At 28.6% G+C, this 115,343-nt stretch carries 121 protein-coding genes, 4 tRNA genes, 1 other RNA gene, 2 pseudogenes and 1 riboswitch (2 of these 129 cut by a window edge); of the genes and pseudogenes, 18 read left to right on the top strand and 110 right to left on the bottom strand.

All coding sequences use genetic code 11. From position 1 onward, the window contains the following. From FVE74_RS00885 to FVE74_RS00855, 7 genes are all read right to left on the bottom strand, one after another. Positions 1–502, bottom strand: the 5' portion of a protein-coding gene (locus tag FVE74_RS00885) for a TolC family protein (RefSeq protein ID WP_147002788.1). The gene continues 770 nt to the left of window position 1, outside the view; only the first 502 of its 1,272 coding nucleotides appear in the window; it begins with the start codon at positions 500–502; the stop codon falls past the left edge of the window. An 18-nt stretch (positions 503–520) separates the two neighbouring features. Further along, positions 521–1,093 (bottom strand): TetR/AcrR family transcriptional regulator, encoded by a 573-nt coding sequence (locus FVE74_RS00880; RefSeq protein WP_232053975.1) that lies wholly within the window; start codon positions 1,091–1,093, stop codon positions 521–523. Positions 1,094–1,646: 553 nt separating this feature from the next. Beyond that, positions 1,647–1,722 (bottom strand) — tRNA-Phe (locus FVE74_RS00875). Between the two features lie 3 nt (positions 1,723–1,725). Then, positions 1,726–1,802: transfer RNA gene (locus FVE74_RS00870), tRNA-Asp, on the bottom strand. Positions 1,803–1,809: 7 nt separating this feature from the next. Continuing rightward, positions 1,810–1,885, bottom strand: a tRNA-Val gene (locus tag FVE74_RS00865). A 316-nt stretch (positions 1,886–2,201) separates the two neighbouring features. After that, positions 2,202–2,708, bottom strand: coding sequence for a PSP1 family protein (ricT, locus tag FVE74_RS00860; RefSeq protein WP_147002786.1), 507 nt, complete (start codon positions 2,706–2,708; stop codon positions 2,202–2,204). Then, entirely contained in the window at positions 2,705–3,439 is a 735-nt protein-coding gene (locus FVE74_RS00855; protein ID WP_147002785.1) for a JAB domain-containing protein, read from the bottom strand. The genes ricT and FVE74_RS00855 overlap by 4 nt, the downstream gene beginning before the upstream one ends. A 251-nt stretch (positions 3,440–3,690) precedes the next feature. Between FVE74_RS00855 and FVE74_RS00850 the strand changes: the two genes are divergently transcribed. Beyond that, positions 3,691–4,992, top strand: a complete 1,302-nt coding sequence (locus tag FVE74_RS00850; protein WP_147002784.1) for an alpha/beta hydrolase-fold protein — start codon at positions 3,691–3,693, stop codon at positions 4,990–4,992. 50 nt (positions 4,993–5,042) lie between these two features. Next, positions 5,043–5,711 carry a TIGR02206 family membrane protein gene (locus FVE74_RS00845; RefSeq protein ID WP_147002783.1) on the top strand — a complete coding sequence of 223 codons (669 nt, stop codon included), beginning with the start codon at positions 5,043–5,045 and terminating at the stop codon, positions 5,709–5,711. 122 nt (positions 5,712–5,833) lie between these two features. Here FVE74_RS00845 and spoVG read toward each other — a convergent pair whose 3' ends face one another. From spoVG to pckA, 10 genes are all read right to left on the bottom strand, one after another. Next, entirely contained in the window at positions 5,834–6,115 is a 282-nt protein-coding gene (spoVG, locus tag FVE74_RS00840) for a septation regulator SpoVG (RefSeq protein WP_010128751.1), read from the bottom strand. Positions 6,116–6,244: 129 nt separating this feature from the next. Further along, positions 6,245–6,490 carry an RNA-binding S4 domain-containing protein gene (locus FVE74_RS00835; RefSeq protein ID WP_010128753.1) on the bottom strand — a complete coding sequence of 82 codons (246 nt, stop codon included), beginning with the start codon at positions 6,488–6,490 and terminating at the stop codon, positions 6,245–6,247. Between the two features lie 97 nt (positions 6,491–6,587). Next, positions 6,588–7,580 (bottom strand): phosphate/phosphite/phosphonate ABC transporter substrate-binding protein, encoded by a 993-nt coding sequence (locus FVE74_RS00830; protein ID WP_147002782.1) that lies wholly within the window; start codon positions 7,578–7,580, stop codon positions 6,588–6,590. A gap of 282 nt (positions 7,581–7,862) precedes the next feature. Further along, positions 7,863–8,606, bottom strand: coding sequence for a biotin--[acetyl-CoA-carboxylase] ligase (locus FVE74_RS00825; protein WP_147002781.1), 744 nt, complete (start codon positions 8,604–8,606; stop codon positions 7,863–7,865). 81 nt (positions 8,607–8,687) lie between these two features. Further along, positions 8,688–9,806 carry a sodium ion-translocating decarboxylase subunit beta gene (locus FVE74_RS00820; RefSeq protein ID WP_147002780.1) on the bottom strand — a complete coding sequence of 373 codons (1,119 nt, stop codon included), beginning with the start codon at positions 9,804–9,806 and terminating at the stop codon, positions 8,688–8,690. 51 nt (positions 9,807–9,857) lie between these two features. After that, positions 9,858–10,232, bottom strand: coding sequence for an acetyl-CoA carboxylase biotin carboxyl carrier protein subunit (locus FVE74_RS00815; RefSeq protein ID WP_147002779.1), 375 nt, complete (start codon positions 10,230–10,232; stop codon positions 9,858–9,860). 30 nt (positions 10,233–10,262) lie between these two features. Beyond that, on the bottom strand, positions 10,263–10,625 hold the full coding sequence (locus FVE74_RS00810; protein WP_147002778.1) for an OadG family protein: 363 nt from the start codon (positions 10,623–10,625) through the stop codon (positions 10,263–10,265). Between the two features lie 194 nt (positions 10,626–10,819). Further along, positions 10,820–11,086: a hypothetical protein gene (locus FVE74_RS00805; protein WP_147002777.1), complete on the bottom strand. Its 267-nt coding sequence runs from the start codon at positions 11,084–11,086 to the stop codon at positions 10,820–10,822. A 142-nt stretch (positions 11,087–11,228) separates the two neighbouring features. Beyond that, complete coding sequence (locus FVE74_RS00800; protein ID WP_147002776.1) at positions 11,229–12,647, bottom strand: oxaloacetate decarboxylase subunit alpha; 1,419 nt, start codon at positions 12,645–12,647, stop codon at positions 11,229–11,231. 44 nt (positions 12,648–12,691) lie between these two features. Next, positions 12,692–14,287, bottom strand: a complete 1,596-nt coding sequence (gene pckA, locus FVE74_RS00795) for a phosphoenolpyruvate carboxykinase (ATP) (RefSeq protein WP_147002775.1) — start codon at positions 14,285–14,287, stop codon at positions 12,692–12,694. A gap of 746 nt (positions 14,288–15,033) precedes the next feature. On the opposite strand from pckA, the gene FVE74_RS00790 reads away from it, so the two are divergent. The 3 genes from FVE74_RS00790 to FVE74_RS00780 all read left to right on the top strand — a co-directional run bounded on the left by FVE74_RS00790 (position 15,034) and on the right by FVE74_RS00780 (position 19,469). After that, complete coding sequence (locus FVE74_RS00790; RefSeq protein ID WP_147002774.1) at positions 15,034–15,528, top strand: KdsC family phosphatase; 495 nt, start codon at positions 15,034–15,036, stop codon at positions 15,526–15,528. A 680-nt stretch (positions 15,529–16,208) separates the two neighbouring features. Then, positions 16,209–18,713, top strand: coding sequence for a DegV family protein (locus FVE74_RS00785; protein WP_147002773.1), 2,505 nt, complete (start codon positions 16,209–16,211; stop codon positions 18,711–18,713). Positions 18,714–18,764: 51 nt separating this feature from the next. Then, a complete protein-coding gene (locus FVE74_RS00780) occupies positions 18,765–19,469 on the top strand; it encodes a biotin--[acetyl-CoA-carboxylase] ligase (protein WP_147002772.1) in 705 nt (234 codons plus the stop codon). A gap of 90 nt (positions 19,470–19,559) precedes the next feature. Here FVE74_RS00780 and FVE74_RS00775 read toward each other — a convergent pair whose 3' ends face one another. The 27 genes from FVE74_RS00775 to FVE74_RS00645 form a co-directional block, all read right to left on the bottom strand. After that, positions 19,560–20,405, bottom strand: coding sequence for an NAD-dependent epimerase/dehydratase family protein (locus FVE74_RS00775; RefSeq protein ID WP_147002771.1), 846 nt, complete (start codon positions 20,403–20,405; stop codon positions 19,560–19,562). A gap of 28 nt (positions 20,406–20,433) precedes the next feature. Further along, positions 20,434–21,273, bottom strand: a complete 840-nt coding sequence (locus FVE74_RS00770) for a glycosyltransferase family 2 protein (RefSeq protein ID WP_147002770.1) — start codon at positions 21,271–21,273, stop codon at positions 20,434–20,436. Between the two features lie 80 nt (positions 21,274–21,353). Next, entirely contained in the window at positions 21,354–21,974 is a 621-nt protein-coding gene (locus tag FVE74_RS12080; protein WP_147002769.1) for a DapH/DapD/GlmU-related protein, read from the bottom strand. Between the two features lie 32 nt (positions 21,975–22,006). Continuing rightward, the gene (locus FVE74_RS00760) at positions 22,007–23,128 is read right to left on the bottom strand and encodes a glycosyltransferase family 4 protein (protein WP_147002768.1); all 1,122 of its coding nucleotides are present in this window, start codon (positions 23,126–23,128) and stop codon (positions 22,007–22,009) included. A 38-nt stretch (positions 23,129–23,166) separates the two neighbouring features. Beyond that, positions 23,167–24,222, bottom strand: a complete 1,056-nt coding sequence (locus FVE74_RS00755; RefSeq protein ID WP_147002767.1) for a glycosyltransferase family 4 protein — start codon at positions 24,220–24,222, stop codon at positions 23,167–23,169. Between the two features lie 60 nt (positions 24,223–24,282). Beyond that, on the bottom strand, positions 24,283–25,407 hold the full coding sequence (locus FVE74_RS00750; protein WP_147002766.1) for a glycosyltransferase: 1,125 nt from the start codon (positions 25,405–25,407) through the stop codon (positions 24,283–24,285). 80 nt (positions 25,408–25,487) lie between these two features. Next, positions 25,488–27,125 carry an AAA family ATPase gene (locus FVE74_RS00745; protein WP_147002765.1) on the bottom strand — a complete coding sequence of 546 codons (1,638 nt, stop codon included), beginning with the start codon at positions 27,123–27,125 and terminating at the stop codon, positions 25,488–25,490. A gap of 347 nt (positions 27,126–27,472) precedes the next feature. Continuing rightward, the gene (locus FVE74_RS12265; protein WP_232054094.1) at positions 27,473–27,556 is read right to left on the bottom strand and encodes a hypothetical protein; all 84 of its coding nucleotides are present in this window, start codon (positions 27,554–27,556) and stop codon (positions 27,473–27,475) included. A gap of 133 nt (positions 27,557–27,689) precedes the next feature. After that, positions 27,690–28,676: a ribose-phosphate diphosphokinase gene (locus FVE74_RS00735; RefSeq protein WP_147002764.1), complete on the bottom strand. Its 987-nt coding sequence runs from the start codon at positions 28,674–28,676 to the stop codon at positions 27,690–27,692. Continuing rightward, complete coding sequence (locus FVE74_RS00730; RefSeq protein ID WP_147002763.1) at positions 28,673–29,248, bottom strand: HAD-IB family phosphatase; 576 nt, start codon at positions 29,246–29,248, stop codon at positions 28,673–28,675. Before FVE74_RS00730 ends, FVE74_RS00735 begins: the two co-directional genes overlap by 4 nt. 13 nt (positions 29,249–29,261) lie before the next feature. After that, positions 29,262–30,152: a decaprenyl-phosphate phosphoribosyltransferase gene (locus FVE74_RS00725; protein ID WP_232053974.1), complete on the bottom strand. Its 891-nt coding sequence runs from the start codon at positions 30,150–30,152 to the stop codon at positions 29,262–29,264. Positions 30,153–30,292: 140 nt separating this feature from the next. Beyond that, on the bottom strand, positions 30,293–30,973 hold the full coding sequence (locus FVE74_RS00720; protein WP_147002762.1) for a nucleotidyltransferase family protein: 681 nt from the start codon (positions 30,971–30,973) through the stop codon (positions 30,293–30,295). Between the two features lie 4 nt (positions 30,974–30,977). Beyond that, on the bottom strand, positions 30,978–31,562 hold the full coding sequence (locus tag FVE74_RS00715) for a D-sedoheptulose-7-phosphate isomerase (protein WP_147002761.1): 585 nt from the start codon (positions 31,560–31,562) through the stop codon (positions 30,978–30,980). A 17-nt stretch (positions 31,563–31,579) separates the two neighbouring features. Then, positions 31,580–32,617, bottom strand: a complete 1,038-nt coding sequence (locus FVE74_RS00710; protein WP_147002760.1) for a dehydrogenase — start codon at positions 32,615–32,617, stop codon at positions 31,580–31,582. A 48-nt stretch (positions 32,618–32,665) separates the two neighbouring features. Then, positions 32,666–33,061: a GtrA family protein gene (locus tag FVE74_RS12260; RefSeq protein ID WP_172617422.1), complete on the bottom strand. Its 396-nt coding sequence runs from the start codon at positions 33,059–33,061 to the stop codon at positions 32,666–32,668. Then, the gene (locus tag FVE74_RS00700; protein ID WP_147002758.1) at positions 33,045–34,190 is read right to left on the bottom strand and encodes a glycosyltransferase; all 1,146 of its coding nucleotides are present in this window, start codon (positions 34,188–34,190) and stop codon (positions 33,045–33,047) included. Before FVE74_RS00700 ends, FVE74_RS12260 begins: the two co-directional genes overlap by 17 nt. 52 nt (positions 34,191–34,242) lie before the next feature. Further along, positions 34,243–36,540: a hypothetical protein gene (locus FVE74_RS00695; protein ID WP_147002757.1), complete on the bottom strand. Its 2,298-nt coding sequence runs from the start codon at positions 36,538–36,540 to the stop codon at positions 34,243–34,245. Positions 36,541–36,567: 27 nt separating this feature from the next. Next, a complete protein-coding gene (locus FVE74_RS00690) occupies positions 36,568–37,632 on the bottom strand; it encodes a glycosyltransferase (RefSeq protein ID WP_147002756.1) in 1,065 nt (354 codons plus the stop codon). Then, positions 37,607–38,089, bottom strand: coding sequence for a hypothetical protein (locus FVE74_RS00685; protein ID WP_147002755.1), 483 nt, complete (start codon positions 38,087–38,089; stop codon positions 37,607–37,609). Before FVE74_RS00685 ends, FVE74_RS00690 begins: the two co-directional genes overlap by 26 nt. Further along, a complete protein-coding gene (locus tag FVE74_RS00680; RefSeq protein WP_147002754.1) occupies positions 38,086–39,303 on the bottom strand; it encodes an ABC transporter ATP-binding protein in 1,218 nt (405 codons plus the stop codon). Before FVE74_RS00680 ends, FVE74_RS00685 begins: the two co-directional genes overlap by 4 nt. Then, a complete protein-coding gene (locus tag FVE74_RS00675; RefSeq protein WP_147002753.1) occupies positions 39,303–40,076 on the bottom strand; it encodes an ABC transporter permease in 774 nt (257 codons plus the stop codon). Before FVE74_RS00675 ends, FVE74_RS00680 begins: the two co-directional genes overlap by 1 nt. A 28-nt stretch (positions 40,077–40,104) precedes the next feature. Beyond that, positions 40,105–41,034 (bottom strand): GDP-mannose 4,6-dehydratase, encoded by a 930-nt coding sequence (locus FVE74_RS00670; RefSeq protein WP_147002752.1) that lies wholly within the window; start codon positions 41,032–41,034, stop codon positions 40,105–40,107. A 9-nt stretch (positions 41,035–41,043) separates the two neighbouring features. After that, entirely contained in the window at positions 41,044–42,075 is a 1,032-nt protein-coding gene (gmd, locus tag FVE74_RS00665; RefSeq protein ID WP_147002751.1) for a GDP-mannose 4,6-dehydratase, read from the bottom strand. Positions 42,076–42,098: 23 nt separating this feature from the next. Further along, a complete protein-coding gene (locus FVE74_RS00660) occupies positions 42,099–43,175 on the bottom strand; it encodes a mannose-1-phosphate guanylyltransferase (RefSeq protein ID WP_197735160.1) in 1,077 nt (358 codons plus the stop codon). Positions 43,176–43,231: 56 nt separating this feature from the next. After that, positions 43,232–44,134 (bottom strand): glucose-1-phosphate thymidylyltransferase RfbA, encoded by a 903-nt coding sequence (gene rfbA, locus FVE74_RS00655; protein ID WP_147002750.1) that lies wholly within the window; start codon positions 44,132–44,134, stop codon positions 43,232–43,234. Between the two features lie 21 nt (positions 44,135–44,155). After that, positions 44,156–45,451 carry a sugar transferase gene (locus FVE74_RS00650; protein WP_147002749.1) on the bottom strand — a complete coding sequence of 432 codons (1,296 nt, stop codon included), beginning with the start codon at positions 45,449–45,451 and terminating at the stop codon, positions 44,156–44,158. A gap of 363 nt (positions 45,452–45,814) precedes the next feature. Then, on the bottom strand, positions 45,815–46,768 hold the full coding sequence (locus tag FVE74_RS00645; RefSeq protein WP_147002748.1) for a tyrosine-type recombinase/integrase: 954 nt from the start codon (positions 46,766–46,768) through the stop codon (positions 45,815–45,817). A gap of 222 nt (positions 46,769–46,990) precedes the next feature. Between FVE74_RS00645 and FVE74_RS00640 the strand changes: the two genes are divergently transcribed. The 4 genes from FVE74_RS00640 to FVE74_RS00625 all read left to right on the top strand — a co-directional run bounded on the left by FVE74_RS00640 (position 46,991) and on the right by FVE74_RS00625 (position 51,298). Continuing rightward, positions 46,991–48,685, top strand: a complete 1,695-nt coding sequence (locus FVE74_RS00640) for a M3 family oligoendopeptidase (RefSeq protein WP_147002747.1) — start codon at positions 46,991–46,993, stop codon at positions 48,683–48,685. 190 nt (positions 48,686–48,875) lie between these two features. Further along, a complete protein-coding gene (gene cysK / locus FVE74_RS00635) occupies positions 48,876–49,793 on the top strand; it encodes a cysteine synthase A (protein WP_147002746.1) in 918 nt (305 codons plus the stop codon). A gap of 245 nt (positions 49,794–50,038) precedes the next feature. Then, positions 50,039–50,587, top strand: a complete 549-nt coding sequence (gene epsC, locus FVE74_RS00630) for a serine O-acetyltransferase EpsC (RefSeq protein WP_147002745.1) — start codon at positions 50,039–50,041, stop codon at positions 50,585–50,587. A 216-nt stretch (positions 50,588–50,803) separates the two neighbouring features. After that, positions 50,804–51,298 carry a flavodoxin gene (locus tag FVE74_RS00625; protein ID WP_010125145.1) on the top strand — a complete coding sequence of 165 codons (495 nt, stop codon included), beginning with the start codon at positions 50,804–50,806 and terminating at the stop codon, positions 51,296–51,298. 630 nt (positions 51,299–51,928) lie between these two features. On the opposite strand, the gene FVE74_RS00620 is transcribed toward FVE74_RS00625, so the two are convergent. The 22 genes from FVE74_RS00620 to FVE74_RS00525 all read right to left on the bottom strand — a co-directional run bounded on the left by FVE74_RS00620 (position 51,929) and on the right by FVE74_RS00525 (position 69,311). Continuing rightward, positions 51,929–52,246, bottom strand: coding sequence for a PepSY domain-containing protein (locus FVE74_RS00620; protein ID WP_147002744.1), 318 nt, complete (start codon positions 52,244–52,246; stop codon positions 51,929–51,931). Positions 52,247–52,473: 227 nt separating this feature from the next. Beyond that, the gene (gene lysS, locus FVE74_RS00615; protein WP_147002743.1) at positions 52,474–53,958 is read right to left on the bottom strand and encodes a lysine--tRNA ligase; all 1,485 of its coding nucleotides are present in this window, start codon (positions 53,956–53,958) and stop codon (positions 52,474–52,476) included. A 63-nt stretch (positions 53,959–54,021) separates the two neighbouring features. Further along, entirely contained in the window at positions 54,022–54,390 is a 369-nt protein-coding gene (locus FVE74_RS00610) for a DUF1934 family protein (protein ID WP_147002742.1), read from the bottom strand. Positions 54,391–54,450: 60 nt separating this feature from the next. Further along, on the bottom strand, positions 54,451–54,876 hold the full coding sequence (locus FVE74_RS00605) for a hypothetical protein (protein WP_147002741.1): 426 nt from the start codon (positions 54,874–54,876) through the stop codon (positions 54,451–54,453). A 12-nt stretch (positions 54,877–54,888) separates the two neighbouring features. After that, positions 54,889–55,359, bottom strand: coding sequence for a 23S rRNA (pseudouridine(1915)-N(3))-methyltransferase RlmH (locus FVE74_RS00600; RefSeq protein ID WP_147002740.1), 471 nt, complete (start codon positions 55,357–55,359; stop codon positions 54,889–54,891). Between the two features lie 51 nt (positions 55,360–55,410). Continuing rightward, positions 55,411–57,495 (bottom strand): DNA mismatch repair endonuclease MutL, encoded by a 2,085-nt coding sequence (gene mutL, locus FVE74_RS00595; RefSeq protein ID WP_147002739.1) that lies wholly within the window; start codon positions 57,493–57,495, stop codon positions 55,411–55,413. A 33-nt stretch (positions 57,496–57,528) separates the two neighbouring features. After that, positions 57,529–57,669 (bottom strand): hypothetical protein, encoded by a 141-nt coding sequence (locus tag FVE74_RS11450; RefSeq protein ID WP_172617421.1) that lies wholly within the window; start codon positions 57,667–57,669, stop codon positions 57,529–57,531. A gap of 14 nt (positions 57,670–57,683) precedes the next feature. After that, on the bottom strand, positions 57,684–58,667 hold the full coding sequence (gene mvaD / locus FVE74_RS00590) for a diphosphomevalonate decarboxylase (protein ID WP_147002738.1): 984 nt from the start codon (positions 58,665–58,667) through the stop codon (positions 57,684–57,686). A 36-nt stretch (positions 58,668–58,703) separates the two neighbouring features. Beyond that, the gene (mvk, locus tag FVE74_RS00585) at positions 58,704–59,603 is read right to left on the bottom strand and encodes a mevalonate kinase (protein WP_147002737.1); all 900 of its coding nucleotides are present in this window, start codon (positions 59,601–59,603) and stop codon (positions 58,704–58,706) included. A 95-nt stretch (positions 59,604–59,698) separates the two neighbouring features. Next, positions 59,699–60,036: a transfer-messenger RNA gene (gene ssrA / locus FVE74_RS00580) on the bottom strand. Between the two features lie 70 nt (positions 60,037–60,106). Further along, positions 60,107–60,622, bottom strand: a complete 516-nt coding sequence (locus FVE74_RS00575; RefSeq protein ID WP_147004536.1) for a COG2426 family protein — start codon at positions 60,620–60,622, stop codon at positions 60,107–60,109. Between the two features lie 261 nt (positions 60,623–60,883). Then, positions 60,884–61,609, bottom strand: coding sequence for a class I SAM-dependent methyltransferase (locus FVE74_RS00570; protein ID WP_147002736.1), 726 nt, complete (start codon positions 61,607–61,609; stop codon positions 60,884–60,886). Between the two features lie 175 nt (positions 61,610–61,784). Further along, positions 61,785–62,798: a type I glyceraldehyde-3-phosphate dehydrogenase gene (gene gap, locus FVE74_RS00565; RefSeq protein ID WP_147002735.1), complete on the bottom strand. Its 1,014-nt coding sequence runs from the start codon at positions 62,796–62,798 to the stop codon at positions 61,785–61,787. Between the two features lie 242 nt (positions 62,799–63,040). Further along, positions 63,041–63,115: transfer RNA gene (locus FVE74_RS00560), tRNA-Gln, on the bottom strand. A 235-nt stretch (positions 63,116–63,350) separates the two neighbouring features. Beyond that, a complete protein-coding gene (locus tag FVE74_RS00555; RefSeq protein WP_147002734.1) occupies positions 63,351–64,016 on the bottom strand; it encodes a hypothetical protein in 666 nt (221 codons plus the stop codon). A gap of 83 nt (positions 64,017–64,099) precedes the next feature. Beyond that, positions 64,100–64,786, bottom strand: a complete 687-nt coding sequence (locus FVE74_RS00550) for a hypothetical protein (RefSeq protein WP_147002733.1) — start codon at positions 64,784–64,786, stop codon at positions 64,100–64,102. Between the two features lie 85 nt (positions 64,787–64,871). Next, positions 64,872–64,997, bottom strand: coding sequence for a hypothetical protein (locus FVE74_RS12075; protein WP_255460263.1), 126 nt, complete (start codon positions 64,995–64,997; stop codon positions 64,872–64,874). Positions 64,998–65,084: 87 nt separating this feature from the next. Further along, the gene (gene cbiG, locus FVE74_RS00545) at positions 65,085–66,098 is read right to left on the bottom strand and encodes a cobalt-precorrin 5A hydrolase (protein WP_147002732.1); all 1,014 of its coding nucleotides are present in this window, start codon (positions 66,096–66,098) and stop codon (positions 65,085–65,087) included. 44 nt (positions 66,099–66,142) lie between these two features. After that, positions 66,143–67,123 (bottom strand): hypothetical protein, encoded by a 981-nt coding sequence (locus tag FVE74_RS00540; protein WP_147002731.1) that lies wholly within the window; start codon positions 67,121–67,123, stop codon positions 66,143–66,145. Positions 67,124–67,154: 31 nt separating this feature from the next. Continuing rightward, positions 67,155–68,231, bottom strand: coding sequence for a hypothetical protein (locus FVE74_RS00535; protein WP_147002730.1), 1,077 nt, complete (start codon positions 68,229–68,231; stop codon positions 67,155–67,157). 4 nt (positions 68,232–68,235) lie between these two features. Then, complete coding sequence (locus FVE74_RS00530; protein ID WP_147002729.1) at positions 68,236–68,520, bottom strand: hypothetical protein; 285 nt, start codon at positions 68,518–68,520, stop codon at positions 68,236–68,238. Positions 68,521–68,543: 23 nt separating this feature from the next. Then, complete coding sequence (locus tag FVE74_RS00525) at positions 68,544–69,311, bottom strand: NUDIX domain-containing protein (protein ID WP_147002728.1); 768 nt, start codon at positions 69,309–69,311, stop codon at positions 68,544–68,546. 230 nt (positions 69,312–69,541) lie between these two features. Between FVE74_RS00525 and FVE74_RS00520 the strand changes: the two genes are divergently transcribed. After that, positions 69,542–70,639, top strand: coding sequence for an RNA-guided endonuclease InsQ/TnpB family protein (locus tag FVE74_RS00520; protein WP_147002727.1), 1,098 nt, complete (start codon positions 69,542–69,544; stop codon positions 70,637–70,639). Positions 70,640–70,775: 136 nt separating this feature from the next. Continuing rightward, positions 70,776–70,952: a hypothetical protein gene (locus FVE74_RS00515; RefSeq protein ID WP_197735178.1), complete on the top strand. Its 177-nt coding sequence runs from the start codon at positions 70,776–70,778 to the stop codon at positions 70,950–70,952. 89 nt (positions 70,953–71,041) lie between these two features. Here FVE74_RS00515 and FVE74_RS00510 read toward each other — a convergent pair whose 3' ends face one another. The 12 genes and pseudogenes from FVE74_RS00510 to FVE74_RS00455 all read right to left on the bottom strand — a co-directional run bounded on the left by FVE74_RS00510 (position 71,042) and on the right by FVE74_RS00455 (position 79,242). Next, entirely contained in the window at positions 71,042–71,665 is a 624-nt protein-coding gene (locus tag FVE74_RS00510; RefSeq protein ID WP_147002726.1) for a hypothetical protein, read from the bottom strand. Positions 71,666–71,708: 43 nt separating this feature from the next. Next, the gene (gene cobM, locus FVE74_RS00505) at positions 71,709–72,470 is read right to left on the bottom strand and encodes a precorrin-4 C(11)-methyltransferase (RefSeq protein WP_147002725.1); all 762 of its coding nucleotides are present in this window, start codon (positions 72,468–72,470) and stop codon (positions 71,709–71,711) included. 34 nt (positions 72,471–72,504) lie between these two features. Next, positions 72,505–73,173: a hypothetical protein gene (locus tag FVE74_RS00500; protein WP_147002724.1), complete on the bottom strand. Its 669-nt coding sequence runs from the start codon at positions 73,171–73,173 to the stop codon at positions 72,505–72,507. A gap of 33 nt (positions 73,174–73,206) precedes the next feature. After that, positions 73,207–73,424 (bottom strand): annotated as a pseudogene (locus tag FVE74_RS00495) (DUF1016 N-terminal domain-containing protein); the annotation flags it as partial. An 82-nt stretch (positions 73,425–73,506) separates the two neighbouring features. Then, the gene (locus FVE74_RS00490) at positions 73,507–74,190 is read right to left on the bottom strand and encodes a hypothetical protein (protein ID WP_147002723.1); all 684 of its coding nucleotides are present in this window, start codon (positions 74,188–74,190) and stop codon (positions 73,507–73,509) included. 46 nt (positions 74,191–74,236) lie between these two features. Further along, a complete protein-coding gene (locus FVE74_RS00485; RefSeq protein ID WP_147002722.1) occupies positions 74,237–75,142 on the bottom strand; it encodes a hypothetical protein in 906 nt (301 codons plus the stop codon). Beyond that, positions 75,115–75,840: a precorrin-2 C(20)-methyltransferase gene (cobI, locus tag FVE74_RS00480; protein ID WP_147002721.1), complete on the bottom strand. Its 726-nt coding sequence runs from the start codon at positions 75,838–75,840 to the stop codon at positions 75,115–75,117. The genes FVE74_RS00485 and cobI overlap by 28 nt, the downstream gene beginning before the upstream one ends. 124 nt (positions 75,841–75,964) lie before the next feature. Continuing rightward, a complete protein-coding gene (locus tag FVE74_RS00475; RefSeq protein WP_147002720.1) occupies positions 75,965–76,336 on the bottom strand; it encodes a DUF488 domain-containing protein in 372 nt (123 codons plus the stop codon). 131 nt (positions 76,337–76,467) lie between these two features. Beyond that, positions 76,468–77,046: a hypothetical protein gene (locus FVE74_RS00470; RefSeq protein ID WP_147002719.1), complete on the bottom strand. Its 579-nt coding sequence runs from the start codon at positions 77,044–77,046 to the stop codon at positions 76,468–76,470. Between the two features lie 142 nt (positions 77,047–77,188). Continuing rightward, positions 77,189–77,635 carry an endo alpha-1,4 polygalactosaminidase gene (locus FVE74_RS00465; RefSeq protein WP_332094861.1) on the bottom strand — a complete coding sequence of 149 codons (447 nt, stop codon included), beginning with the start codon at positions 77,633–77,635 and terminating at the stop codon, positions 77,189–77,191. Positions 77,636–77,788: 153 nt separating this feature from the next. Then, on the bottom strand, positions 77,789–78,886 hold the full coding sequence (locus FVE74_RS00460; RefSeq protein ID WP_147002718.1) for an RNA-guided endonuclease TnpB family protein: 1,098 nt from the start codon (positions 78,884–78,886) through the stop codon (positions 77,789–77,791). Between the two features lie 152 nt (positions 78,887–79,038). Beyond that, positions 79,039–79,242, bottom strand: a complete 204-nt coding sequence (locus tag FVE74_RS00455) for a hypothetical protein (protein WP_147002717.1) — start codon at positions 79,240–79,242, stop codon at positions 79,039–79,041. 219 nt (positions 79,243–79,461) lie between these two features. On the opposite strand from FVE74_RS00455, the gene FVE74_RS00450 reads away from it, so the two are divergent. The 3 genes from FVE74_RS00450 (at position 79,462) to FVE74_RS12255 (ending at position 80,723) form a co-directional block, all read left to right on the top strand. Continuing rightward, positions 79,462–79,965 carry a TlpA family protein disulfide reductase gene (locus FVE74_RS00450; protein WP_147002716.1) on the top strand — a complete coding sequence of 168 codons (504 nt, stop codon included), beginning with the start codon at positions 79,462–79,464 and terminating at the stop codon, positions 79,963–79,965. Positions 79,966–80,059: 94 nt separating this feature from the next. Continuing rightward, a complete protein-coding gene (locus tag FVE74_RS00445) occupies positions 80,060–80,272 on the top strand; it encodes a glycerol transporter (RefSeq protein ID WP_232053972.1) in 213 nt (70 codons plus the stop codon). A 127-nt stretch (positions 80,273–80,399) separates the two neighbouring features. Beyond that, a complete protein-coding gene (locus FVE74_RS12255) occupies positions 80,400–80,723 on the top strand; it encodes a cysteine peptidase family C39 domain-containing protein (RefSeq protein ID WP_147004534.1) in 324 nt (107 codons plus the stop codon). Positions 80,724–80,842: 119 nt separating this feature from the next. Here FVE74_RS12255 and FVE74_RS00435 read toward each other — a convergent pair whose 3' ends face one another. From FVE74_RS00435 to FVE74_RS00370, 15 genes and pseudogenes are all read right to left on the bottom strand, one after another. Then, positions 80,843–81,625, bottom strand: a complete 783-nt coding sequence (locus FVE74_RS00435; RefSeq protein WP_147002715.1) for an META domain-containing protein — start codon at positions 81,623–81,625, stop codon at positions 80,843–80,845. 487 nt (positions 81,626–82,112) lie between these two features. Then, positions 82,113–82,679: a precorrin-6Y C5,15-methyltransferase (decarboxylating) subunit CbiT gene (cbiT, locus tag FVE74_RS00430; RefSeq protein WP_147002714.1), complete on the bottom strand. Its 567-nt coding sequence runs from the start codon at positions 82,677–82,679 to the stop codon at positions 82,113–82,115. 77 nt (positions 82,680–82,756) lie between these two features. Beyond that, positions 82,757–83,383: a precorrin-6y C5,15-methyltransferase (decarboxylating) subunit CbiE gene (gene cbiE / locus FVE74_RS00425; protein ID WP_147002713.1), complete on the bottom strand. Its 627-nt coding sequence runs from the start codon at positions 83,381–83,383 to the stop codon at positions 82,757–82,759. Between the two features lie 59 nt (positions 83,384–83,442). Continuing rightward, a complete protein-coding gene (cbiD, locus tag FVE74_RS00420) occupies positions 83,443–84,549 on the bottom strand; it encodes a cobalt-precorrin-5B (C(1))-methyltransferase CbiD (RefSeq protein WP_147002712.1) in 1,107 nt (368 codons plus the stop codon). A 154-nt stretch (positions 84,550–84,703) separates the two neighbouring features. Next, the gene (locus tag FVE74_RS00415) at positions 84,704–85,360 is read right to left on the bottom strand and encodes a precorrin-8X methylmutase (protein WP_018498361.1); all 657 of its coding nucleotides are present in this window, start codon (positions 85,358–85,360) and stop codon (positions 84,704–84,706) included. A 108-nt stretch (positions 85,361–85,468) separates the two neighbouring features. Next, positions 85,469–86,824 carry a cobyrinate a,c-diamide synthase gene (locus FVE74_RS00410; RefSeq protein ID WP_147002711.1) on the bottom strand — a complete coding sequence of 452 codons (1,356 nt, stop codon included), beginning with the start codon at positions 86,822–86,824 and terminating at the stop codon, positions 85,469–85,471. Continuing rightward, positions 86,821–87,627: an energy-coupling factor ABC transporter ATP-binding protein gene (locus FVE74_RS00405; protein WP_147002710.1), complete on the bottom strand. Its 807-nt coding sequence runs from the start codon at positions 87,625–87,627 to the stop codon at positions 86,821–86,823. Before FVE74_RS00405 ends, FVE74_RS00410 begins: the two co-directional genes overlap by 4 nt. Position 87,628: 1 nt before the next feature. Then, positions 87,629–88,312 (bottom strand): CbiQ family ECF transporter T component, encoded by a 684-nt coding sequence (locus tag FVE74_RS00400; RefSeq protein WP_147002709.1) that lies wholly within the window; start codon positions 88,310–88,312, stop codon positions 87,629–87,631. Continuing rightward, on the bottom strand, positions 88,299–88,553 hold the full coding sequence (locus tag FVE74_RS00395; RefSeq protein WP_232053971.1) for an energy-coupling factor ABC transporter substrate-binding protein: 255 nt from the start codon (positions 88,551–88,553) through the stop codon (positions 88,299–88,301). Before FVE74_RS00395 ends, FVE74_RS00400 begins: the two co-directional genes overlap by 14 nt. A gap of 78 nt (positions 88,554–88,631) precedes the next feature. Then, a complete protein-coding gene (locus FVE74_RS00390) occupies positions 88,632–89,879 on the bottom strand; it encodes an RNA-guided endonuclease InsQ/TnpB family protein (RefSeq protein ID WP_147002707.1) in 1,248 nt (415 codons plus the stop codon). 245 nt (positions 89,880–90,124) lie between these two features. Then, positions 90,125–90,253 (bottom strand): hypothetical protein, encoded by a 129-nt coding sequence (locus tag FVE74_RS12070; protein ID WP_269473152.1) that lies wholly within the window; start codon positions 90,251–90,253, stop codon positions 90,125–90,127. A gap of 291 nt (positions 90,254–90,544) precedes the next feature. Beyond that, entirely contained in the window at positions 90,545–91,252 is a 708-nt protein-coding gene (locus FVE74_RS00380; protein WP_147002706.1) for an energy-coupling factor ABC transporter permease, read from the bottom strand. Between the two features lie 195 nt (positions 91,253–91,447). Next, positions 91,448–91,628, bottom strand: a riboswitch (cobalamin riboswitch). A 129-nt stretch (positions 91,629–91,757) separates the two neighbouring features. After that, positions 91,758–92,366: a DDE-type integrase/transposase/recombinase gene (locus FVE74_RS00375; RefSeq protein ID WP_197735159.1), complete on the bottom strand. Its 609-nt coding sequence runs from the start codon at positions 92,364–92,366 to the stop codon at positions 91,758–91,760. Next, positions 92,354–92,677, bottom strand: a complete 324-nt coding sequence (locus FVE74_RS11735; RefSeq protein ID WP_197735158.1) for a helix-turn-helix domain-containing protein — start codon at positions 92,675–92,677, stop codon at positions 92,354–92,356. Before FVE74_RS11735 ends, FVE74_RS00375 begins: the two co-directional genes overlap by 13 nt. Before the next feature lie 103 nt (positions 92,678–92,780). Further along, positions 92,781–93,202: pseudogene (locus FVE74_RS00370) on the bottom strand (IS5 family transposase); the annotation flags it as partial. 539 nt (positions 93,203–93,741) lie between these two features. On the opposite strand from FVE74_RS00370, the gene FVE74_RS00365 reads away from it, so the two are divergent. From FVE74_RS00365 to FVE74_RS00350, 3 genes are all read left to right on the top strand, one after another. Beyond that, entirely contained in the window at positions 93,742–94,320 is a 579-nt protein-coding gene (locus FVE74_RS00365) for a hypothetical protein (protein WP_147002705.1), read from the top strand. Positions 94,321–94,686: 366 nt separating this feature from the next. Then, positions 94,687–95,310 (top strand): CAP domain-containing protein, encoded by a 624-nt coding sequence (locus tag FVE74_RS00360; RefSeq protein WP_147002704.1) that lies wholly within the window; start codon positions 94,687–94,689, stop codon positions 95,308–95,310. 868 nt (positions 95,311–96,178) lie between these two features. Continuing rightward, positions 96,179–97,108 carry a DUF4431 domain-containing protein gene (locus FVE74_RS00350; RefSeq protein WP_147002702.1) on the top strand — a complete coding sequence of 310 codons (930 nt, stop codon included), beginning with the start codon at positions 96,179–96,181 and terminating at the stop codon, positions 97,106–97,108. A 433-nt stretch (positions 97,109–97,541) separates the two neighbouring features. Here the strand turns inward: FVE74_RS00350 and FVE74_RS11730 are convergent, their stop codons facing one another. From FVE74_RS11730 to ffh, 5 genes are all read right to left on the bottom strand, one after another. Beyond that, positions 97,542–97,757 carry an integrase core domain-containing protein gene (locus FVE74_RS11730; protein WP_197735157.1) on the bottom strand — a complete coding sequence of 72 codons (216 nt, stop codon included), beginning with the start codon at positions 97,755–97,757 and terminating at the stop codon, positions 97,542–97,544. Between the two features lie 5 nt (positions 97,758–97,762). Beyond that, entirely contained in the window at positions 97,763–98,461 is a 699-nt protein-coding gene (locus tag FVE74_RS00345) for a DDE-type integrase/transposase/recombinase (protein WP_197735156.1), read from the bottom strand. Between the two features lie 74 nt (positions 98,462–98,535). Further along, complete coding sequence (locus FVE74_RS00340) at positions 98,536–99,300, bottom strand: sirohydrochlorin cobaltochelatase (RefSeq protein ID WP_147002701.1); 765 nt, start codon at positions 99,298–99,300, stop codon at positions 98,536–98,538. 280 nt (positions 99,301–99,580) lie between these two features. Next, positions 99,581–100,072 carry a hypothetical protein gene (locus FVE74_RS00335; protein ID WP_147002700.1) on the bottom strand — a complete coding sequence of 164 codons (492 nt, stop codon included), beginning with the start codon at positions 100,070–100,072 and terminating at the stop codon, positions 99,581–99,583. Positions 100,073–100,110: 38 nt separating this feature from the next. Continuing rightward, positions 100,111–101,448: a signal recognition particle protein gene (gene ffh, locus FVE74_RS00330; RefSeq protein ID WP_018498369.1), complete on the bottom strand. Its 1,338-nt coding sequence runs from the start codon at positions 101,446–101,448 to the stop codon at positions 100,111–100,113. 421 nt (positions 101,449–101,869) lie between these two features. On the opposite strand from ffh, the gene FVE74_RS00325 reads away from it, so the two are divergent. Beyond that, the gene (locus FVE74_RS00325; RefSeq protein ID WP_147002699.1) at positions 101,870–103,099 is read left to right on the top strand and encodes a S1C family serine protease; all 1,230 of its coding nucleotides are present in this window, start codon (positions 101,870–101,872) and stop codon (positions 103,097–103,099) included. Between the two features lie 446 nt (positions 103,100–103,545). Here the strand turns inward: FVE74_RS00325 and cobA are convergent, their stop codons facing one another. From cobA to FVE74_RS00270, 12 genes are all read right to left on the bottom strand, one after another. After that, positions 103,546–105,036, bottom strand: coding sequence for a uroporphyrinogen-III C-methyltransferase (cobA, locus tag FVE74_RS00320; RefSeq protein WP_147002698.1), 1,491 nt, complete (start codon positions 105,034–105,036; stop codon positions 103,546–103,548). Continuing rightward, entirely contained in the window at positions 105,023–105,988 is a 966-nt protein-coding gene (hemC, locus tag FVE74_RS00315; protein WP_147002697.1) for a hydroxymethylbilane synthase, read from the bottom strand. Before hemC ends, cobA begins: the two co-directional genes overlap by 14 nt. Beyond that, positions 105,985–107,025 carry a glutamyl-tRNA reductase gene (gene hemA, locus FVE74_RS00310; protein WP_147002696.1) on the bottom strand — a complete coding sequence of 347 codons (1,041 nt, stop codon included), beginning with the start codon at positions 107,023–107,025 and terminating at the stop codon, positions 105,985–105,987. The genes hemC and hemA overlap by 4 nt, the downstream gene beginning before the upstream one ends. Before the next feature lie 383 nt (positions 107,026–107,408). Next, positions 107,409–108,128, bottom strand: a complete 720-nt coding sequence (locus tag FVE74_RS00305; RefSeq protein ID WP_147002695.1) for a hypothetical protein — start codon at positions 108,126–108,128, stop codon at positions 107,409–107,411. Between the two features lie 164 nt (positions 108,129–108,292). Then, a complete protein-coding gene (locus tag FVE74_RS00300; protein WP_147002694.1) occupies positions 108,293–109,399 on the bottom strand; it encodes a pyridoxal phosphate-dependent aminotransferase in 1,107 nt (368 codons plus the stop codon). 207 nt (positions 109,400–109,606) lie between these two features. Next, positions 109,607–110,260 (bottom strand): hypothetical protein, encoded by a 654-nt coding sequence (locus FVE74_RS00295; RefSeq protein WP_147002693.1) that lies wholly within the window; start codon positions 110,258–110,260, stop codon positions 109,607–109,609. A 177-nt stretch (positions 110,261–110,437) separates the two neighbouring features. Next, the gene (locus tag FVE74_RS00290) at positions 110,438–111,943 is read right to left on the bottom strand and encodes a cobyric acid synthase (RefSeq protein ID WP_147002692.1); all 1,506 of its coding nucleotides are present in this window, start codon (positions 111,941–111,943) and stop codon (positions 110,438–110,440) included. Positions 111,944–112,067: 124 nt separating this feature from the next. Further along, entirely contained in the window at positions 112,068–112,562 is a 495-nt protein-coding gene (locus tag FVE74_RS00285) for a sodium:proton symporter (protein ID WP_147002691.1), read from the bottom strand. A 16-nt stretch (positions 112,563–112,578) separates the two neighbouring features. Continuing rightward, positions 112,579–113,097, bottom strand: a complete 519-nt coding sequence (locus FVE74_RS00280; RefSeq protein ID WP_147002690.1) for a MerT protein — start codon at positions 113,095–113,097, stop codon at positions 112,579–112,581. 383 nt (positions 113,098–113,480) lie between these two features. After that, a complete protein-coding gene (locus tag FVE74_RS11805; RefSeq protein WP_232053970.1) occupies positions 113,481–113,795 on the bottom strand; it encodes a hypothetical protein in 315 nt (104 codons plus the stop codon). Continuing rightward, on the bottom strand, positions 113,792–114,193 hold the full coding sequence (locus tag FVE74_RS11800; protein ID WP_232053968.1) for a hypothetical protein: 402 nt from the start codon (positions 114,191–114,193) through the stop codon (positions 113,792–113,794). Before FVE74_RS11800 ends, FVE74_RS11805 begins: the two co-directional genes overlap by 4 nt. Positions 114,194–114,362: 169 nt before the next feature. Next, a protein-coding gene (locus tag FVE74_RS00270; RefSeq protein WP_147002689.1) for an RNA-guided endonuclease TnpB family protein crosses the window boundary here: on the bottom strand, positions 114,363–115,343 show its 3' portion. Its footprint extends 117 nt past the window's final position; the window shows 981 of its 1,098 coding nt (coding positions 118–1,098); its start codon lies off the right edge, out of view — the gene reads right to left on this strand; its stop codon occupies positions 114,363–114,365.

Genomic DNA, 115,343 nt, shown 5'->3' with positions numbered 1-115,343 from the left:
ATAGTTCTTTTTGTGTTTTTAAATTTTCATCTAACGTTTCCTTTGATTTCTGCAATACTCCCAATGTGCTCATTGCATTGTAAACATCAATATATGCTTGAACTGTACTTAAAACTGTATCTTTTCTCACTTTATCCAGACTAAGCTGCGACAATGTCAATTTTTCTTTACTAATTTCGTGATTCAGTTTCAATTTTCCGCCTGTATAGATCGGTTGCGACAATGTCAAGTAATGCTGATAAGCCTCTCCAGTTCTACTAAAACTCTTATCCAAATGCTCTTGAGCGCTTCCAGAATAACCTACTGTAAAAAATCTGTTAGCCCAGGCTCTATCCACATCAATTTTCCCTTGCTCTGTTTTCAACATCTCAATCTTAATGTCCTTATTATTTTTAATTGCCATTTCTGCTGCTTCCTGTATCGTTATTTTTTCTGCAAAACCCGGAATTGCAATTAACAATAATAATGGCACCACTATCATTCGCAATTTATTTTTTTTCATCTTGTCCTCCTGTTTAATCTATTTTAATGCATTATCGATGAATTTTACAATTTCATTAATTAATTTCTGATTATCCTCTACTATCCCATCAAACTCTCCCTTTGAGGAAAAAGTATATTCTTTTTTACATACAATTTTTTTAATCAAATAATTATTAATTGCCGAAATTATAAAATCTGAAATAATTTCCATATCGTATTCTCTGTTACTTTCATATCTTAAAAGTATATTTTCCTTGATAAAACTCTTAAAAAATTTTGTCATTTCTTCATGAAATTTCCCTACATTTGTATTCTGGGTAAAAGAATTCATTATTCCAATATCCACATTGTTCAAAAGTTCTAGAATACTTTTAAATCTTTCTTTAATAAAATTTTCTAAAGTTTTTTTCGGATTTTCATCAATTTTTACTTTCGAATATTTTTCCATTTCAGATTTTTTTTTACTTTCTAATAATTCACATAAAAGTTCCTCTTTCGTCTTGAAATACGTATAAAAACTTCCTTTTGAAATTCCCAATGCCTTTGTTATATCCTCAACTTTTGTATCCATATACCCATTTTTCCTAAATAATTCAAAGGCCTTTTCCAATATTTTCCTCTTTTTTTGTTTTTTTATATTTTTCTCTTTTACAAACATCTCCCTACCTAACAATAAAAATTGACTTACAAGTCATTATATTATAATATAATTTTTTTTATAATTTGTCAATCTTTTTCCTTGTAAAATACCTTTTTATTAGATAAAGCAGTTAAGTTAATTTTTCAAAAAAAATTCTAATATCATTTTCCATTAAACTAATGGATTCATCTCTGAATCTCCCACGACTAAAGTAGCGAGTGTTCTTGCACTATTTAATAAATTTTGTTTAATAAAGAGTCTTGATCCTTTATCAGAAATAGATAAAATATATAGTAAAACTGCTTTAAAACTAAACTCAAAAATTATGACTATTTTACTCAAGCCCTGAATTTATATAATCTTTATAGTTTAATTTTAAATAGGTTTAAATATATTTTCTATTTTTTAAATAAAATATTGATCTTTTACTAAAAAAATTTGCTATTTGAAAAAATAATAAAAAAAAATGCAAAACAGTATAATTACTGATTTGCACTATATATTCTAATTTTAGTTGTTATGATGGTGCCCAGACGCGGAATCGAACCACGGACACAGGGATTTTCAGTCCCTTGCTCTACCGACTGAGCTATCTGGGCAAATGGCGGAAGTGACGAGACTCGAACTCGCGACATCTTGCGTGACAGGCAAGCACTCTAACCAACTGAGCTACACCTCCATAAAAATGGTGGTCACAATTGGGCTCGAACCAATGACCCCCTGCTTGTAAGGCAGGTGCTCTCCCAACTGAGCTATGCGACCACATCAACTTTATTACTCAATAAGTATAACATATATTTTCAAATATTTCAACTCTTTTTTTAAAAAATTTTATAAATATCCATATTTTTTTAATTCAAGTTATCAAATCCCTGAAAAATTATACTTATTTACAATTCTAAAAGGAGTGTCCAGAATTTTGTGTAAACTAATAGATAAATCCAGTAAATTCAGTACTTTGCATAACAATATATCAAAATTTGCATGTCTTACAAAATCCTCCACTACTGGATATTTTTCTCATATTTCAAGTATTCTATTTACAAAAAAATTTCTGCACACTCTTCATTTTTATTTTTTACCAGTAAATTTCCCGTCCATACTTCCCAAAAGCTGACAAAATTCTTCCTTCATCATTTGTCTTAATTTGATAAAATTCCACTCTTTTTTTAAATGTCTTATTTACTTCCTTTACCAATTCCCTAAAATCAAGCCTGTTATTCGCTGTAAAATAAAAAATTAGCTTTCCTTCATCAAATGTATATTCTCCAATAACAAGATTCATTTCAGGAAGCAGTCTTTTTACAATCTTTTTACATTTAAAATATGCTTCATCAGCCTTTTTATCCAAATCTGCTAATTTTTTTACTTCTTCCTCTGTCAATTTTCTTTTTACTTCCCTAATTTTCAAATCATCTTGATCAGCATTCTGTCTATTTAATGCAACTCCAAGAACTATGCCTATCTGTTCCCCACGAATTGTATCTACAAGAACGTAATCTCCCTTTTTATAATCTTCCGAATCGCTTATCATAAATGGATAAACTTTTTTTGTTTTCCTAAATTTTATATTTATTATCTTCATAAAATCCCACCTTCCAAAAAGCTGAAATGCCCTCTTTCACTTATTATTAAATGATCCAGCAACCGTATTTCTATATTTTCCAAAACTTCCTTTACCTTTCTCGTCAGCAAAATATCAGATTCTGACGGCTTTAACGAGCCTGATGGATGATTATGCACCAGAATTACTCCCTTTGCATTATATTCTAAAATTTTTTTTACCAATTCCCGAATATAGACCGTGCTTCTGTCGATCGTTCCAAAAAAAAGTTCCTCTTCCTTTAACAGTTCATTCTGTGTATTTAAAAACAATACCTTAAATACTTCAATATCCCTGCTTAAAAGGGAAAATTTCAGATAATTCAGCAATTTCAGGTTGCTTGAAAGTACGATTCGCTCATTATATACTTTTTTATACAATTCATTTTCAATTATTTCAAATAAAAGTTTAAAAAATACGGCTGCCCTTTCAGTCATATATTTATTTTTTTGAAGTTCTTCCCCAGGCTGTTTCAAAATCGTATACAAATCCCGATATTTCCTTAAAAGTTCCCCTGCAATTCCTCTGCAGTTTTTCCTAGTAACTGTATAAGTAAGCAATAATTCCAAAATTTCACAATCTGTAAATCCTTTTGCCCCTGTTGACAGAAATCGCTGCCTTAGTCTTTCTCGATGCCCCTTTTCCTTTTCTTCATCCAGCATTCGTTCAAAATCTATTTTTTTATTATTTTTATTCCCATTATCCCTCTTCATTTTTCCCCCCAGAAAAATATCATAATACAAGCCAAATTTCTCTAAAAATGCCTTGCTTTTACTCAAATAGTTTACCATAAAACTAAAAAAATGACAAACTAAATTGAGAATATTGAAAAAAATTAAAGGCAAATAATATTTGAAATATAAAAAAATTATGGTAAAATTTATCAAGGGCTTTTCTTTAAAAATAATGAAATTAAAAAAGCTATTGAATGTATCTGGATAAAAATAGCAAAGGAGGAATATCTATGAAAAAAATATTATTATTTTTAACAATTTTCGGTATGTTAATATCAGCGGGCATTGTTTCAGCAGAAACAACTACTGCATTAAAGACTGAAAAAATAAAATATCCCAGAGGGATAAGAAGTGTGACATCTGTAACGGAAGTTTTTGGAACAGGACAGCAAATTACGCATATTATTGTGGAATTTAATGAAAGGGTAGTAAATTCGCAATTGTCAAAGAATACTTTTACAGTATCAGACAGAACTGTTGAAAAAATCTATTCAAATACCCGTCCAGAAAGAACTGATATTGTAAAAGACGGAAGATTTGTCATTATTGAATTAAATCCAAAGGACAGTGGTGCTTCTCTTCGCCTTGAGGGAAATGATGAAGTTGGATTTCAAATGAAAAAGGCAACTTCTAAAATAACGCAAAAGGAAGATATTTTATTTACAAATGGTAAAAAATTGGAAAAAAGCATTGCAATACTTGAAAATAATAAAACTAGAAACCTAATTGTGGAAAACTTTAAGCAGTTTGTGTATAAAGATCCAAAAACTGGGACAAGTGTAAAGTATAATCTTTATATTCCAAAAAATTATGACAAGAATAAAAAATATCCGCTTGTACTGTTTATGCACGATAAGGGAGTTCTGAGCGAAGACACGAAAACTGCTTTATTTCAAGGAAATGGCGCAACTTCATTTGCAACTCCTGAAGAACAGGCAAGACATGAGGCATTTGTGCTAGCTCCTCAATATTCAAGACAAGTAGTGGATGACAATGGAGATATTACAAGTGATCTGGATGCGACCGTAAATTTGATAAGAGATTATTTAATTTCAAAATATAGCATTGATGAAAAAAAATTATATGCAACAGGACAGTCAATGGGCGGAATGATGGCTATTGTCATGAACTACAAATATCCAGAATTGTTTGCAGCTTCATATTTGGTAGCTTGCCAATGGAATCCAAAAGAAGTATCTACTATGGCAAAAAATAATCTATGGATAACAGTTTCAACTGGTGATGCGAAAGCCTATCCAGGAATGAATGTAATTACAAGCGAACTTATAAAAAAAGGAGCCACAGTAGCAAAAGATAATTGGAGAGCCGATTACACAGATGCACAATTTCTAGAAGGCGCAAGAAAGGTTATTGCCCAAAAGTCAAACATAAAATACACAACACTTGAAAAGGGCACAAATCCATACTTGCCAAAAGATGCCAATCCAGGTTTAGAACACTCTGGAACTTGGAAAGTAGCCTATAACATACCTGGAATAAAAGACTGGATGTTTTTACAGTCAAAACAATGAAAAGCATTGAGAAATTTTAAATAAAAATAGGAAACAAGAAGGGAGAAACTTTGACTTTTAGTTATTTTAGTCCAATTCACATAGAAACCTTTGTAGTATCAACTTTAATTTGCATATTTTTATTTTATATTCCAAGAATTTTTAAGAATGTAAACATAGAAAAATATTCAACAATTTTAGGTTATTTTTTATTAATATTTAAAATAATCGACTCAATTTACAGGTTAATGTACCAAAATGAGCCTATAACTAACGTTATGCCAATACATCTTTGTAACTTTGCAGCAATTTTCGCAGGATTATATCTAATTTTCAGGACAAAATTTTTATATAATGCTGTTTACTATTTAACTTTTGGACCAGTTTTAGCATTAATCTTACCTGGAATAATCTATTATCACGATAATTATTACGTGTATATTTTTATGATAATGCATGCGCTTATTGTATTTACAGCTTTTTTTGGATCCGCTTATTTAGATGGAAAACCTACAAAAAAAGGACTTATTCAATCAATAATTACATTGCTTCTCATATTTTTATATGCATTTACCTATAACTCTATTTTTAAAGGAATAAATGCAATGTTTTTAAGAACTCATATTATTTCACAAGTGAGTTTTATAAAACCAATCTGGCTATATGATATTGTTTTAATATTGACAATGATTTTTTTACAATTTTTGCTATATCTTCCAATTAAGAAAGAAAATAAATAAAATTTTGAATTGTAAGATTAAGAAGTGAAAAAATTAAGAAGAAATAAAAGTACACCACTGATATTAGTATTATTATGTATATATGATTTTAGTATTTTGGTGTACTTTTTTTAATGGAAATATTATTCAGCTTCAATAGCTGCTTTTTCTTGTTCAAATTTTTCTAAAATAACTTTTGTTATTTCAGCACGAAGTTCAGGTTTGATAGGATGAACTATGTCCTTAAATTCTCCATTTGGCATTCTTCTTGATGGCATTGCCACAAAAAGTCCGTTTTGTCCATCAATTATTTTTAATCCATGAACGACAAAACTTTCGTCAAATGTAATGTCGGCATAAGCCTTCAATCTTTCGATGTTTTCTGTCTGTCTTCCAATTCTAATACGAATATCAGTTACTTTCATAAGTCTTCTCCTTGTTTTATAGTTTTATTTTCCAATACAATTATACCTTATTTATCGTAAAAAACAAGAGAGAAAATGATAAAGAATATAATATTTCCTTAATTTATTTAAAGTAACTTTAAGCACAGATTATCCGATTATCTCAATATAGTCTTCAATAAATTCTTTTTTCAGACTTTCAGGCGGTAAATCCAGCACTTTCACCTTTATATTTTTATTAAAATACTTTATTTCAAAAATATCGCCTTTTTTCACATCATAGGAAGATTTTTTAGGATCTCCGTTTACAACGATGTTTCCATTATCTGCAAGTTCCTTTGCCACTGTTCTTCTTTTTATAATTCTTGTTACCTTTAAAAATTTATCTAAACGCATTTTTTATTTTACTCCTAAATTTTCATTATTTAGACATGTTCAATACCCTATTTTTTTATTTTATTAAATTCTAAATTTTCATGGTTATCAAACAGGTTTATTTTATATTTTTCATTCCTTCATACCATGCTGTATTTGTTTCTACAAATCCTACATTATCATTTTCCTTCAGGAACAATCCTCTCACTTTACTCTTTTTATTGCTGAAAATATGCGGATTATCAGTTGTTGACTTAGCCATTAGGGCCTTTTTGATTTTTTCCTGATCTTCCTTTGATAAAGTTCTTGTATTAAACACAATTGGTCCATTATAAACAGGAATTGATTTTATAACTGTAAAAGTTTTTCCTGCAAATTCCCCAAACGGTGCAACTGCTCCTTTTTTAACTTTATATGTAGCCCCTGAATTAAAGTCTTTTCCAGCAACTAATTCATATATCGTAAATGATTTTGGAATAGCAAATGTTGCAACATCAACATCCCCTTTAAATAATAAAACTTGAGTCCCAGGATGCGAGTTTCCAAACATAACTTTTGAAAATACCTTATTTCCCAATAATTCATCTGTATTTTTTAGCCCAAATTCCTTTACAATTACCTCTCCAGGCACTTTAAATCCAGATGTAGAACTATTTGTAACAAATCCTATTGATTTACCTTTAATCTTTTTCAGGTCAAATCCATTTCCAGAACGGTATTTATCGGCATCTTCTCCTCTTACTGCAATAAAGCTGTAATAAAGGGCATCTTTTAACGTTCCACTTTCTCCTGAATTTGTCAGCACAGCCTCAATATCCTTTGTACGCTTTCTAGCATTCAAATATGCCTCTGCTCCAATATATGCAATTTGTGATTGTCCAGAAACAATATTTTCCACCGTAATATTATAATCAGTTGTCGTAACAATCTCAACCTTTTTCCCAGTCGCCTCCTGCACAATCCGAGCAAATTCTTCCCTTGATTTCTTCAATGAATCATTAGTTTCATTTGGCAAAAACACAATTTTAATCGTATCATTCTTTTTCCCACAACTAATCGCAAATAAAAAAACTATTACCAGCAACAAACTTCTCAAAATATTTTTTTTCATAATACCTCCGCCATAAAATAATATAAAATTTTTTATATTATAACATTTGTTATTTTCATAGTCAATTCTAAAAATTTTTAAAATAAAAAAATCATTTTGACAGATATACAATGCTAAATTCCATTTAAAAATAGAAATTATATCGTGGACTTCGACCCTCATAACTATAGTAAAATTGCCTTAAAACCGAACTCAAAAACTATGACTATTTTACTCAAATCCTAGATTTATATAATTTTTAGCAGTATAATTCACCATTTAAATGGGAAATAACATAAAAATTTAAAAAACAATTTTTTCAAAAACCTCTCCAATTGAAAAACTCTTAATCTCACCTTTTCCTGCTTCATCCTTTTTTACCAAAACTTCAATTTCTCCATTTTCATTAATATCTTGTGCAATTCCCAGAACTTTTTCATTTCCAAATTTCAATTCTATCTTTTTATTCTTCAAATAATTTATTTCATTTATTTCCTTTAAAATCTCTTCCCACGATCCATTTCTCAAATTTTCACACAATATTTGAAATTCAGAAACAATATTTTTTACAATTTCATCAATTTTATATTTTTTATTTGTCGCCTGTGTCAATGAAATTGCCTTATTTTTCAATTTTTCCGGCAATATATTATTTACATTTATCCCAATTCCAACAATATAGACATTATCTGTTTTTTCCATCAAAATCCCGCATAACTTCTTATTTTCCAAGTAAACATCATTTGTCCATTTAAATTTATACTCTAAATTTTCTATTCCCCCTAATCCTCTTATTGTCGCAAGCCCAGCAATTAAAGGCAATTTCAAGTAATCCTCAATTTCCCAGTTTTCCCTTTCCTCCAAAAAAAAGCTGAAGATAGCCATTCCCTCCATAGAAACCCAGTTATTCTGCCTACGTGCCCTTCCATGAGTCTGATTTTTAGCACAAATAACATCAAATTCCTCATAATTCCTATGATTTCTTTCCAAATAATCATTCGTTGAACCCAATTCATTAAATTTATACAAATTTATATTTTTTTTCATTTTTTCTCCTTCCATCTATTTATTAATTTAAAAAAATACTCCCATTAAATATAATACTTCAAAATTAATGAGAGTAATGATTTATCTAAATATTATTAAAAGAACTCCTGCTGCTACAGCCGATCCAATTACACCAGCTATATTTGGTCCCATTGCATGCATTAGCAAAAAATTTTTAGGATTTTCAGATTGCCCAATTTTTTGAACAACTCTTGCCGCCATTGGCACTGCTGAAACCCCTGCTGCTCCAATCATCGGATTTACTTTTCCTTTTGTGAATTTATACATTATTTTCCCAAATAGCACTCCTCCCACTGTTCCGAAAGAAAATGCAATTAATCCAAGAATAATGATTTTTATTGTTACAAAATTTAAAAAATGCTCTCCGTCAGCAGTTGCTCCAACTGTCATTCCAAGTACAATTGTAATACAGTATAGCATAGCTCCTCTTGCATGTTCAACTAAATTTGAAACAACACCTGCTTCCTTTATTAGATTCCCAAGCATTAGCATTCCAATTAGCGGAGCTGATGATGGAACTAAAAGAATAACAATGATTGTTACTGCAATTGGAAAAATTATTTTTTCTCTTTGGCTCACAAATCTAAGTTGCTTCATTTCAACCATTCTTTCCTTTTTACTTGTCAATAATTTTATAATTGGCGGCTGAATTACAGGCACAAGAGCCATATAGGAATAAGCTGCAATGGCAATTGATCCCAGTAAATGCGGTGCCAGTTTTGTTGTCAAGTAAATAGCAGTCGGTCCGTCAGCTCCTCCAATAATTCCAATCGAAGCCGCTTCCTTTCCTGTCAATCCCAGCAAAATTGCCCCAAGAAATGCCACAAAAATTCCAAGCTGCGCAGCCGCTCCCAGCAAAAGGCTTTTCGGATTTGCAATAAGCGGTCCAAAATCAGTACTTGCTCCTATCGCCAAAAATATTAATGGCGGATAAATTCCCAATTTTACTCCTTGATACAAATAGTAAAGAAGTCCACCCTTTTCCATAAGTCCTTCATTTGCCACAGCAGGTAAGTTTGCAAGCAGCATTCCAAATGAAATTGGGAGCAGCAAATAAGGTTCGTATTGTTTTTTTATTGCTAAATATAGCAAAATTAGGGAAATTATTATCATGATTAGCTGCCTTCCAGTTATCATAGATATTCCTGTTGTCCCGTAAAGAATTTTTAGTAGTTCCATTTGAAAACCATCCTTTCCTTAGGTTTTTAGTAATATTGAATTTAAAGTAATTTAGGATAATACTGCCAAAACATCATCAGTATTCACTTTATCCCCTTTAGTCACTTTAATTTCATTTATAACTCCATCACAAGGTGCTACAATTGGATTTTCCATTTTCATTGCTTCTAAAATGATGATTTCATCTCCAGCTTTTACCTTTTCTCCGGTTTTTACTTTTACATCCACAATAAGTCCCTGCATTGGAGCTTTTATTACTTCATTTTTTCCAGTTTCCCCTTGTAAAGGTGGATTTTCATTTTTGTCTATTTTTTGTTTACCTTTTGAATCAGCTGAAGTTTCAATGTTTCCATCTTTTTCTGTAACTTCTTCCACTTCCACTTCATAAACTTTTTCTCCAATTCTGATTTTATACAGTTTAATCATATTTGTCATGCCCCTTTGTATTTCCAGATTTTATTTTATTTCCCTAATACTTCTTATTTTTATACGGCTATTCTTATTATCCCCGGCCGCTTCAATCAGAGCCGCCATCATTGCTGCCATCATAGTTTCATCTTTTATTTTTTCCATACTAAATTTTTCTTTTTTATCCAATTCCTTTTCACTGCTTAATTTTTCAGACTTTTCCAAAATTCTATTATCATTTGTTTTTTTATTATCTTCATTTTTCCCCTCAAAATTTGAAAAATATTTAAAAAATGATAACATAAATGAAATTAAAAATAATATGAAAAAAACAATTAACATACTTACAACTGAAATATAAATCGCATCTGCAAATGTTACAGCCGAATTTCCAAACAAAATACTTTTCATATTTTAATTATTCCTTTCATTTTCTATAAAATATCACACAAAAACAACTCTAATTACAAAAACCTAACATTTATCCAAAATTATTTAGAGCAAAATTATATAAAACCGAACTGAAAAATTACAACTGTTTATTCAAAATTTAGTTTAATTAATTTTCACAAGTTCGATTTTAATGGATTCAAATATATTTTTTATTACTTTACTTTGTAATAACTGTCAAACTTTTCCTTATGCGAAAGTTTCATTTTATTTCTAAGATGAACCATATCACTTACAATTTTTTCTTCTGTATGAGTTAATTTTTCCCAATCTATCAGGTTTTCCTTATCACGAGTCTTATTTATTTCCGTATCAAGTTCTAATATTTTTTCAAGTAATGTTTTTTTATTCCAAGCAGTATTTTCATACCAATCTGTTATTTCCTTTAACTTTCTTTTGAAATAATCTATATCTAAATTCATTTTCCACCTCTCTTTGAGTTACCAAATCCCCTCCAGAACCGGGATAATAGAACTCATCAAAAATAGCCTATTTTAAGTCCCGATCTTAAAGAAGTCTTACACCACAGCTAAAAAAGTCATCAATTTACCACATCCTAATTTTTTAAAAAATCACTTCAATATTTTGAACACTTATTTCACCTTTTGATTTTTTTTGTTTTTCTGTTTCCTTTAAATATTTCGCTTCATATTTTTCCTTCAAATAATTTTTTGCAATTTGAGGAAAACACGCATAAGTCAATACATCTTCATCAGACTTTGCCAAGCTTCCAATTTCATTTTTCATCGTATCATATTCATTTTGCAGCAAATCGGCAGGTCTTCCAGTAAATACCTTATCATTTCCAATTATAACCGACTTAATTTCACTAGAAATTTCCACAGGTGATTTCCCGTACATTCCCTTCACATAATCTTTAATTTCCTTCGGAATCATCTTATATCTTTGTCCTGTCAAAACATTAAATACTGACTGCGTTCCAACCATTTGGCTCATTGGAGTTACTAATGGCGGATAACCTAGATCTTTTCTTACCTTCGGAATTTCACGAAGCACATCTTCATATTTATCTTCCGCTCCCTGCGCCTTCAATTGCGACACAAGATTTGAAAGCATTCCTCCAGGCAGCTGATATTCCACAATGCTTGGCTCTACCGCAAGAGCCTTTGGATTTAATGTTCCATTGTCAATGTATTTTTTTCTTATTGGCTTAAAATACTCTGCAATTTCCTTTAAAAGTTCAAGATCCAATCCTGTATCGTATTTTGAGCCTTGCAAAGTTCTGACAAGCGATTCTGTAGGCGGCTGTGAAGTTCCACCTCCAAAAGGCGAAATTGCCGTATCTACAATATCCACTCCAGCCTCAATTGCCTTTAACGTGCTCATTCCAGCTAATCCCGCAGTTGCATGCGTATGTAATTCAAGCGGAACTTTCAAAATGCTTTTTAACTCGCCTACAAGTTCATAAGCCATATTTGGAAGCAGAATTCCAGACATATCCTTTATAGCGATGGAATCTGCTCCCATGCTTTGCATTTCCAAAGCCAGTTTTTTATAATATTCAATCGTGTGAACTGGGCTAATTGTATAGCAAATAGCAAGCTGGCTATGCCCTCCATATTTCTTAGTGCTTTCAGATGCCTGTCTTATATTTCTCGTATCATTCAAAGCATCAAATGTTCTAATAATATCAATTCCATTTTTTATTGAAAGTTCAACAAACTTATCCACAATATCATCTGCATAATGCCGATAACCAAGTAAATTTTGTCCTCTCAAAAGCATTTGCAGCTTTGTATTTTTAGCTCTTTTCCTAATTTCCCGCAGTCTTTCCCACGGATCTTCATGTAAAAATCTAATTGCCGCATCATAAGTTGCTCCACCCCAGACTTCCATTGCATAATATCCAACTTTATCCATTGTTTCTATTATTGGAAGCATTTCAGCAGTTGTCATCCTTGTTGCCATAAGTGACTGATGCCCATCCCTTAGCGATGTTTCTGTTATTTTTACTCTTCCCATAAAAACCTCCATGTTTTAAAGCTGTCATAAAATAAACAGTTAATCTACTCAAAATACGATGGTCCAGCATTTACAATATGTTCTGGCATATTTGGATATTTTGTTTCAAAATTTTCTCTAAACATTTTAGCAAGTTTTTTAGCAGCCGCTTCATAGGCTTCCTTATTTGCCCACGTATCTACCGGATTTAACAGTTCACTTGGAACATTTGGGCAATATTGCGGAATTTCCAGGTTGAAAATATCATCGTGTCTGTATTCCACTTCATCTAAATCACCGTTTAACGCTGCTGTTACCATCGCCCTTGTATATGTTAAGTTCATACGATTTCCAACACCGTAAGGTCCGCCAGACCAACCTGTATTTATTAAAAATACTTTTGTATTGTGAAGATCTATCTTTTTACCTAGCATTTCTGCATAAACTGATGGATCAAGCGGCATAAATGGTTCTCCAAAGCAAGTTGAGAATGTAGGCTGCGGTTCTGTAATTCCACGTTCAGTTCCAGCCAGCTTAGAAGTAAATCCTGTTACAAAATGATAAATTGCCGCATCTCTCGAAAGTCTTGAAACAGGCGGTAAAACACCAAATGCATCTGCCGTCAAAAATATTACAACATTTGGAATTCCTCCAATTCCAGGAATTTGTGCATTTTTTATATGATTAATCGGATACCCAACTCTTGTATTTTCAGTTAAGCTCTTGTCATAAAAGTCAAATTCACGTGTACTTGGATTCATTACAACATTTTCCACAAGACTTCCAAATTTTATCGCATTATAAATATCAGGCTCGTGTTCTGGAGCAAGATTTATACATTTTGCATAACATCCTCCTTCAAAGTTGAAAATGCTATGATCTGACCATCCATGTTCATCATCTCCGATTAACTTACGGTTAGGATCTGTTGAAAGCGTAGTTTTTCCAGTTCCTGAAAGCCCGAAAAATATAGCAGTCTGTCCAGTGTTTGGATCCATATTGGCAGAACAGTGCATAGGCAATACATCCATTTCAGGCATTACAAAGTTCATTATTGAAAATACGCTTTTCTTTATTTCTCCCGAATATTCTGTTCCGCAAATAATCCCAACTTTTGCTTCATAATCAATAATTATCGCAGCCGATGAATTTATTCCATCAATTTTTGCATTGCATTTAAATCCTGGCGCCGCAATTACTGTAAAATCAGCATGTCCATAATCCTTTAATTCTTCCTCTGTCGGACGGATTAAAAGCTGATGTATAAATAAATTTTGGCTAGCTCGTTCATTTATTATTCTAAATTTCTTTCTGCAGGCTGGATCTGCTCCCGCCATTCCATCAAATATAAATATTTCCCGATTTTGCAAATATGCAATCAATTTATTATAAATAGAATCAAATTTTTCCTTTTCAATAGGCTTATTCACATTCCCCCAAGCAATTTTTTCATGAACCCCTGGAGTGTCAACAATATATTTATCCTTAGGCGAACGTCCTGTATACTTCCCTGTCGTCACAACCAAAGCTCCACTGCTTGACAATGTACCTTCTCCTCTTTTTAATGCATGTTCAACAAGTTCCGCAGGTGTCAAATTTCTATAAATTTGGATTACATTTACTATTCCTAATTTTTCCAAATCTTTTGTTACTTTTTTCATAATACTCCCTCCGTATTTAAAAAATTTGTAGTCATTTGTAAAAATAAATGTATTTAATAAACCAATATCTTTTATTTCAACAAAGGTCAATATTCTTTAAATTTCCTAGTCTTTACTTTTACAATCAATCTATCATAAAATTAGCAATTAACACCAATAAAACAAAAAATCCCTACTTTTATGTAGGGAAACACAAAATATTTTTAATTTTGAATTTGTTTGGGTTATGTTAAATTTATAATAATATTTTTATAAAAAATAAATACAAAATTCTTTTGATATTAAATCTTAAAAGCAATTTAAATTTACAATTTAGATACATATCAAAAAATTACAATTTTATAGCCAGCAGTTTTTTTAATATGTATCAAAAATCTGCTAACACTGATCTTTAATACAAACATTACACTATTCTAGCCATATAATTGCCTAAAAGCATATTTAACATTATTTTTTCCCTACACTAGTATTATCCCACATTTTTCCTAAAAGTCAATATTTTTTTTAAAATTTTAATTAAAAGAATATTCTATGAAAGATTAAATTTATTATAAAGATATACTGTGATATAAATTAAAAATAATATGATCTGAAGTATCCCTAGACCCTTAACCATCGAACTTATTCAAGATTATCCATAAATACTCTTTAAATATTCTCGTTTAGTTTTTTTGCAAAATAAATTTGAATAACAACCATATATTGTGGTATAATAATAACAAGTTGTAAACATAAATGGAGAGAAAATGATAAAATTAATTTTACTAGATGTAGATGGAACACTGACCGATGGTGGAATCTATCTTGGAAATAGTGGCGAAGAACTAAAAAAATTCAATGTAAAAGACGGCTATGCCATCGTAAATGTACCAAAGCTCGGCATTGAATTTGGAATTATTACAGGTGGAAAATCTGAATTATTAAAAAGACGTGCTGAAAAACTAAAAATAAAATACCTTTTCCAGGGAATTTCTGAAAAGACTTTAATACTGGATGAAATTATAAATCAAACAGGACTAAAGGAAGAAGAAATAGCCTACATGGGCGATGATCTAAATGACATGGCAATTATAAAAAAAATCGGTTTTTCTGGAACTCCGCTAGATGGAGCAAACGAAGTAAAATCAATCGCTGATTTTATTTCTACTAAAAACGGCGGTGAAGGAGCAGTACGTGAATTTATAGAAGTTATTTTAAAAAAAGAAAATTTATTTCAAAAATTTTTATCAATCATAAAATAAATTAAATTTTTTTTTCATTAAACAAGACCTTAAATATTCATATTAAAGAATTTTATTTGAAATTGACAAAAGTTATTTTTATTAATATTTGTTTTTTTGTTTTTTTCAAACGTAAAGGGGATCAGTCGCCATCCCCTTTACAATCCCCGCTTGTCTAAGCATTTTTTTGAAATGAAATTGAAACTCGCTTTTTAATAAAAATTCTTATAAAATTTTTAAACTAATTACAATTTAAAAATTTTGAAAAAGCTCAAACAGTCAATTTCATTCCAAAAAAATCACGACGTTCTAATTCAATTATGATGGATTATTTGACTAAAACAAATATCAAGCAAAATTTCGTTAAAGAAAAAATAACTGTTTGAGATTTTGGAACATATTTTAAATTGTATTCAGTTATCTGTGTCAAGATAACTTTGATTCAAAATCGAGTTTTATTTTTTCTTTATAATAAAGTTTTGCGTAAGCCGGGTTGTAAGGGCGTGGTGTTTGACGCCCTTACGTTAAAAAAAATTAATTAAGAAATAAAGGAAAAACAATTATTCATAAAAATAATCTATAAAATGTAAATTATAAAAAAATCTCAAATATGAATCTTTAGGAAATAGATTTAGAATGGATTTATTAATTAAATAAAAAATAATCAGAAAATATAAAAAAATTATTTTTAGGAGGAAATAATGGCAATAAAATATTTGGATGCCAAAAGGCTAAAATTAGTGTTTATTGGCGGTGGAAAATGGGTTACAAAACATGAGGAGCTTTTAAATGAACTGAATGTTTATCCAGTTCCTGATGGAGATACTGGGAGTAATATGTCAATGACATTAAATTCGATGATAAATGATCTGGAAGAAAAGACAGATGAAAAAATAAAAATGCCTCAGCTTATAGATGTAGTTGAAGAGGCTGTGTTGATGGGAGCTCGTGGAAATTCAGGGACAATTTTGTCACAAGTAATCACAGGGTTTTTAAGAGGGATTGGTGAAAAAGTTAAGCTGTTACCAAAAGATGTGGCAGAAGCTCTTGTGAGCGCAAAGGAAACTGCTTATAATGCTGTAAGTGAACCTGTTGAAGGGACAATGCTTACGGTTATTAGAAAAATTTCTGAAAAGGCTACAGAATGTGCTGAAAAATTTGAAGATTTGGTGGCATTTTTGAAGGAGATTGTAGAGGCTGGGAAAAAGGCTGTGGATGAAACGCCTGAACTGCTTCCAAAATTGAAAGAGGCTGGAGTAGTTGATGCTGGTGGAAAAGGGCTGTTTTTCTTTTTTGAGGGATTTTATAAGGTTACAACTGAATTGAACCTGCTAGCTGAATTGCAAAAGGCTCAAGTTAAGGAAAATGAATTTGACAAGACAATAGCAAATATTAATCATGATCCTGAAAGCATACATTTTCAATACTGTACTGAATTTATCATTTTAAATGGTAACTTTGATACAGATGAATATAAAAAACGTGTGCTGGAATTGGGAGATTCTGCTGTATTTGCACAAACTTCTAAAAAGTTTAAGACTCACATTCATACAAACCATCCTGGAAAAGCGATTGAAATTGCATTGGAATATGGACCGCTGGAAAAAATGAAGGTGGAAAATATGAAGTTACAGCACGATAATTTGCAAATTTTCAGTGAAAAGGATGAAGCAAAGATTTTTGCAAATAAAAAAATTGATAAAACAAAATCAGCCTTTGTGATTTTGGCGGATTCTGAAAATTTGAAGGATGAATTTTTAAAACTTGGTGCAGATGTGGTAATCTTGGGAGGACAAAGTAAAAATCCAAGTGTTCAGGAAATATTGAATGCCATTGGAAAAACTGAAAAGGAAAATGTTTACATTCTTCCAAACAATAAAAATGTAATTACAACAGCAAAAATGGCAGCTGAAAAATCTAAAAAAACAGTTGTTGTTCTAGATACAAAAACAATGCTTGACGGATATTATTTTCTAAGAAATAAAGATACTGACATTGATGAGTTAAAAGAAGCAGCTTCCAGAAACTATTCCGTGGAAATTACAAAGGCTGTAAGAGATACAAAAATTGAAGACTTGTCAATAGAAAAAGATGACTTTATCGGGCTTGTAAACGGGAAAATAAAATATGCAAAAAAATCATTAAAAGAAGTGGCAGATGCAATATTAGATGACTTGGTAACTAAAAATACAATAACTGCAGTTGTTGTAAGCGGAAATGAAAAGGATGAAGCTTCACAAAAAAGTATTGAAGAAAAACTGGCAGGATTGAAAACTGCAAATATTAATGGAAATCAGGAAAATTACTATTATTACTTGTATATTGAAAATAAAGATCCAAATATGCCTGAAATTGCTATTTTAACAGATTCTGTATCAGATTTGACAGATGAAGACATCGAAGGGCTTCCAATAAAGGTAGTTCCTTTAAGAATTGATATAAATGGGGAACTTTATAAGGATGGTGTAGAAATTTCAAAATCAGAATTCTGGCATCAAATGTTGGATAATAATGCGAGAATTAAGACATCTCAGCCATCACCGCAAGACTTTTTAAATGCCTATAATAAGTTATTTGAAAAAGGATATAAAAAGATTATTTCAATACATCCATCATCAAAATTAAGCGGAACAATACAAGCGGCAAAAGTTGGAAGAAGTCTTACAAATAGAGAAAATGACATAGAATTAATCGACAGTTTAGGAGCTTCGTTACTGCAAGGATTCCTTGTGCTGGGAGCGGCAGGAAAATCAGTAAGGGGAGAAAGTTTTACAGAAATTATCAACTGGGTAAATAACTTTAGAACTAAAGGTAAGCTTCTTATGATTATTCCAGACTTGAAATATCTTGAAAAAGGTGGAAGAATTGGAAAGGCAAGTTCAACAATAGCTGGAGCATTGAACATGAAACCTATCTTGACTGTAAATCAAGGGGAAGTTACAGTTGAGAAAAAAGTTCTTGGTGAACGCAATGCACAAAAATACATTGAAAAATATATTGAACGTGAAAGTAAAAAACAAAGCATCGTACTTATGAGCGGATGGGGTGGAACTCCAACTGAACTTGAAAATGTTGTGAGAATTTATTCAGAAGTGGAAAATAATCCAAAAATTAACTCATTGATATTAAATAGGGAAATCGGGGCGGTAATAGGAGCTCATGCAGGCCCAGTTTATGGAGTATTCATATTCCCAAGATTAAGTTAATTAATTACAAAATTAAATTTTAAACATAAATAAGCAGAAAGAGGTACAGCTTTGAAATTTAAGTTTTTTGATGAAATAAATTCAACAAATACATATTTACGACGACAGCTAAGAATCGAAGAATTTGAAGTAATCGTAGCCAAAAAACAGACAGATGGAAAAGGAAAAAGGGACAGCACATGGATTTCAAGCGAAGGTGCCGCCCTCTTTTCCTTCGGTATCAATGACAATTATGAACTGGATGAAAAAATTACAATTTTTACAGGATATATTGTCTATAAAGTACTAAAAAATTATATAGAAAATAAAGAAAAGCTGACTTTCAAATGGCCAAACGACATTTATTATGAAAACAAAAAAATATGCGGAATTCTTTGTGAAAAAGTAAGAGATCACATAATAATCGGTATTGGAATAAACATCAACAACACCGATTTTGGAATATTCCGCGAAAAAGCAATCGCACTTGTGGAAATTACAGGAAAAAAACACTCAGTACAAAACATAATAGAAGAAATCGTTTCAACTTTTGAAAATGAATTCCATAGTTTAAACAGAGAATGGGAAAGCATATTGCACATAGTAAATGAAAACAGTTATTTGAAAGGCAAAAAAATAGTAATTCAGAAAAATGGAAAATTTTCAGAAAAGGAATATAGATTTTTACGTGTAGATAGAAGAGGCAGAATTTCAATTATTGCTAGAGGAGATAGTGATGAACTGAAATTTTCTTCGTTGGAATTTAAAGTTCTATAAAATTTAATTAAAAATTTTAACTTTAAATTTTTAATAATTTTAAATTTTAAAAGACTGCTGAAAAATTCTTAGCAGTCCTTTTTTTTTTTTTTATAAAAATTCTTTTTTTATTATTTCTGATATTATATTATTATTTCCCCATATGGCAGGAGAATCATAAGCTCGATCTAGAAATACACCATACTCTAATTTTATTTTCAAGTTATTTTCTTTTAAAAATGATTCAACTTTTTCTTTTAAACTTACAGGTTTACCGGAACAGCAATTTATAATTCCAGTTATATCAGTTTGTAAAGCCGCTTTTGAAATCATCTCTGCTAATATCTCTATATTAATAAAGTCATATTTATTTTTTCCTGTAGTAAATGGAAAAGTTTTAGCACCTTCTTCTTCTTTTTGTAATATTTTAGAAAAAATAGAATTATTATTCCTATCATCACCTTGTATATAAAATACTCTAAGCCATTTTATTAATAATTCCTTATCGCTCTCTTCTAATATTTTCAAAGATTGTCTCAAACTATTTTTTGCTATACCATAAAAAGAAATAGGATTAGTACTAGTATTGTTATCAACTTCTCCTTCCCAGTATCCAATTTCATGCATAGTTCCTATAACATTTATATTTTTTATACCAAATTCATAAATTTTTCTTAAAAATTTATAATGTAGTGAAATATCCTCAAGATGAGTAATAGAATTATGTACAAAACCATTTCTCCATGCTAAATGAATACAGGTATTCACATTCTCTAAATTAGAAAAAAGATAATCTGTATTTTCAAATATATTAGCTTCTATTTTTTTTACTTTATCATTTATTTTATCTAAAGAAATATCAGCAGCTACTACTTCAATGTTATTATTTAACAAATAATTTATAACATTTTTTCCTATATATCCATTAGCTCCTGTTACTAAAACCTTTCGTTTCATTTATTCTCCTAATCATTTACCAAATAAATTATTTTTTATATCTTTTTATACATTCCTTATTTCTTGTTTTTCTTTCCTTATCAAAAAACCATCCCCATTTATTAAAATATTTTATAGCTGAGTTTATATGTGCCATCATCATTTTTCGTGTTTTATAGGATGCTTTTCCATGTTTATGAATTATCTTTACTTCAGGATAAAATATTACTTTGTATTTTTGTCCAATTCTTCTACACAAATCATAATCTTCCATATACATGAAATATCTAGTATCAAACATTCCAACATTTTTCAAAATATCTGTTCTTATAAACATAAGACATCCAGATAGAATTGGAACTTCCATTATTGAATTATAATCACACCATCTCATCTCATAATTATAATCCATTTTATCTACAATAGATTTTATCGGAAAAAATCTTCTAAATATTAAGTTTAATGGTGTAGGCAATAACCTGCAGGATTTATTTACCTCTCCACTGGATTCATATATTTTCGGTCCTATCTGCCCAATTTCAGGATTTTTTCTCATATAATCAATCATTTTTTCAATAGTATTTTCTTCAAAAATTATATCAGCATTCAATATTATATGAAATTCTGCTTTTTCTTTAAAATTATCATCCATTAATTTTTTTAACACAATATTATGACCTGATCCAAATCCATTATTTGAATTATTAAAGATATATTCTATTCTATCATCTGAAAGATTTTTTATAAAATTTCTCAAAGTATCCTTTTCAGAATTATCTGATATCCATAATTTAAATTTTAATTTTGTTTTTTGAAAACAACCTATGATTTGAGTTAATTCCTTTTGGTCAGTATTATAAGTCACTATACAAGCTGTAAAGTCATACATACAAAATCCTCCACTCTTTTTTTATTAATAAGATTATAACATCTTAAGTTTAATCAAACAATTTAAATATTTCAAAATTTTTATATTCTTTCCCATTTTTTAGTTTCAAAATTGTATTTCTTTATTACCTTTGCTGGATTTCCAACAGCAATGCAGTTTTCTGGAATATTTTTAGAAACAACAGAATTTGCTCCAATTATAGAATTTTTTCCAATTACTGTTCCTGGCAATACAGATACATTTTCTCCAAGCCATACATTTTCACAAATTTTTACTGGTTTTGTAAAAATTCTTCTTTCCTTTGCAATTTCTTCAGGATTAGAATGTTCAAAGTCTTTTGAAAATGAATAATTTCCATGATTTAAGTCAGAAATATAAACTTTGCTTGCTATCAGTACATTGTCTCCTATAATTAATGAATTTGCACATGACAAATGGACATAATCGTTAATTTGAACATTATTTCCAATTATTAATTGAGGTGTATTTTTATTTTTTATACTTTTAGCATTAAGTGAATCTTGAAAATTATATGCTTCAATTCTGCAGCCAGTTCCAGTTGTAAAATTTTCTCCAAATTTTATATATTTTTTTCCTCTTATATCAAAAGGAAATCGAATTAACCTAGCTTTTGGAAAAAATATTTTTGTTTTAATAAAATTAATTCCCAATTTCCACAATTCATAAAATGATTTTTCCATATTTTACCTTTCCATATTTTATTTTAAGTCTATTATATTTCCTCATAAATCTTTTCAAGCATTTCTACAGATTTTTTCCACTCAAATTTTTTTGCCTGTTCCAATCCTTTTTGCACCATTTCTTTTTTTAGTTCATCATCTGACAAAATTTTTTTATATGCTTCAAAAATTTCATTTTCATTAAAAGGATCTACCAACATTCCAGCATTTCCTGCTACTTCAGGCATTGAAGAAATATTTGATGTGATTACCGGTGTTTTTGATGCCATAGCCTCTAATATCGGCATTCCAAAACCTTCATATAAAGATGGAAAAACAAAAATCTGTGCAAGTTTATAAATAGGAACTTTATCTTCTTCATCAATATATCCAGTAATTATAATATCCGTTCCCATTGATTCAATCAGTTTCATAATATTATCATATTTCCAGCCTTTTCTTCCCACAATCACAAGTTTTAAATCATCATTAATTTCCTTTTTATATTTTTTAAACGCTTTCACAATTCTTTCAATATTTTTTCGGGGTTCAATTGTTCCCAAATATAAAATATAATTTTTGGGCAAATTATACTTTTTTCTAATATTTTCAAGTTCAGATTCAGAATATTTGTAAGAATATTTTTGTAAATCAATTCCAGGAGTTACAATTTTTATCTTTTTTTCATCTATATTAAAATGTTTAATAATATCAGCTTTAGCACTTTCAGAAATAGTTATAATTAAATCAGATCTTTCAGCAGCATATTTATATTCGCTAATAGTTTTCATACCACCCATAGTTTCAGGTGCAGAAAAAAATACAGTATCGTAAATTGTAACAATTACTTTTCCTTTTATATTTTTAGGAATTATAAAATTAAAAAAATGATATATATCAGATTTTGTATTCATCAAAAAATTATGGCTTATTTTTAATTTTTGAGTTAAAATGCTATAAATTCTATATGAAATAAATTTATTTTGCTTTATTTTTATATCATAGTTAATTTGTTCCTTAACATTATGCCTATTCATAAAATTTATAAATTCACCAGTATAATCATTCTTATTATTTTGAACCAATCCTTTTACAATATTAAAAATATACCAGCCAACTCCTGTTTTAGGTCCTACAGCCCACTGAATTTCAAGTGAAATTTTTTTTCTTTCCATATTTATATAACTCCTTTTTTATAAATTCCATATTTAAATTACTTTACTTTAAAAGTATGATTATACAATTTAAAATATTTATCCCTTATCACATCATTTCCAAAATTACTATAATAGTATTCTTTAAAATTATAACTTTTATTCTTTTTTAAATAATTTAAAATTTTATTTTCTAAATTTATAACATCATTCTCTACTAAAAATTCCTTATTAATAATAACTTCAGGAATTGCCGATACATTTGAAGCAAAGACAGGCTTATCATGCAAATATCCTTCGATAATAGGAAGCCCAAAACCTTCCCCATATTTTGCCAAAACTGTAACAATATCACAGTCTTTATAGTATTTTCTTATTTTTTCATCTTCTAAAAATCCCATTAATTCAATATTATCTAATTTTTTATTTTTTATTTCATCTCTATATTTTTCAATCAAAGGTCCTTTTCCAGAAACCTTTATTTCAAAATCTTTATTTCTTTGGGCAAGTTCAATAAGTAATTCTAAATTTACTCTTTCTTCAATACTTCTTACTGTAAATATTTTTACTTTTTTAGAATCCCAGTTCTCGTTTTCAAATTTTACTTTTACTTTTTCAAGTGGAGTAGTGTTATAAATAATAATAAAGTTATCTTTATTATAAAGTGATTCTTCTTTTGTAAATTTCGATATAAAATGCACTAATTTACTTTTTTTATAGACTGCTTTTTCAATAAATTTAAAAATATTTTTAAATCTATGATTGGTTTGGGATGATAAATAAAAAAGCCCATCATGAACAGTAAATATATCTGTTTTTTTCAAAAGAAAAAAACTCATCAAATAATTATGAGAATGAATAACACATTCAGCATTTCTACACAATTTATTTAAAAATGTATTTAATTTAAAAAATCTAAATAAATCATGCTTTATTGATATACATTTTATATCATTCCAAAAAAATTCCTCATCTTTTTCACCAAAAAATAAATAATATTTTTTTACATTTTCTGGCAATGCCATAGATTGAGATAATATAACATTTTCTACTCCACGTTTATATATAAGTGGATTATTAAATCCAAAATATATAACAATTTTATCTTTTCCCATACTCTTTTTTAAACTTCTTTCTATATTTTATAAAAAATTATTTGTGATAATTTAAATAAATTATCTATTATCCAAAAGTAAAATATCAAATAATTCCTTCCAATTTTTACAAAATGGTTTTTCAATATTTTTTTCAAAATTTCCATCAAATTCTATATTTTTCATATTTTCATCATCATTTATCAACATTTCTATCTTTTCAGCTAATTTTTCAGCATTATCAGGCCCAAAAAACATCACTTTTTCATAAGTTCCCAGTGTTTCATGCGCATATTCCAAATCTGCCAAAATTATATTTTTACCAAATGCCTTCGCTTCTGAAATAGGCAATCCCCAAGTTTCTAGTTTAGAAGGGAATATCACTGTTTCTATTTTACTATAATATTTCATCAAATTTTCTCTTGTTTGTAATCCAATAAATTCAATACATTTTAAACGGCCATATTTTTCAACAATTTCCTTTGAATAAATATTTTCACTTCCATCTATTGTCAAATATACCTTAAAATTTTCAATATTTTTATTTTCTAATATTTCAACAGCTTTACAAATGACTTCAAAATTTTTAAAAATTCTAGGAAATGAAGGATATAAAAAACTATTTTTTACTATTTTTGTATTTTTACAATTATTATTTGAATCATCTATAACAACATTAGGATGAGCAACAACCACATTTTTTATTTTAAAAATTTTCTTAAATCTTTTTCTAATCCAGTCCTGCTGAACCACAACAAACTTATTTTTTTTAATATTAATTTTGTAGATATATTTATAAAATCTAGAAAACATAAACATCTTAAATTCATTAATCATATCTTTTATCTTCATATCATAAAAAATAATAGGATTATGACAATAAACTGCTCTTTTGTCTGCTGCTACATTCGAAGTCATATCATGCAATGAAAACCATAAATAAGGCTTTAGTTTCTTTGACAATCTTTTGAAATAAAAATATTCATAATAAAATCTCTTTAAATAACTTTTTTTAGAATCCATAAATTCAATAAACTTTATTTTTGAATCAAATTCAGAAAAAAGTTCCCTGTTATGTACAAGAGCCACTATTTCATAATTTTCTAAAAAATATTTCTCTACACATCTAAGGCATTCCTTATAAATGGTCAATGGACCGCCTTCAATCAGGTTTATTCCCGATAAAACTATTGTTTTTTTGTTCATAATATCTCCTGAATTTTTTTAAATAAAAAATCATAACCAACTTAAATAACCATAATTAAAAACATTTTATTCTTAAAACTTTATCCTAATTTTACTTTTACTTTTTTTCCATTAAATGCTATTCCTAAATGTAAAATATCCTTTACTTTTCTTTGTTTCATTTCTGTTTCATATTTTCTGTCTTTTATTTGATTTAATGCTTCATCTGCAGCTTTTTCCATGGATTTGTTATCATCTGTTTCAGATACCTTAAATTCAAATATAAATCCTGGCTGCAATTTATTTAAAGGAAACATTAGTACATCTGTTCTTCCATATCCTTCTTCTATATTTGATTTTATGCTATATTCACTGTCTAAATACAAAAGCATTCCTAAAATTAGATTATGATAAAATTTTTCTTCTTTTGCACCATCATGATAACTCATAGAATTTAATAATATCTTTTGTAAAAGTTCTGCATATTTATCAATATCTTTTAACAATAACGCATTTATCATTTTTTTGAATAAACTTTTGTTTTCAGTATAATTATACTCCAAAAATTTTTCTTTAAAAAATGATTTCACTTCATAATTCGGAAGTTTTAAAGAATACGTATATTCATCTATTTTTTTATCAATTGTCAAATAGCCACTAAATAGCATTAATTGCCATATTTCTTGAGAATTTTGCATATTGTTCATTTCAGAAGATACATTTATTGACTGTATTGAACTTTTTCCATTAAAAATATTTAATAATCCATCAAACATTGATTCATTTGCCTCTTTTAGCAATCTTAATATTGTAAGATCTGATGCTGTATTTATCCAGTATGATTCGGTTTTTCCGTTTTTTAAGTATTTTAATATGCTCCAAGGATTATAAATTTCAAAATTTCCAAATTTATACCCATTATACCATTTTTTAACTTCTCCAATTTCATCTTTCAATCCATATTCTCTAACAGCTTTTTCCACTTCCTTTTCAGTAAATCCAAAAGTGTCAGAATAGTGATCATCAAGCACCGTATAAGTCTCGATATTATTGAGTCCTGAAAATATTCCTTCTTTTACAACCTTTAAAATACCTGTAAGAACTCCCATTTGGAGATAATCATTCGTTTTTAACACAGAACTATAAAGTGCACTAAAAAAATTTATTGCCTCATCATAAAATCCTTTCTCATAAGCATTTATAAGAGGAGCATCATACTCATCTATCAAAAGAATAACTTTCTTATTATAATAACGATATAGATATTTAGAAATATCCAACAATCCCTTTTCATAATTTCCATCTTCTTCATAAAATATTTTATCAAATTTCTTTTTGTTTCTATCATCAAGACTTTCTCGTATAAAACTATATCCATCATACAAATCTGAAATCACTGATTTTATACCTTTAAGACATTCTTTCCATGTATCGTGCTTCAGATCTTTAAGTGTAATAAAAATCACAGGATATTTCCCTTGATATTTCATATATTCACTATTTGAAATATATAATTCAGAAAAAAATTTCTCATTCTCTTCTTTATTTTCAATATTAAAAAAATATCTCAACATAGACAAAGTCAATGTTTTCCCAAATCTTCTAGGACGTGTAAATAACTTTACCTTAGCACTGTCTTTCAATATCTCTTCTATAAATGCAGTCTTATCAACATAAAAACTTCCTTGTTCAATAATTTCTCCAAAATCTTCAGTACCTATTGGTAATCCTCTTTTCATAATAAACCTCCAGCCTTTTTTCATTTTTGCTTATAGTTTATTATACTATTTTTGATAAGAAAAATCTATTATATTGCAAATTTTAAAGAATGAGAGTAAAATATTTTTGATCACGGTTATTTAGTTGTCATTGTGCTGTTAGTGATTTATTGTTTTTTTTTGTTGAATACAAATAATTTAGAAAAGATATAATTCAATACAATTACAATAATATTTGATAAAATCTTGATTCCCACACTAAATATTCCCTGTTGTGAATAACTAATGTCTTTTACCACAAAACAATCTATCCCAACTACAACAAAAATCTGATCAATAATCGCAGTTAAACCTCTTGCTAATATAAATTATATAAATTCTTTGATAGCCTTTTTACCATTATTTTTACTTTCAAAAACCCATATTTTATTAGTAAAGTATTGAAATAAAATACAAATAATAGTGTCTAATACATTTCCGAGACCTGTTGATATTTTAATAAACTAATGTTTAATAGCATAACTGTTATTCCGAAAATAAGTTATAGAAGAGTTTCTTTATTTTAAATTATTTTATTACCAGAAATTATAAATTGTCTTCTTTAGGTATTTTAAATAAGTCACTAATTGCCTCATTTGTTGCTATTCTTTTTATTATCTCAGCAAACATTTTACTAGTTGTAAGTATTCTTAACTTATTAAAAATCTTGTCTTCAGGCAATTCTATACTATCTGTTATTACAACTTCTGTAAATGCTGAATTTTTTAATCTTTCAATTGCTGGACCTGAAAATACTGCGTGAGTTGCACATCCATAAACTTCTGTCGCACCTTTGTCTATCAATGCCTGAGCTGCATTACAAATTGTTCCAGCTGTGTCGATCATATCATCTATCAAAATTGCTTTCTTACCTTTTACATCTCCAATTATGTTCATAACTTCTGATACATTCGCTTTTGCTCTTCGTTTATCAATTATTGCAAGTGGTGTATGCAACCAGTTTGCCAATCCTCTAGCTCTTTTTACTCCTCCAACATCAGGCGATACTACAACTGTATCTTCTGGACTGAATCCGTATTTTATAAAGTGTTTTGCTAAAATTGGCAATGCTTCCATATGGTCTACTGGAATATCGAAGAATCCTTGAATTTGTCTTGCGTGTAAATCCATTGTAATTACTCTTGTCGCTCCTGCTACTGTCAATAAATTTGCAACTAATTTTGATGTAATTGGCTCTCTTGGACTTGCTTTTCTATCTTGTCTTGCATATCCGTAATATGGAATTACTGCTGTTATTTCTCTTGCTGAAGCTCTTCTCAACGCATCAATAAATATCAATAATTCCATTAAACTTTCATTTACTGGTTTTGAAGTTGATTGAATAATAAATACTTTACAACCTCTAACACTTTCATTCGATTTTACAAAAGTTTCTCCATCTGCAAATTTTACTATCTGATTTGAAGATAAATCTATTTCAAGGTACTCTGCTATTTTTTTTGCTAATTCTTTACTCGATGACCCCGCAAAAATTCTTATTTTTTCTTTATCTTCTTTACTCAAAGCTATCATTTTATTTGTTCCTTTCCATCAGTCCATTTTTCTATTTTTTCTCCTTTTACAATCCAAGCATTTTTAGAAATCAAAAACATTGGCGTATCAGAATGATGATCTGAATAAAAATTTTCTATTTCTCCATTTGGAAATTTTTCTTTAAATCTTTTTACTTTCTCATTTCCATAACAATTTAAACTATTAAATTTCCCTGTTCTCTTATCAACTTTAGTTGCAATTAAATTAATTTCTAATTTGTCAGTTATTGGTTTTAACAGCCATTCAGGCGAAGCTGAAACGACAACATCTTTTTCATTTTTTTGATTTAAATACCAATTTTTTATTTTTTTTTCATTTCTTTCCCAAAATTTTTTTATTTCATCATCTATGTTTTTAATTCCGTTTAAAAATAAAAAGAAAAATTCTTTATATCTTTCTTTATTTATAATTTTTAAATGATATAAAATTATCCCCGAAAACTGTTTAGGAAAATATCTTAATAATAGTAAATTTCTTTTTATTGAGAAAATATAAAAATCTAATGTGCTATCACCATCATATATTGTTTTATCAAAGTCATATACATTCATTAATACTTAACTCCTAAAAAATAAAATTTTTATAAAAAAATATTATTGTTACTAAAATATAAACTATAACTAAACTTATTAACACTTTATCCGATAAAAGTACTTCAACAGGATCTCCATCGCTTTCTCCCAATTCAATAACATAACTATATCGTAAAAAAATGATAATTACTAAAGGAACTGTCCATATAAATAAATCACTTCCAACAACGTCAGTTGTTTTTTTGTCAACAGTCCATAAAGAGTAGAATACCAATGTTAATGCCATAAAAATACTCATTTTTTTATCTAAAAATTCATAAGAATATTTTTTCAAAACTTCCCTAGTATTTTTATCCCCTTTTATTTCTAATTCGCCTCGTCTTTTACCAAATCCCATATAAAATGAAAACGTTATAACTATTAAATATAACCAATATGATATTGGTACATCTGTAATTTCTCCACCATATAAAACTCTAAGTAAAAAACCTGCAGATAAAAGTACTAAGTCTAAGATAGGTTTATTTTTTAATCCTAAACTGTAAGATAAATTTATAAAAAAATAACTTATTAAATATATCGTTGATATGGAAAATAATTTATTTCTATTTCCAAAATAGTGGAAAGTGAGTGATAATATAAATAAAAATATTGAAAAAATAATAGCATTTCTTTTAGATATTTGTCCTGAGGCTATTGGTCTCTTACATTTTTTAGGATGCTGTCTATCTTTTTCAGCATCCATAGTGTCATTTATAATATAAATTGTTGAAGAAATAAGTGAAAATGCTAAAAAAGCAAATAAAACATCAATTATTTTGTTTAAAATGTTAATTTCTTTTGAAAAAAATAAAGGTGCAAGTATTAATCCATTTTTTAAATAATGTTTTGGACGCATTAATTTTATATAATTTTTTATCATTAATATAAATCCTTTCTTGGCAAGATAGATAATTTTTAATAAATATATTAAAAATATTTTAATTTTTGTTATCTATTTTGTTTCATTTGTGTATTTTCTAAAATAAATAACAACTATTATTAATTATTGAAATAAATTCATTAAATAATATTTTGAATCTTTTCATAATCTTCAGGAATTCCTATATCAATAAATATTGTATCTGACAAATAACTTATAAAATTCATTTCATCAAAATATTTTTCCATAATATCATTTTCAAAAGAAAAAATTTCCTCTGTTTTTACATCTTTAAAAAAATTTTTCTTTATTATATATGTTCCTATATTTATATTTCCTTCATCACAATACTGTTTTTCCCTGAAACCTACTATTTTATCATTTTCACTTAAAACTTGGCCATATCTGTCAAATTTTCTCATAGTCTTTGTTGCTATTGTTAAGTCTGCTCTATTCTTTAAATGTTTTCTCATCATTTCCACTAAATTGACCTTTGAAAATGTATCGCCATTAACGATTACGATGTTGCTTTCTGTAGTTAATTCCAATGCTTTTTTTATTGCTCCGCCAGTTCCTAAAGAGTTTTCCTCTATTGAATATTCAATTTCAATGTTCTTATACCTATTTCCAAAATATTCTATAATTATTTCTGCTTTATAACCGACTGCTAATACTGCTTTACTTATTCCTTGATCAATTAACTCATTTAATAAATACTCCAGGAACGGTTTATCCTTCACAGGAGCCATTGGTTTAGGAACATCAGAAACAACTGATCTTAGTCTAGTCCCTTTTCCTCCTACTAATACTATAGCTTCCATATTACTAAAAACCTTTCCCAAATATAGCTTCTTCTACAATTGCACATATCATATGTTCAATCAGAAGATGAGATTCTTGAATTCTTGGTGTTTCAGTTGATGGTACTTTAATAACATAATCACAAAGTTCATCCATTTTCCCAATTTTTTCTCCTGTCAATCCAACTGTTAGTATACCTTTTTCTTTGCACACTTTTAATGCTTCAACTATATTTTTAGAATTTCCAGAAGTTGAAATAGCAAAAAATATATCTCCTTCATCTCCATTTGCTTCTAATTGTCTTGCAAAAACTCTATCATATCCATAATCATTCCCAATTGCTGTTAAAATCGAAGTATCTGTCGTTATTGCTAATGATTTCAATCCTGGTCTATCAAAATAGAATTTGCTTACAAATTCTCCTGCCATATGTTGAGCATCTGCTGCACTTCCTCCGTTTCCAGCAATTATTGTTTTTTTACCATTCTTATAAACTTCTATTGTTTTTTCTCCAACTTCTTTTATTAATTCTATTATTTCCTCATTTTCTAATATCATTTTTTTTGTTTTATAAGAATCTTCAATTTGCTTCTTTATAAAATTTTTCATAACTTTTACCTCCTTGTTTATTTATCATTCAATGTCCAGGCTTCAATTCCCTTATCAGAAAATGAAAATTCCATTACATTGCCTTCATATTTCTTTAATGCTTTTTTTATCTGAATACGTTTCAAAGGATCAATTACAAACATCATAAATCCTCCTCCTCCTGCTCCAGAAATTTTCCCGGCTTTCGCTCCGTTTTTTATAGCTTCCTCATAAATTTCTTCTATTAAAGGATTTGAAATTACAGAAGCTGTCTTTTTCTTCGCATTCCATCCATTTCCAAGACATTCAGTAAACAACTCAAAATCTCCTTTTAAAACAGCTTCTTTCATTATCAATGCATTTTTCTTTAGTTCATGCATTCCTTCTATACTCCTATTATCTTTTTTAGTTGCATTTTTTACCTGTTCATCTATTATTTTTGCAGAATCTCTAGAAGTTCCTGTATAAAATAATAGCATTCTATGTTCCAACTCATTTTTTATCCAATTTTTTATTCTTAATGGATTTACAATAACCCTGTCTTTCTCATAAAATTCCATAAAATTAAAACCACCAAATGTAGCGGCATATTGATCCTGTTTCCCACCACTTAATCCTATATCAATTCTTTCTATTTTATATGCTAAATTAGCAATATCATATTCCCCTAAAGGTAATTTTAGCCATTCTACATATGCATTAAGTATAGCAACTACCATTGTTGATGAGGACCCTAATCCTGAACCAGCTGGCGCTTCTGAAAACGTAGTCATTTTAAAAGCCGGTAACGGTTCTCCTCTATTAAAGTCTTTAACTATTCTATTATATACACCTTTATGTAAATCCAATAATCCATCTAATTCAATGTAACTCTTGATATTTGTTTCATATTTTTCATTACGGTCAATTGCTTCAAAAGTTATATTTCCATTATCAGTTTCTTCTATTGTACAATAAGAATGCATATTAATAGTTGCATTTAATACATAACCTCCAAATTCATCGCTGTATGGAGACACATCTGTTCCACCACCTGCTAACCCTAATCTTAAAGGGGCTTTACTTCTAATTACCATTTTTATTACTCCTTTCTTTTTAATAATATTTCGTGTAATAATTTTATTTTATTTGTTTACAAATATAAAAAATTTATTTAAAATAAAAGTTAATGCAATAATAATGATTGTTAAAACAATTCGGCTCAAATATATTGGATATTGCAATATACTTACACATATATAAAATAAAAAATTATCTAAAATTAAAGAAACTATTCGCATTCCAACAAATTTTAAAAATTGCTCATTTATAATTTTAGTTTTTTTTATTTCAAAACTTTTGAACACATAATATTTATTGAAAATATAGTTAATTACAACTGCTATAAAGTAGGATATTATATTTGATAAGATATAATATACTCCTAGATCAATAAATAATTTTAATAGTAGTATATTTATTCCAACTGTTATTGCACCAAAAAATAGATATCTTATTAACTCTTTAGCATCTTTTGTCATTTCTCTCCTTAATTGCTTCATCAAAATATGTCTCATATCCTAAAGCACACTTTTTTGTATTATAAATTTTTAATATTTCTTCTCTAGTTTTTGTATATTTAGATGGATCTTCTAGAATTTTTAAAATACATTCAGCAAGTTGATTTGCATTTCCTCGTTCATGTATAAGTCCCATACCTGTATTTTGAACAATTGTTCTTACTCCGTATAAATCAGAAGATACAACAGGAGTCCCACATAACATTGCTTCGACTTGAACTAAACCAAAAGCCTCCAACGGATTAACACTTGGTAATACAAAAACATCAAGTGAAGAATAAAAAAATTGCATTTCATCATCAGATATTTTTCCTAAGAATCTTATATTTTTTAAATTATTGTCATTTATAAACTTTTTTAATTTAGGATAAATACTTCCTCCTGCTATATTTTTATAATCTCCTCCTATTAATAGTTCTACATCACTCCTTTTTGTTTGAATTATTTGATAAGCTTTTATTAGCACATCTATTCCCTTTTCCATAACAATTCTTCCACAAAATCCAATGATTTTCTTATTTTTATTCTTCTTAATTTCTACTGGAAAAAATTCTTTTATAGTTGTTCCAACTTCTACTAATTTTTCAGTATATCTTGAAGCTAATTTTGAATGTTTTCCGTAATCAAGACTAGCATTTAAGATTTTATAAGAATTTTTTAAACATAATGAATTTGAAAAATTCATTATAATTTTTATAAAACTATTAAAAATGCCCTTTTCTAAATCAATATCACAATGATATGTTGTAATGATCCTTTTTTTCTTTAAAAATGTACTGATTAATCCTGCTTCTAACATTGGAATATGCATATTAATAACATCAAATTCATTAGAAATTTTAATAGCTTTAAAAATAAAATCTGTACTTACCATTCCTTTATTTATTTTAAATAATATTTTTGCTCTTACTATTCTTACTTTATTTATAATTTCTTCACTTAAAATTTCTTTTGAATTATGATTTTCACATAAGACTGTAACTTCATGACCTTTTTCCGCAAAGTATTCTGCTAATATTCTGACAGTTTCAGATAAACCACTTATATATGGATAATAATAATTAACTATAAATAGTATTTTTTTTTTCATTTTTTCTCCTTTACTTATTTTTTAATTTAGTTATCTATTAGATAGTTAATACTTATTTTACATTTATCTTTATTCCTCTAACTTGAACTCCGAAATTTCTTGTATCATTTTTTACAGATGTTAAAGGATCTTTCATTTTTAATAAAATCTTGTAATTTTTATTTGGTTTTAAAATAAAATATTTAGTTTTTACTTGGTTAGGAGATTTTCCACTGCCGATTAATTGATTATTCATAAAAATATCAATACTTTTATGAATATTTTTTATTCCTTTAATTTCAATTACTAGTTGAATAGTTATATTATTATTTGAATGATTTTTTAATGATATTTCTGCTTCTTTATTAGTTATCCATCTAAATGGGATACCAGTTTTGCCTTCTATTTCAACTATATCAAATCCTTTTCCAATTTTTAGACTTATGTTATCTATTTTGCTTGATTTTTGAACTAATCTATATTTTCGATTTTCCCAATAGATTTTTTTGTTTTCTTTTATTATATCTAAAGCATCTGAATCATTATCTTTTATTTCAAGATAATAATCACTGTCTTTCATTGGAATATTTTTCATTTGTTCTAATGTTCCTGTATAATAACTTCTCCCTGTTATAGCTAGTTTTTCTGGATTTAAAAAATCTGTATAATAAGAAAATCCCTTGATTCTCACTTTATTATTTTTTAACGCATACACTCCAGCATGTACATCATTTCCAGTACCAGGTATATCTACAATGCTACCTTTTGGAAGTTTTTCGCCTACTTTTCTTAGTTCCATTAGACTTTTATCATAAAAAAAATATTTTTGTCTTGATAAAAATAATGTATTGCTTAAATTTAAAATTACAAATAGAATTATCAATTCAACTGCAATTATTTCTAATACATTTTTTATTTTTTCATTTTTTAAAAAGTCAAAAAATTGTTGTATAAAATAAGTTATTATCATAAAAGCAACAGGTATGATACCTAATAAAAATTTATATTCTCCATATGCAAAATTTACTTTTCTAAAATAATAACCATATGAAATAAAGAAAAGTAATATAAGAATAAAAATTATGTTTAATTTATTAATCCTTTTAAATAGTATGAAAAATACTACACAAATACCAATTAAAAGATAACATATTGATAATCCTAATACTACTCTTTCCCATGTATTAAAATCTTTAGCAGATATTTTAATATTATAAATAGTTTTACTTCTAATTAAAAATCCTAATATATTAGGAATATATAAACTTGGTGAAATCATAGTTCCTTCAAAAGGGTCAATATTACTTACTTTTTGAAAAACTTGAGTTAAGACTACTAGATTGAATTTAACAGCTTTAAACATTCCTAGTGGAGAAATAGGAAATGATAGTAAGCATCCTAATATAAGTTCATATATTTTTTTTAAAGATTCCTTCTTATTTTTGTTTCCTAAAAAAATAACACTACAGGTAATAAAAAAATATGTGAATAATATTGTTCCAAATTCTGCATATATACTTAAAACTCCTGCAAGAGAAAAACCTAATAAAAATTTTTCTTTTTTTATTTGCTTATTTTTTACAAAATCTATCATAATTCCTAAAAATAAAATCATTCCAGAAATTCCAAAGAGTTGTGGTGTATATTGCATTCTTTGTAACTCAAATATTAATAAACTGCTAGAACAAATTAACATATAAAATAAGACTGTTTTTTTCTTTATTCCAAGTACATATTTTAAAAAAAATGCTGATGTCATAGGAAGAATACAACTAATTGCTATACCTAATGAATAATAAACTTGATGAGGTTCCAAAAATAAAAGTCCCATTATTTGAGAACCTAAAAATTCTGTTCCTGTTCTAGTTTCTCTTATCATATATGTAGCTAAGGAATAATAAGGTACATTAGGATTTATTGATAATAAACTTTTAAAATTTCTAAAACTATTATGTAGTAACCAATCCATACTACTTAGATAAAATGCAATATCATTGTTTATAATTCTTGGACTATTTAGTGAGAAAATTTTTAATGAAGGTATTGATACAATTATTCCTGCTAGTAGAGATAATAATAAATACCCTTTCATTTTTTTATAAAAAACTTCTAGTGCGATAAAAACTTTTTTCCTATTAATATATCCTATAATTGAAAGAATTATTAAAAATAACCAAGAAGTATATTTCATTGAGAAAATAAAAATTAAGAATTCTCCAAAACAAACCATCGTTAAAGCACCTAAAATGGGTGTTATTAATAAAAAATTAGCATTTGTTAAATATTTTTTTTCTATTCCTATAATTGATAAAAAAATAATTCCAACCAATATAAAAAACAAAAATAATATTATTCCTAATAATAAAGTCATATGTTCCTCCAATCTTAATTTAATTTTTTACTTATTTTCTATTATTTCTAAAAACTTTTTTTCTACATTAACTAATTTATAATTATTTAATTGTTTTTTTTGGTTTTGAATAATTTGCTCTTTTAATTCTTTGTTTTCAATTATTTGATTTATTAATTCTGCTATCATTAAGTAATTTTTCTTATTTACTAAAATACCCGATCCACCTAATGTTTCTTTTATGGCACTACTGTTATATGCTAAAATTGGAATATTAAAATACATACTTTCAACTAAAGGTACACAAAATCCTTCATGTTCGCTCATACATAAAAATAAATCCGATATTTTATAATAAGCTAAAAGTTCATCAAATTTTATATGTCCAGAAAATATTACATCTTCTTCTAAATATAAATCTTTAACTAAATTTTTTAATAATTTAGAGTATTTTTCAAAACCACTATCATTTCCTACTAAAATTAATCTCGAGTTTTTGTTAATATATTTGTTATAAAAATAAAAAGATTTTATTACATCTTCTTGTGATTTATTTGGAGCAATCCTTCCAACAAATAAAATGTTTATTTTATTATCATTATATTTTTGTAATATTTTGAGATTTGCATCTTTTTTATAATCTTCAAAAGATATAAAAACAGGAACTACTTCTACATTCTTATATCCCAATTCTAAAAGTTCATTTTTATTATATGTTGAATCTGCAATACTATAATCGATATATTTTTGTGCATATTTTAATCCTTTTCTTCCATATTTAACACTATTATAAGCAATTTTATTATAATTTTTAAAATATTTACTAGGAGTTATATTATGATAGCGCATAACTTTTTTACATTTTAATTTTTGTAAATCATAAGTTATTTTAGTTCCAATAGCTTTATGATATATTACTACATCTGATTCTTTTAAATTTTCTTTTTCTATATCTTTATATTCTTTAACTCTATTTTTTAATCTGTTGTCTATTCCAATTGAATAAATACTAGTAAGATATCCTTTTTTTTTAAGAATTCTATCTATATTTAGCGCATCGTTACTTACTGCATCTCCGTAACTTATATTAGATAGAACCTGTATTATTTTCATTTTGTTTTCCCTCCTTTTCTTTTGCGTATACTCTATTTTTTATTTCTTGTATTTCTTTTTCTTTTATAACCAAACTTTTTTCTAATTTTTCTAACTTTTCATTATAACAATCTAGAATTCTAACTATATTCCCATTAATAGTATTTTGTTCTTCATAAATTGGTTTTACATATGGTCGAACTAATTTTTTTATTATCTTTTTTCCAAAATATTTTAAATTACCTAATAAACCTTTACTTTTTTGTATTTTTTTTTCTAATTCAATTTCAGATAATAAATATAATTCTAATATATCCTTTTCAATACTATCTTCCTCTTCAATATAGATATCTGATTTTTCAAAATTAACATTTCCTATATAATCTCTACTATTTATATTCTCATTAATTTTTTTTACTAGTTTTTCTTTTTCTAATAAATCTATATTTATTTCAAAATCTTCATTATTTATATTCAATTTTTCTCCTTTAAATGTTTAAATTCATGTTTTATTCTATAAATTCCTATATCATTTAGTTTACTATATACTCTTATTTTTTTTATTTTTTTTATAAAATCATAGTGTAATCCAAACTCATCATGTAAAGAAATATCAATAAAGTATTCTCCTCGTAATAATTGTAATTCGTTAATTCTTATTTCTATTATTCCATTTTCAAATATACTAATTTTTTTAAAATTATCAATGTATGTATTAGTTCCATAACAATTTAATCCGTCATCTCTAAAAATACCGAATCCTACTACAGTATCTTTTAAATCTACTTTATTTTTTTTATAATTTATTTGAATTATTAGCCCTTCATTTGAATTATAAACATTGGTATTTTCATAATTAAAATTACATATTTTTACATCAACAATTTCAATCTCTTTATTCCCAAATCTATTATCAGTTTCAATTGATTCAAAATTTCCCTCAGTCTTTTCTTTAGACATAATTCTGTTTAAATATAAATTAACTATATCATGAGGATTCCCTTCTTTGGTTATTACGCCTTTTTCAATCCATATAGCCCTATTACATAATCTTTCAATTGATCCCAAATCATGTGATACTATCACGATTGTAATACCACTTTTTTTTAACTCCAACATTTTATTAAAACACTTAGCTTGAAACCTAGCATCACCAACTGCTAAAATTTCATCAATCAACAAAATATCCGCATCAACGTTTATCGCAACAGAAAAAGCCAGTCTCATATACATTCCTGAAGAATATGTTCTAACAGGACTATCTATAAACTCTTCTAATTCAGAAAATTCTATGATATCATCTAATCTAGCATCTATTTCTTTTTTCGTAAGTCCAAAAATAGAAGCATTTGTATAAATGTTTTCTCTTCCAGTCATATCAGGATGAAATCCTGCTCCTAATTCCAAAAGACTTGAAATCTTTCCATTTATTTCTATTTTCCCTTTATCAGGATAAATTATTTTTGTCATCAATTTTAATAATGTACTTTTTCCACAGCCATTATGTCCAACTAATCCAACAACTTCTCCTTTTTCAATTTCTAACGTTACTCCTTTTAAAACTTCATGTCTTGTATAACTATTTCTCTGTTTAAAAAAAAGCAATCTTTCTTTTAAAGTATGTCCTTTATCACTATATATTTTAAAGCTCTTTTCTACATTCTTTACATTTATTACAATATCTTTCGCCATTATAGTTCCTCCGCAAAGTTTTTTTGTAATTTTTCAAATACAAAATATCCAATGATAATCATAATTATTCCATAAATTAATATTCCACCAAATGCATTAAAACTTGGCATTCGTTTATAATATAGAATATTTCTATAAAAATTAATTATTCCTGTCATCGGATTCAAATAAAACCAAAAACGAAATCTTTCTGGTATCATTTTAATTTCATAAACTATTGGAGTTAAATAAAACCATATCATCACTATAATATTTAAAATATATTCTAAATCTCTAAAATATACATTTAAAGCAGAAAATATAAAAGTCATTCCTAATACTAGAATATATTGCATAATCATAGCAAGTGGTAAAAGTAATACATATTTGCTAAACCCAATACCACTGACCAATATTGTCAATAACACAACTATCATACTGTAAAACATATTCATGAAAGCAGAATTTACTGTTGAAATAGGTAGTATAATTCTTGGAAAGTATATTTTTTTTATCAAATCTTTATTCATCAAAATACTTGTAGACCCTGCTTGAATACAAGTAGCAAAAAACAACCAAGGAATTAATCCAATAAATAAATATATATAAAATTTATCTATATTAACTTTCATAATTGTTGAAAATACTATCGTATAAACAATTAACTGCAAAAGCGGATTTAAAAAAGTCCACAAAAATCCCAATACTGAACCTTTGTATCTAACTTTTAAATCCTTCTTTACCAAATTTGAAAGCATCTCCCGATAATCATACAACTCTTTTATAATTTTCATATAATTCCTTTCACTTCATTCATAATAATTAAACTAAATTTCTCCAATATTCCAATACTTCTCTCAATGTATCATCAATAAAAAATTCTGTTTTCCACCCTGTATCCTTTCTAATTTTACTGTTATCACACACTACAAGCGGCACATCCACAGGTCTAAACTTATTAGGATCAATCTCTATTTTTATTTTTTCCTTTGACATACTTACCAACTTATTTAAAAGTTCACTTACTTTTATTTCTTTACCTGAACCGATATTGTAAATCTCTCCAATTTTTCCCTTTTCTAAAAGCAGAGCATAACCTCTAACAATATCCCTGACATCTGTAAAATCTCTAAAAGTTTCTAAATTCCCCACTTTTAATACAGGCTCACTTCCTTTTTCAATCTGAGCAATTTTACTTGCAAAATCAGCTACAACAAAGTTTTTACTTTGCCCTGCTCCAATATGATTAAAAGCTCTTACCATTACTATATTCATGTTATAAGCATTCACATAAAGTTTACACATTTCTTCCTGTGCTTTTTTACTTACACCATAAGGACTTTGTGGATTTTGAATTTTATTTTCTTTGATTGGACACTCTTCTGGTTTTATTGGACCATATTGATCACTTGAACCAATGATTAATATTTTAGAATCTTTACTGTAATTTCTTACTGCTTCAAGTAAATTCAATGTTCCATTTACATTTATATCTACAGTCAAAACAGGCTTTTCCCATGAAAGTCCTACAGCGCTTTGTCCTGCCAAATGAAATATTTTATCTGGTTTTACATCATTTATAACTTCATTCACCTGTTCTGTATCCAATAAATTCATTTTTTTTACATTAATTTTATCATTTTTATAATTTTCTGCTATTATTGTTCCATATACTTTATAACCTTGTTCTAAAAGATATTCAGATAAATATTTCCCTACAAAACCATCAACACCTGTTATTAATGCTTTCATTCGTTCTCCTTAAAGTGATTTCAATTTAATTTCCTTTTTAACTAATTCCAAATCATTTTCAACCATTCTTTCAACTAATTTATCAAACGGTATTTCTCTCTTCCATCCCAATTTAGTTTCTGCCTTCGTAGGCTTTCCAATTAAAATATCAACTTCTGCCGGTCTGTAAAATTTAGGATTAACTCTTACTACGATATTACCAGTTTTAGAATCTTTCCCAATTTCCTTCTCATCTTCCCCTTCCCAGACAATATCAATATCTACATGTTTAAACGCAGTTTCTACAAATTCTCTAACTGTTCTAGTTTCATTTGTTGCAATTACATAGTCATCAGCTTTATCTTGCTGTAACATTAGCCACATTGCTCTAACATAATCTTTCGCATGTCCCCAGTCTCTTTTTGCATCTAAGTTTCCTAATTCTAATACATCTTGCACACCCAATTTTATTCTAGCAATTGCATCTGTAATTTTTCTTGTTACAAACTCTTTTCCTCTTCTTTCAGATTCGTGGTTAAACAAAATTCCTGAACATGCATACATGCCATAACTTTCTCTATAGTTTTTAGTTATCCAATGTCCATATAATTTTGCTACTCCGTAAGGACTTCTCGGATAAAATGGCGTCTCTTCAGTTTGAGGAATCGCTTGAACCAACCCAAACATTTCGCTTGTAGAGGCTTGATAAAATCTTGCTTCTGGTTTTACAGTTCTAATAGCCTCTAGCATATTTAATGCACCAATTCCATCAATATCAGCTGTTGCAACTGGTTGTTCCCATGAAGTTCCAACAAATGATTGAGCTGCTAAGTTATATACCTCATCAGCTTGAGAAATCTTCATTGCATTTATTAAAGAAACTAAATCTGTCATGTCAGCATATATAAATTTAATTTCATCTTTTCTATGTTCAATATTTCCAAAAGTAGTTACACTTTTTCTTCTCATAAGTCCATAGACTTCATATCCCTTCTCTAATAATAATTCTGCCAGATATGAACCATCCTGACCGTTTATTCCAGTAATTAAAGCTTTTTTCATCTGTAATCTCCTATCTTTTTGTTTTACAAATATTCATTTCTATTACAAATTCTCAAATTGCTAATAATTTCCTTAACCTCTTGAGTATTATTCTTATGACAAATTAGCATCGCATCATCAGTATCTATAATTACAACATCTTTCAGTCCAATAGTCGCAATTAATTTATCTCCACCCTGAATTATTGAGTTTTTAGTCTTTATACTTATTACATTTCCTTTTATAACATTTCCATCTTGATTTGTCTTGTTGATTCTTTCAAGTGAAAGCCAGCTTCCAACGTCATCCCATCCGAAGTTCCCTGGAATTACGTAAATGTTGTCTGCTTTTTCCATAATTCCATAATCTATAGACTCTGATGGAAGATTTGAGAATACTTCTTTTAATGTATTTTCATATTTTTCTGTATTTATTGATTCTCCAATTTTTTGTAAACCATCATGTATTTCTGGAAGGTATTCTTTAAAGTTTTTCAAAATAGTTGAAGTTTTCCACACAAACATTCCACTATTCCATAAATATTGTCCACTTGCTAAATATTCTTTAGCTTTTTCTAAATTTGGCTTTTCAACAAAACTTAAAACTTCATAGACATTTGCTTTATTTTTAAATTTTTCACCTTTTTTAAAATTAATATATCCGTATCCTGTTTCAGGATAATTTGGAGTAATTCCTATTGTTGCTAAATTATCATCTTTTTCTACTACATCTAAAGCCGTTTTTAATGTGTCAATAAAGATTTCGTTGAATTTAATCAGATGATCTGAAGGTAAAATTATCATTTTTGAATTTATATCTTTTTTGGCAATATGAACTGCAGCAAGTCCGATACAAGGTGCTGTATTTTTTGCAGCAGGCTCAATAATAATATTTGCTTCAGGTATATCTGGAATATGTTCTGAAACCAGATTTTTGTACATTTCATTTGTGACTACATAGATATTTTCAATATCTACAAGATTTTTTACTCTTTCAACAGTATGCTGAATCATAGATTTCCCATCATCTGTCAAAGATAAAAATTGTTTTGGTAAATTTATTCTACTTTTCGGCCAAAATCTTTCACCTTTTCCACCAGCCATTATTACTACAGAAGTCAATACTATTCCTCCTTTTTTATTTTAATTAATATAGTTTATAATTTTAAATTTGCTATTTAAATAGATAATAGCAATAAACTTTCTAAATATTTTTTATAATCGCATTTTCTCAATTTTTCTATTATTTCAGCAAGTTCTCCTTTTGATATCCATCCTTTTGTATAGGAAATTTCCTCAAGACAGGCGATGTAAAATCCTTGCCTATTTTGAATAGCTTCCACAAAGTTTGCCGCTTCCATCAGTCCTTTTGGCGTTCCTGTGTCAAACCAGCTCATTCCACGTCCAAGAGTTTTTACTTTTAGTTTATCGCAAGATAAATAAAATTCATTAATAGAGGTTATTTCAAGTTCATTTCGATCTGACGGCTTTAACATTTCAGCTTTTTTAATAACTGTATTATCATAAAAATATAATCCTGGCACTGCGAAACTTGATTTAGGATCTATTGGTTTTTCTTCTAATGAAATTACCTTATTATTTTTATTAAACTCAACGACACCATAATCTTCAGGATTTTTCACTGGGTATCCGAATATCATTGCACCAGCATTGTTTGATTTTTCCCCTTTAAAATTTTCAAAATAATCAACAGAATCTTCAAGAACTTTTGAAAATCCATTTCCATAAAATATATTATCCCCTAAAATTAAAGCTACATTATTATTACCAATAAATTCTTTTCCAATTAGAAAGGCTTCTGCCAATCCATTTGGATATTCTTGTATTTTATATTCCAACTTAATTCCCAATTGACTTCCATCTCCCAGCAATTCTTCAAACACTGGCAAATCTCTAGGAGTTGAAATAATTAAAATTTCTTTTATATTTGCTAACATTAATACTGATAAAGGATAATAAATCATGGGCTTATCGTAAACAGGCAGAATTTGCTTGGAAATAGACTTTGTAAGCGGATATAATCTAGTTCCGCTGCCTCCGGCTAAAATAATTCCCTTCATAAGAATTCTCCTTAAATTAGTTTATTTCCCTTTTCCGAATAAGACAGCTTTAACTGTCTTCATAATAATAAGTACATCGAGTATAAGATCTTGATGCTTCAAATAGTACAAATCATACTCGAGTTTCCTCTTCGCATCCTCCAGGCTTTCCCCATAGGGAAACATTACCTGTGCCCAGCCTGTTATTCCTGGCTTTATAAGGTGTCTCAGGTTGTAATGGCTTATCTTTTCAGCATAGTCCTTTGCTAAAATATCCCATTCTGGACGTGGACCTATGAAACTCATTGTCCCTTTCAGGATGTTCCAGAGTTGAGGAAGTTCGTCAATCCTTGTCTTTCTCATGAACTTTCCAAATTTTGTAACCCTTGTGTCGTTGTCCAGCGTGTACTTTGAATATTTTTTTGGATCGTGTATTCTCATGCTTCTGAACTTATAGACTCTGAAGGGCTTCATGTTTTCGCCTATTCTGGTCTGCTTGAATATGACTGGTCCTTTAGATTCTATCTTAATAATTATTGCAGTAATTAATGCAAGTGGTGACAGAAGCACCATTAGAGTTAGTGCAAGAATTAAATCCATTCCACGTTTCATATTTTTCTGCATCTCGTTACTTAAAATATCAAATCCATTTGACTGTAAAAGCCATTCTTCATTTATCTGATTTATATCTATTTTTTTTTGAATATCTTCGTTAAATTCTTCATAATTTATTATTTTCAGTCCGTTAATCTTCAAATCAAAAATTCGCTTCAAATATTTTTTAAAATCAGGACTTTTTATATCCTTTACAATTACCAATACATCAATTTCCTTTTTAGATATAATTTCTTCCATCTGATCATAATTTCCAATTAAATATTTTGTTGCCCCGCTTTTATTGTTTGAAATGTATCCAACATAATTGTAGTCAAGAGTATTGATAATATCTTCCTGAACATTATTTCTTATATGATTTGAACCAAATATCAGCACATTTTGCTTTTTCATATAAATGGAGCATACTATTTTTCTGAAAATTACTTGGAATAAAAAAATTAACAAATAGATATAAAAAATATTAAACTGCTTCCAGAAAGCATATAGCACAACTGAAAATATCACATCAATTCCCAATGTTATAAATACGTCCTTATATCTAAAACGTTCTGCATAAAAATCAAGCTGTCCGAATATAAATTTTATAAATATGAACAGGATAAATATAAAATTGGTCAGATACTTTGCTACATAATTATATTTATCTAGTAAAAAACTGTAAATAACATATAAAATAAGTATATAAAGTATACGTATCCGAATATCTTTATTTAATTTCATAGTTCATCCTCACTTAACAGCCGTTGATCTAAAATTACGGCAATAAACCACAAGTATCTCGGCATTATAGTAATTTTACCTTAAAACAGGAGCAATAATACCTTGCTTCCTTTATAAAATTTTTAATATTTTTTTTACCTTTTTATTCAAAATAAAACTGCTATAATTTACAAATAATTACAGTATGAGTATATCACATTTTATTCCCAAATTCAAGTAAACCAACCTTTAAAAAAATTTTTTGAATTAACAAATAAAAATAATTTTACCATTATTTAAAGCTGTACTGCTACAAGTCTTAGTTTTATTTTTTATTTTAATTAATTTTTTTATTTAACCATTTTCATAAATTGGATTTTAAAATTATTTTGCCAAATTATTAAAAATTTTGTTCAGACATTCTTTTTTGTGCTTTAAATCAGGATGAACATATAAATTTAAAGTTATTCCAATAGAGGCATGTCCTAAAATTTCAGATACAGTCTTGTAATCTATGCCATTTTCAATAGCCTGCGTTGCAAAAGTGTGTCTTAGCGAATGAAATTTCAGCTTTGAAATTTTTAAAATATTTAACATCTTCTTGAAAAATTTTCTATAGGTCCTTGGCTCAATATATTTTTTCTCGCCAGAAATAACGTAAAAATCACTATTAGATTTAAACTGCTGCAATAAAGGCACTAATTCAGAGGCAATAGGAATTTTACGTCTTGAGCTTTCTGTTTTTGGTGAAGAAATGATGACTTTGCTCTTTTTAGCTGTACTGATATATATTCTTTGAATCGTATGATTGATATTAATGACTTCTGTCTTTAAATCCACATCCTCCCACTTTAATGCACATATTTCTCCTATTCTAAGCCCAGTGCATATACAAATAAGTATTCCTAGTGTCTGATTACACAGATTATTTTTCACATACTTGCAAATTTTTCTTCTCTCTTCAAAATTAAACACTTCAACTTCTTTAGTTTTCTCTTTCTTAGGAATTTTAAATTCAAATTCCATCCTGTCTATAATTTTATGCTTCATCGCAAATGTCAGCACAGACTTTAACACAACTGTCATATCTTTTACAGTTTTTTTTGACAGCCCTCCTCTGCCATCCAGTCTTCCGCAACTTAACTTGTCTAAAACGAAAGACTGAAAATCCTTATTTGAAATTGTACTAACCTTTCTTTTTTTAAAATACGTTTTCAAATGATTTTCAATAATTGTCAAATAAAGAAAATAAGTTGATTCCTTTATATAATTATGCTCATTTTTTAGCCAAATATCCATACATTTAGATATACTCATATTTTTATTCATTGTTCTCATTTTGCCCTCCTGAACATAAAACTTAAACTATAGTAATACAACTTTAAAAATTAAGTTTAAAAAAAATTTAAACTATAACAATAAATTATCAAAAAATATATAAATTTGATGTTTGAGAATCATAGAGTAAATCTTTGAAACTGAAAATATAAAAATATACTTAATTTCCATTTTTTTATGATATAATTAAATCAGAAAAAAACTGAAGGGAGAATATAAAATATGAAATTTAATGAATACAAATACGAACATTTGGATTTGGAAAAAATAAAAAAAATTTTTTCGGAGCTTATAGAAAGTTTTGAAAAGGCTGAAAATGTGGAAGGACAGATTACTGCATTTGATGAAATTATAAAACTGAGAAATCATATTGAAACTATGCAGACACTTGTTTCGGTTCGCCATAGCATTGACACAAATGATGAGTTTTATGATAAGGAAAATGAGTATATGGATGAAATCAGCCCTATTCTTTTTGGGTTTACGAATGACTTTTATAAGGCTCTTGTAAATTCAAAATTTAAAGATGAACTTGTTAAAAAATATGGAAAATTTTTATTTGATTTGGCAGAAAATACATTGAAAACATTTTCACCTGAAATTATCCCAGATGCTCAAGAAGAAAACAGATTATCTAGTAAATATTCAAAATTAATTGCAAGTGCAAAAATAGATTTTGATGGAAAAGAGCTTAATTTGTCACAAATGGTTCCCTACACACAGTCAAAGGACAGAAATGTAAGAATTGAAGCGGCTAAAAAAGTTGCTCAGTTTTTTGCTGAAAATCAAGATGAATTTGATAACATTTATGATTCGCTTGTAAAAGTCAGAACTAGAATGGCTCAAAAGATGGGATATAAAAATTTTGTGGAATTTGGATATAAACAACTGTCAAGACTTGAATATGATGCAAAAATGGTAGAAGGCTACAGAAAGCAAGTGCTTGAAAATATTGTGCCGCTACATACCGAACTTCGTGAAAGACAAGGGAAAAGACTTGGATTGGACAAACTTAAATTTTATGATGAAGCTATAAAATTTAATTCTGGAAATGCTGATCCGCATGGGTCGCCTGAATGGATTTTAAATAATGGGAAGACAATGTATAAGGAATTATCGAAAGAAACTGATGAATTTTTTACATTTATGACTGAAAACAATTTGCTTGACTTGCTTTCTAAAAAGGGGAAAATGAGCGGCGGATACTGCACTTATATTCCAGAACACAAGGCACCATTTATTTTTGCCAATTTTAATGGAACTTCACACGATATTGATGTTTTGACGCATGAAGCCGGACATGCTTTCCAAGTTTACCAAAGCCGTGGATTTGAAGTGCCTGAATACTTATGGCCATCTTATGAGGCTTGTGAAATTCATTCGATGAGCATGGAATTTTTAACTTGGCCGTGGATGGACTTGTTTTTTGAAAATGATACTGATAAATATAAATTTATTCATTTATCAGAAGCTCTTTTATTTATTCCTTACGGAGTAACTGTCGATGAATTTCAGCACTGGGTGTATGAAAATCCAGAAGTTACGCCAAAAGAACGTCGTGAAAAATGGATTGAAATAGAAAAAAAATATTTACCAACAAGAGATTACGGAGAAGTCGAAGAATTAAAAAATGGAATTTTCTGGTTTAGACAAGGGCATATTTTCAGTTCGCCATTTTACTACATCGACTACACTCTAGCTCAAGTATGTGCCTTCCAATTCTGGATAAAATCAAGAGAAAACAGAGAAAAAGCATGGCAAGATTATTTGAATTTATGTAAACTTGGAGGAAGCAAGCCATTCTTTGAACTTATGAAATCAGCTAATTTGAAAAATCCGTTTGAAGAAGGGACATTGGCTTTTGTAATTCCAAAAATTAAGGAATATTTGGATAATGTTGATGATATGAACTTGTAAATTTGATATTACTTATTTATTTAGATAATTATTGTTTATAAATATAACCTAAAAAATTTTGAATTAAGTGAAAATTTTTAAAATATTTATATTTTTCTATTGATTTTAAAAAGAATTAGTGCTATAATAATTGTAGATACAAATTAATAAAACAAAAAATAAATATATTTAAATATGGAGGTAATTTATAATGATTTACGAAAATATCTTAGACTTAATTGGAAATACGCCTGTGGTGAAATTAAAATTCTTAAATGATGAAAATATCGCTGATATTTATGTAAAACTTGAAAAATATAATATTGGTGGAAGTGTAAAGGATAGAGCGGCTCTTGGAATGATAGAAGCAGCTGAAAAAGAAGGAAAATTGAAACCAGGTGGAACAATTGTTGAACCTACTTCTGGAAATACTGGTATCGCACTTGCATTAATCGGTAAAGCAAAAGGTTATAAAGTGGTAATTGTAATGCCTGATTCAATGAGCGTGGAAAGAAGAAGTATTTTAGCAGCCTATGGAGCTGAATTAATATTAACTGAAGGGGCAAAAGGTATGAAAGGGGCAATTGCTGAAGCTGAAAAACTAGCAGCTGAAAACGGATATTTCTTGCCTCAACAATTTGAAAATCCTGCAAACCCTGCAAAACACTACGAAACAACTGCAAAAGAAATCTTAGATGATTTCCCTCAAATCGATGCATTCGTATCAGGAGTTGGAACTGCTGGAACTTTATCAGGAGTTGGAAAAAGATTAAAGGAAGAAAGACCAGGAGTTAAAGTATTTGCCGTTGAACCTGCAACTTCTGCAGTATTATCAGGAGAACAACCTGGAAAACACTTCCAACAAGGACTTGGAGCAGGATTTGTACCTGGAAACTATGATGCCAGCCTTGTAGATGAAATTATAAAGGTAACTAATGAACAAGCGGTAGAATTTGCGACAAGAGCTTCAAAGGAAAACGGACTATTTATCGGAATTTCTTCTGGAAGTGCAATTGCAGCAGCTTATGAAGTAGCTAAAAAATTAGGAAAAGGTAAAAAAGTTGTAGCAATTTTACCAGATGGTGGAGAAAAATACTTATCAATTGAAGCATTCAGAAACAGTTTATAATTAATAAAACTTAACTAACTTGGGCAAGGATTCTCTGACTTTTACATAAAATAACGGGATGAATTGCCTGTTTTCATATTTTCATACTTTTATGAAATAGAATTATAGTAAAACTGCTTTAGAGCCGAACTCAGATATTATACACTATTTAACCTTTATAAATTTAACAAAAAAGTAAAATATGCAATAAAATGTTGTTTTTAAAACAGTTTTATTATATAATTCAAATATAAATTTTAAGGAGTGTGATTATTATTTTTAAATGGTTAGTAAGTGAAATAAATAATATAGCGGAAAAAGATCCAGCTGTCAGATATAAAATAGAAGTTTTTCTCTATCCGTCTCTACATGCAGTTATTAATCACAAGATTGCCCACTTTTTTCAAAAGCATAAATTATATTTTTGTGCACGGCTGATTTCTCAAATTTCACGATTTTTTACAGGAATAGAAATTCATCCAGGAGCAAAATTAGGAAAAAAAGTATTTTTTGACCACGGAATGGGAATCGTAGTTGGAGAAACTGCTGAAATAGGCGATAACTGCGTCATCTATCATGGTGTAACTCTAGGCGGAGTAAGCTCTTCCAAAACTAAGAGACATCCCACATTAAAAAATAACGTCACAGTTGGAACAGGAGCAAAACTGCTAGGAAATATTGTGATTGGAAATAATGTGAAAATTGGAGCAAATTCAGTTGTTTTAAAGGATGTTCCAGATAATGCAGTAGCAGTAGGGATTCCAGCTAGAATCATTCCAAAAACAGAGGAAGACTACTATATGTGGCATATTTAACAGATTTTTTACAGTTTTTTTATATTATTTATTAAAATATTCAAATACAAAAAAATTTGACAATCAAAGTAAAATATGGTATATTTTCTATATGAAAAATTTACTTCATTTCTTTGATTTGAAATAAAAATTAGGATAGGATTATCCAGAAATGCAAAAACATACAAATGTGCAAAAGCATATTTAAAACTAAACTAATAAACATGGAGGATTAAAATGGCAAAAGTAGGAATTTTTTTCGGATCAACAACAGGAGTAACTGAAGATATTGCTCATAAAATTGCAGAAAAAATTGATGGAGCAGAAGTTTTTAATATTGATGGAAATGAGGATAAATTGGAAGATTATGATGTACTTCTTTTAGGTACTTCTACTTGGGGATTTGGAGACTTGCAAGATGACTGGGCAGCAGTTCTTGATGATTTGGCAAGCAAAGATTTAAGCGGTAAAAAAGTAGGATATTTCGGAAGTGGGGATCAAGGAACTTTCTCTGATACATTTATGGATGGAATTGCCATCATTGATGAAGAAATTCAAAAAACTGGTGCAACAATCATTGGAAAAACTTCAACAGAAGGATATGAATTCAGCGAATCAAGAGCAGCAAAAGATGGAGAATTTTTGGGACTTGCTCTAGATGAAGTTAATCAATCTGAATTGACAGATGAAAGAATTGACGCATGGGTTGAACAAATCCAAAAGGAATTTTAATAAATTAAGAATTATAATAAAACTATGTCTGTGAAAATATTTAAAAAAAATAATTATTCACAAAAGACAAATAAATATGATTTTAGCTATATTTATATATAACTAAGATAAATCAATTTTCACAAGTTGATTTTCTCTCCAAAAAATTTAAGAAGGTGTTTTCATAGCACCTTTTTATTATTTTTATTTTTCCCATAGTAACTGCTATAACTAAAAAAGAAGCATTTTGCAAAACATCTGACTTACAAAATAACTTCTTTCAAAACTATATTTCTTCTCAACCTTTTTCCCAATTTCTCCTTAAAACAAAACCTCTGTACTTTAACTTCCCGACTTTTTTCTATACATAACGACCTTTTTCTTCAAAACACATCTAATTTTCTTTAGACTTTATCCTTTTTTCTACCTAATTATCTATAAATAACTTTTTTCTTTTAGGGCAATAATGCCTTCTAAACTCCTTTTTTTATCGATATCGACTTAACTTTAAAAAACTTTTTTCTTCATAATTCGGATTCAACCAAAAATCCTATCCTTTTTACTTTTGTTACTTCATTTTTGTATACAAATTCCTGTGTAACCTTTACTCCTTTTTACCTTTGACCTTTTCTTCATAAAACTCTTTATTTCCTAATCTCTATCTACGTCCCAATCTGTAATTCTTCCAGTATACGCATCGATTTCAAATTCATAAGTGTAACCTCTGTAATGAATTTCTCCTTCATAAGAATCTTCATCAAATTCAAAATCCTTAATATTTCTCAATGTTGCACCTGGAACTTTTGCTAATGCTATTTGTTTAGCTCTTGCTGGGGTTATTTTTGATCTTTTATAAGAACTTTTTTTATGGTTGAAATTTGATTTTTTATAATCTTTACTTCCAGCAAAACTCAAAGAACCTAATACCAAACAACCTAACAATGCTACTTTTAAGAATTTATTTTTCATAATCCTCCTTTGCATTTTTGTATTTGTAATTGCTGTTCCTTTGTTACATTATAATAGTATCATATAAAGATTAAAGAAAAATGAGAACTTTTAATTTTTTCTCATTTTTTAAAATTTTTATAAAAAAATAGACACTCTCTGCTTCAGAGATTGCCTATTTTTCTAGATTTTCACAACTAATTTCATGATTATATTTTATTTTTTGATTAATAAATTAATTTGAAAAATTATAATTCGATGTCTTCTTTTCTTAATGTTGGGAACAAGATTACGTCTCTGATTGATGCTGAATTAGTTTGTAACATAACTAATCTATCAATTCCAATTCCTAATCCTCCTGCAGGTGGCATTCCATATTCTAAGGCTCTAATGTAATCTAAATCCATTCCTTGTGCTTCATCGTCTCCTGCTTCTTTCAATTTAACTTGTTCTTCGAATCTTTCTTTTTGATCTCTTGGATCGTTTAATTCTGAATATGCGTTTGCAAATTCTCTTCCTGAAATGAATAATTCAAATCTGTCAACCCATTCAGTTTCACCTTTTTGATTTTTTGAAAGTGGAGAAATTTCTTTTGGATATTCTGTTATGAATGTTGGATTAATCAATGTTTCTTCCACTTTTTCTTCAAAGAATAAATTTAAAATTCCAAATTTTGTATAAGTTTTATCTTTTTCTAAAGGAATTCCAAATTCTTTCGCTTTTTCAACAGCTTCTTCATCACTTGAAATTGAATCAAAATCAAATCCAGTTGCTTCTTTTACAGCTTCTTTCATTGTTACTCTTCTCCAAGGTTTAGCTAAATTAATAGTTTTATCTTCATATTCAATTTCATATTTTCCATGTAACTCGAAAGTCAAACTAGAAATTAAGTCTTCTGTTAAGTCCATCATATCATTAAAATCAGCGTACGCTTGGTACAATTCCATCATTGTAAATTCAGGATTATGTTTTACAGAAATTCCTTCATTTCTAAAACTTCTATTAATTTCAAATACTTTTTCAAATCCACCAACTAATAATCTTTTTAAGTATAATTCAGGTGCGATTCTTAAGAATAATTCCATATCTAATGCATTGTGGTGCGTAACAAATGGTCTTGCAGTTGCTCCACCTGCGATTGGGTGCATCATTGGAGTTTCAACTTCCGTAAATCCTTTTTTTTCTAAATAGCTTCTAAAAAATCTAATAACTTGGAATCTTTTTTTCATAGTTTCCATAACTTCTCTATTCATTACCAAGTCAACGTATCTTTGTCTATATCTAGTTTCAACGTTAGTTAATCCATGGAATTTTTCTGGAAGTGGACGAACATTTTTAGATAATACTTCAAAAGAATCTACTCTCAAAGTTAATTCCCCAGTCTTAGTTCTAAATAAATGTCCTTCAAGCCCAATAAAATCTCCAAGTCCCATTTTTTTATAAATTTCATATTGATCTTCTCCAACTTCTTCTTTTTTCACATAATATTGAATTTGACCAGTTGGATCTTGAATCTTACCAAATCCGTTTTTACCCATTCTTCTAAAAGCGATGATTCTTCCTGCTGTTTTAAATACTTTATCGCAAGTTTCGTCATATTGATTTATTTCAGCAATATCATTCACTTTTTCATATTTTCTTCCGTAAGGTTCTATTCCAATTTCCTCTAGTTCTGCTACTTTTTTCAATTTTTCTTTTATAATACCATTATCATTCTGGTTTTGATTACTCATTCACTTTTTCCTTTCTGCTTTTTTTCTGAACCTCCCACGACTAAAGTCGCGAGCGTTCTTGCACTATTTAATAAATTGAAATTCTAAATTTATACTGTTTATCACTTCATTATTATGTATTATATCATATTCCAGCATCATTTTTCCATTTTCTTTTTTAATTTTTTTTGTAAAAATTTTGTATTTCCCTCGAAACTGTTTTGTAATATAAATAAATGGCGTATTTTTATCACTTTGAAAAATTTGTCTGGAATTGATTTCACCATATCGGTAAATTTCAATGGAATTACCTTTATCAATGATTTTACAGTTTCCATACTCATCACTATAATGATATTCTTTTTTTTCTTCCTGTTCCAATACTTTTTTCAGCTCAAATAATTTTTCATAATTCTGATTAAAATTATCCAGACTTTTTATTTTTATTTTCATTTTATTCCTTATTTTTTATTTTTTTTATTATTTTAGAGAATTGAAAATTATAAAATAAACCTATTCATTTTCATCATCTAAAAAATCATCTAAAAATTCTGACAAATCTTCATCATCAGCTTCTTCTTCATTCTCAAAAAATTCATTTTCATCATCATTCAATGGATCAAAATTACTTTCATCAAATTCTCCATCTACATTCTCATTTTTATCATACTCGCCAAAATCTTCGTTCCAGTACATATAATCCTTGTCAGAACCGTAATATTCATCGTTCCATATTTCCAGAACCTGATCTTCCTCATCTTCATCTAAATCATACAGTTCCTCTTCAATACTGTCATAGTAAAAAACCTTCTTTTCCCCAGTTTCACTATCACAAACTAAATATTCCTTATCTCCTACCGTAATATTTGAAAGACACGTATATTCTTCAACATCCCCTTCGCTATTAGTTTTTTCAAATTCTTCCCCAGCAGAATACATAACTTCCCTCCATTATTTATGATATTTTATATTATTATTAATTGAAATCCATCTATATATTTGCTCTGACAAAATTAACCGCATAAGCTGATGTGGAAATGTCATTTTTGAAAAACACAATCTAAAATCTGCAATTTCCCGCAAATTATCATTAACTCCATTTGAACCGCCGATTATAAAATTAATTTCACTGTTTGTTATTGAAATTTTTTCAATTTTATCTGCCATTTCTTCTGAAGTCAGCATTTTTCCCTTTAAATCAAGCAAAATATTATATGAATAATTTTTTTTTGAAATAACATTTATTATTCTTTCAGTTTCAGAATTTATTGCATTTTCAATCCCTTTGTTATCATCCTCTTCAGCCAGTTCAATAATTTCAAGTTTTATATATTTTGATAACCTTTTTGAAAATTCAGCTATTCCCTCTTTTATATACTTTTCCTTTATTTTTCCAATACACACTACATTAATTCTTATCATATTTTTCCCTTATTGTCAAAAGTTTTTTTCATTTTTTTACTAATTTTACCATTATTTTTTTCTTCCAAACATTTTATCCAAATCATTTTTAGACAATTTTACAATAATTGGTCTGCCGTGGGGACACGTATATTTCCCAACTTCATGAATCCTTCTCACCATATTCTGCATTTCAGATATATCCAGCTTCTGCCCAGCCTTTATCGCCCCTTTACACGACATTGAAATAATGATATTTTCCCTTAAATCTTTTATTTCCACTTCATTTTTTAAATCCAGCAAAAGCTGTAAAAACACATTTTCAATACTATCCCGAAAATCAAAAGCAGGCACAGCACGAATCACAATCTCGTTTTCTGAAAATTCATCAATATCAAATCCAAAATTTCGAAAAACATCAATATTTTCAAAAATAATATTTTTTTCAATTACCGTAACTTCCATTTTCAGCGGTAACAGCAAATGCTGTGACTCAATTTTTTTATTATAAAACTTATCTTTTAATTCTTCATACAAAATTCTTTCATGAATAATGTGCTGATCATAGATTTCCAGTTCCTCATCCTTCCGCACTAAAATATACGTATCAAAAATTTGTCCCAAAATATCATAATGAACCTGCTTCCCAATGTGCTTTTCAAATGTCCCAACTTTATAATATTCATTTTCAGTATTTTCATTTATACCATTAGAATTTTTTTCTCCACTAAATTTTTCATAATTTCTAAAATTACTCTTTTCATCCCAATTTCTCTTATCTTTATCGCTCTTTACCAAATTAGAGTTTTCAACATTTTGCAAGTTTTCCACATTGTTTTCCACAATTTCATTTAAATTCCCATTCATTTTTTTCCAAATTTCATCAAGACTCGAATCATTCTTTTTATTGCTATTCTCTTTTTCATCATTAAAAAAATTACCACTGCTTAGACTTTCAGAAATACCAGCAGATTCTCTATTTTCATCATTTTTCTCAAGATTACCTCCTGTAAACCCATCTTCTCCTTCCAATTTCTCACTATTTTCTTTCCCATCAAAAGTTTCCAAACTTAAAATTTTCTGATTTTCCCCCTTTAAAATATCATCAGAAAATAAATCATCCTTTTCCACAGCGACATTTTCATTAATATTAATATTTTTCTTTATTAAATCAATATTAGGCTGCCAGTTTTCCCTGTCATTATAATAAAAAAAGTCGTCAATTGCTGATTTTATCTCATTATAAACAATTTTATCATTTGAAAATTTTACTATTTTTTTAGATGGATGAACATTCACATCTATTTCCTTTGGATCAGCATTGTAAAAAATAATAGCAAAAGGATATTTCCCCTTCATTAACTTAGTATAATAGCCATCTATAACAGCTCTCTCAATAGTTGCTGACTTCACATACCGATTATTTACAAAAGTAAACATAAAATCCTTTGAACTTCGTAAAATTTCCACATTTCCCAAATATCCATATTCAAATTTTTTCAAATTTTTTAAAACTGATTTTCCAAATAATTCAAGAATTGTATTCTCAATCCCTTTCCCGCTTGTCTTTATCGTACTTTTCCCGTCTAATTCAAGCGAAAATGCCACATTACTATTGGAAAGCGCCTCCTTTAGCACAATATCCCTAATTTTTCCATACTCTGTTGACATCTTTCTCAAAAATTTTCTCCTAGCAGGCGTATTGTAAAATAAATCCCTGACTTCCATTTCTGTCCCAACATTTCTTGAAACTTCCTCAAACTTTCTCACAACCCCGCCATAACAGCCAATTCTATACCCCGCAGGACTGTTTTCAGAACGTGTAGTAATCGTAAGCTTAGACACCGCTGCAATAGATGACAGAGCTTCTCCACGAAAGCCATAAGTACTTAAATTAAAGACATCCTCCTTTTCCTTAATCTTAGAAGTGGCATGCCGCTCAACTGACAAAAGCGTATCATCCTTATCCATCCCAATTCCGTTATCACTTACTTTAACATCAGTTCCAGATTTGAAAACTTCAATTTTTATCATTGTAGCCTTCGCATCCAGTGAATTTTCAATCATCTCCTTAATCATCGAAGCTGGATTTTCCACAACTTCCCCAGCAGCAATAATATTTGACACTTTTTCATCTAGTATTTTTATATATCCCACAATCTATCCTCCTTTTCTATCAGTTTTTCTTTTTTAAGTCACACAAATAATTAATCCAGTAACCGCAGGCGTCAACATTGAAAATACACTTTTGCCAGTTAAAATTATTGTCGCAATTTCAAATAATATACCTGCAACTATGTCAAATTTTCTTAATTTACCCTCATTATTCAAAAACCTTTCCAAAATCATAATTTAACAGTTTTACTTACAATAATCTTATATTTCTGCCCAAAAATTTCTGCCAATTTTTCTAAATCCTCTTCTAGACAAAGCACCTTCACATTAGGTCCAGCATCCATCGTAAAATAGCATTTCTCCCCATTATTTCTCAAATTTTTTACAAAATCCATTGCTTCGTAAGTTTTTTCATTAAAATATGAAAACGGCGGATTTGCAGTTTCAGTTGTCTTGTGCATTCTAAGGGCATTTTCTTCTGTTAAAGTTCCCACTTTTTCAAAATCATTTTCAGCAAGATATTTTTTCATATTTATAAAATCAATTTCAGACTGCTTTACCCATTCATCAAAATATGTCGAAGTTTTAGCACAAAGCTCCATTCCGTTTCGGCTTGAAATTTTCTTTTTATTTTCATTCAGTACAAGCACAATCATCGCTAATTTCAAATCTGTCTTAACTTCATAAATCTCTCCAGTATCCTTGTCCCAAGCCGCAATTGGTCCAAAAAAACTTCTCGAAGAAGAGCCAGAACCAAATTTTGAAATTTGTGCAAGTTCAGATTGTGCATAATTTTTTCCAAAAAGTTCATTACAAGCCTTTATTACAGCTGATAGTCCACTCGAACTGGAAGAAAGTCCCGCAGCTGTCGGCATATTATTTGTTGTAGAAATTTTTACCTTCTGACTTCTATTTTCCCTAAACAAATCCACGACCTTGCTAATCTTTTCCGTATGCATCTTGTCCTGTAATTCTCCGTTTAAATAAAATAAATCCGTCATATTTGAAAACTTATCTTTACAATTTCCATTTTTCATTTCCTTTTCAACAGCAATTTTAGTATCCTCATCCTTTATAAATTCCATTTCTGTTTCTGTGAACATATCATTAAGAGTAAGAGAAATGCTGCTTGTGGCAGGTATCATTTTTTCTGCATCTTTTTTTCCCCAGTATTTTACAATTGCGATATTAGCATAAGATTTGACTTTTACCATTTTTTCTCCTTTATTTTTTCGTTAAATTTTTAAATATTAAATTTTTTCCACCCAAATATTTTCTGCCCCACATTTTGTAAATCCATCTTTTACTTTTTCCATAATTTCCAAATTTTCGGCAAGTGCAATTACACAGCCTCCCAAACCGCCACCAGAAATTTTGGCTCCAGCCGCTCCATTTTCAATCGCCGTTTTTACAAATAACTCTGTCTTTTCAATAGTTATATTCAATTTTCCAAGTTCTGTATTTGCTGCTGTCATAATTTCCCCAATTTTACTAATTTTTTTTATTTTTTCTTCTTTATTTTCAATATTTCCAGTTAAAATTCTAGTCATTTCATCTGTCAATCTGCCTAATTTTTTCAAGGAAAGTTCAGCTTTACTTCCTAAATTTTTCACATTTTGAATCGCTTCACCAGTATTTCCATAAATGCCTGTATCTGCAATCACAAGATACGCATCAAGATTTAAGTCAATGTATGAAAATCCCTTGTTTTTTACAAATCTTATAGCCTTATCGCTAAGGCAAGTTTTTGCATCCAGCCCGCTTGGAGTCTTATGAGCCACAATTTCTGCCGTATTCACTAATTTTTCCAATAATTCATCTTCTAAATTTTCTCCAAAATAGTTAAATATTGCACGAATTGCCGCAATGCTAACTGCTGCTGAAGAGCCCATTCCACGTTTTTGAGGAATTTGAGAAGTTATTTTGTATTTTATTTTTACATTTTCTTTTTTTAAATATTTTAATGCAGTAAAAATTGCGACTGAAAGTGTATCTGTTTCATCATAAAAAAAATTGCTTTTTGCCTCTTCTATTGCACATTCAATCTCAATTTTTTTTAATGGAATAGCAATGGCAGGATAGCCATAAACGACAGAATGTTCCCCAATTAATATGATTTTACTATGTGATTTTCCAATACCTCTTTTCATTTTTACTAAAATCTCCTATTTCTAATTAAAGAAAAACGAGCCTAATGACCCGCTTCTTTTAATCTATCTAAAATTTTACTTTTTATTTTCTGTTTTGGTGGAAATGACGGGAATCGAACCCGTGTCCAAAATAGAAAGTCCTTACTATCTTCTACAAGTTTAGTCTATTTAACGCTTTAACCGTTAGATATTAAACAGACAAAAGTCTAAAGGCGAGATTATAGAATTTCCCTAAATGACATAATCATACATTTAGGTAAGCCATTAAAAATGACATCATCTAATGGAAAAATGGCGTTTCCAAAAGAGATGAGCCGCTATCTTAGGCAGCTAATGCGTAATTATCGTTTCCGATTATTTTAAAATGGATTTTAAAGCTCCCGCTTACTTGCCGATAATAATCTTTTTATCCTGTCGAAACCAAAACATTCCCTTAATAATATTTAACTTTAAGTCATTTTACCACAAAAATATTTATTTTTCAACAGCCTATTTAAAATTTTTTAATGTTTTGGCGCAAAAATACTTATTACTCCATAAGATGCCATAGTCATTACTGCAGCAGCTATTATTACTCCCAATCCAATATAAAAAAACGATTTTTTTCTCTCAAATTGAAGCAAAGCCGCAATCAATGCACCTGTCCAAGCACCTGTCCCAGGAAATGGAACTGCCACAAACAGCATAAGTCCAATAAACTCCCCTGTTGCAAGCCCTTCACTACGTTTTTTAGCCCGATTTTCTATTTTTTCAATAAATTTTACCAAAATATTCCGCTTTTTCATAAATTCAAAAAATTTTACCGAAAACAAAAGAATAAATGGCACAGGAAGCATATTCCCCACAATAGAAACAATCATATTCAAATACCAAGGCAACCCAATAGCCGCTCCAACTGGTATCGCCCCACGCAATTCAATTACAGGAAACATTGAAATAAGAAATATTCCTATCATTTTATTTAAAAGTGGCGCTCCAATTAAAGCAACTTTTATAAAATTTATAAAAGATTTCATCATTTTTTGTATGATAAATACATAAATAATTATATAAAATACCATACACTCCTTTCTTTATATTTCTTTAGTCATTTGTAAAATTCTAAAAATTACAATAAACGCAGTATTTTTTGGTTTTCTTGCTTTTCTCCACTCCTGATAAAGCTTCTTCCCCCACTTATGATTATTATATACTGCCATTATTCAATCTTTATTACTTTTACAATTTCCTAAATTTATTTACATTATTTTTTATACTAAACTTCATTTTAAAAAATAATATTAGACTTTTTTTGTAATTACAAATATCAATGGCTGTGATTTTTCCAAAATAAATTCTGCTTCATTAAAACCGCCAAACACCTTCACATCATCTATATTTAATTTCTTAAAAAAGTCCATAAAGTCAAAATAATTAACATTAACTAAAATTTCTTCATTTTCAAATTTTTCATCCAAAATAGTTTTAAAAATCACATTATTATCTGAACTTTTATAGTAAAAACGTTCAAATTTAACATTTTCATTCTGAATTAATGGTAAACTTCCTAAAAAATTAGATTCAAATTCTTGATTTTCAAAAAATTTATAAAAATTTATCAGCTGAATAATTAGTTTCCCACCATTTTCCAACTGCAAATAAGCCTTTTTCAAAAACAAAAAAATCTCATCCTTATTATTTAAATGTGGCAACGTATTCCCAACATTTATTATTGTATCAAATTTTCCCAATTCATCAATTTTCAGCATATCCAGATTTTTTACATCTATTCCCTTTTTTCCAGCCTGCTCAATAAGTTTTTCATTTATGTCAATCGAAGTCACTTCAAATTTTTCATTCTTTAAAAATTTTGACAAATTTCCTGTTGCCGTTCCAACATCAAGAACTTTTTTTCCACTGACATATTTTTTAAAAAAATTTTTTTGAACATCTGAAAGCGAGAAAATAAAATCATACTTTTCTGAAATTGTATCATAAAATTTTTTCATATTTTCTATATTTTTCATCTTTTCTCCAGATTTAAAAATTTTTTACTTTAAATAATTTCACTATAGTATAGCACATATTTTACAAAATATAAATTGATTTTTTAAAAAGAAAATTTAAAATAATAAAAAAAGAAAACCGACTATTTCTAGCCGATTTCCTAAAGTTGATCTTTTTAGAATTTAATTAAATCAATTATTTAGCAATTTTGCTTGCGAAGTATCCTAAAGTTCTGATTAATTGAGAAGTATAAGACATTTCGTTGTCATACCAAGATACAGTTTTAACTAATTGAACATCTCCATTTTGAACAATTTTAGTTTGAGTTGCATCAAATAATGATCCAAAGTGAATTCCAACGATGTCAGAAGAAACTAATGGTTCTTCAGTGTATCCGAATGATTCAGTAGCTGCTTCTTTCATAGCTGCATTTACTTCGTCAACAGTTACTTTTTTGTTTAAGATAGATACTAATTCAGTTAATGAACCAGTTGGAACAGGTACTCTTTGAGCAGCTCCATCTAATTTTCCGTTTAATTCAGGTACTACTAATCCAATTGCTTTTGCAGCTCCTGTTGAGTTAGGTACGATATTTACTGCAGCAGCTCTTGCTCTTCTTAAGTCACCTTTTCTGTGTGGTGCATCTAATGTATTTTGGTCTCCTGTGTAAGCGTGGATAGTTGTCATTGTTCCAGTTACGATTCCAAATTTGTCATTTAATGCTTTAGCCATTGGTGCTAAACAGTTAGTTGTACAAGAAGCTCCTGAAATAACTGTTTCTGAACCATCTAAGATTTCGTGGTTTACGTTGTAAACTACTGTTTTAACATCATTTCCACCAGGTGCAGTAATAACTACTTTTTTAGCTCCTGCTTTTACGTGTTTTTCAGCTTTTTCTTTAGTTGCAAAGAAACCTGTTGCTTCTAATACTACGTCTACTCCTAGATCTCCCCAAGGTAATTTTTCAGGATCAGCTTCTGCGAAAACTTTAATTTCATTTCCGTTTACTACGAAAGCTCCTTCTTTAACTTCAATAGTTCCATTGAATCTTCCTTGAGATGAATCGTATTTGAATAAGTGTGCTAACATTTTAGCATCTGTTAAATCATTAATTGCCACTACTTCAAATTTGTCTGTTTGTTCTGACATTAATCTTAATGCTAATCTTCCGATTCTTCCAAATCCATTAATTGCTACTTTAACTGCCATTTTAATAATACCTCCTAAAAATTTTAATATATATTAATATATATTATTTCTTACATTTTGAGTATACCACATTTTTTTTGAATTTTCAACGGCAAAAATTAATAAATTTTATAGTTTTGTTTAAAATACTTATATTCAAAAAAATTAAAAAAATAAATATTAAATTATAATTTTTAAGCAAAAAAAAAACTACTAAATCCTAGTAGTATATATAATACAATATCGTAATTTGTTTTTTAAAATGGCTGGGCTGAATGGATTCGAACCATTGCATGCTGGAGTCAAAGTCCAGTGCCTTACCGCTTGGCGACAGCCCAACAACATCTTCATATTTTTATCCTTTACGGACATTAATTATTATACAAAAAAAAATTGATTTTGTCAACACTTTTTTTATAATTTTTCAATATTTTAATATCGGTGTATTGTATAATCAAGCGTAGAAAAAAAATATATAAAAAAACATAGTAAAAATGACACATCAAAATCTCTTATCAAACGATCATTCCTACTATGTAATTTTCAAAAACTGAAATATATGGAAAAACTTCTTTATTCTTTAATTCCTTTTAGTGCCTTTTCCAAATTCTCTGATTCCCATTTTCCATCTACTTTTACCATCAATGCTGGCAAATCTTGTAATATTACCTCTTCATCAGTAACTTTCTTAGCTTCTTTTTCATACATGTTTATTCTTTCTTCAATTGCAACATTATAATAATTTCGTTTAGCAGGCTCATTTCCTCTTTCCTTCATAATTGCTTCTAATTCACTTTCGGTCATCTTGGCTCTTTCTAAAATTCTTCTTTCTGTTTGATCATCTACTTCCAGCATATCTGGAACGCTTTTCAAACTTTTGGATTTTATATCATAAACTACTTCTGCCTCACCATTTGAAAGATAATCTATTTGTTTCACATCAAATTTTAACTTTGTTTCATCTGCTGTAATTCTTGAAATTTCCCTTGCATATTTTTCCACAATCTCTCTTTTCAAAGAATTACTGATAATATAATCCTTTTTAAACAATTTGCTATATGCTTCCTTTTCAAGATTTCTTTCATTATCTCTTATTCCTTCATTTACAATTGTGAAGAAAAATGAATTCAGCCTGCTTTGAAGTGCTCTTTTTATTGCCATATCTTCATTTGCCTGTGTTCCTGCTGTAAAAGCATTTCCTGCAACAATCATCATAATTAAAAATAATAATTTTTTCATGATCTTCTCCTTAATATATTTTTTATTTTTCTATTAATATTATACCATATTTTCAAAAAAATTTTTTAATAAATTAAATTTTTTTACTTTAGTTCATTTAATTCCCATTGTCCGTTTACTTCAGTCAATACTGCTTTTTCATTTGCTGAAATTACTGTTTCTAAACTTGTATTTTCCAAGGCTTTTCCTATAATATCCAAAATTTCATCTACCATAATGTCATAAATCCGTACTTTTTCTGATTCATTTCCATTTTTTACCATTAAAGCTTCTATTTCATCTTCACTTTTATAACCTGATTTCTTTAAAACATTAGTCCTAACATTTTCTTCAAAATTTTTTTCTGTTCCCTCCAATGCCTTATCGAAATCCTTCATTTTTATATCATACACTACTTCAACATTTTTATTATCAATAGATTTAATATTTTTAACAGCAAATCTTAATTTCATATTTTTCAAATAAATATCAGAACATCCTTTAGAAAATTTTTCCAATATCTTTTTTTTATTTAAATCACTAATTTTATAATCTTTGTCAAATAATAAATCTGCATTATTACTAAAAGAATATTTAATCACTTCCGTTAAAGTCTGATTTTCAACCATCTTCTTAATATTTTCCATATCTTTTTGAAAGGCATTTTCAATTTTAATTTTCTCACTTCCCAATACCATATTCATTGATGTATTCCGATTTTTTTGCACTGTCGTCCCTGCAAGTGCATTTCCCATTACTGCCAACATCAATATAAATAATAATTTTTTCATAAACTCTCCTCACTTTATCTTTTATTTTTCTTTGTCAAAATTATAGCATATTTTTTCAAAATATAGAAAATAAAAATTTTTTCTCTCAACTTTTATCGTCTTTTCTGAAAAATTTACTCGAAAAAAATATCTTCCAAAAATCTAATATAAATTTTTTCAGTCTCACATCTTCATTTTCTACTACAAATTCTTCTACAAATTTCTTATCCAATTTCACCCCTTGTTTCACACCTACTTTTAATAAATCTTGCTGAATTTTTTCTTTCGTTATTAAAGCTACTAAATTTAAATTTTTATTCTACATTTCCTCTTCAAAAATTGAAATTGTAATCCCTTCCATCTTAACTTTTTTCACTAAAAAACTACCTTTTCTGCTCGAAGCTAAGTACGCACAGGGCTCGGAAACGCCGTACACTCCAATTTGATTTTTTACAAATTCTGAACGCTCTTCAACTAAATCTTCTACTTCCAAAATTTTTTCTTTTTCAAAAAATTCTATTGGAATATTTAATTCCGTCATTGCTTCTAAAAGTCCAATTTCATCAGATTTTACCCAAGCGGATGCGGCTTTTTTTATCGAGTCCATTTCTAAATTTTGAGTTTCCATTACATAATTTATTTTTTCGATGATTTTTTCTTTCGGTGTATTTCTTTTGCAGCCGATTCCGAGAATAATATTTTTTGGAATAATTTTAGAAATTTCGATATTTTTTCTATTTGAAACAATTATTGCTCCAGCACAATTTTTGTCGTTTTCTACGATATTTTTTGGCAAATGAATACTCACATTTTCTCCATTTACAATAAGCGAAGTCACTCTTTTGGCATCGTCCAAACTTTCCAATTTTGCTTTAATTTTTTGTGACAATGTGTCAACCGCAATTTTCCCACCGACGTCAGAAGCTGTTGTAATTACTGGGATTGCTCCGATTCCATTTGCAATTTTTTTACATTCTTCATTTGCACCACCAAGATGTCCTGAAAGTAATGAAATCACAAAATTAGCATGGTCATCAACTGTAATAACAGCTGGGTCTGTGTCCTTGCTTTTAAATTTCCCTTCAATAATTCTCACAACTGCTCCAGTTGCTGCAACGAAAATATGTAAATCATATTTATCAAATGTCTTTTCTAATAAAATTGGCACTCGCTCATTTATCACAAACAAATTTTCCACATTTTCACTTTCAAGATTGAGCATATTTGCCACTCTTTGTGACACATAAATATGCAAATTTTTATAAACATTGTTTCTTATTTTTAAACATGTTTCGTATCCGTTTTTACTTACGCAATATACTGCTGTTCTCATTTTTATCTCTCCTAATCACTAAATTTTTAACTTTTTATTTGAACTTATTCTTCTAATTTTCTCATAACTTCATAAAGCTTACTTTTTTCTAATTTATTTAAAAACTCTTCGCTTTCTTTTTCATCAAACGATGCCACCATCCTCATTATTTTCAAGTACATATTTTCTAGAATAATATTATACTTTATTGAATCTTCTGTCATTTTCTCATTATTTGCAATATTTCTCAAATAATAATCAATCGCTTTTTTTATAACTTCTGTTTTTTCTTCACTTGAATCTTCCGAATAATTCTCTAATATTTCATTAATTTTTGAAAAATTTAACGTTAAATCAAATCCGTAAACTAACTCGTCTACAATTTTAAAATCTCTTTTATTTTCTTCTGACTGAAAAAAATCTTTAACAACTACTATTTTTTTCATTTGCTTATCACTGATTTCCTTTATTTCCTTCATTTTTTTCTCATTTTCCAATGCTTGATTAAGTAATTCCTGAAAATTCTTGCTCTTACCATGAATATCAATTTCCATAGTCGCAATTTCAATTAGATCATAAACAGCTGGTTTATCTTTATATTTTTCTTTAATTTTATTAAAATATACTTGAGCTTTTTCCTTTTGACCAATTTGATAATAATAGAGACCTGCCAGACTCCATTTTTCAAAGTCAGTAATTTCCTTATCTTGTAAATTTTCTTCACCTATTTTTTGTGCTTTTAAAATATTTTTATCCCCACCTTTTTTTAAATACAATGTTATTAAGTATTGTCTAACTAAAACATTATTTTTATCTTTTTTCAGCAATACTTCTGCCTTGTTAATCAATTCATCAATTTCATCTTTCTGTGGAATAATTGATAATTCACCTCTTGAATCTAATAGAAAGTCTGATGTTTCATCAATTATACTTTGTTTTACTCCTTTTTTAGAAAGCGTTTCTTGAACATATTCCCTAAGCGTGTATGCATTTGCTCCTAAACTTGTTGCTAAAAAAATTGTAATTGCACAAATTAATTTTTTCATAAAATTTTCTCCTTTTTTCTATTTTTTAAATCTATAATTTTAATCTTTTATACAATAATTTCTTTTCTTTTTTTGGTATTTTACTTTTTTCTATAATTCCTTTAGATTTTAAAATTTCCAAAATTTTCTTTTTATCATCCGATTCAAAATGAATAAAATCTTCAATTAATCCTTCATATTCTGGTACTTTTCTAAATATATATTTTTTTAATACTAATTTAGAAAGTTTACTTTTTAAAAGTTTTATCCAATTTTCTATCAAATCTGATTTTTTAATTTCTTGTATTTCATTTTCAACTATTAGTTCTTTCGTATAAGTTTTTCCCAAAATGCTATCTATAAAATATTTAGATACTTTTTTTACACGAAGATAAACTATTCTCTGTTTTGTAATAAAGTATATAATAAATATTAAATTTAATCCTAAAAGTTGATAAAAATTCTCATAACTAAAATTCTGACATTTCAAATGATAAATTAAATAAATGATTGGTTCAAAAAATAAATAACAATTTGTCATTCCTGAGGAAAAACCTCCTTCTATCTCTCTATAATTTATAAGTGCATCCCAATCTAAAATAAGAAAGATTATTCCTATAACTAATGAAATTATCCAATAATTAATTTGTAAACTTCCCATTAACATAAGCATAATTCCTGTAAATTGCAGACATAAAGGAATTAAAGTTATATAAAAAACATAGCCTGAAATTGCTTCATTACTTATTTTTTTCATTTTATATTTAAACATCATATTTTCTATATTTAAGAAAAATGGCTTTGAAAAAATCCAATTTTTTAAAATATTTTCATTACTATTTATACATAAACCCAAAATTTTGTTATATTTTAGAAAAAAATATTTTTTAATAAATTTTTTTATTCCTTTTTCTGAATTGGCTTCGTATTCTTTTAATATTTCCTTCAATTCACTTTTATCATTATTCATAAGGTTATATTTAAAAAAATCTTTTTCAAATTTATTTTGATTTAAAATTTTATCTATTTTATTCGCAAATCTCAAATTATCAGTTTCAACACACTTATCACCTTCAAAAATCAAACTGTAAATTTTATTTATATCTTGTGTTGTACATTCTTTTTTCAATTTATCAAAAAAATTTTTCTTTCCAAAAGGAAAATGAAATATTTGATGATTCATAATATTCTTTTAATAATTTTTCTATCTCACTATTTTTAAAATATTGAAATTTTTCTGTTTCTAAGTTTGTTCCCTCAATCTCTTCATCAACATCATCTTCTTCATAATCATTTATTGATAAATAATATTCAGGATAAAATTTTTTCAACGCTTCGTAATATTTATTATATTTTTCTCTATTCCAAAAAACTATATCTTTAAAATATTTAAAAATTTTAAATAATTTTATTTTCATAAATCCCCCTAGTCCATAAAATTCTACACTTCCATCTCAAACACATTAATCACAGGCGTTTCATAAGGATGAACCTCCTTAATCAAATAATATGCTAACTCACAAAATTCTTTTTTCACTCTAAATTTCATAATTTTCTCATTAGCAACACTGGATTTTCCAATTTCTCCGTCAAAAGGATTTCCGCCTTCCAAAGTTTTCCAATGTCCAATTCCATCAATTGTAGAATAAACATCTGCATAAAATCCTTCTGTCAAAAGGTTGTATTTTTGTAAGTTTTCCACAATTTTTTCCACATAATTTTCTGGAGCAAAAACTTCAAAACAGCTGTATTTTTCTTTAAATTCTAATTTTGAGCTCAATAAATTGTCGTTTTCATAATTTAAAGTCAAATAAAAAAATGGCGTATTTTTAAACAATAATTCTAAAAATATTTTGTCGCCTTCCCACAATTTTAAACCAAAAATTTCTTTTTTGGGAATCCATTTTAAGTTGCCTTCGTCACATTCATGCTGATTTCCTGAAAAATCTGAACTTGTGTAAAGATACATAAATAATGGCTCATCATTGTTGTAATTAAAAATCACAAGTCCACGAAATTCATAACTATTCAATTTGTAGCCAGTTTCCTCTTGCACTTCTCTTTTTAAGCACTCTTCGGGTGTTTCCCCAGCTTCCAATTTTCCGCCAATTCCTAGCCATTTTCCTTTATTTATATCATTTTTCTTTTTAGTTCTATGTAGCATTAGATATTTTTCATCTTTTTCTAAATAACATAATGTTGTAATCACTTTTATCTCCTTTTTTTATTTTATTTATAAAATATTATACCATATAGTTATGTTGATTTAGAATAGTGTTAGAAAATTTTAACAAAAAGATAGCAAGAAGTCTCCGACTTCTATAAGTGGGAGATGAATTGCTTTTTTTGTAAAAAAAATTGAAAAAAGGATACTCTTATGATAAAATCTCTAAAGAAATAATTAAAAATAATATTCAAAATCGAAAGGAGGTGTAATTTATGAAATATAATTTAGCATTCAAATACAGAATTTATCCAAATAAAGATCAAGAATTGTTGATAAACAAGACTTTTGGATGTGTTCGTTTTGTTTACAATACGATTTTATATACTGCGAATAAATTTTATGAAGAAACTGGGAAAAATAAAATAATTACACCTGCCAGTTTGAAAAGTGAAAATCAATTTTTAAAAGAAGTGGACAGTCTGGCACTTTCAAATGCTCAATTGAATGTAAAACGATCGTTTACGAATTTCTTTCAAAAGAGAGCAAAGTTTCCAAAGTTCAAATCTAAAAAGAAAAGTGTTAAAAGTTACACGACAAATTGTGTGAATAATTCAATACGAATTGAGGAAAACAAATATTTGGTTTTGCCAAAATTGAAAAGAATAAAATTAAAATATCATAGAGAAATACCGAAGGATTACAAGATAAAGTCGGCAACATTGACAAACAGTAATGGAAATTACTATGTTTCTATTTTGACGGAATTTGAAAAAGAAATTCAAAAAATGCCAAGTAATGATAAAGTAATTGGACTTGATTTTTCAATGTCTGAATTATTTGTCAGTTCTGAAAACCAAAGAGCTGATTATCCAAAATATTTTAGGATATTGGAGAAAAAATTGAAAAAATTACAAAAGTCATTGTCAAGAAAAGTGAAATTTTCTAAAAATTGGTATAAGCAAAAAGCGAAAATATCAAAATTGCATGAGTATATCAAAAATTGCCGAAGAGATTTTTTGCATAAATTATCGAAAAAATTGTCTGAAGATTATAATGCTGTGGTTGTTGAGGATTTGAATATGAAAGGGATGAATCAGGCATTAAATTTTGGGAAAAGTGTAGGAGATAATGGATGGGGAATGTTTTTGAGGATGCTTGAGTACAAGTTGATGTTTTTAGGAAAGCAATTTTTGAAGATAGATAAGTGGTTTCCATCGTCGAAAACTTGTAGTAAATGTGGAAATGTTAAAGAGAAACTGGAATTATCAGAAAGAAGTTATAAATGTGAGTGCTGTGGAATTGAAATTGATAGAGATTACAATGCTGCATTGAATATAAGAAATGTTGGAAAAGAAATAATGGAATATTAGAAAAATAAAAAAAACAGGGCAGGAACTGTCCGAAGAGCTTGGTAAATATATTTGGCTAGCAAAAGCAGGTACTTCCCAAGAAGCTCCCGCTTCTAAAAGCGGGAGTAGTTCACTGGTTACTGGAATAGTGACTTTTATGTCAGTTTTCGGTCTGTTAATGCGTCCTGAATTGCCAGAAAATATCGTAAGTGCATATTTTACAGCTTGGGGAATGAACTTTATAGCTGCTTTGCCGTTACAATTATTGCTTGTAGGTCCGATTTCACGATTGAAATTGCAAATGTGGCAAAGATATTTTGATAATAGAGCATAAAAAAAAACATAATTATTAAACTTTTTGAAATTTTCATTTAGTTTTCTAATTATGTTATTTTTTTATAAATACATCATTTTAATATTATTTTATTTAAACATTTCCTCATATTCCTTTGATTTCCAATCATTTCCTTTTTTTTCAAAAGTAATATCTTTTTTAGTAATTTCATAAGATGGATTTTCTTTAAATTCTTTTTTCATTGAATCTATCATATACATCAAAAATTCTGCGGCTATTTCCTTTTCATTCATATTTTTTAATTTATCAGCATTATATTTCTCCACCAAACTTTTTTGAATTTCCTCTTCACTTAAATTGTCCAATTTATCAAATGAAGGTATTTTTATTTCACATTTTACAATTGCTTTTGAATTTAATAAATACTTTATACTTTTTACTTCTATTTTAGTATTTTCAGCCATAAGATCAAACATCTGTGAATAAACTTCTAAGAAAGTTTTATAAAGATAAATATCTTCTGATTTATTATTTTTTTGATTTTTCATAGCATTTTCTGCTTCTGAAAATGTTGATAAGTACTCTTTAAAACCTCTATTTATATAATACTTTATCTTTTCTTCAATCTTTTTATTTTCCATCTCAATCTGTTCTGCAGACAATGTAACATTTTTCCCTTTCGTCACTTCATAACCTTGTCCAAAAATTTGCAACGAAAGTGCAAATAACATAATCACTAATATTTTTTTCATTTAAAATTCTCCTTCTTTTTTTTGTTCTAAAATTTTTATAATTTTATTCTTTAATCCCTCTTCTAAACTCATGCGAAAATGTCTTATCATAAAGTTTAGATTTAGAATATTCATCCCCCATAAAGTTTCCAACTAAAATTTGTGCAGTTTTCGTAATTTTTTCATCTTTCACTTTTTGAGCAATGTTTTCCAATGTTCCCATAATAATTTTTTGATCATCCCAAGTAGCTCTTTGGACAATTGCAATTGGAGTTGTTTTCTCGTAATGTTTTAATAGTCTTTTCACAACTTCATCAATCATTTGTACAGACAAAAATATTGCCATTGAGCATTTGTGTGAAGCTAGGCTTTCTAGACTTTCTGTTTCAGGAACAGGTGTTCTTCCTTCCAGTCTTGTACAAATTATTGTTTGACTCACATCAGGCAATGTGAACTCTTTTTTTATTGCGGCAGCAGCAGCTACAAATGAACTCACTCCTGGCACGACTTCATACTCGATTCCATATTCATCCAAAATATCCATTTGTTCCCTTATTGCTCCAAAAATACTTGGATCCCCAGTATGAACTCTTGCAACCAATTTCCCATTTTTCTGAGCTTTTATTGTAACTTCCATCACTTCATCTAAATTCATTGTAGCAGAATTATAAACTTCCGCTCCTTCTTTATGACATTCAATAACTTCTCTTGGCACAAGCGAACCCGCATAAATTATGACATCTGCTTCCTTTACAATTCTTTGTCCTTTTACTGTTATTAATTCAGGATCTCCAGGCCCTGCTCCTATGAAGTATACTTTTTTCATAAAATTACCTCTTTCTTTTTTATATTTTTTTATTTTATAATATTTCATTTATTTGAAAACTTACTGATATTTCTGTATTCAAATATATTTTTTCATTTTTCTTAAAAAACGCTTCCCAAACTTTCCCATTTTCAAGATAAACGGATATTTTATCAAATTTTTCAACTTCTTCAACATTTATTTTTTCTATTTTTTTGTTTTTCATTCCAAAAATCTTTTCAAATTTTCCTGAAATGTCGTTATTAATTATCTCGTTATCCACAAAATAAATTTCATTAACCAATTTTTTCTGATAATCTTCAAAACTATTGCAAAATTCTCTAAACTGACTATTACATGCCCATTCACACAAAATATCCTTTATTGTCAATTTCTTGATTTTACTAATTTCTTCCTTATTCTCTAAAATTCCTTTTATATCATTCTCTAAAAATTCCAACGGTGAATATCCATAAACCTTATCATCACAAAAATTATATTTCGGAATAAAATAAATTTTATCTTTCCATTTTTTCAAATAAATTTTAAAAAATTTGTAATACTCTATGTTTCCATAATTTAAATAAAATATATAATTTCCATTTTCATATTTTGGCAATTCAAAACTTTCACCATAATGGATTTCTTTTCCATCCTTTAAAACTTGAATATATTCTTCATACCAATCCTTATCATCGTAAACTTTTCTTTTTATTTCTAACATTTTTCTCTTTTCCTATTATTTGCTTTTCATCAAAGCATAAATTATTATTCTCTCATAAAATGCTCTTTCTTTATCATCGGATATACTCAGAATCTCACAATAATGGGACCAACTCAATTTTCCAGACACTGTCTGGCAAATTGGATACTTCAAATAAAATTGCCTCATATTTTGTAAATTAGATCTCGAAAAGCCTTTTTCATACTCTTTTGTCAATTTTTTGACAATTCTTTTAAAAGTTTTTTCCCATATTACTCCCAATTCCTTTTTCAATTTTACTCATTTTTCCCCCATTTATATTAATTTCAAAAATAACTTATCAAATATTTTTTACTAATAACTAATTTTTTGTTCCACATTCGGATTTTGAACCGCTTTCTTATATAATTCCTTTAATTCTTCAAAATGATTTCCATTTTTTTCTCTATATTCTTTTTCCTTTTCTGTCAATTCCCTATTATACGGATTATCTCCCAAACTGCTATGAAGTGCAACTCCAAATTGTGTTATAATATCAAATTTCATAATTTCTTGCGACAAACTTTTGTCTGTATAAAATTTATAACCATCGTAATTTGAACCTCTTCCCGCATCATAATAAGTATTGTTATTATATTTTATCTTTACAATATTTTTTATTTCTTTTTTTGTTTTTCTTTCATAAATAGTCGCTCTATCGTTTTCCACTAATTCAGCAATATAATTACGAACATAATCCAATTTTTTATCTTTATCCGAAATACTATTTTTTATATTATTTTCTTTTTTATCTCTATTCTTATTATACAATTCCAATAAATCACTTTTTCTTACTACAATATCAAAATTTTCAGTTTTGTAAGTCACCAAATCTTTTTTATCACTTGGCAATACATAATCTAATTTAATTTCTTTAACAAAATCTTGACTCAATTCTACATATCTCTTCTTTTTTGTATCATAAGTCCCTTTTACAATCGTTTCTGCCATTCCTTGAATTGCCACTATAAATGACAAAATAAATAAAATTTTTTTCATAATAATTCCTTCTTTCTTTCAGTTTTTCAATTTTAACTACTTCTTATTAAATATCTCCATCAATCTGGTTTTTAACACAATTTCTCCTTTTATCTTTATTATTTATTTTCAAAGTTCCCAAATAAAATCCCATATTAACAACCATCGCATAAACAAAATACCTCGACTCTAACGTCTTTATAATTCCAAATTTTTCAACGCTGTTCTCACCTTCTTCTAAATACATCAAAACTTTATACGGAAAAGTATAAATTATTGCGTGATAATCTTCTTTGTACCAGTTAAAGCCCATAAAAACAAATATTCCCATAATTATTAGACAGCCTGTTATTGTCAATATTCTTACAACTTCAATTTCTTCTTTATCAAAATATTTTTTTATAAAAAGTCCGAAAAATACATTGATAAGAAAAAATGGAACTAAAATTCTGTATTGACCAAAACTTCCCTCAATTCTCAAAATACTTTCTATTATTAAAAAAAAGATTGCAAAGAAGATTGAAAAAATAATTGAAAGAATAGGAATTAAAAAATACATTACAATAAACCATAATATAATTTTAGAAACTTTAAATAAATAACTTCTAATCTTTATTTTACTTCTAAATATTCCTAAAATGAATAATCCGTTGAAAAAACATAATTTTATAACTCCAATAATATCTATTCTAAATAATAATACTACTGATAAAATTATAAAAAATATTGGCAATTTCAAAATTTTATCATTTTCATATTCTTTACTTTTTCCTAATAAATAAAATATTAAACCAAAAAATACGCCTGCTACTACCGAAGAGATTCCTTCAAAAACTATACGATATGGTAAATCAAAGCCGTAATCCCAATCATATTTTCCAACCCAAAAATAAAATGCAAAAAATAAAATTTGAAGAATTATAAACTTTGCTATTTTTATTTTCCTTAAAGTGTTTTTAGAAATCTCTTCCACTCCTTAACTCCTTTCTTCTTCAATATCATCGTCGAAAAATAAGGAACTTCCTCCACACTCTCAATATCCCAATAAACAACTTCATTTTCTTTTCCGCAATCTGAAACAATTACAGCATTTTCTTTATTTCCTGTTTCAATTATTGCCTTTTTAATTTTCTCAAAATTTCTGCTTATTTTCATCAAAACTAAATTATCATTATTTTCAATTTCCTTATAAATATCAGTTTTTCGATTGACAGACACCAATTTCAAATCTTCATCGCCAATCATCAAAGGCACATTCAGTCTAGCTGCAATGCTATTAAACGAAGTTATTCCAGCAATAGTTTCCACTTCAACATCATCTGCAATATGCTCCAAAACATAAGTATATGTGCTATAAGTCATCGGATCTCCAATTGTCAAAAATGCCACATTTTTCCCTTTTTCAAGTTCCTCACTTATTTTATCAGCATTATTTTTTCTAAAAATTTTTCTTGCTTCCACATCTTTTATCATCGGAAACTCCAAAAACATTTGCTCTACACCAGGTTTCAAATACTCTTTTACAATATTAAAAGCCGTGCTTCCTTCTCCACTTTTCGCCTCAGGCAATACAATTACATCCACTTCGTGCAATTTTTTCGTCGCTTTAACCGTTATATTTTCAGGATCTCCCACTCCAACTCCAATACCATAAAATTTACCTTTTTTCATATTTCACTTTCCTTTCTTTTTATTCTCCTATTTATCTTACTAAAAAATTTACTCATTTTTTTATTTAACTTCTTTATTTTCAAACTTTTTCTATGCATCACTCAAAATACTTTTTAAATTTCGACTATTTTCCCAACTTTTCCTCAATAAATTCCTTTAATACAGGAATATGGCTCAATTCTGGAGTTCTACTCGCATAAACCATTGTCACATTTCCCTTTTTCAACTCTTCCACTATTATACCCTCAAATTCCTCAAAATCCGAATTTTCTTCCAATTCTTTTCTATATTTTTCAGAAAAATTTTCAAAATTGATAATTCCTTTATGATAATTTTGTCTCAATTCCTTTGATGGCGTAATAATTTTTGCCCAATAATCAATTTTTGCATCTTCCTTTTTTAACCCTCTAGGCCATAATTTATCGACCAATATTCTAAAACCATCCGCTTCTCCAATTTTTTCATAAGCTCTTTTCCATTTAATTTCAAATTTCATAGCTCCCTCCTTTTCTAAAATCAAAAATCTTATCAAGATCACAACTATTTGTCAATCACTTTTCATAAAATTACTTTAACTATTATACCATATTTGTTATACAAATATTTCGATAATACAACAATTTTTAATTATTTTTCCACTAAAAAAATATTTTCTGAAATTTTCTTTTTCATAATTCCACCAAATTGATTTTTGTAAAGTTCAAGATATTCTGAAAATTCGCAAGAACAATTGTATCCTAAAATTTCCATCTCAATTCCAAATAAGTCAACATTGAAAGGAAATGGCGAAAATCCATTTTTCAAATAAAATTTCTTTCGACTTTGACGCTCTTCATAATTTTCAGCATTTTCATCCTCAGCATTTTCAATCTCAAGAAAAAAACGATAATTTTTGTAATATTCCTTCAAAAAAGATAGCGTTTTAGAGCCGTATCCATAGCTTCTAGCTTCTTCAGTTATCGCCAAATAATCTAGCAAAACCAAGTCCTCATGTTTCAATGCAATTGCTAAACCTTTAAACTCATACGAATCTCTATTTTTCTCATCAGTTTTTTTCTTTTCGATTGAAAAGACCTCAAAATTTCCTCTCAATACTCCGATTAATATTAATCCAAATGACTTTTTTTCCTCTTTTGGAAATGAATTTTGATATAATTTGTAAATATTTCTAATTTGTTTTATTGATTTTATTTTTCTTAATTCCAATTTAAACCTCTCCTTTTGCTAAAAACTAAAATTTACTTTTTCTTATTTAACAAAAAAAGAGAAAACCTGTTGCACTATATCATGCAATCCTAATCAAAAGGTGGTTTTCTCTTTGTTATAAAATTATTAACTAAATAAATAATTAATTTATAATTTCTCCGCTTTTTTCCGATTTAACTTCAAAATTATAGTATGTGTCAACTGTATCAAGCATGTAACCATCTACACCCATATCATCTAATCGTTTTTGATAATCTTTTACGATTTTTCTCCATTCAGGACTCCAATATTTTACAATGTAATCGTCTGCCCAATTTGGATTTTCTCCCACAATCCAACTAGGTCTTGTAGCTTTATTTTTCCATTCAGGCTTCCAGAAATCTCTATATCCTCCAGCTTCTCCAATACTAAAATATGCTATTACTATTCTCTTAGCTCCATTTTTCTTTCTCTTCAATGATTCTATTTGTTCTTTTGTCATATATTTTCCACTATGTGAAGGCTCGATTAACAACAAATCATAATCAGTATTTTTCAAATAATTATAAAAATCATCAACATCTCTAAATTCTTTTGGATTTAATAACACCAAGAATTTTTTACATCATTCAAAGAATTTATATTATTTGAAGTGAACCACTCCCGCTTTTAGAAGCGGGAGCTTCTTGGGAAGTATCTGCTTTTGCTAGCCAAATATATTTACCAAGCTCTTCGGGTAGTTCCTACCCTGTCTTTTTATTTCCTAATATTTCAAAATCTCTTTTCCAATGTTTTTTATATTCAGTGCCGCATTATAATCTCTATCAATTTCAATTCCACAGCACTCACATCTATAACTTCTTTCTGATAATTTCAGTTCCTCTTTAACATTTCTACATCCACTACAAGTTTTTGATGACGGAAACCACTTATCTATCTTCAAAAATTGTTTCCCTAAAAACATCAGTTTATACTCAAGCATTCTCAAAAACATTCCCCACCCATTATCTCCTACACTTTTACCAAAATTTAATGCCTGGCTCATCCCTTTCATATTCAAATCCTCAACAACCACAGCATTATACTCTTTAGATAATTTTTTCGATAATTTATGCAAAAAATCTCTTCGGCAATTTTTAATATACTCATGCAATCTTGATATTTTCATTTTTTGTTTATACCAATTTTTAGAAAATTTCATTTTTCTTGACAATGACTTTTGTAATTCTTTCAATTTTTTCTCCAACATCCTAAAATATCTTGGATAATCAGCCCTTTGGTTTTCAGAACTGACAAATAATTCAGACATTGAAAAATCAAGTCCAATTACTTTATCATTACTTGGCACTTTTTGAATTTCTTTTTCAAATTCTGTCAAGATGGAAACATAGTAATTTCCATTACTGTTTGTCAATGTTACCGACTTTATTCTATAATTCTTTGGTATTTCTCTATGATATTTCAATTTCATTTTTTTCAATTTTGGCAAAATCAAATATTTATTTTCTTCAATTCTTATTGAATTATTCACACAATTTGTCGTGTAACTTTTAACATTATTCTTTTTAGATTTAAACTTTGGAAACTTCGCTCTCTTTTGAAAAAAATTCGTAAATGATCGTCTCACATTCAATTGAGCATTTGAAAGTGCAAGACTATCCACTTCTTTCAAAAATTGATTTTCACTTTTCAAACTGGCAGGTGTAATTATTTTATTTTTTCCAGTTTCTTCATAAATTTTATTAGCGATGTATAAAATCGTATTATAAACAAAACGAACACATCCAAAAGTCTTATTTATCAACAATTCTTGTTCCTTATTTGGATAAATCCTGTATTTGAATGCTAAATTATATTTCATGAAATTACACCTCCTTTTAATTTTGAATATTATTTTTAATGACTTCTCTTCAATATTTTATACAAAAATTGTATCATGGATATACCCTTTTTTCAATTTTTTTACAAAAAAAGCAATTCATCTTCCACTTATAGAAAGCCTACGACTTCTTGCTATCTTTTTGTTAAATATTTATCTTTCGTTGTATTTGAACGCACTTCACGAATTAAATCTCTCATTCTGTCACGATAAATTTCACTTCCTGAAACATATTTTTTTGTATTTTCAACTTTTGAATTCTTATTGTCTTTTACATTTGTATTTGAGAAGCAATAACAAAAAATAAATAATGACAATATTAATAGTACTTTTTTCATATTCACCTCTTTTTTAATTAGATATATTTTAATATAAATATTTTTGTCTTTATTTAGTTTATCCTATTATTTTAGTTTTTTTCTTTTAACTTGTGGATTGTTTGTAAGAAATATGGCGAAATTAGGATTTAAAAAGTTAAATATAATTGAAAATATATATTAATATGATAAACTTTATAAAATATTTTAAATAAAAAAAATAAGAAAGAAGGGATAAAAATGAAAAAATTATTGATTATTATTTCATTATTTATGACATGTATTTTCGGATTCGCAAATGCAAAACCTCTTGATGTTGATGTAACAGAAGGTGCAAAATTACCAAATTTTGAATTAAGAGATTTTCATGGGAAATATACTAAAAGTAAAAAATTATTTGGAGATGGAAAACCAACACTTTTAATTTTTGCGGCTGAATGGTGTCCTTATTGTCAACGTGAATTAGCTGATGTACAAAAATTTTACGAAGAAAATAAAGATAATATAAATGTTGTAGTCGTATTCACAAGAAGAAAAACAAACTTATCAGCAACTAAAAAATATGTAGAAGATAGTAAATTTACTTTCCCTGTGTATTATGACGCTACAAATACTCTTATGACAGCCTTTAAAGTAAAAACAGTTCCATACAACTTGATTATCCAAAATTCAAGAATCCAAAAAGATTTGGGTGGATCAAAAACTTATGAAGAGTTGAAAGAAGCATTTTATTTGAATTATTAATTTAGAATTATTTTATATTTTAGACATCAACTATTGAAGGCTCTTTTGCAGGAGGAGTAGGATATGCTTTTGATAGAGGAGCTTTCAAATTAGGATGGTAATCGAAATTTTTAAGGAGGTAAAATTTATGAATAAGAAATATCAAAATATGATAGTTATAATGGCTTCAATATCGTCAGTCATAATTGGTGGTAGAATAATTGATGAATATGGATGGGTTATAGGTTTAATAACAGCTGCAATTACAGGTGCTGTTGTTGGATTGCTTGGAAAAATTATATTAAAGTTTCTTAAAATTAATAGATAAATTAAATAAATACATATTTATTATAAAATTATAGTCCTTAACCTAATCCCAATAAAACTTTTATTTGAATAGAGAGTTTCTAGTTTTTAGGAACTCTTTATTTTTAAAGAAAGAGAGATAGAAAAAGATTTTTTCGATATTTAAAAGATATTGTTGTGTTTTACAAAAGGATGAGAAGGATTGCGGACCTGCCTGTATATTAACAATAGCTAAGCAATATAATTCAAATTTTTCAATTGCCAAGTTACGGCAAATATCAGGAACAGATAGAAACGGAACTAATCTTGCGGGAATGATAAAAGGGCTTGATTATTTGGGATTTGATTCAAAGGCAGTGAAAGTTGAGGATAAAAAAATTGATAATAGTGTGTCTTTTCCTATAATAGCACATATTCAAACCACAAATAATTTTTTACACTATGTGGTTGTTCATGATTTATATTTATTTTGAAGGAAGAATTTAAAAACAGGATGATAAAACTACCATCCTGTACCATATATTATATTTTGAGTTTACACAAAATTATGGACACTCTAGATAAAATTTATAAAATTCTCTATCTCTAACACCTAATAATGATAAGCTCTGTCATCAATCTTTTCAAATTTCAAAACTTTCCCATCATTAGTAGTCAAAATCAAAAGATTATTATTAAATTCTATAGTTTTAGAATCTTGTAATAATTTTAAATATTCAAATTCAATTTTCATTAAATTTTCTGGTCCTGCCATTCTTGTAGAGCCAACTGGTCCGATTTTAATGCTGTTATTTTTTATTTCAAAACTTCCAAAATAGTTGTTTACTCCTGAATTTCCGTTTACTTTGTTTTCGTCGAAAGAAATTGTTATTTCTCCATCTTTTTCTGGAAGTGTTGTTTGTCCCATTTCCAAAAGTTTCCATTTTGTATTTTTTAATTTTTCACTTAAATCTAATTTTTGGAATGTCCAAATTTCTCCATTTTTATTTCTCAAACTTAAAGTTGTATTGCTATAAGTTATTCTTGGAGAATTTTTCAATGTTTCTAAAAATCTTTGTTCGATTTTCATTAATTCTTCTGGACCTGCCATTAATGTTGTTGCTGCATTTGCAGTTAAAATTGAGTTATTTTTGATTTTGTAACCTCCAAAATAGCTGTTTACTCCCGAATTTCCGTTAATTTTGTTATCTGCAAAATTAATTGTGATATTTGCATTTTGGGGAATTAATTGTTCTTTACCTCTTTTGGTAATTTGTAATAATTCCCATGAAGTTTCGTTTAAGTTAATAATTTTCTTTTTCGTTTTTGCACTTAAAGAAATGCAACTTAGTAAGAAAACTGTTAAAATTCCGAATAAAACAAATGTCTTTTTCATTTTTATTCCTCTTTTCTAAAATTTTTTATCTAAAATCTTAAAATTTATATTTCTAATATTTTCGAATTCCTCTAAATGTTATAATAGATTTCAATTTAAGATTTTATGATTTATTCTTTTTATCTTTTCATCATAATAATATCACATCTTCAGTGAACTACTCCCGCTTTTAGAAGCGGGAGTAGTTCACCTAATACACTTAACCAATCTAAATGTTCATTCATCATAACATTTAGAAAAGTTTAATCCAATATTTTTTCATTTATTTTATGAATCATCATATTTTAAATTTTTGATTATTCATAATAACATAATGAGATAAAAATATTAGAACATAATAAAATATTTTTATAAACAGACAAGATTTTATATTTCTAAAAGTTTAAATTTATGATAAAACAAAATGTAATCAGCAAAAATGATTATTATGAAAGACTTTTCATAAAAAAAACCACCTTTTAGTATCTTACAAGTGGTTTTTTATATTTTATTTTCTCGCAGAAATCACATAAATTGGATTTTCCGACATCATCATGTTAAAATCCTTCACTTTTCTATTTTTTGCCACAATTATTTGAGAAATATCAATATCCTCAAATTTTGATTTTTTTAAGCATTCAAGTGCTTCAAATGTGTTTTCTAAAACGATAAAGTTCAAAGCGATTATTCCGCCTTCTTTTAAATTTTCATAAGAATAATTGATAATTTCTGATAAATTCCCACCTGAACCACCGATAAACACTTTGTCGAAAGTTATTCCTTGTGGTAAATCTTCTGGTGCTTTTCCAGAAATTACAGTCATATTTTTTATCCCAAATTTTTCCATATTTTGTTTTATTAAATCAACGGCTTCCTTTTTTTGCTCAATCGTGTAAACATGCCCATTTTTAGCAAATCTAGCCATTTCAATACTTACAGAGCCAGTTCCACCACCAATATCAATACACACATCTTCATCAGAAATTTCCATTTTTGCAATACTCACCGCTCTTATTTCTTCCTTTGTCATTGGAACTTTTCCACGAATAAAGTCCTTATCTTTTATATGATACATTTTCTCTCCACTTCTTACATTTAATTTTTTTATTTTGTTAAAAACCTTATTTTTATTACAAAAACTTTTAACCTTTTTTATTTTTTCAAAATCACAACATTCATTCCAAATTTCTCTTCATAATTTGCCAACTCTTTTGCCTTAAAACGATAAATTTTTTCATTTTCATAAGACAAATTTTCCCCAACAAAAATTTCCACATCTTCAAAATTATTTTCCAACAATTTTTGAGCAATTTTCTGTGGCGTATTTTCTTTAAAATCAGTCAATAATCCAATTTTTTCATACTCATTCAATTTTTCCACAAAATCGAATTCCTTCCCATGAACACTGGCAATACAAGCATCATACCAATATTCTGAAATTTTCGCAAACATATATTGAACCGATGAAATTCCTGGCACAACTTCTAGCTCTTCACTTTCAAAATATTTTTTCATAAAAGTTAAAAGGCTATAAAATCCAGTATCTCCAGACACAATCACAGAAATCTTTTTATTTCGATTCTCATTTATGAAATCCAGAACTTTTTGCAAATCAGCTGAAATATAGCAATATTCCTTATTCTCCGCATACTCTCCCAAACTTTCAATATGCCGCTTTCCCCCGACAATTACTTCCGATTCTTTAATTTTCTTCAAAACAATCGGTAATGTGTAGTCTAAATTTCCAGGTCCTAGACCTAAAATTTGTATTTTTTCCATTTTTCCTCTTTTCAAAAACTATAATTTTTTATTATGTTTTTTTCTTTAAAAATAAAAAACTAGAACTCTTTAAAAAAGTTCTTACTTTGCCCAATAACTTTTTTCTCAGCTGATAAAATCAACGTTTCTACTTCCAAGTCCCAGCCATTTTTTCTGCAATGTTCTTCACATTTTTGCTTTGCCTTTTCAGCTAGTAAATTGAAAACTTCCTTTTTTTCAATATATCCAGAAGCTTCTTCAGTCGTATTCGAATCTAAAATTTTGTAAACATTTTCCAACTTTTCGCCAACTAATAAAGCATTTGCAGCTAAAATTTCCATTTTTGCATCAGAAACTCGACTGTGTGTATGAAAAATTCCTCCTGCCACTTTTACAAATTTTCCCAATTCACCAATAAAATAAACTTTCTTAACTTCATATTCACAGGCTTTGTCAAACATATATCCAACAAAGTTACTGATTACAACCCCTTCTTCAGCTCTTTTAGGGAATTCCTTGCTCAAAAACATTTTTCCACGATTTCCAAAAAGAAAAATTGCCGTCTTTGTATTAAAATATGTTAAATTTTGTTTCAATTCTATTGCCAAAGAGGCTTTCCATGACTCTTCAGACATTGGTCGCACAATTCCCATTGTTCCAAGAATCGAGATTCCACCGATAATTCCTAACTTTGCATTCATTGTTTTTTTTGCAGCTTCCTCACCCAAAGGCACACTGATTTCAACATCAACTCCTTTTCCCTCTGGAAGAAACTCCTCAACAATACTTGTCAACATTTTCATTGGTGTTGGATTAATTGCTGATTTTCCAATTTCTACAGGAAGCCCAACTTTTGTAACTTTTCCAACTCCTTTTCCTCCAAAAATATTGATTTTACTATCTTTTCTAAAACTCACTTTTGAAACAATCTCCAAACCATGTGTCGCATCAGGGTCATCTCCCCCATCTTTCACAACAGTCGCCATCGTATAATCCTTTGTCTTTTCAAAAGATTTAATCCCAATTTTTATTCTCTTACCTGCTGGAACGTCTATTTCAACTTCTTCGATTTTTTCGACTTTTCCCAGCAAAAGTAACAATGCTGCTTTAGTCGCTGCTGTTGCTGAACTCCCAGTAGTATAACCATATCGCAATTTTCTACCGTTAAAATATACATAATTTCCCATTTTTTACTTCTCCAAAGTTATATTAAAATATATCTGAAAATACTTAAATCAATAATTTATATTATCTTTCGTTATGAAAAAATAAAATATAAAAATTGAAATAAGTTTTCAGATATTAATAGATTCACTAATTAATTTTCACATAAAATTGTGATTAATTATTAAAATATTTATCTCTTTCGTACATTTGATAAAGGATTCCGTGCATCACACCAACTGCAACTGTGCTTCCACCTTTTGTCCCATTTGTTCTAATAAATGGAACATCGTATTTTGAAAGCTCAGCTTTCGATTCAGGACATCCCACAAATCCAACTGGCACTCCAACTATCAATTTTGGAACATTTTCTCCTTCTTTATCCATTTTTTCAAGTAATGTGAACAATGCTGTCGGTGCATTTCCAATTAGAAAAATTTTCGTTTGAGGATCCTTTAATGCTCTTTCCAATCCAACCATTGAACGTGTAATTCCTCTTTCTTTCGCTTCTTTCGCCACATCTGGATCCGCCACCAAACAATACGCCTCAGCACCAAATTTTTTCAATCCATTTTTATTCAGTCCATTAACAATCATATTTGTATCGCAATAAATTCTGCAATTTCCAGCTTCTAACGCTTCTTTTGCCGATTCAATCGGATTATTTTGAAATTCAACAATGTTTACATAATCAAAATCTCCCGTCGTATGAATCAATCTTTTCACAATCAATTGCTCTTCCTCACTAAAATGATCAGCCTTTCCAGCCAATCCTTCAGTTATTATTTCAAAACTTCTCACTTCTATTGATTTCGGATCTTTAATATATGACATATTTCATTGTGCGATAATAACTACCACACTCTCCTTTCTTCTTTATCGTTTTCCACACTTCAAATTCATTATTTTCAAAAAGATTAAAAATTTCTCTTCAAAATCTTCTTAATCTCTTTTCACATCCAACAAAAACTCAAGAAACTCCACATTCGAGTAAAAATGAATATGCGGATACCCAGCTATCGCATTATTTTTCATATATCCACATTTCCATTCTTTCCCATTATTCTTATAAATATTATAAAAATAGCCTTCCGAATCATTTTTACTCACTTCATTATTTTTCAAAATTTCCGAATAATGAAATTCATGTCCTCGCAAGTTTATCCCATTTGCAGTTTCAATATTGATATACCCAAATCTTCCAATATTTAAACGTTTTCTCATCCCAATTTTAATATCAAAAATTCCACACATATCAAAAATTTCTTCATTTAATAAATGTAATTTTTTTGCTAAATACATAAATCCGCCACATTCTGCAAATATTCTCACGCCATTTTTACACGCTTCAACAATACTATTTTTCATAGAAATATTTTCACTCAACTCTTTTGCAAATAATTCAGGATAACCTCCACCAAAGTAGATAAAATCTGTATTTTCAGGAAGTTTTTTATCTCGAATTGGACTAAACTCAACTATTTCCACTCCACAAAATTTCATCAAATCAATGTTTGCCTCATAATAAAACGAAAATGCTTCATCTCTTGCAATCGCTACTCTTTTTCCTTTAAATTTATCTTTTAGATATCCTATTTTTGCATAATTTTCCATATTTCGACTTGACTCAAATTCTTGTGCAATTTCTTTTATCCGCTCCAAATTCAAGCAATTTTGTGCGATTTCCTCAAATAACTCCTGTTTTTGTGCATTATCCTCTTCAAAAGCCTGTTTCAAGCCTAAATGCCGGCTCTCTGTAGCAAGTTGCTCATTTCTAGGAATGTAGCCTAAACACTCAATTCCTGTATATTTTTCAACTGCTTCCTTCAAGCTCTCATACAATTTTTGTGAAGAAACATTGTTAAGAATCACACCTTTTATATTCACTCGTTCATCAAACATCTTAAACCCAAGAACTTCTGCCGCAATACTTGTTGAAATCGCTTTAGCATTCACAACTAAAATTACGGGAATATCAAGTACTCTTGCTAAATGAGCCGTGCTAAAATTGTCCTTTTCGTTCCCAATTCCATCATAAAGTCCCATAACACCTTCAACAACAGAAATATCCCTGCCTTGTGAATACATCTCAAATATCTGTCTCACAGCATCCTCACCTGTCATAAAAATATCCAAATTGTGTGAATGATGTCCTGTAAATACCTCATGATGCGTCGGATCAATGTAATCTGGTCCCACTTTAAAAGGAGCCACATTTTCTAATGCAGACATCAAAATGCTACTTACTGTAGTTTTTCCGCTTCCGCTCATCGTTCCTGATATTAATATTTTTTTCATAACAAATTTTTTTCCTCCAAAAATTTACAATAATCATTTTCATCAAGATTTCTATACTTAAGATAACTTTTAATTTTCAAAATATTTGGAACATTCAAATTTAATTTTTTCAAAAATTCAAAATCCTCAAAAACTTCGTCTCTACTACCTTGTCTTACAATTTTCCCTTTATCAAGAACATAAATATAGTCAGCGAATTCATATGCAAAATCTGTATCGTGTGTCGAAACTACAAGTGTTTTCCCAGCTTTAGAAAAATTATCTAAAATTTCAGAAACTCTTTTTGTATTTTTCGAATCCAACCAAGCTGTAGGTTCATCTAGAATCAACAATTCTGGCTCCATTGCTGTAATTGCCGCTATTGAAACCCGTTTTTTCTGACCATAACTCAAATGATGACAAGGTCTGTCCCTCAACTCCTCAATATTGATTTCCTTCATTGCTCTATTAACATTTTCTTCTACTTTTTCCTCAGAATATCCAAGATTTTCAGGTCCATAAGCCACTTCTTGAAAAACTAACGGAGCAAAAATTTGTATTTCAGGATCTTGAAAAATTATTCCAACTTTTCTTCTCAATTCCTCCAAATCCTTTTTTTTATGTTTAACCTTCTTCCCCTCAAAATAAATGTCTCCTTTTTGTGCCTTCAAGAGTCCATTCATTATTAAAAATAAAGTTGATTTTCCTGAGCCATTTTCCCCAAGAAATAATGTTTTCTTTCCTTTTTCAATATTCAAAGTCACATTTTTTAACGCTTCTGTTTCATTATCATACGAAAAAGTTATATTTTCAAGTTTAAGCATTTTATTTTACCACCAAATATAAATTTATTGCAACTATTATTATTACAAAAATAGTTTCAAATCCAATTTTTTTGTATTTTCTATGAGAAAAGATAAATTCCTTTCCCAGTCTTGATTCTACAGCCTTTATAGAATTAAGATTATAGTAATATGTTTTTTTTAATATAGCTACCACTAACATTGGAAATGATTTCATCCCATTCTTAAAACTACTGTATCCAAGTCTTACTTCCTGTGCATTTTTGAGTCTTTCCTTATTCTCAAACAACAAAAAAATATATCTATAAATCAACAAAAACATTTCTCTAAAAATTTTTGGAAATCTCATTTTTTCAAATATATAGTCTAAATCTACAACTGGTGTTGAGCAAATAAGAAAATAAATTACTGATATTGACGAAAATGAACGTAACAAAAATGTCCAAATATCCGCCTTTATTAGCCATAATGAAATTACAGTTGTTAAAATAAATAAAGCTGGAACAAAATTCAGCTTTAGTAAATCTTTCACTTTCACTTTTACTACAAATAAAAGAAGTAAATTAAATAGTGTAAGATTAAAAATAAATACTACTTTACTTCCCGTGTAAAGCAAAAATACTAATGTCATCATTGACAACGTAAATTTTATTCCAGGATTAATATTTTTTATGGGATTCGTATATGATATTTTATCTATTAGCATTTTTTCTTTCACCTTTGAAATATCCTAAAACATATCCTACAATTCCTGCACCTAGTGCTGCTTGTAACGCAAAAAGTAAACTTTCAGTTTCCTCTCCAGGCAATTCTATTAAATTTTTAGCCCAAGGCTTATAATCAGGTTTTATCGTTTTAATCATTTCTTCTCCCTTGTCATCTGAACCACCAAATTCAGATTTTACAAGAAGTAATGGTACGACACCTATCAAAAGTATTAAAACCACTGAACCTCCCACGACTAAAGTCACAGGGTTCTAAAATCTTTAAAAATATTCAAAAATTTTCTAAGAAGTTTGATAGTCCTATGCTATCCTTATTCTTTTAGGCGTGTCCAGTTCACCTCTATTGTATAGGATACTTAAATCCACAACTTTACTTTTTCTTAAAATATTTAATGCTCCATTACAATCTGCATTTATGAGTTTACCTGCTCTTGTTTGATACAGTCCTCTTTTTATCCTTTTTCCACTGAATATATATTCTTTTTGATTTTCTTTATCATATATCGGGATTTCATCTCCATCAAAGAAACTTGCTTTTGATGTATAACTCTCTTCTTGCAGTTTAAATTCTATTCCATATAGTTTACATAGGTATATTAATTTATCTCTTAATTTTCCATATGGTATATTTACAAAATTTTGATTATTTACACTTCCTATATTTGATTTTCTTTGAAAATCCTCGTTATATCCTAGAACTATTTGTCCTATATCATTATTAAGACAATAATTTACAATTATTCTTGCCGCTTTTGAAAGATAATCATTTATACGATTATTTCTCTTTCTAGCTATTCTCTTTTGCCTTAATGTCGTTCGCTCAATCTTTTGCTTATCTTTTATACTTTGTAATTTTGCATTTGTCTTATTATAGTATTGATTTATTGATTTTAATTTTCTACCATCTATTATGAATGAAGATCCAGAATTTGTAACACAAGTACAAAGATTATCTATACCTAAATCAATTCCTAGTACATTGTTTTCATTTAATTCCCTTTGAACTTCTTCTACCTCATAAATATATTGAATTTCAAAGTACCTAGAATGTTGTTTGGGTATTATTCTAATCTCTTTTATCTTCTTGCCTTTTAATACTGGTGGTAGCTTTATTGCGATTTCCTTATGTGTCTTTCTAAATGAATTTGAATAAGGAACTATCAGAATATCATCTTTTAATCTTACAAAACCTATAACAAGAGTTGTAAAACCATCTTTATCAAGATATTTAGGTAATTTTATTTTTTTATTATCGTATTGACCGTTTTTAGCAAGTTTTAAAAGTCCAAAAAACGATTTGAAACTTCCATCTACTTCTTTTAGAATTTGCTGAGCCATATTAGAATTTAATTTCTTGTAATTCTCACTGTTTTTAAGCATTTTATAGTTTTCATTATAACTTAAATATTTTTTATTTTGAAAATAGTGTTGTCTAACATTATATATAGCTTCATTAGTTAAGTTCTTGGCTATATGAGATAAATATTTTAAATTCCTAAACTCTTTTTTACTAAGATGTTTTACCTGTTGTTTTAATGTTAAATACATATATAATCACCTCCTTTTCATCAGAGATATTATACTATATATTCTACATTTTAACTATCAAAAAGTAATATTTTTTATTTATTTTTAAATATTTTTAAAGTTTTTAAAACCCCACAACAGTGGGAAGTGTCGTTCACATAAGTTCGCTACTACTTATGCAGTTCCCAAAGATTTTATATCTTATGAACTTCTTGTTATCTCTAACAAGCACAGACTATATCTTATCCATAGTGTATTTTGGCACCTTAGGCGAAACTACTTCCAATACCAATTGCTTGTATTGTACTCCCCTCACGAGGGATAGTCGTTGAACTTTCCTTTTCAGGCTTAGCTGCTGATTGTCTATTATATTCCTTTCTATATGTACGGCTCAATGTTTAGGATTTAACCTTGCACCATCTAGTATATTTTTTCTGCTTTCGCCACCATCACACTTATACCATTTTCTAATTTAGGTATTATGTTGTGGTTATACCAGCTTTAAGAGTTCCCAGCAATTCAGTTTCTTTGTTGCACGGTTTTGCTCCGTGTCTACATACAAGTTTCCCTATATGCTTACTAAAATTTTTGTGCAATTCATCTTACGACTAAAGTCGCAAGTGTTCTTGCTTTATTTAATAAAATAATATTCTTTTTAAAAACACTTTTATTTTTATTCTTATCCATTATTCTTCCACCCCTTTTACTTCATATTTGTCAAGTATATTCATTACAACATTTGTAAGCAATCCTTCAATTATAGCAAGTGGAATTTGAGTTACTGCAAATACCATTCCAAATTTAATAAATGAAGCAAGTACTCCACCTTCAGGCGATGGATACGCAAGTGCCAACTGAAAAGATGTAACAACATAAGTTGCAAGATCCCCTATTGCTGCTGCCAAAAATATTGCAACCGCTCTATTCTTCTTAGCAAGTCCTTTATAAATCAAGTACGAAACAATTGGTCCAACAATTGCCATTGAAGCCGTATTCGCTCCAAGAGTCGTAAATCCTCCATGTGCAAGTAATCCAGCTTGAAATATCAATACAATTGTCCCTAAAATTGAAGTTACAAATGGTCCATACAAAATAGCTGAAAGTCCTACTCCTGTCGGATGTGACGAACTCCCTGTAACTGACGGAATCTTCAACGCCGATAACACAAAAATAAATGCTCCCGCCAATGCAAGCGTCATTTTATCCTTAACACTTCCTTTAGAAACAGTTTGAAGTTTTTTTATCCCCAAAATCCAAAACGGAATACACACAACAAACCATACAATAACCCAATTTAACGGTAGAAATCCTTCCATAATATGCATTGAAAACCCGTTTACACCTATTAAAAGCATACTGGTTAAAACTAAAAATAATAATGTTCTCTTTTTCATTTTTTTCTCCTTCCAAAACTTTTATTTAGTTTTAAGCAATCCAAAAAAAAATCAGCTAAAAGCCGAATTTAATACACGTCAAATCCCATCAAAACAATATTTGTACTAACGTCGTACATTCACTATGTGCTAATGGAACAAATCACCATTGATTCATTTACTGATGTATATCAAATTTCCCCTTCCCAGAAAATCTATAATATATCAATATTAGGCAAGTCTCCTGACTAACTTCAACCTACTCACTTCCTTCCCAAGATCCCTTCAATCTCAGTGGTTATCACGCTTTCGTCAGTTTCACAGTAGTGGGGGCTGTATCGGATTTCAACCGATTTCCTTATTAAGTTTGCAAAACACCTATTATTCTCTATAAATATTATATAACTTTTTCTACATTTGTCAAGCTAAATATAGACATCTTTCAGCTTATCCATGTATAGTTGTCAAACATTTGTTACAAAAACTTTAAAAATAAATAGAAAAGTTATCTTACTAATGTCTTAGCCTAATTGTTTGTCCTATATTCTTTCAGCATTTCATTTGGACTTTTAAAATTTAATACTTTTCTTGATATATTATTGTATCTGCTGCAATATCTTTTTACTGACCTTCTTAATTCTTCCAGACTTCTAAATCTTTTTCCTAAATAATAATTGCTGTCTAGCCTGTGGCTCCTTTCCACTTTTCCGTTCTGCCATGGCGAATACGGTCTTGTTGTCATGTATTCTATCCCTAGTTCTTCCAGCTTTAGCTCAAATAGTGTCTTTTTGCCATTTTCCGCATTCGTAAACTCCCTGCCGTTATCACTTTGTATTTTTTCTATTTTAAAGCCCAGCTCCGCTTCAAGCGTTTCTAGAAATTTTGTAGTCTGGTATGTACTTTTTTCATCCACTATTCTTAATATCCTCTTTCTTGTATACTCATCTATTGCCGTTATCTGATAGTAATTCTGGTCATTCATTCCAAAACATATGCATTCTCTTGGAACATATTTTATGTCTATCTGAACCTTTTCGCCAGGATATGTAGCCTGCTTCACTTTTTTTGTGCTTTTGTAAAGCCTTTTAAGCTTTTTGGGCTTATTATCCCTAATTTTTCTTATTATTTTGCACATAGTTCCATAAGAACGGCTGTATCCCAGTTTTCTAGCTTCGGTATATACCTGTGCCAGTCCTTCATATGAAAATCTCCTGTATTTTTCATAATTAAATCTATTTCTTCCTGAGTATGTTGATTTGGATGACTTTTAGGTCTTCTGCTTTTTGGCATCAGTGACTGCACTGTCCCGTCATATCTGTCACGCCATCGCTTAATCTGCTGTCTTGACGTTTTATATTTTAATGCCGCCTTTGAATTATTGTTATGTTTTATTGCATACTCAACTGCCCGTTGACGAACACAGTACTCTTCTGATATACTATTCATAGAAAGGTTTCTCCTTATGTAGTTTTGGTCGGCTTACATTATATCAGAAACCTTTCTTTTTTTCTTCTTTTTTGTCACATATGTATTGTACCACGACAATATACAGAGGATTACCAAGTCCATCTACAACCGCATGTATCTTGGTTGTCCTTCCACCTGAACTTTTCCCTATATGCTGTCCTACTTCAGAACCTTTTGCCCCCTTTTTGCTCCCGCACTGCTCTGATGAGCCTTTACTGTCGTAGAATCAATGCTGAGATTTTCATAATCAGAATCCTTCTTTAAATCTTCAAATACCCTAAAAAGTGTTCCCTCATCACGCCATTTGCAGAAACGGGAATAGACTGTCTTCCATGAACCAAAACGCTCCGGAAGATCCCTCCAGGGTGCTCCACTGCATACAATCCAGAGAATAGCATTAAATATCAGGCGTGAATCCTTACCTGGACGTCCTGTCTTAGCTCTGGGAAACATTTCTTTTATTCTTTCCCACTGTTCATCTGATATTTCATATCTTCTCTGCATAATGAAAACCTCCTGTGTTTTTCTTCTATTGTAACAAAATGATGACTATCTTTCAATCTTTCAATCTCTTAGTATATACTTTCATAATTATTAAAAATATTGCCTATTTCAAGTTTTAAGACACGCCCTAGTAAGAAGGAGAAAAAAATGTTTGGTTTATTTAGCGGAAAAAAGATGATTTCCCTTTTAAACACGATTAACTGGATTTTCTTTATTATACTTATTATTCTTGATTTAGCAAATGTTTTCTTTTGTTTAAACTCTTCTGGTTTTTAATACTTTCAAAACTTTAGAATTAGATATTATAATCTGCACAGATGTATCTTTTTAATTAATTTACACCTGTTTGTTCTAATACATTTTTATTTTAAGTTTTAAAATGTGATTTATAGTTTTATTGTAATCAATAATCTCAATAATATTAATAATACCATTTTGCAATTATCAAACTATCAACCATTCAAACAATATTATAAGTGAATACAAAGTTTTTTAAAGTATAATACTAGTAATCAAATTCAAATAAAAGGAGATTAATTATGAAAAAAATTATTTTAATGCTAATATTTATCTTAGGAAGTTTTGTTTTTGCAGAAACAGCTGGAAATGAAACTGAACTTTTTTTATCGCCAAATGAAACTAAAATTTTTTTATCACCAAATGCTCAATTTTACATTTCAAATCAAAAAGAATGGTTCCTTGGAATAACTCCAGATGATTCATCTATTGAATGGGAGAAGAAGTATTATTTTATCAGTATTCTTCCAGTTGGAAAAAATTATAAAATAGCCTATATACCTTTTGATGAAACGAAATCTTACGATAAGGAAGGTTATCCTATCCTAACTCATAGAATAACAAGAAAATATACGCAAAAAACTAGAAAAGAAGAAAATATACCTGTAGCTGTTTCATACAGTTTCGATAATACATTTTTTGGAGCACATCCAGGTATAGAAATAAAAAAAGGAAAAAGATATGAAAGAAAAAGTTATCAAGTACTTTCAGAAAACGAATTAAATATCTTATTAAAATCTAGAAATGCTAAAAGACTTGATTCAACTACAGAAAAGTACTTGAAAGCATGGGCAACTTGGCTAATTTATAATGCTGGTTAATTTTTTCTCATCATAGATTGTATAATATATTACGACAAGATAAAAAACTCAAGATAGTTTTCAAAATTAATATTATTAAGAATAATATGATAAAAACTGCACCTCCAATCTTGTGTCCAAGATTTTGGGTGCAGTACATTATGGGATAAAAAAATTCGACAACCTTAAAAAGTTTATTCAGCTTAGAATCTCTTAAGGTTATCGAACTTTTTCTACTCCATACTTGACAAAGAGCCAATTTTTACAAAAAATAAAAGTTTTATTTAATGTTTGTTTATGCTATAATAGAACTAAATATACCTATTCAGAAACTGTTATTATAAAACAAAACGCTTACCTATTGTGAAAAAAGAAAGGAAGAGAACAATGCGTAAAATAAAATATCAAATTTTAATAATTGGAATTTTAAGTTTGATTTCAATTAATGCAAATGCAGGATGGGCGAAACATAGAGACAAAATTTTAAAAGGCTTTAAAAATTGGATAAATTCTAACGATCAACGGCACAGTAATAATAGATATAAAAATGATAATAGCCCAAACAAGACAAATACTAATAATTCTGTATCAAATACAAATACTTACACAAATAATAGTCTAAATTTTGAAATGGAAGTCGTAAGACTTATTAATATAGAAAGAACTAAAAGAGGAATTCATCCACTTTCTATATCTAATAAACTTTTTGCAGCAGCAGCTATTAGAGCTAGTGAACTTACACAGAAATTCAGCCATACAAGACCCAATGGGAGCAGTTATCTTACAGCAGTACAAAATGTTGGATATCCATCATCTTATGTAGGTGAAAATATTGCTGCTGGTCAAATAAGCCCTATCGCTGTAATGGAAAGCTGGATGAATAGTCCTGGTCATAGGGCTAATATCTTAAATCCAAATTACACAGAAATTGGCGTTGAAGTTAATTATGAAGATGGTTATTATGGAATATCTTGGGTACAGCTTTTTGGAAAACTATCAGATAATAACTAAATATTTTGAATTAGTTAAAAACAAATTACAAATATTTCTAGAACACATAGTAGACTACTTAAAAAAATTTTTATTACATCTAAATTTTTTTAAATTTAACTTACAAATATCAAATAAATATAAATTTAATCAAAATATTCATAATATTTTATGTTATTTTTTATTAAAATAACAAATATATTGATTTATTTTTTGTTATCGATGAAACAAAAAAAATGAATTCTCAGAAAATATTACTTGCACTCTCAAATAAAAGCGTCTATAGTAAATCTAGTTTAAAGCGTAACTAATACTCTGATTTTATTTAAAATTTTCAATATAATGAAAAAATACTTTAAATTATTATTTAATTATCATAAAAACAATCTTATTTTGTACATATCACTTGTATTTATAATTTCTATAAGATATTATTTTAAAATACCGTCACCAATTGGATTTGTTTTAAAACCATTACATATTCGTTATTGGAGTGAAGGTTTAACAACGGCATTTATACAATTGATAAAGGGTAATTTTTACCGTGCTTATAAAATAAACCCTTTGATATTTATTATTGTGATAATTATTTTTTTTCATATTTTTTTAGAGCCTATAATTTTTAAAAATTCAAAAACTAAAAAACAGTAAAAAGATTTAGATAAAATCAATCTACTGTTTTTTTATTTCTTTTTCCACCCCCATATATATTATAGAGCCTAAAAAAAATTGGTAAAATGTCATAATTATATTTCAATTTATGATAATATAAAATAAATTCAATTAACTATATCATTTTTTCATTTTATAAGCTATAATAATATTAAAATATATAATTTTTAAACTTTTACAAATAACTATATTATAAAAAATAAGGAGGATTAATAAAATGAAAAAAATTATGTTTTTCATAATATTTTTATTACTATTATCATGTGAAAAAAACGGAAATGTTGATAATTCAGAGAATTTGGCTAATTCGAAGAATATTAGTGATAATAATGAAAATATAAAAAAGACTAACAATGAAAATATAGAAAAAATTAACAAAGAAAGAAGTATTGAAGAGGAAATAAAGAATATGGTTGTTATATGGAATGCAGCTTCTAATAATGCTGACTTTGGTACTTTAGAAAAAATATTAGGAGATAAAATTGATTATTATCAGTCTTTAATTTCCAGAGATTATTACATTGCAGATCAAAAAAGGTTTTTTCAAAAAAATCCTGTTTATAGTCAAAGAATAGTTGGCAACATCATAGTTACACAACTTTCTGATAACAAAATGCTAGCAAGATTTGTTAAAGAAGTGTCTACAAGAAAGGAAACAAAAGAATACCCTTCATACTTAGCCTTTGAAAATATTAATGGCAGCTGGAAATTAGTAGTAGAAAGTGATACTGTTTCAGATGCCAATATTGCAAGAATGAAACAGAGAAAAAATAATACTCAAGAAAAAGTGCAAGAACAACAACCTGCCATTATAACTCCTAACCAGTCACAATACTATTACGGTTCTTCTGTTAAACTAGTTGGAACAATTACCAGAAGAAAATATCAAAACCCAGATAATTCAGTAGCAAATGTGTTCTTATTAAGATTAAGTACACCTATTACAGTAATTGGAAATACTGAAGATAGCCCGACTGAAAGAAATGTGCAGGAAATTCAATTAATGGGAAATGAAACAATTTCTTTATTCGATAAAGATGTTGTAGGAAAAAAAGTACAAATTACTGGCGAGTTATTTCATTTGCACACAGGACATCATTATACTCAAGTTTTAATTCTGGTTTCAAATATAAATTTTTTAAATTAATCCTTAAAGGTTAAGCGAAACTTTAGGCTACATTTAACTAAAATATTTTCAAAAGTTATGATAAACTTGAAAATATTATTGATATTTACATAATCAAAGCTAGTTAATGATTTGTAATACAATTTTTTGATAAGTAGAGGAGGCATTCGCTTCCTCTAAAAATTATTCAATATATTCATAAGTACATCTTTTTGATTATTAAAAATAAATTTACTTTACTTATAAACAACGAAAAGCTTTTCGTTCCATTTTTCGTTTCATTTTGCAACGAAAAAATATGCCAAATTTATGACGTATTTTAATATTTATTCTTTTTCTTTCCTATACTGCAATACTGTTTTCCCTGTCCAGCCTTTAAATGTGTATAGTTGTCAAACATTTGTTACAAAAACTTTAAAAATAAATAGAAAAGTTATCTTACTAATGTCTTAGCCTAATTGTTTGTCCTGTATTCTTTCAGCATTTCATTTGGACTTTTAAAATTTAATACTTTTCTTGATATATTATTGTATCTGCTGCAATATCTTTTTACTGACCTTCTTAATTCTTCTAGACCTCTAAATCTTTTTCCTAAATAATAATTGCTGTCTAGCCTGTGGCTCCTTTCCACTTTCCCATTCTGCCACGGCGAATACAGTCTTGTTCTCATGTATTCTATCCCTGTTCTTCCAGCTTTAACTCAAATAGTGTCTTTTGGCCATTTTCCGCATTCGTAAACTCCCTGCCGTTATCACTTTGTATTTTTTCTATTTTAAAGCCCAGCTCCGCTTCAAGCGTTTCTAGAAATTTTGTAGTCTGGTATGTACTTTTTTCATCCACTATTCTTAATACCCTCTTTTTTGTATACTCATCTATTGCCGTTATCTGATAGTAATTTTGGTCATTCATTCCAAAACATATGCATTCTCTTGGAACATATTTTATGTCTATCTGAACCTTTTCGCCAGGATATGTAGCCTGCTTCACTTTTTTTGTGCTTTTGTAAAGCCTTTTAAGCTTTTTGGGCTTATTATCCCTAATTTTTCTTATTATTTTGCACATAGTTCCATAAGAACGGCTGTATCCCAGTTTTCTAGCTTCGGTATATACCTGTGCCAGTCCTTCATATGAAAATCTCCTGTATTTTTTCATAATTAAATCTATTTCTTCCTGAGTATGTTGATTTGGATGACTTTTAGGTCTTCTGCTTTTTGGCATCAGTGACTGCACTGTCCCGTCATATCTGTCACGCCATCGCTTAATCTGCTGTCTTGACGTTTTATATTTTAATGCCGCCTTTGAATTATTGTTATGTTTTATTGCATACTCAACTGCCCGTTGACGAACACAGTACTCTTCTGATATACTATTCATAGAAAGGTTTCTCCTTATGTAGTTTTGGTCGGCTTACATTATATCAGAAACCTTTCTTTTTTTCTTCTTTTTTGTCACATATGTATTGTACCACGACAAATATAGACATCTTTCAGCTTATCCATAAACATTTCTCGAATAAACTTGTATTCTCCCATTCCTTTTAGAACAGATGTTACTTTATAACCTTCATTTTTTAGTATTGTCTTCCATGAATCCTTTTTATCAGAAGACATATCATTTTTTGCATGATCTCCAGCTACTATCATAAGTGGTTTTAATAATATATTTCTAAAACCTTTTCCCTTCATTTTTTCAACAATATCTTTAATAGTCACTTTCCCTTCAACAGTGGCTATGAAAATGTTATCTTTTCCAGCTTTTAAATACTCATCCTGCAATTTTTGATATATGCAATCTGCAGCATTTTCAGTTCCGTGTCCCATAAACACAATAGCATCGTTTCCCTCAAAATCATTAAATTCTTTATTGTTTACAATTTTTTTTAAATCCTTGTCATCTGCCAAAAGCGGTTTTGATATTTTTCCAAACTTATCATCAAGTTTTGAATATTCAATTCCATCTAAAATATGCAAAGACATTGTTATTATTTCCTCAAACCCTTTATCTTTTAAGACTTTTAGTCCTTCCTTCTGGTCAAATATATGAATCCCTTCATTTTTTTCTATTATCCGTCTTATGATTCCTGAAGTATAAGCTCTTTCCACATTTTCATTTCCATATTTTTCCTCTACTTCCCTTTGGATTGAATCAAGACATTTTTTTCGTGTATCTTTATGCGATGTCCCAAAGCTAGTTACTAAAATAGCTTTTTTCATTTATTTTTTCTTTCCTTTCAAATTAATATTTTTATAAAAAAAGGTATTGAAATTTTCATGCCTTTAATGTGAACTACTCCCACTTGTAGAAGAGGGAGCTTCCTGGGAAGTATCTGCTTTTGCTAGCTAAATATATTTACCAAGCTCTTCGGGCAGTCCCTGCCCTGACTATGAATATTATACTATATAAGAGCTGTTATTTCAAGCTATATTCTGCAATTCATCTCCCACTTATAGAAGAAGGAGACTTCTTGCTAAATATTGTTAAATTTTCATAAAATTATTTTAATTTTGATTTTGCATCTTGAAACAGACCTTCTATAAATTCCCCTTTGCTCATATCATTTCCTGAAATTTTTACAGTTCCTGATATTTCACGTGCGAAAGGATAAACATTATAAGTCCAGCTATTTTTTTCAGAAATTTGACGTATATTTTTATTTTCTGAAGATGCCACTTCTGTTATCTCCATCTGACCTTTATATTTTCTTTTTTCAAATACTTTCAAAAGGCTAAGAAGTGCTGATTCATCTTTTTTTTCTATAATAAATTCAATTTTATCTGCACCTGAAAGATTTTGATACATTTGTTTTGCAAAATCCCCATCCTTTTTCATTCCAAAAATTAAATTGGCAAGTCCTCCTCTATTTAAAGTTCCTGATATTACTGGACTTTCATAATTGTCATTAATAATTCCAACTACAACTTTGTCAAAAGCTGAAAATGAAAGTGTCCCAAAAATAATAAACAATGCTAAAATTAATTTTTTCATCATTAATTCCACCTTTCTTGTTTTATAAAATATTAATTTTATTTTCTTCTGCCCTTCATAAATCCTCCGCCAAGTCCTGGAATACCGCCACTATTGAACATTTTCATCATCTGCTTCATTTGTTCAAACTGCTTTATTAATTTATTTACATCATTTACTTGAACTCCGCTTCCTTTAGCAATTCTCATTTTACGGCTTCCATTTTTTAGAAGTTTCGGATCACGTCTTTCCTGAACTGTCATTGAGAAAATAATCGCTTCAACTTTTTTCATTTCCTTTTCAGCCATTCCCATGTCAATCATGCTTGAGTCAACTCCTGGTATCATTTTCATAATTCCAGCAATTGATCCCATTTTTCTTATCATTTTAAACTGCTTTAGAAAATCTTCAAAGTCAAACTGATTTTTTCTAAATTTTTCCTCCATTTTCTTGGCTTCTTTTTCATCAATGGCTTCCTGTGCCTTTTCCACAAGTGAAACGACATCTCCCATTCCAAGAATACGTGAAGCAAGCCTGTCAGGATGAAACGGTGCGATGTCATCCAGTTTTTCCCCTTCACTTATGAACTTAATTGGCTTTCCTGCAACTTCCTTTACTGAAAGGGCTGCTCCACCACGAGTATCTCCATCCAGTTTCGTAAGCACGACTCCCGTAATATCAAGCTGCTCATTAAACTCTTTAGCCACATTAACCGCATCCTGCCCAGTCATTCCATCAACGACAAGCAAAATCTCATTTGGGTTAAAACTATCCTTTATATCCTGCAATTCATGCATAAGCTGCTCATCAATATGCAGCCTTCCTGCCGTATCAATAATTACATAAGTAGCATGCTCCGCCTTTGAAGCCTCAATTCCCTGTTTTACAATTTCCAATGCATCTGTACTCTCATCAATTGTAAATACTGGAACTTTTACTTGCTCTCCTAATACCTTTAATTGCTTTTTAGCAGCAGGTCTATAAACATCCGCTCCAATTAAAAACGGCTTTTCCCCTTTTGATTTCAGATGTTTAGCCAATTTTCCAGAAAATGTAGTTTTCCCAGCCCCTTGAAGCCCAGAAAGCATTACAATTGTAGGATTTTTTTCAGCTTTAGCAATTGAAACATTTGAACCTCCCAGCACTTCTACCAACTCATCATTTACAATTTTAATGAATTGCTGTGTTGGATTAACTCCGCTAATAACCTGCTCTCCAAGAGCTTTTTCCCTAATTTTTGCCACAAAATTCTTAGCTACGCCATAATTTACATCCGCTTCAAGCAATGCCAACCGCACTTCTCTCAAAGCATCCTTCATATTATTTTCAGTCAACTTCCCCTGGCCGCTGACTTTTTTAAATATATCTTTAAATCTGTCTCCTAAATTATTAAACATTATTGATTTTTCTCCTTATTTTTATATTTATTTGTAAAAGTCCTTGAAATCTTATTAATTCAGTATTTTTAAATTTTTATAACTTTTTACTTTTACAGTTATTTATTTGTATATTTTTTAATTTTTCTAAATATAGGATAACATATTATAGAAGAAAAAACAAGATAGGCAAATGGAGTTTATAAAATTGCAAAAAATATTGCTAATAAATGAAATTCAAATAAAAATCATAAGGATAAAAAACTTTTATTCACTAAAATATACCCAATCCTTTAGACAGGAACTAAATTTCCCATTTAGAATAATGAATTTATTACAAAATTTTATTTAACAAGGAATTTTGACCCTTGTAAGAAAATAAATATATTTACTGTTTTTAAAATAGGGTTTAGTATAAAGAATAGAAACGAGGTAATTATATATGAAAAAAATGAATTTCATAAAAAAAGAAAATAAAAAATTTGCTTTGCTTTCAATGTTATTTTTAGTTTTAAGCTGCTCCAATAAGACTGGAAATAATTCAGAAAGTACAAACAGCACAACAGAACAGCAAAAAACAGTTTCTCCAGAAGAACTGAAAAAATATACTAAAAATGCAGCGCAAACACAAGATGCCTTTGTAGGTGTGCATAACAGCGTTAAAGATTCAATCGTAAATATTAGAACAAAAAAAACTGTTACGGTAAATACTTACAATCCTTTGGAAGAATTGTTATATGGACGTTCTGGAGGACAGGAAAAACGTGAGTCTGGTTCGCTTGGTTCAGGGTTTGTAGTTTCAAAAGATGGATATGTTGTTACAAACAATCACGTTATTGACGGTGCAGATGAAATTTATGTAAAATTCTCAAATGGACGTGAATATCGTACAAAACTTGTGGGAACTTCGCCTGAAGTTGACATTGCCGTATTGAAGATAGATTCAAATGAAACATTTAAACCGTTAGAATTTGCAAATTCAGATCAAGTTCAAATTGGACAATGGTCAATCGCCTTTGGAAATCCATTAGGATTAAATGATTCAATGACTGTCGGAATCGTAAGTGCAGCTGGACGTAGTTCACTTGGAATCGAAGAAATTGAAAACTTTATTCAAACTGATGCCGCTATTAACCAAGGAAATAGTGGAGGTCCGTTAATTGACATTACAGGAAAAGTTATTGGAGTCAATACTGCAATTTATTCACAAAGCGGAGGAAGTGTAGGAATCGGATTTGCAATTCCAGCAAATTTGGTAACGACTGTAAAAGATTCAATTATCGCAACTGGTAAATTTGAAAAACCATATATTGGTATATACTTAGGAAATTTAGATGCAGATAAAGTAAAAGCCCTTAACTTAAAATCTTCAAACGGAGTATTTATAGCAGGTACTGTTCCAAATGGTCCAGCAGCAGCAGCAGGAATCACAAAAAATGACATTATCATAGCAGTTGATGGAAAGGAAGTAAATTCCGCAGGGGCCTTCGTTGGAGAAATAGCCGCTAAAAAAGTCGGACAATCTGTAAAATTAACTATATCTAGAAATGGAAAAACATCAGAAGTATCAGTAACTCTTGCAAAAACTCCAAATGCCATCGAACAGCAACGTATCATGCAGCAAAAAATGCAGCAGCAACAACAATTAGAACAAGAACAATTCGGTAGATAAAAAATATAAACTGCTCTAAAAGTCTTGAATATGAGCCAGACAAAAAGAGCAGTTTTTTTATTTTTATACAAAATTTCTAATACTTTCATTTAATTTGATAAATAGAAATTTCACTTCCATACCGTAACTTGAAAACTTAATCAAAGATATTCAAGATTGCTTTTATAATATAAAATATATTAAAGGATGTACAATTATCCTAACATTTCGGAATTTCACTTATATGTAAGTCTTTATCAATTCCAAAATGTGTTACTTATTATAATTCCGTAAAGTGACTTGCTCCACTCTCTTGGGTGAATACAAGTTTATCCAGAATATTTTTACTTTTTTCAATAAATTATACATCATTTTTTTAAAAAGTCAAGCAAAAAGTTATACAAACTTTTTTTTATAAACTTTAGATAATTTTCAAAAAACTATTGTTTTACCCTGAATTTGACTTTCTATTCGGACATAACATATTGCAATATTTCTTGAAACAGTCCTTCTTCAGTATATTTTTTCCCTTCTATCCCAATTTTTAATCCATATTTCTCAATAGTTTTTGTAGTAACAGGCCCAATCGAAGAAATAACCTTATTTTTCATAATTTCTTTTATTTCCTCATTTTCACTTAAGTTTATGCTGTCAGCAAAGGCTTTAAAGGTTGATGAACTTAAAAACATTAAGATGTCGCTTTCTTTTATGTATTTTTCAGCTTTTTCCTTTTCCACTTCGACTTTCTGAGTTTTATAAACTACAAGTTTTTCATAATTTCGATTGTATAAATCTGAATATTTTTTTTCATTTACTGGAGAAATATCAGATACTATAAACAGTATTTTTTCTCCTTCCTTAGTAAAATTCACACTTTCGCTAGCCAGCCTTTCTACCGTATATTCTTTTGGATAAAAATCTGGAATTATTTTATATTTCTCAATTTCTTCTGCCGTTTTTTCTCCTACGACACCTATTTTAACATTTCCTAAAGCACGAATATCCTTTACTTTTCTCATAAATCCAATAACAGAATTTATGCTGTTAAATAAAAGGGTACTGTATCCCTTCAAATCAGGCATTTCAAAATCAATATACTCTATATTAATAAATGGAAGGCTCAAAGCCTGTCCGCCAAGTTCATTTATCTTATTTGAAATATTTCCCTGTTTTTCCCTATTTCTCGTAACAAGAATATTTTTCCCAAATAACGGCTTATTCTCAAACCATTTCATTTTTTCACGTAAATTCACCACTTCCCCAATCAAAATGATGGCAGGCGATTTTACATTATGCTCTTTTACTGTATTTACTATTGTTTCCAATGTTCCTATATAAGTTTTCTGTCTTGTCGTAGTTCCATCTTTTATTATCACAACAGGTGTTTTCGGATCTTTTCCATTATTTATCAAGTTTTCTGCTATTTTTTTAAGATTGCTTAATCCCATTAAAAAAACTAAAGTTCCTTCCAATTTTGCAATAACTGGGAAATCAAGCTCTGTTCCATTAAATTGCGTATGTCCAGTGAATACATGAAATGAAGTATTAATTCCTCTATGAGTTACAGGGATTCCAGCATAAGCCGGCACAGCAATTGAAGAAGTTATCCCTGGAATTACCTCAAATTCAATATTTTCAGCGACTAATGCCTCTATTTCCTCTCCACCTCGCCCAAATACAAAAGGATCTCCTCCCTTTAATCTCAATACTAAAAGTCCCTCTTTCCCTTTTTCCACAAGTTTTTTATTTATTTCCGCCTGCAATTTCCCTCCAGCCGTATTTTCTTTTCCCATATAAATCCGTTCTGCATCAGACTTTGCATACTGTAAGATATTTTTATTTACAAGCCTGTCGTAAACAATGCAGTCAGCTTTTTCTATCACCTTTTTCAATTTTAAAGTTATAAGCCCTTCATCTCCACAGCCTGCTCCCGCAATATAAACTTTACCTTTTCTCATTTTTCAGCTCCTTTTTTATTTCTTCAGCCAATTTTTGTGCAATTTCCTTCGGATTTTCCTTATTTCCTTCAACTTCTTTAAGCATTCTGCTTCCATTATCATTAAACATTCCCTTTAATTTTAATGTATCTCCTTCAATAACCGATGAACAGCCTATCGGAGTATGGCAGCCTCCATCAAAAATTTTTGAAAATTCCCTTTCGGCTTCACACATCATTGTAACCTCATCATCATTTATAATTTCCAGAAGATGCCGTATTTTATTATCATTTTCCCTGCATTGAATACACAAAATTCCTTGTCCTGGTGCAGGCATAAAAAAATCTGTATCAAAATATTCAGTAATTCGGCTTTCCAGTCCAACTCTCTTTAATCCAGCCGCAGCCAGCACAATCGCATCATATTCCCCATCATCAAGTTTTTTAAGTCTTGTGTGAATATTTCCACGAATTGCTTTTATGTTTACATCATTTCGCAAATTCAAAAGCTCCCTTTCCCGTCTTACGCTCCCTGTCCCAATCACAGAGTTTTCATCAAGTTCCTTTAATTTTTTCCCACTTTTTGAAACAAGCACATCACAATTATCTTCCCTCATTGGAAAACACGCATTCAAAAGCCCTTCTGGAGTATTCTGTGGCATGTCCTTTAACGAATGCACCGCCAAATCTATTTTATTTTCCAGCATTTCCTTTTCGATTTCTTTCACAAACAAGTCCTTTTGTGTCGTTCCCTTTATTTTTGTAAAATCACGCAAGTCCTTGTCCCCCTTTGTAACTATGACTTTCAGTTCTATTTCCAGCGATTTCCTTTTATCAAATCCTTCAATTTCAAAAAAATCTTCATTTTCCCTTAATTCATCATATTTTTCAATCAGTATTTCCTTCACCTTTTCTGCCTGTGCAAGTGCCAAAATGCTCCCTCTCGTTCCAATAATTATTTTATTTGATTTCATCCATTTTCACCCATCTCGATATTTTTCTGATTTGTATATTTTCTTCTTTTTTCAAGTTTTTCCGCTATTTTTTTCAGCTGCTCCTCAATAATGTAAAAATACTTTTCCACAATTTCATCTCGTTTTTCCACATTTTTATTATATTCATCCCAAATATCCTCCAAATGATAAAGGGAAACATTCTCAAATTCTCCAATACTAATTTCAATATCTCTAGGAACTGCCAAATCAAGAAAAAACCTTTTCTTTCCATCATTTAAAATATCCTCAATTTTAGCCTTTTCAATTATCAAATGCGGTGCAGAAGTGGCACTTATCACAATATCCATATTTTTTATAATATTATATTTTTCACTAAATTCCGCCGTTTGGACATCTGGAAACACTTTTTGCAACTCAATGGATTTTTTCAAGCTCCTATTTGTCATCGTCAAATGACAATTATTCATTTTGTGAAGAAGCGCAAGAATCGACTGGCTCAAATCTCCCACTCCAATTACAAATACCTTTTTATCTTCAAGACTTTCAAACTTTGTCTTTATAAATTTCACAGCAATCGAATCCAGTGAAATATTTTTCTCATTTATCCTGCTTTCTGCCCTAAATCTCTTCCCAGTTTCTATCGCCTGATTAAATATTATATTCAAGAATGAAGATGTAGTCTCCTTGTCAAGAGCCTCAAAATAAGCCTTTTTAAGCTGCACAAGAATTTGATCTTCCCCCTTTATTATCGAATCTAGCCCACAAATAACTCGAAGCAAATAATGCACCGCCTCAGTCCCTTCATAGTCCTTCATCTTCTCAACCCTAAAATCTCTCTTTAACCTCTCAATTTCAAATTTCCTGCTAACATCCAGATAAAACTCTATCCTAAGGCAAGTTTCAACAGCCACATACCCCTTTATAACCCTTTTTTCCAAATACTCCCCCAAAATATGTCTATACCCTTCTTTTACAAACTTTTCCCTTTCCTCCAAACTCAAATTTTTATAACTAAAACTTAGAATATAAAAATTTTTTACTAAATTTTCATTCATTTTTCTCTCTCTCCGTTTTTTTATTTTATTTATTTATAATTTATACTAAATCCCTTTTAAAAAATAGAAATTATACTTTATTTATTTCCTGACAAGGGATCTTGATCTCTTGCAATTGCAGTATCAACAAAATTTTTATAATTTTGGCTGTATTAAATACTTACGGAAACTCCTTTCCCTAATCAAATGACTGTTCTACAGAACTTCTAGTATTCCCAACTCTTTTCTATCTTACATCAAGGGAAACTTTTACTCCGTAAATTGTTGTCTACTTACATTCTATTAACTTTTCCATTTTTTGTCAATTCAATTTAATATTAATTATAACAAAATAAAATAATAGGGAAGATCTTATAAGTCATAAGAATTCCCCATTTAAAATACTAATAAATATATTTCATAATCTCACCGACTATATCGCTTGTCATCTCATCTAACACATATTTTTTCTTAATATTAACAGTTTTCCATTCCTCCTTAGGTTTATTTGCCTTTTCATCAAAAATATTTCCGCCAGCAATGATTTTTACTTTGTTAGTTGAAAAATTAATGCTAAGTTTCTCTTGGTCGCCAGAATTTCTCATAAATGAATTATTGTCAAATCCAATAAGTTCAAGCTTTTGGTTTTGAAATCTAAAAGTGTAGGTATTTTGTGTTACAGACCAGCTTCCCGCACTTAAAAAATAATTAAGTTTAATTTTTAAAATATTATTTTTTATGCTAATGCTGTCTAAAGTATCCATAAGAGCTGGACTTTCCTTATTTCCTTCGCTTTTGATAAAACCTTTATCATTCTTGCTTGCCAAAATATAGCTTCCATTATTTTGCTTGAATAAAACCAAAAGTATTCTTGGATTTAAGTTTAAATATTCAGAGCCAAGATTCTCGTTTTTTACAATATTTGCCTTATCAGTTTTTTCGATAATGATGGCAACATCTTCAAGCTTATCATTATTTAAATCTCCTTTAGCCGAAAGAACAGTTTTCCAGCCTTTTGGAACGAATCCATTTATATTTTTTGCCTTTTCTGGAAAGTTTTCCCCAAAAGAAAAAATTGAGAAAATTAAAAACAATGATAAAATAAACAATAATTTCCTCTTCATAAATAACATTCCTTTCTTTTTTATTCTAACTATTTGTAAAAGTCTAAAAATTCTAATAAATACAGTATTCTAAAATTTTTAATTTTTTTATTTTTTCTGCTCTCTAACAAGAGGACTTGACCCCTTATGATATTAGTTAGCTTACTTTTACAATTGCCTATCTTCTATTCTAAATTTTTTTTCAAAGCCTCAATAACTCTGTCGTTACTCCTTCTATCCTTAATTGCCAGCCTAAAAAATCTTTCATCCAAAAATTTAAAATTGGATGCATCTCTTATTAAAATTCCTTCTTCCATCATTTTTTCCCTCAACTTTTTCACATTCAGCCCTTTAGAAATCAATTCATCCTTTATTTTTACACAAATAAAGTTTACTTCTGTTTTATAAGACTTTATTCCTGAAATTTCATCCAGTTTTTCATACATATATTTTTTTTCTTCTGTTATCCAGTTTAATGTCTTTTCGATATATTCTGTATCATCAAGCACCGTTATTCCAGCTATTTCAGCAATATTATTCACGCTCCACGGCTCTTTTTTTTCAGCGATTTTCTTTTCTAAATTTTTGTCAAAATAAATTCCATATCCCAATCGTAGTCCTGGAATAGCAAAAAATTTTGTAAATGCACGAGTTACAAATAAATTTTTCTTATTTTCCCCACTGTTTACAATACTTTCCTTTAGACCGTCCTCTAGGAATTCGATAAATGCCTCGTCAATAAATAACTTTGTATCATATTTATTACATTCTCTCAGAATTTCCTCTGTTTCAGCCATTTTTAAAAATTTTCCAGTCGGATTATTTGGATTGCAAATTATTGCCAGATCATATTTTTTCTCAAGTTCCTTTTTTAATTTCCCAATATTAAGATTAAACTCATCTTTTTCTTCTAATTCAAAATATTCAATTTCAATTTTCTGACTTTCAGAATTTTTGCACGCTCTTACTGCCCTTTCATATTCACCAAAAGTAGGCGACACAATCAGCACTTTTTCGGGCTTTATTACTTTTATGAACAAAAATATAGCTTCTGTTGCACCATTTCCCAGCACAATATTTTCCAGCTCAACTTTATTCAGATGAGCCAATTTTTCACGTAATTCCACATAATCAGGGTCAGGATACCTCTCAAGAATCCCAATATTTTCAATAATCTTCTGCTTTAGGCTCTCAGGCACTCCGTAAGGATTAATATTTGAACTGTAATCCAGTATTTCTTTTATATTTTTTTCCCTGAATATTTTATAAATATTTCCACCATGAAAATCCATTTTTGTCTCCTTATACAAAACTTATAATAGATATGTTCGATAACCTAAGTTTTTTTATCTATACAAGGGGTCAAGACCCCTTGCTTCAAGATATTTATTTTATTAAATTCTAAGTTTGTATAGTTATCGAACAGGTCTAATGATAAAATATATTAACTGTTTTGTCTAAATTTTCTTTAAAATCAAATTCATTTTTATTTCAATCTCTTATTTTTTAATTTCAATATTTTTTAAATTACCGTTCAATAAATCAAATGTAAATATATTTTCTTCTAATCTTCCAATAATTTCTTTATTTTCAATATCTATTTCTATTTTTCCAAAATTATATAATGAATGGTAAATATCTTCTATTCTTTTGGCTTTTAAAGTATCTTTAACATTATTTTCTGAAGGAGTTTCTACATATATGGAAAAAGTTATTTTATTTATTTTTGATATAACATCTTCAGGGTTTACACAAAATTCTGCGTGCATAAACCCTTTTTCAGGATAATAATATATTTTCCCTGTATCTACATCATCTACATCTAAAAGATCGTATTTTTCACATAATTCAGTTGTCATCTCATTTCCAACTTTAAATTCGCCTAATAAATAATTTTCATCATAGATTTCTATTTCCACTACTTTTCTTGAATATATGTCTATGTGAATATATGAATTTTCCATTTCCATTATTAAGTTATATCTTTCGCTTCTATCATTTTTACGATACTCTGTATGATAAATTTTCATAAGAGGATAAATTTTTTCTACGCTATCCCCTAATGTTATTCCTTTATAATTATAAATTTCTAAATTTTCATTTTTATATCTTTCTACTAATTCATCATCATTTTTATCATATTCACTCTTCATTTTTTCTAAATCTCCTAAAAATTAATTATATAGTTTTTTTATTTCGATGTCTTTAATTTCAGCAAAACATTTTTGAAAATTTTTAATCATTTAAATTATATATTTTCTGATTTCATTTGTCACCATATCCAAAGATAAAGCACATGGACAATCTAAATTTTTATTACAAATGTCAATTCATTTAATCCCCATTATTTCATAAACCTTCTCAATATCCACATTTTCCCTCAAAATTTGTGCCAATTTATCATATTCCCTGTTTTTATATTCTTTGAAACTAAAATCTTCATCGACTTTGTCTAGCCCTTTAAGTTTTCTTGCTTTGTTCAGAAAATGATTTGTAAATTCAGAATTGTCAAATATTCCGTGAATATACGTTCCGACAACATTGCCTTTCACAGCACCTTTTAACTTTTCATCGTCAAAAATGCACTTTATTTCAATTTTTTCCTCATTTACAGGATAACTGTAGCCTTGATGTATTTCATAGCCTTTTATTTCAATGCCTTCCATTCCGCTTAGCACTCCATCGGCATTTTTTATTTTATTTTCATACTGTGTTGTTGTTTTTGCCGTTTCCATAACAGTTTCTATGTCAAGTAAATCTAAGCCTGAAATTTCTTTTAGATTAGATTCGATATTTTGAGGATCCATTATTTTTTGTCCCATTATCTGAAAACCGCCACAAATTCCAAATACTATTGTTCCTTTTTTTGCAAGCCTTATAATTTCCCTGCTTATATTTTTATCAATTAAGTCCTTCATGTCTTCCACAGTATTTTTTGAACCAGGAATAATAATAATGTCCTCATCTCCCAGTTCAGAACTTTTTGTAACATATTTCAAGGAAACATCGTTATAATGGCTAAGTGGATCAATGTCAGTAAAATTCGATATATGCTTTAGTTTAATAACCGAAATCTGAATTTTCCCTTCTTTTTTCACATTATACTTGTCAATCCCCAGACTGTCCTCCTCCTCAATTCCAAGCGGAACAAACGGCACTACTCCCAGAACAGGCACATTTGTCAGTTCTTCAATCATCTCAATTCCAGGAGTCAAAAGGCTCTTATCTCCCCTAAATTTGTTTATAATTACACCTTTTATCCGTTTTCTCTCACTTTCTTCAAGCAGCATAATCGTCCCGTAAATTGCCGCAAAAACACCGCCCCTGTCAATATCGGCAACTAGAATAGCAGGCGAATCAGCCATTTCTGCCATCCCTGTGTTTACAATGTCATCTTTCTTCAAGTTAATCTCTGCAGGGCTTCCTGCCCCTTCCAGCACGCAAATATCGAAGTTATCCCTTATGTGATTATATGCCGCCATTATATCCTTTTTCAAATTATGCTTATAAGCAAAATATTCCCTCGCATCCATATTTTTGTAAACTTTCCCATTTACAATAACTTGCGATTTTCTATCTGTCGTAGGCTTTAGCAAAATCGGATTCATAAATGCCTGTGGCTCGATATTAGCGGCTTCAGCCTGCACCACCTGAGCTCTTCCCATCTCTTTTCCATCCCTTGTAATAAATGAGTTCAAAGCCATATTCTGCGACTTAAACGGTACCACGCTATACCCGTTCTGATAAAATATTCTGCAAAACCCCGCATTAATTATACTTTTTCCCACATTAGAACCTGTCCCAAGCAACATTATATTTTTGTGTTTTCTTTTCATAAACTATACTCCTATTTTTAATTTATATAAAAAATTTCCAATTTATTTATAAACAAATTACCTGCTTCTACTAAGTATAGCAGATAAAAATGCCATAAACAAATTGGATTTATAAAAATAATTACTATTTTCTTTTAAATTTTATACTGCCTAAAATTTTCTTAACTTTGTCGTTATAAAATGCTCCGATTACAAATGAAATATGTGACATTATACAAAATATATATTTTTTCCCATTTGTCAAATAAGACATTATCGAACTATTTTTATTTTCAAAAATAGCTCTAAACACAAAATAAACCAATATTGCAATCATTATCCAAATTAATGCCTTTTTATTCATTTTTTTCAAAAATCCTTTGCACAAATATCCTAAAAAATACATAATTCCCAATATTATTATCAAGCAAATCACCGAAAACACAATTACAGAAATCTTCAAAATATGTTCTGGAGCTGCCAAAAAAAGTGCTGTAGAAAATAATGCAGAAGCAAACCAAAATAAATATGCTAATGCTGGATATATCCCCTCCTGAACTAAAAAATAAATTATTGAAAATAAAATTAATCCTAAAGGATTATCCTGTTTCGTCACAAGTTTATCTGTATTTTTTTTCATTTTTCTTCTCCTTCTTTTATTTATTTTTTCTTTTAAATTTTATTCTATCTAATATTTTATTAACTTTGTCGCTATAAAATACCCCGATTGTATAAAAAATATGTGATGCTGTACAGAAAATATGTATTTCCCGTGCTGTTGGTGCAAACATTGCTGTACTCTCATCTGTTTCTGTAAAAATTTTATGCACAAAATAAATTAAAATTGCTATCATTGCACCACCTAATACAGTTTTATTCATTTTTTTCAAAAATTTACTGCACAAATATCCCAAGTAAAATACAAGTATAAGCACAATTATCAAAGCAATTCCTGAAATTACAATACCAATAATATTAATAACTATTTCTGGAAGATTTAAAATTTCTAGAGAATTAATAATTACACCTGCTAACGGCATCGCAAAAATCAGCCAGAACAAAAGTGCTAATATCGGATATATTGTTTTCTGAAAGAAAAAGTAAATTACTGTAAATAAAACTAATACTAAAAAGCCTTTTGCTTTTGACATAACTTTATCTTCATTTTTTTCCATCCTTTTTTCTCCTTCTTTTATTTTTATATAATCATTTGTAAAAGTCTAAAAAATTCCAATAAATACAGCAGATATATTCAGTAACATAATTCTTTTTATCTTTATAAAAACCAAGATCTCTTTACTTCAGAAAAACTACTTTTACAAACTTAAAATTACTCATATTTTATCACATAAAATTTATTTTTTCTATATGAAATTTTTCTCAAAATATATATTGCCAATTTCATTCTTTTTATTTTTACAAGGGATCAGGAGCATTTATTAAACGGAATTATAACAACTATATTATTTTAATGGAAAGAATATAGCAAATAAAAAAATATGCTTACTGGCAAGCAATATGTTCGCTCTACTAAAATAAGCATATTTTCTGTATTATCTTAAACTCTGTTTTTTCTATTTTTCAAAATCAAATAAATAATTTCCAAAAATAACATTCCACTCCAAAATGCCAAATAAAATACCCTATCTTTCTTATACTTTGTTTCTAATTTTTTACTTAATTCCGAATTTAAAGAAATATTTTCATCTAAATCTCCTGTTTTATCTAATTGATATTGATACATAATTTCTTTTTTACTTCCAAATTTGTCAACAAAATGTTCTGCATCCTGTAATTTTATTTCTTTTAAATTTAATCTTTTTTCTAAAGTTTTCTCATCTAAGTTATACTCAATTTTATTACCGTTAATCAAAAAATATGTTTCTGGTAACCGTATTTTCCTTCATAAGAATCTGTTTCCTCAATATAGCCAATCCAATTATTATTAATTTTAGATAATCCATCTAAATACAAAATTAAATCCTCAGGTTTTGTCTTATCTACAAGTTTATAAACTTCATGTTCCGAATCCGAACTTAAAGTTCTCTTTATCAAAAAATTTTTTGATATTTTAAGTTCACTGTTACGATTAACTGTGTCATAAGGAAAACGAAGATATCTAACAAATAATAATGATAAAATTGTAAATGCGATAAGAAAATTAAACTTTCGTTTTGAAACAAAAAACCAGAAAGTTAATAAAATTAATATTGGAATTATAAAAGGGGATAACAAGACAAATCCCCAAGTTATATTTGTATCTGTAAGCATATTTACTCCTTAATTTTTATATATTTATAACTCTTTTATTTTTCAGAAATACTTTGTGAACTACTCCCGCTTTTAGAAGCGGGAGCTTCTTGGGAAGTATCCGCTTTTGTTAGCCAAATATATTTACCAAGCTCTTCGGGTAGTTCCTACCCTGTCTTCTTTTATTTTCCTAATATTCCAACATCAATTTTCCAATTTTTTTTATATTCAATGCCGCATTGTAATCTCTATCAATTTCAATCCCACAGCATTCACATTTATAATTTCTTTCTGATAATTTAAGTTCCTCTTTAATATTTCCACATTTACTGCAAGTTTTCGATGACGGAAACCATTTATCTATCTTCAAAAATTGTTTCCCTAAAAACATCAGTTTATACTCAAGCATCCTCAAAAACATTCCCCATCCATTATCTCCTACACTTTTTCCAAAATTTAATGCCTGACTCATCCCTTTCATATTCAAATTCTCAACAACCACAGCATCATATTCTTCAGACAATTTTTTCGATAATTTATGCAAAAAATTTCTTCGACAATTTTTGATATATTCATGCAATTTTGATATTTTCATTTTTTGTTTATACCAATTTTTAGAAAATTTCACTTTTCTTGATAATGATTTTTGTAATTTTTTCAATTTTTTCTCCAACATACTAAAGTATTTTGGATAATCAGCTCTTTGGTTTTCAGAACTGACAAATAATTCAGACATTGAAAAATCAAGTCCAATTACCTTATCATTACTTGGATTTTTTTGAATTTCTTTTTCAAATTCTGTCAAAACAGAAACATAGTAATTTCCATTACTGTTTGTCAATGTTACTGACTTTATCTTGTAATCCTTCGGTATTTCTCTATGATATTTTAATTTTATTCTTTTTAATTTTGGCAAAACTAAATATTTGTTTTCCTCAATTCGTATCGAATTATTCACACAATTTGTCGTGTAACTTTTAACACTATTCTTTTTAGATTTGAACCTTGGAAATTTTGACCTTTTCTGAAAAAAATTCGTAAACGATCGTTTTACATTCAATTGAGCATTTGAAAGTGCCAAGCTGTCCACTTCTTTTAAAAATTGATTTTCACTTTTCAAACTGGCAGGTGTAATTATTTTATTTTTCCCAGTTTCTTCATAAAATTTATT

It is taken from the genome of Leptotrichia wadei (assembly GCF_007990445.1).
GTDB lineage: Bacteria > Fusobacteriota > Fusobacteriia > Fusobacteriales > Leptotrichiaceae > Leptotrichia > Leptotrichia wadei_A.
The sequence above is the reverse complement of the archived record's forward strand: the minus strand, read 5'-3'. Positions and strand labels throughout refer to the sequence as shown.

What these genes read in the sequence shown, in the direction of transcription:
- FVE74_RS12080 (WP_147002769.1), bottom strand. Translation starts at nt 21,974, where the DNA reads ATGGAAAAATCATTTTATGAATTGTGGAAATTGGGAATTAATTTTATT.
- FVE74_RS00675 (WP_147002753.1), bottom strand. Translation starts at nt 40,076, where the DNA reads ATGAAAATTATAAAAGAGTTGTATGATTATCGGGAGATGCTTTCAAAT.
- FVE74_RS00745 (WP_147002765.1), bottom strand. Translation starts at nt 27,125, where the DNA reads ATGAAAAGAGGATTACCAATAGGTACTGAAGATTTTGGAGAAATTATT.
- FVE74_RS00725 (WP_232053974.1), bottom strand. Translation starts at nt 30,152, where the DNA reads ATGATAAAAAATTATATAAAATTAATGCGTCCAAAACATTATTTAAAA.
- FVE74_RS00450 (WP_147002716.1), top strand. Translation starts at nt 79,462, where the DNA reads ATGAAAAAATTATTGATTATTATTTCATTATTTATGACATGTATTTTC.
- rfbA (WP_147002750.1), bottom strand. Translation starts at nt 44,134, where the DNA reads ATGAAGGGAATTATTTTAGCCGGAGGCAGCGGAACTAGATTATATCCG.
- FVE74_RS00710 (WP_147002760.1), bottom strand. Translation starts at nt 32,617, where the DNA reads ATGGTAATTAGAAGTAAAGCCCCTTTAAGATTAGGGTTAGCAGGTGGT.
- FVE74_RS00435 (WP_147002715.1), bottom strand. Translation starts at nt 81,625, where the DNA reads ATGAAAAAGACATTTGTTTTATTCGGAATTTTAACAGTTTTCTTACTA.
- FVE74_RS00325 (WP_147002699.1), top strand. Translation starts at nt 101,870, where the DNA reads ATGAAAAAAATGAATTTCATAAAAAAAGAAAATAAAAAATTTGCTTTG.
- FVE74_RS00810 (WP_147002778.1), bottom strand. Translation starts at nt 10,625, where the DNA reads ATGAAAAGTATTTTGTTTGGAAATTCGGCTGTAACATTTGCAGATGCG.
- FVE74_RS00375 (WP_197735159.1), bottom strand. Translation starts at nt 92,366, where the DNA reads ATGTGCAAAATAATAAGAAAAATTAGGGATAATAAGCCCAAAAAGCTT.
- FVE74_RS00855 (WP_147002785.1), bottom strand. Translation starts at nt 3,439, where the DNA reads ATGAAGAGGGATAATGGGAATAAAAATAATAAAAAAATAGATTTTGAA.
- FVE74_RS00770 (WP_147002770.1), bottom strand. Translation starts at nt 21,273, where the DNA reads ATGTATGACTTTACAGCTTGTATAGTGACTTATAATACTGACCAAAAG.
- FVE74_RS00475 (WP_147002720.1), bottom strand. Translation starts at nt 76,336, where the DNA reads ATGAAATTTGAAATTAAATGGAAAAGAGCTTATGAAAAAATTGGAGAA.
- FVE74_RS00350 (WP_147002702.1), top strand. Translation starts at nt 96,179, where the DNA reads ATGAAAAAAATTATGTTTTTCATAATATTTTTATTACTATTATCATGT.
- FVE74_RS00575 (WP_147004536.1), bottom strand. Translation starts at nt 60,622, where the DNA reads ATGATGAAATCTTTTATAAATTTTATAAAAGTTGCTTTAATTGGAGCG.
- cbiD (WP_147002712.1), bottom strand. Translation starts at nt 84,549, where the DNA reads ATGGGAAATTATGTATATTTTAACGGTAGAAAATTGCGATATGGTTAT.
- FVE74_RS00455 (WP_147002717.1), bottom strand. Translation starts at nt 79,242, where the DNA reads ATGAAAAAAGTACTATTAATATTGTCATTATTTATTTTTTGTTATTGC.
- FVE74_RS00515 (WP_197735178.1), top strand. Translation starts at nt 70,776, where the DNA reads ATGTCAGTTTTCGGTCTGTTAATGCGTCCTGAATTGCCAGAAAATATC.
- FVE74_RS00410 (WP_147002711.1), bottom strand. Translation starts at nt 86,824, where the DNA reads ATGAAAAAAATATTAATATCAGGAACGATGAGCGGAAGCGGAAAAACT.
- FVE74_RS00390 (WP_147002707.1), bottom strand. Translation starts at nt 89,879, where the DNA reads ATGTATTTAACATTAAAACAACAGGTAAAACATCTTAGTAAAAAAGAG.
- FVE74_RS00510 (WP_147002726.1), bottom strand. Translation starts at nt 71,665, where the DNA reads ATGAAAAAAATATTAGTGATTATGTTATTTGCACTTTCGTTGCAAATT.
- FVE74_RS00815 (WP_147002779.1), bottom strand. Translation starts at nt 10,232, where the DNA reads ATGATTAAACTGTATAAAATCAGAATTGGAGAAAAAGTTTATGAAGTG.
- FVE74_RS00540 (WP_147002731.1), bottom strand. Translation starts at nt 67,123, where the DNA reads ATGAAAAAATTAATTTGTGCAATTACAATTTTTTTAGCAACAAGTTTA.
- ffh (WP_018498369.1), bottom strand. Translation starts at nt 101,448, where the DNA reads ATGTTTAATAATTTAGGAGACAGATTTAAAGATATATTTAAAAAAGTC.
- FVE74_RS00550 (WP_147002733.1), bottom strand. Translation starts at nt 64,786, where the DNA reads ATGAAAAAATTATTATTTATATTGATGTTGGCAGTAATGGGAAATGCA.
- gap (WP_147002735.1), bottom strand. Translation starts at nt 62,798, where the DNA reads ATGGCAGTTAAAGTAGCAATTAATGGATTTGGAAGAATCGGAAGATTA.
- FVE74_RS00345 (WP_197735156.1), bottom strand. Translation starts at nt 98,461, where the DNA reads ATGAATAGTATATCAGAAGAGTACTGTGTTCGTCAACGGGCAGTTGAG.
- FVE74_RS00645 (WP_147002748.1), bottom strand. Translation starts at nt 46,768, where the DNA reads ATGAGAACAATGAATAAAAATATGAGTATATCTAAATGTATGGATATT.
- FVE74_RS00620 (WP_147002744.1), bottom strand. Translation starts at nt 52,246, where the DNA reads ATGAAAAATAAATTCTTAAAAGTAGCATTGTTAGGTTGTTTGGTATTA.
- FVE74_RS00520 (WP_147002727.1), top strand. Translation starts at nt 69,542, where the DNA reads ATGAAATATAATTTAGCATTCAAATACAGAATTTATCCAAATAAAGAT.
- FVE74_RS00790 (WP_147002774.1), top strand. Translation starts at nt 15,034, where the DNA reads ATGATAAAATTAATTTTACTAGATGTAGATGGAACACTGACCGATGGT.
- FVE74_RS00835 (WP_010128753.1), bottom strand. Translation starts at nt 6,490, where the DNA reads ATGCGTTTAGATAAATTTTTAAAGGTAACAAGAATTATAAAAAGAAGA.
- gmd (WP_147002751.1), bottom strand. Translation starts at nt 42,075, where the DNA reads ATGAAAAAAGCTTTAATTACTGGAATAAACGGTCAGGATGGTTCATAT.
- FVE74_RS00700 (WP_147002758.1), bottom strand. Translation starts at nt 34,190, where the DNA reads ATGAAAAAAAAAATACTATTTATAGTTAATTATTATTATCCATATATA.
- FVE74_RS00600 (WP_147002740.1), bottom strand. Translation starts at nt 55,359, where the DNA reads ATGATAAGAATTAATGTAGTGTGTATTGGAAAAATAAAGGAAAAGTAT.
- pckA (WP_147002775.1), bottom strand. Translation starts at nt 14,287, where the DNA reads ATGAAAAAAGTAACAAAAGATTTGGAAAAATTAGGAATAGTAAATGTA.
- FVE74_RS00690 (WP_147002756.1), bottom strand. Translation starts at nt 37,632, where the DNA reads ATGAAAATAATACAGGTTCTATCTAATATAAGTTACGGAGATGCAGTA.
- FVE74_RS00295 (WP_147002693.1), bottom strand. Translation starts at nt 110,260, where the DNA reads ATGAAGAGTGAATATGATAAAAATGATGATGAATTAGTAGAAAGATAT.
- FVE74_RS00825 (WP_147002781.1), bottom strand. Translation starts at nt 8,606, where the DNA reads ATGAAAAAAAATATAAATTTGTATAAATTTAATGAATTGGGTTCAACG.
- FVE74_RS00500 (WP_147002724.1), bottom strand. Translation starts at nt 73,173, where the DNA reads ATGTTAGAAATAAAAAGAAAAGTTTACGATGATAAGGATTGGTATGAA.
- FVE74_RS00820 (WP_147002780.1), bottom strand. Translation starts at nt 9,806, where the DNA reads ATGGAACTACTAAAAATTCTTTACGGGACAACAGGAATATCTATGATA.
- cysK (WP_147002746.1), top strand. Translation starts at nt 48,876, where the DNA reads ATGATTTACGAAAATATCTTAGACTTAATTGGAAATACGCCTGTGGTG.
- FVE74_RS00555 (WP_147002734.1), bottom strand. Translation starts at nt 64,016, where the DNA reads ATGAAAAAATTATTATTTTTAATTATGATGATTGTTGCAGGAAATGCT.
- cobM (WP_147002725.1), bottom strand. Translation starts at nt 72,470, where the DNA reads ATGAAAAAAGTATACTTCATAGGAGCAGGGCCTGGAGATCCTGAATTA.
- FVE74_RS00715 (WP_147002761.1), bottom strand. Translation starts at nt 31,562, where the DNA reads ATGAAAAATTTTATAAAGAAGCAAATTGAAGATTCTTATAAAACAAAA.
- FVE74_RS00805 (WP_147002777.1), bottom strand. Translation starts at nt 11,086, where the DNA reads ATGAATTTAGATATAGATTATTTCAAAAGAAAGTTAAAGGAAATAACA.
- FVE74_RS00640 (WP_147002747.1), top strand. Translation starts at nt 46,991, where the DNA reads ATGAAATTTAATGAATACAAATACGAACATTTGGATTTGGAAAAAATA.
- FVE74_RS00305 (WP_147002695.1), bottom strand. Translation starts at nt 108,128, where the DNA reads ATGAAGAGGAAATTATTGTTTATTTTATCATTGTTTTTAATTTTCTCA.
- FVE74_RS00650 (WP_147002749.1), bottom strand. Translation starts at nt 45,451, where the DNA reads ATGAAATTAAATAAAGATATTCGGATACGTATACTTTATATACTTATT.
- cbiG (WP_147002732.1), bottom strand. Translation starts at nt 66,098, where the DNA reads ATGAGAACAGCAGTATATTGCGTAAGTAAAAACGGATACGAAACATGT.
- cbiE (WP_147002713.1), bottom strand. Translation starts at nt 83,383, where the DNA reads ATGGAAAAAATACAAATTTTAGGTCTAGGACCTGGAAATTTAGACTAC.
- FVE74_RS00360 (WP_147002704.1), top strand. Translation starts at nt 94,687, where the DNA reads ATGCGTAAAATAAAATATCAAATTTTAATAATTGGAATTTTAAGTTTG.
- FVE74_RS00830 (WP_147002782.1), bottom strand. Translation starts at nt 7,580, where the DNA reads ATGAAAAAAAATATTTTGAGAAGTTTGTTGCTGGTAATAGTTTTTTTA.
- FVE74_RS00400 (WP_147002709.1), bottom strand. Translation starts at nt 88,312, where the DNA reads ATGCTAATAGATAAAATATCATATACGAATCCCATAAAAAATATTAAT.
- FVE74_RS00340 (WP_147002701.1), bottom strand. Translation starts at nt 99,300, where the DNA reads ATGAAAAAAGCTATTTTAGTAACTAGCTTTGGGACATCGCATAAAGAT.
- FVE74_RS00610 (WP_147002742.1), bottom strand. Translation starts at nt 54,390, where the DNA reads ATGAAAATAAAAATAAAAAGTCTGGATAATTTTAATCAGAATTATGAA.
- FVE74_RS00300 (WP_147002694.1), bottom strand. Translation starts at nt 109,399, where the DNA reads ATGGATTTTCATGGTGGAAATATTTATAAAATATTCAGGGAAAAAAAT.
- FVE74_RS00445 (WP_232053972.1), top strand. Translation starts at nt 80,060, where the DNA reads ATGGTAATCGAAATTTTTAAGGAGGTAAAATTTATGAATAAGAAATAT.
- cbiT (WP_147002714.1), bottom strand. Translation starts at nt 82,679, where the DNA reads ATGTATCATATAAAAGATAAGGACTTTATTCGTGGAAAAGTTCCAATG.
- FVE74_RS00670 (WP_147002752.1), bottom strand. Translation starts at nt 41,034, where the DNA reads ATGAAAGCATTAATAACAGGTGTTGATGGTTTTGTAGGGAAATATTTA.
- cobA (WP_147002698.1), bottom strand. Translation starts at nt 105,036, where the DNA reads ATGAGAAAAGGTAAAGTTTATATTGCGGGAGCAGGCTGTGGAGATGAA.
- FVE74_RS11730 (WP_197735157.1), bottom strand. Translation starts at nt 97,757, where the DNA reads ATGAGAACAAGACTGTATTCGCCGTGGCAGAATGGGAAAGTGGAAAGG.
- FVE74_RS12260 (WP_172617422.1), bottom strand. Translation starts at nt 33,061, where the DNA reads ATGACAAAAGATGCTAAAGAGTTAATAAGATATCTATTTTTTGGTGCA.
- FVE74_RS00490 (WP_147002723.1), bottom strand. Translation starts at nt 74,190, where the DNA reads ATGAAAAAAATTTTATTTATTTTGTCATTTATAGTGGCAATTCAAGGA.
- FVE74_RS00735 (WP_147002764.1), bottom strand. Translation starts at nt 28,676, where the DNA reads ATGATAGCTTTGAGTAAAGAAGATAAAGAAAAAATAAGAATTTTTGCG.
- FVE74_RS11800 (WP_232053968.1), bottom strand. Translation starts at nt 114,193, where the DNA reads ATGCTTACAGATACAAATATAACTTGGGGATTTGTCTTGTTATCCCCT.
- mvk (WP_147002737.1), bottom strand. Translation starts at nt 59,603, where the DNA reads ATGAAAAGAGGTATTGGAAAATCACATAGTAAAATCATATTAATTGGG.
- FVE74_RS00335 (WP_147002700.1), bottom strand. Translation starts at nt 100,072, where the DNA reads ATGAAAAAATTAATTTTAGCATTGTTTATTATTTTTGGGACACTTTCA.
- FVE74_RS00380 (WP_147002706.1), bottom strand. Translation starts at nt 91,252, where the DNA reads ATGAAAAAGAGAACATTATTATTTTTAGTTTTAACCAGTATGCTTTTA.
- FVE74_RS00365 (WP_147002705.1), top strand. Translation starts at nt 93,742, where the DNA reads ATGAAAAAAATTATTTTAATGCTAATATTTATCTTAGGAAGTTTTGTT.
- ricT (WP_147002786.1), bottom strand. Translation starts at nt 2,708, where the DNA reads ATGAAGATAATAAATATAAAATTTAGGAAAACAAAAAAAGTTTATCCA.
- FVE74_RS00800 (WP_147002776.1), bottom strand. Translation starts at nt 12,647, where the DNA reads ATGGGAAGAGTAAAAATAACAGAAACATCGCTAAGGGATGGGCATCAG.
- FVE74_RS00415 (WP_018498361.1), bottom strand. Translation starts at nt 85,360, where the DNA reads ATGTCATATATTAAAGATCCGAAATCAATAGAAGTGAGAAGTTTTGAA.
- FVE74_RS00785 (WP_147002773.1), top strand. Translation starts at nt 16,209, where the DNA reads ATGGCAATAAAATATTTGGATGCCAAAAGGCTAAAATTAGTGTTTATT.
- FVE74_RS00850 (WP_147002784.1), top strand. Translation starts at nt 3,691, where the DNA reads ATGAAAAAAATATTATTATTTTTAACAATTTTCGGTATGTTAATATCA.
- FVE74_RS00290 (WP_147002692.1), bottom strand. Translation starts at nt 111,943, where the DNA reads ATGAAAAGAAAACACAAAAATATAATGTTGCTTGGGACAGGTTCTAAT.
- lysS (WP_147002743.1), bottom strand. Translation starts at nt 53,958, where the DNA reads ATGAGTAATCAAAACCAGAATGATAATGGTATTATAAAAGAAAAATTG.
- FVE74_RS00625 (WP_010125145.1), top strand. Translation starts at nt 50,804, where the DNA reads ATGGCAAAAGTAGGAATTTTTTTCGGATCAACAACAGGAGTAACTGAA.
- FVE74_RS00730 (WP_147002763.1), bottom strand. Translation starts at nt 29,248, where the DNA reads ATGAATGTATATGACTTTGATAAAACAATATATGATGGTGATAGCACA.
- FVE74_RS00530 (WP_147002729.1), bottom strand. Translation starts at nt 68,520, where the DNA reads ATGAAAATAAAATTATTTAAAATTTTTAAATATTTTAAAGATATAGTT.
- FVE74_RS00760 (WP_147002768.1), bottom strand. Translation starts at nt 23,128, where the DNA reads ATGGAAAGAAAAAAAATTTCACTTGAAATTCAGTGGGCTGTAGGACCT.
- FVE74_RS00720 (WP_147002762.1), bottom strand. Translation starts at nt 30,973, where the DNA reads ATGGAAGCTATAGTATTAGTAGGAGGAAAAGGGACTAGACTAAGATCA.
- FVE74_RS11735 (WP_197735158.1), bottom strand. Translation starts at nt 92,677, where the DNA reads ATGAATAGTATATCAGAAGAGTACTGTGTTCGTCAACGGGCAGTTGAG.
- FVE74_RS00755 (WP_147002767.1), bottom strand. Translation starts at nt 24,222, where the DNA reads ATGGGAAAAGATAAAATTGTTATATATTTTGGATTTAATAATCCACTT.
- FVE74_RS00680 (WP_147002754.1), bottom strand. Translation starts at nt 39,303, where the DNA reads ATGGCGAAAGATATTGTAATAAATGTAAAGAATGTAGAAAAGAGCTTT.
- cobI (WP_147002721.1), bottom strand. Translation starts at nt 75,840, where the DNA reads ATGAAAAAAGGTAAATTTTATGGTATTGGAGTTGGAGTGGGAGATCCT.
- FVE74_RS00750 (WP_147002766.1), bottom strand. Translation starts at nt 25,407, where the DNA reads ATGAACAAAAAAACAATAGTTTTATCGGGAATAAACCTGATTGAAGGC.
- FVE74_RS00285 (WP_147002691.1), bottom strand. Translation starts at nt 112,562, where the DNA reads ATGAAAAAAAATACAGATAAACTTGTGACGAAACAGGATAATCCTTTA.
- FVE74_RS00570 (WP_147002736.1), bottom strand. Translation starts at nt 61,609, where the DNA reads ATGAAAAATATAGAAAATATGAAAAAATTTTATGATACAATTTCAGAA.
- FVE74_RS00605 (WP_147002741.1), bottom strand. Translation starts at nt 54,876, where the DNA reads ATGTATTCTGCTGGGGAAGAATTTGAAAAAACTAATAGCGAAGGGGAT.
- hemC (WP_147002697.1), bottom strand. Translation starts at nt 105,988, where the DNA reads ATGAAATCAAATAAAATAATTATTGGAACGAGAGGGAGCATTTTGGCA.
- spoVG (WP_010128751.1), bottom strand. Translation starts at nt 6,115, where the DNA reads ATGAAAGTAACTGATATTCGTATTAGAATTGGAAGACAGACAGAAAAC.
- hemA (WP_147002696.1), bottom strand. Translation starts at nt 107,025, where the DNA reads ATGAATGAAAATTTAGTAAAAAATTTTTATATTCTAAGTTTTAGTTAT.
- FVE74_RS00405 (WP_147002710.1), bottom strand. Translation starts at nt 87,627, where the DNA reads ATGCTTAAACTTGAAAATATAACTTTTTCGTATGATAATGAAACAGAA.
- FVE74_RS00460 (WP_147002718.1), bottom strand. Translation starts at nt 78,886, where the DNA reads ATGAAATATAATTTAGCATTCAAATACAGGATTTATCCAAATAAGGAA.
- mvaD (WP_147002738.1), bottom strand. Translation starts at nt 58,667, where the DNA reads ATGGTAAAAGTCAAATCTTATGCTAATATCGCAATTGTAAAATACTGG.
- FVE74_RS00280 (WP_147002690.1), bottom strand. Translation starts at nt 113,097, where the DNA reads ATGGAAAAAAATGAAGATAAAGTTATGTCAAAAGCAAAAGGCTTTTTA.
- FVE74_RS00695 (WP_147002757.1), bottom strand. Translation starts at nt 36,540, where the DNA reads ATGACTTTATTATTAGGAATAATATTATTTTTGTTTTTTATATTGGTT.
- FVE74_RS00775 (WP_147002771.1), bottom strand. Translation starts at nt 20,405, where the DNA reads ATGAAACGAAAGGTTTTAGTAACAGGAGCTAATGGATATATAGGAAAA.